87 protein-coding genes (2 of these 87 cut by a window edge) are annotated in these 115,343 nt (G+C 64.5%); 54 read left to right on the top strand and 33 right to left on the bottom strand.

The genetic code is table 11. The features are described from left to right. The 6 genes from ispH to H7A19_02515 form a co-directional block, all read right to left on the bottom strand. Positions 1-615 carry the 5' portion of a 4-hydroxy-3-methylbut-2-enyl diphosphate reductase gene (gene ispH / locus H7A19_02540; protein ID MCP5473701.1) on the bottom strand. It extends 336 nt beyond the left edge of the window, so 615 of the gene's 951 nt are visible here — the first part of the coding sequence; its start codon is at positions 613-615; its stop codon lies beyond the left edge, outside the window. Beyond that, positions 596-1,144, bottom strand: a complete 549-nt coding sequence (locus H7A19_02535) for a lipoprotein signal peptidase (protein MCP5473700.1) — start codon at positions 1,142-1,144, stop codon at positions 596-598. Before H7A19_02535 ends, ispH begins: the two co-directional genes overlap by 20 nt. Further along, positions 1,113-3,920, bottom strand: coding sequence for an isoleucine--tRNA ligase (gene ileS, locus H7A19_02530; GenBank protein MCP5473699.1), 2,808 nt, complete (start codon positions 3,918-3,920; stop codon positions 1,113-1,115). Before ileS ends, H7A19_02535 begins: the two co-directional genes overlap by 32 nt. Continuing rightward, positions 3,917-4,849, bottom strand: a complete 933-nt coding sequence (locus H7A19_02525) for a bifunctional riboflavin kinase/FAD synthetase (protein MCP5473698.1) — start codon at positions 4,847-4,849, stop codon at positions 3,917-3,919. Before H7A19_02525 ends, ileS begins: the two co-directional genes overlap by 4 nt. A gap of 55 nt (positions 4,850-4,904) precedes the next feature. Next, positions 4,905-6,464 carry a murein biosynthesis integral membrane protein MurJ gene (gene murJ, locus H7A19_02520; protein ID MCP5473697.1) on the bottom strand — a complete coding sequence of 520 codons (1,560 nt, stop codon included), beginning with the start codon at positions 6,462-6,464 and terminating at the stop codon, positions 4,905-4,907. A gap of 445 nt (positions 6,465-6,909) precedes the next feature. Further along, the gene (locus H7A19_02515) at positions 6,910-8,517 is read right to left on the bottom strand and encodes a sigma 54-interacting transcriptional regulator (GenBank protein ID MCP5473696.1); all 1,608 of its coding nucleotides are present in this window, start codon (positions 8,515-8,517) and stop codon (positions 6,910-6,912) included. 281 nt (positions 8,518-8,798) lie between these two features. Here H7A19_02515 and H7A19_02510 point away from each other — a divergent pair, with 281 nt between their 5' ends. The 4 genes from H7A19_02510 to rpsT all read left to right on the top strand — a co-directional run bounded on the left by H7A19_02510 (position 8,799) and on the right by rpsT (position 13,723). Beyond that, complete coding sequence (locus H7A19_02510) at positions 8,799-10,340, top strand: TROVE domain-containing protein (GenBank protein ID MCP5473695.1); 1,542 nt, start codon at positions 8,799-8,801, stop codon at positions 10,338-10,340. Positions 10,341-10,845: 505 nt separating this feature from the next. Next, the gene (locus tag H7A19_02505; protein ID MCP5473694.1) at positions 10,846-12,066 is read left to right on the top strand and encodes an RtcB family protein; all 1,221 of its coding nucleotides are present in this window, start codon (positions 10,846-10,848) and stop codon (positions 12,064-12,066) included. A 238-nt stretch (positions 12,067-12,304) separates the two neighbouring features. Beyond that, positions 12,305-13,351, top strand: coding sequence for an RNA 3'-terminal phosphate cyclase (locus H7A19_02500; GenBank protein MCP5473693.1), 1,047 nt, complete (start codon positions 12,305-12,307; stop codon positions 13,349-13,351). 90 nt (positions 13,352-13,441) lie between these two features. Further along, complete coding sequence (gene rpsT / locus H7A19_02495; GenBank protein ID MCP5473692.1) at positions 13,442-13,723, top strand: 30S ribosomal protein S20; 282 nt, start codon at positions 13,442-13,444, stop codon at positions 13,721-13,723. Between the two features lie 225 nt (positions 13,724-13,948). Here rpsT and obgE read toward each other — a convergent pair whose 3' ends face one another. The 3 genes from obgE to rplU form a co-directional block, all read right to left on the bottom strand. After that, entirely contained in the window at positions 13,949-14,986 is a 1,038-nt protein-coding gene (gene obgE, locus H7A19_02490; protein ID MCP5473691.1) for a GTPase ObgE, read from the bottom strand. An 83-nt stretch (positions 14,987-15,069) separates the two neighbouring features. Next, positions 15,070-15,327, bottom strand: coding sequence for a 50S ribosomal protein L27 (rpmA, locus tag H7A19_02485; protein MCP5473690.1), 258 nt, complete (start codon positions 15,325-15,327; stop codon positions 15,070-15,072). Between the two features lie 28 nt (positions 15,328-15,355). Further along, positions 15,356-15,667: a 50S ribosomal protein L21 gene (gene rplU / locus H7A19_02480; GenBank protein ID MCP5473689.1), complete on the bottom strand. Its 312-nt coding sequence runs from the start codon at positions 15,665-15,667 to the stop codon at positions 15,356-15,358. Positions 15,668-15,869: 202 nt separating this feature from the next. On the opposite strand from rplU, the gene H7A19_02475 reads away from it, so the two are divergent. Then, positions 15,870-16,226, top strand: a complete 357-nt coding sequence (locus tag H7A19_02475; GenBank protein ID MCP5473688.1) for a PilZ domain-containing protein — start codon at positions 15,870-15,872, stop codon at positions 16,224-16,226. A gap of 11 nt (positions 16,227-16,237) precedes the next feature. Beyond that, positions 16,238-17,014 carry an NRDE family protein gene (locus H7A19_02470; protein MCP5473687.1) on the top strand — a complete coding sequence of 259 codons (777 nt, stop codon included), beginning with the start codon at positions 16,238-16,240 and terminating at the stop codon, positions 17,012-17,014. 287 nt (positions 17,015-17,301) lie between these two features. On the opposite strand, the gene H7A19_02465 is transcribed toward H7A19_02470, so the two are convergent. After that, positions 17,302-19,200 (bottom strand): DEAD/DEAH box helicase, encoded by a 1,899-nt coding sequence (locus tag H7A19_02465; protein ID MCP5473686.1) that lies wholly within the window; start codon positions 19,198-19,200, stop codon positions 17,302-17,304. Between the two features lie 155 nt (positions 19,201-19,355). Here H7A19_02465 and H7A19_02460 point away from each other — a divergent pair, with 155 nt between their 5' ends. The 7 genes from H7A19_02460 to H7A19_02430 all read left to right on the top strand — a co-directional run bounded on the left by H7A19_02460 (position 19,356) and on the right by H7A19_02430 (position 25,004). Continuing rightward, the gene (locus H7A19_02460; GenBank protein ID MCP5473685.1) at positions 19,356-20,507 is read left to right on the top strand and encodes an epimerase; all 1,152 of its coding nucleotides are present in this window, start codon (positions 19,356-19,358) and stop codon (positions 20,505-20,507) included. 71 nt (positions 20,508-20,578) lie between these two features. Next, on the top strand, positions 20,579-21,022 hold the full coding sequence (locus H7A19_02455; GenBank protein ID MCP5473684.1) for a universal stress protein: 444 nt from the start codon (positions 20,579-20,581) through the stop codon (positions 21,020-21,022). A gap of 24 nt (positions 21,023-21,046) precedes the next feature. Next, the gene (locus H7A19_02450) at positions 21,047-22,168 is read left to right on the top strand and encodes an ABC transporter permease (protein ID MCP5473683.1); all 1,122 of its coding nucleotides are present in this window, start codon (positions 21,047-21,049) and stop codon (positions 22,166-22,168) included. 14 nt (positions 22,169-22,182) lie between these two features. Further along, positions 22,183-22,956 carry an ATP-binding cassette domain-containing protein gene (locus H7A19_02445; protein ID MCP5473682.1) on the top strand — a complete coding sequence of 258 codons (774 nt, stop codon included), beginning with the start codon at positions 22,183-22,185 and terminating at the stop codon, positions 22,954-22,956. A gap of 66 nt (positions 22,957-23,022) precedes the next feature. After that, the gene (locus H7A19_02440; GenBank protein MCP5473681.1) at positions 23,023-23,991 is read left to right on the top strand and encodes an MCE family protein; all 969 of its coding nucleotides are present in this window, start codon (positions 23,023-23,025) and stop codon (positions 23,989-23,991) included. Next, complete coding sequence (locus H7A19_02435) at positions 23,988-24,611, top strand: membrane integrity-associated transporter subunit PqiC (GenBank protein ID MCP5473680.1); 624 nt, start codon at positions 23,988-23,990, stop codon at positions 24,609-24,611. Before H7A19_02440 ends, H7A19_02435 begins: the two co-directional genes overlap by 4 nt. Before the next feature lie 15 nt (positions 24,612-24,626). After that, positions 24,627-25,004: an HNH endonuclease gene (locus tag H7A19_02430; protein ID MCP5473679.1), complete on the top strand. Its 378-nt coding sequence runs from the start codon at positions 24,627-24,629 to the stop codon at positions 25,002-25,004. A gap of 17 nt (positions 25,005-25,021) precedes the next feature. Here the strand turns inward: H7A19_02430 and H7A19_02425 are convergent, their stop codons facing one another. From H7A19_02425 to lipB, 5 genes are all read right to left on the bottom strand, one after another. Continuing rightward, positions 25,022-25,915, bottom strand: coding sequence for a GGDEF domain-containing protein (locus H7A19_02425; GenBank protein MCP5473678.1), 894 nt, complete (start codon positions 25,913-25,915; stop codon positions 25,022-25,024). A gap of 3 nt (positions 25,916-25,918) precedes the next feature. Then, positions 25,919-35,365: a VCBS repeat-containing protein gene (locus tag H7A19_02420; protein ID MCP5473677.1), complete on the bottom strand. Its 9,447-nt coding sequence runs from the start codon at positions 35,363-35,365 to the stop codon at positions 25,919-25,921. A 132-nt stretch (positions 35,366-35,497) separates the two neighbouring features. Next, positions 35,498-37,660: a carboxy terminal-processing peptidase gene (locus H7A19_02415; GenBank protein MCP5473676.1), complete on the bottom strand. Its 2,163-nt coding sequence runs from the start codon at positions 37,658-37,660 to the stop codon at positions 35,498-35,500. 112 nt (positions 37,661-37,772) lie between these two features. Next, the gene (gene lipA / locus H7A19_02410; protein ID MCP5473675.1) at positions 37,773-38,756 is read right to left on the bottom strand and encodes a lipoyl synthase; all 984 of its coding nucleotides are present in this window, start codon (positions 38,754-38,756) and stop codon (positions 37,773-37,775) included. Between the two features lie 67 nt (positions 38,757-38,823). Next, positions 38,824-39,489: a lipoyl(octanoyl) transferase LipB gene (lipB, locus tag H7A19_02405; GenBank protein MCP5473674.1), complete on the bottom strand. Its 666-nt coding sequence runs from the start codon at positions 39,487-39,489 to the stop codon at positions 38,824-38,826. Positions 39,490-39,802: 313 nt separating this feature from the next. Here lipB and H7A19_02400 point away from each other — a divergent pair, with 313 nt between their 5' ends. Continuing rightward, on the top strand, positions 39,803-40,795 hold the full coding sequence (locus H7A19_02400; protein ID MCP5473673.1) for an RDD family protein: 993 nt from the start codon (positions 39,803-39,805) through the stop codon (positions 40,793-40,795). A 447-nt stretch (positions 40,796-41,242) separates the two neighbouring features. Here H7A19_02400 and H7A19_02395 read toward each other — a convergent pair whose 3' ends face one another. From H7A19_02395 to H7A19_02380, 4 genes are all read right to left on the bottom strand, one after another. Beyond that, positions 41,243-43,066: a hydrogenase gene (locus H7A19_02395; protein ID MCP5473672.1), complete on the bottom strand. Its 1,824-nt coding sequence runs from the start codon at positions 43,064-43,066 to the stop codon at positions 41,243-41,245. A gap of 170 nt (positions 43,067-43,236) precedes the next feature. Next, entirely contained in the window at positions 43,237-46,581 is a 3,345-nt protein-coding gene (locus H7A19_02390) for a PAS-domain containing protein (protein ID MCP5473671.1), read from the bottom strand. Then, the gene (locus tag H7A19_02385) at positions 46,582-47,244 is read right to left on the bottom strand and encodes a response regulator transcription factor (protein ID MCP5473670.1); all 663 of its coding nucleotides are present in this window, start codon (positions 47,242-47,244) and stop codon (positions 46,582-46,584) included. 138 nt (positions 47,245-47,382) lie between these two features. Next, entirely contained in the window at positions 47,383-49,569 is a 2,187-nt protein-coding gene (locus H7A19_02380) for a TonB-dependent receptor (GenBank protein MCP5473669.1), read from the bottom strand. Positions 49,570-50,230: 661 nt separating this feature from the next. Here H7A19_02380 and H7A19_02375 point away from each other — a divergent pair. From H7A19_02375 to rodA, 13 genes are all read left to right on the top strand, one after another. After that, positions 50,231-50,785, top strand: a complete 555-nt coding sequence (locus tag H7A19_02375) for an RNA polymerase sigma factor (protein MCP5473668.1) — start codon at positions 50,231-50,233, stop codon at positions 50,783-50,785. Then, a complete protein-coding gene (locus tag H7A19_02370; protein MCP5473667.1) occupies positions 50,782-51,513 on the top strand; it encodes a hypothetical protein in 732 nt (243 codons plus the stop codon). Before H7A19_02375 ends, H7A19_02370 begins: the two co-directional genes overlap by 4 nt. Before the next feature lie 13 nt (positions 51,514-51,526). Continuing rightward, positions 51,527-52,624, top strand: coding sequence for a tetratricopeptide repeat protein (locus H7A19_02365; GenBank protein ID MCP5473666.1), 1,098 nt, complete (start codon positions 51,527-51,529; stop codon positions 52,622-52,624). A 228-nt stretch (positions 52,625-52,852) separates the two neighbouring features. Continuing rightward, positions 52,853-55,165 carry a protein kinase gene (locus H7A19_02360; protein MCP5473665.1) on the top strand — a complete coding sequence of 771 codons (2,313 nt, stop codon included), beginning with the start codon at positions 52,853-52,855 and terminating at the stop codon, positions 55,163-55,165. 795 nt (positions 55,166-55,960) lie between these two features. Beyond that, on the top strand, positions 55,961-56,518 hold the full coding sequence (locus tag H7A19_02355) for an RNA polymerase sigma factor (protein MCP5473664.1): 558 nt from the start codon (positions 55,961-55,963) through the stop codon (positions 56,516-56,518). After that, complete coding sequence (locus H7A19_02350) at positions 56,515-56,871, top strand: hypothetical protein (GenBank protein ID MCP5473663.1); 357 nt, start codon at positions 56,515-56,517, stop codon at positions 56,869-56,871. Before H7A19_02355 ends, H7A19_02350 begins: the two co-directional genes overlap by 4 nt. Next, entirely contained in the window at positions 56,871-57,068 is a 198-nt protein-coding gene (locus tag H7A19_02345; protein ID MCP5473662.1) for a hypothetical protein, read from the top strand. Before H7A19_02350 ends, H7A19_02345 begins: the two co-directional genes overlap by 1 nt. Next, positions 57,058-57,744 carry a DUF3106 domain-containing protein gene (locus tag H7A19_02340; GenBank protein ID MCP5473661.1) on the top strand — a complete coding sequence of 229 codons (687 nt, stop codon included), beginning with the start codon at positions 57,058-57,060 and terminating at the stop codon, positions 57,742-57,744. The genes H7A19_02345 and H7A19_02340 overlap by 11 nt, the downstream gene beginning before the upstream one ends. A gap of 262 nt (positions 57,745-58,006) precedes the next feature. Beyond that, positions 58,007-59,059: a rod shape-determining protein gene (locus tag H7A19_02335; GenBank protein ID MCP5473660.1), complete on the top strand. Its 1,053-nt coding sequence runs from the start codon at positions 58,007-58,009 to the stop codon at positions 59,057-59,059. Positions 59,060-59,070: 11 nt separating this feature from the next. After that, entirely contained in the window at positions 59,071-59,943 is an 873-nt protein-coding gene (gene mreC, locus H7A19_02330) for a rod shape-determining protein MreC (GenBank protein MCP5473659.1), read from the top strand. Between the two features lie 2 nt (positions 59,944-59,945). After that, positions 59,946-60,449 (top strand): rod shape-determining protein MreD, encoded by a 504-nt coding sequence (gene mreD, locus H7A19_02325; protein MCP5473658.1) that lies wholly within the window; start codon positions 59,946-59,948, stop codon positions 60,447-60,449. Positions 60,450-60,476: 27 nt separating this feature from the next. Then, positions 60,477-62,321, top strand: a complete 1,845-nt coding sequence (gene mrdA, locus H7A19_02320) for a penicillin-binding protein 2 (GenBank protein MCP5473657.1) — start codon at positions 60,477-60,479, stop codon at positions 62,319-62,321. Continuing rightward, the gene (gene rodA / locus H7A19_02315) at positions 62,318-63,427 is read left to right on the top strand and encodes a rod shape-determining protein RodA (protein MCP5473656.1); all 1,110 of its coding nucleotides are present in this window, start codon (positions 62,318-62,320) and stop codon (positions 63,425-63,427) included. Before mrdA ends, rodA begins: the two co-directional genes overlap by 4 nt. 140 nt (positions 63,428-63,567) lie before the next feature. Here the strand turns inward: rodA and H7A19_02310 are convergent, their stop codons facing one another. Further along, positions 63,568-64,359 carry a TatD family hydrolase gene (locus H7A19_02310; GenBank protein ID MCP5473655.1) on the bottom strand — a complete coding sequence of 264 codons (792 nt, stop codon included), beginning with the start codon at positions 64,357-64,359 and terminating at the stop codon, positions 63,568-63,570. Positions 64,360-64,917: 558 nt separating this feature from the next. Here H7A19_02310 and H7A19_02305 point away from each other — a divergent pair. After that, positions 64,918-66,855 carry a conditioned medium factor gene (locus H7A19_02305; protein MCP5473654.1) on the top strand — a complete coding sequence of 646 codons (1,938 nt, stop codon included), beginning with the start codon at positions 64,918-64,920 and terminating at the stop codon, positions 66,853-66,855. 399 nt (positions 66,856-67,254) lie between these two features. Here H7A19_02305 and H7A19_02300 read toward each other — a convergent pair whose 3' ends face one another. After that, a complete protein-coding gene (locus H7A19_02300; GenBank protein ID MCP5473653.1) occupies positions 67,255-69,420 on the bottom strand; it encodes an acetyl-CoA hydrolase in 2,166 nt (721 codons plus the stop codon). A 445-nt stretch (positions 69,421-69,865) separates the two neighbouring features. Between H7A19_02300 and H7A19_02295 the strand changes: the two genes are divergently transcribed. Both H7A19_02295 and H7A19_02290 read left to right on the top strand, forming a co-directional pair. Continuing rightward, on the top strand, positions 69,866-70,744 hold the full coding sequence (locus H7A19_02295) for a hypothetical protein (protein MCP5473652.1): 879 nt from the start codon (positions 69,866-69,868) through the stop codon (positions 70,742-70,744). 76 nt (positions 70,745-70,820) lie between these two features. Then, positions 70,821-72,704, top strand: a complete 1,884-nt coding sequence (locus tag H7A19_02290) for an ATP-binding cassette domain-containing protein (protein MCP5473651.1) — start codon at positions 70,821-70,823, stop codon at positions 72,702-72,704. A gap of 397 nt (positions 72,705-73,101) precedes the next feature. Here the strand turns inward: H7A19_02290 and H7A19_02285 are convergent, their stop codons facing one another. Further along, positions 73,102-73,632, bottom strand: coding sequence for a DUF2799 domain-containing protein (locus H7A19_02285; GenBank protein MCP5473650.1), 531 nt, complete (start codon positions 73,630-73,632; stop codon positions 73,102-73,104). 117 nt (positions 73,633-73,749) lie between these two features. Between H7A19_02285 and H7A19_02280 the strand changes: the two genes are divergently transcribed. Beyond that, positions 73,750-74,526 (top strand): SDR family oxidoreductase, encoded by a 777-nt coding sequence (locus H7A19_02280; GenBank protein ID MCP5473649.1) that lies wholly within the window; start codon positions 73,750-73,752, stop codon positions 74,524-74,526. A gap of 219 nt (positions 74,527-74,745) precedes the next feature. Here H7A19_02280 and H7A19_02275 read toward each other — a convergent pair whose 3' ends face one another. From H7A19_02275 to H7A19_02265, 3 genes are all read right to left on the bottom strand, one after another. Next, the gene (locus H7A19_02275; protein ID MCP5473648.1) at positions 74,746-77,967 is read right to left on the bottom strand and encodes an efflux RND transporter permease subunit; all 3,222 of its coding nucleotides are present in this window, start codon (positions 77,965-77,967) and stop codon (positions 74,746-74,748) included. Between the two features lie 375 nt (positions 77,968-78,342). Next, positions 78,343-79,416 (bottom strand): efflux RND transporter periplasmic adaptor subunit, encoded by a 1,074-nt coding sequence (locus tag H7A19_02270; GenBank protein ID MCP5473647.1) that lies wholly within the window; start codon positions 79,414-79,416, stop codon positions 78,343-78,345. Next, positions 79,413-80,054 carry a TetR/AcrR family transcriptional regulator gene (locus H7A19_02265; protein MCP5473646.1) on the bottom strand — a complete coding sequence of 214 codons (642 nt, stop codon included), beginning with the start codon at positions 80,052-80,054 and terminating at the stop codon, positions 79,413-79,415. Before H7A19_02265 ends, H7A19_02270 begins: the two co-directional genes overlap by 4 nt. 402 nt (positions 80,055-80,456) lie before the next feature. Here H7A19_02265 and H7A19_02260 point away from each other — a divergent pair, with 402 nt between their 5' ends. From H7A19_02260 to H7A19_02250, 3 genes are all read left to right on the top strand, one after another. Then, positions 80,457-80,984, top strand: a complete 528-nt coding sequence (locus H7A19_02260) for a sigma-70 family RNA polymerase sigma factor (GenBank protein ID MCP5473645.1) — start codon at positions 80,457-80,459, stop codon at positions 80,982-80,984. Next, on the top strand, positions 80,957-81,466 hold the full coding sequence (locus H7A19_02255; GenBank protein MCP5473644.1) for a hypothetical protein: 510 nt from the start codon (positions 80,957-80,959) through the stop codon (positions 81,464-81,466). Before H7A19_02260 ends, H7A19_02255 begins: the two co-directional genes overlap by 28 nt. An 88-nt stretch (positions 81,467-81,554) precedes the next feature. After that, entirely contained in the window at positions 81,555-82,592 is a 1,038-nt protein-coding gene (locus H7A19_02250; protein MCP5473643.1) for a PDZ domain-containing protein, read from the top strand. 149 nt (positions 82,593-82,741) lie between these two features. Here H7A19_02250 and H7A19_02245 read toward each other — a convergent pair whose 3' ends face one another. Both H7A19_02245 and H7A19_02240 read right to left on the bottom strand, forming a co-directional pair. Then, complete coding sequence (locus H7A19_02245) at positions 82,742-83,065, bottom strand: DUF4124 domain-containing protein (protein MCP5473642.1); 324 nt, start codon at positions 83,063-83,065, stop codon at positions 82,742-82,744. Next, a complete protein-coding gene (locus H7A19_02240; protein MCP5473641.1) occupies positions 83,062-83,472 on the bottom strand; it encodes a DUF4124 domain-containing protein in 411 nt (136 codons plus the stop codon). The genes H7A19_02245 and H7A19_02240 overlap by 4 nt, the downstream gene beginning before the upstream one ends. A gap of 145 nt (positions 83,473-83,617) precedes the next feature. Between H7A19_02240 and pssA the strand changes: the two genes are divergently transcribed. The 4 genes from pssA to H7A19_02220 all read left to right on the top strand — a co-directional run bounded on the left by pssA (position 83,618) and on the right by H7A19_02220 (position 87,350). After that, positions 83,618-84,400, top strand: coding sequence for a CDP-diacylglycerol--serine O-phosphatidyltransferase (gene pssA / locus H7A19_02235; GenBank protein ID MCP5473640.1), 783 nt, complete (start codon positions 83,618-83,620; stop codon positions 84,398-84,400). A 17-nt stretch (positions 84,401-84,417) separates the two neighbouring features. Beyond that, positions 84,418-86,067: a SpoIIE family protein phosphatase gene (locus tag H7A19_02230; protein MCP5473639.1), complete on the top strand. Its 1,650-nt coding sequence runs from the start codon at positions 84,418-84,420 to the stop codon at positions 86,065-86,067. Positions 86,068-86,089: 22 nt separating this feature from the next. Beyond that, positions 86,090-86,425, top strand: coding sequence for an STAS domain-containing protein (locus tag H7A19_02225; protein ID MCP5473638.1), 336 nt, complete (start codon positions 86,090-86,092; stop codon positions 86,423-86,425). Between the two features lie 127 nt (positions 86,426-86,552). Further along, positions 86,553-87,350 (top strand): ABC transporter permease, encoded by a 798-nt coding sequence (locus H7A19_02220; GenBank protein ID MCP5473637.1) that lies wholly within the window; start codon positions 86,553-86,555, stop codon positions 87,348-87,350. Between the two features lie 362 nt (positions 87,351-87,712). Here the strand turns inward: H7A19_02220 and H7A19_02215 are convergent, their stop codons facing one another. Continuing rightward, positions 87,713-89,017, bottom strand: coding sequence for an amidohydrolase (locus H7A19_02215; protein ID MCP5473636.1), 1,305 nt, complete (start codon positions 89,015-89,017; stop codon positions 87,713-87,715). A 98-nt stretch (positions 89,018-89,115) separates the two neighbouring features. On the opposite strand from H7A19_02215, the gene H7A19_02210 reads away from it, so the two are divergent. The 6 genes from H7A19_02210 to cdd all read left to right on the top strand — a co-directional run bounded on the left by H7A19_02210 (position 89,116) and on the right by cdd (position 94,713). Continuing rightward, the gene (locus H7A19_02210; GenBank protein ID MCP5473635.1) at positions 89,116-89,961 is read left to right on the top strand and encodes a hypothetical protein; all 846 of its coding nucleotides are present in this window, start codon (positions 89,116-89,118) and stop codon (positions 89,959-89,961) included. A gap of 97 nt (positions 89,962-90,058) precedes the next feature. Next, positions 90,059-90,481: a hemin receptor gene (locus H7A19_02205; protein MCP5473634.1), complete on the top strand. Its 423-nt coding sequence runs from the start codon at positions 90,059-90,061 to the stop codon at positions 90,479-90,481. A 109-nt stretch (positions 90,482-90,590) separates the two neighbouring features. Continuing rightward, positions 90,591-91,967: a thymidine phosphorylase gene (deoA, locus tag H7A19_02200; GenBank protein ID MCP5473633.1), complete on the top strand. Its 1,377-nt coding sequence runs from the start codon at positions 90,591-90,593 to the stop codon at positions 91,965-91,967. Further along, a complete protein-coding gene (locus tag H7A19_02195; GenBank protein MCP5473632.1) occupies positions 91,949-93,184 on the top strand; it encodes a phosphopentomutase in 1,236 nt (411 codons plus the stop codon). The genes deoA and H7A19_02195 overlap by 19 nt, the downstream gene beginning before the upstream one ends. Positions 93,185-93,487: 303 nt before the next feature. Beyond that, positions 93,488-94,192: a purine-nucleoside phosphorylase gene (gene deoD, locus H7A19_02190; GenBank protein MCP5473631.1), complete on the top strand. Its 705-nt coding sequence runs from the start codon at positions 93,488-93,490 to the stop codon at positions 94,190-94,192. 113 nt (positions 94,193-94,305) lie between these two features. Further along, positions 94,306-94,713, top strand: coding sequence for a cytidine deaminase (gene cdd, locus H7A19_02185; protein ID MCP5473630.1), 408 nt, complete (start codon positions 94,306-94,308; stop codon positions 94,711-94,713). Positions 94,714-95,151: 438 nt separating this feature from the next. Here the strand turns inward: cdd and H7A19_02180 are convergent, their stop codons facing one another. The 4 genes from H7A19_02180 to H7A19_02165 form a co-directional block, all read right to left on the bottom strand. Next, positions 95,152-96,054: an alpha/beta fold hydrolase gene (locus tag H7A19_02180; GenBank protein ID MCP5473629.1), complete on the bottom strand. Its 903-nt coding sequence runs from the start codon at positions 96,052-96,054 to the stop codon at positions 95,152-95,154. 358 nt (positions 96,055-96,412) lie between these two features. Beyond that, positions 96,413-98,062, bottom strand: coding sequence for a chaperonin GroEL (gene groL, locus H7A19_02175; protein MCP5473628.1), 1,650 nt, complete (start codon positions 98,060-98,062; stop codon positions 96,413-96,415). A 66-nt stretch (positions 98,063-98,128) separates the two neighbouring features. Further along, positions 98,129-98,419, bottom strand: a complete 291-nt coding sequence (gene groES, locus H7A19_02170; GenBank protein ID MCP5473627.1) for a co-chaperone GroES — start codon at positions 98,417-98,419, stop codon at positions 98,129-98,131. A 329-nt stretch (positions 98,420-98,748) separates the two neighbouring features. After that, positions 98,749-99,339, bottom strand: coding sequence for a hypothetical protein (locus H7A19_02165; GenBank protein ID MCP5473626.1), 591 nt, complete (start codon positions 99,337-99,339; stop codon positions 98,749-98,751). A 200-nt stretch (positions 99,340-99,539) separates the two neighbouring features. On the opposite strand from H7A19_02165, the gene H7A19_02160 reads away from it, so the two are divergent. From H7A19_02160 to H7A19_02140, 5 genes are all read left to right on the top strand, one after another. Beyond that, on the top strand, positions 99,540-101,492 hold the full coding sequence (locus H7A19_02160; GenBank protein ID MCP5473625.1) for an acetoacetate--CoA ligase: 1,953 nt from the start codon (positions 99,540-99,542) through the stop codon (positions 101,490-101,492). Between the two features lie 130 nt (positions 101,493-101,622). Next, the gene (locus tag H7A19_02155; protein ID MCP5473624.1) at positions 101,623-102,378 is read left to right on the top strand and encodes a pteridine reductase; all 756 of its coding nucleotides are present in this window, start codon (positions 101,623-101,625) and stop codon (positions 102,376-102,378) included. 374 nt (positions 102,379-102,752) lie between these two features. Next, complete coding sequence (locus H7A19_02150; GenBank protein ID MCP5473623.1) at positions 102,753-103,709, top strand: TerC family protein; 957 nt, start codon at positions 102,753-102,755, stop codon at positions 103,707-103,709. 216 nt (positions 103,710-103,925) lie between these two features. Further along, positions 103,926-104,576, top strand: a complete 651-nt coding sequence (locus H7A19_02145) for a response regulator transcription factor (protein MCP5473622.1) — start codon at positions 103,926-103,928, stop codon at positions 104,574-104,576. Then, positions 104,573-106,459 carry a hypothetical protein gene (locus H7A19_02140; protein MCP5473621.1) on the top strand — a complete coding sequence of 629 codons (1,887 nt, stop codon included), beginning with the start codon at positions 104,573-104,575 and terminating at the stop codon, positions 106,457-106,459. The genes H7A19_02145 and H7A19_02140 overlap by 4 nt, the downstream gene beginning before the upstream one ends. 82 nt (positions 106,460-106,541) lie before the next feature. Here the strand turns inward: H7A19_02140 and H7A19_02135 are convergent, their stop codons facing one another. Continuing rightward, positions 106,542-108,044, bottom strand: a complete 1,503-nt coding sequence (locus H7A19_02135) for a tetratricopeptide repeat protein (protein ID MCP5473620.1) — start codon at positions 108,042-108,044, stop codon at positions 106,542-106,544. Positions 108,045-108,235: 191 nt separating this feature from the next. On the opposite strand from H7A19_02135, the gene H7A19_02130 reads away from it, so the two are divergent. The 5 genes from H7A19_02130 to H7A19_02110 form a co-directional block, all read left to right on the top strand. Beyond that, positions 108,236-108,703, top strand: coding sequence for a DUF1203 domain-containing protein (locus H7A19_02130; protein MCP5473619.1), 468 nt, complete (start codon positions 108,236-108,238; stop codon positions 108,701-108,703). Positions 108,704-108,966: 263 nt separating this feature from the next. Continuing rightward, entirely contained in the window at positions 108,967-111,234 is a 2,268-nt protein-coding gene (locus H7A19_02125; protein ID MCP5473618.1) for a hypothetical protein, read from the top strand. A gap of 553 nt (positions 111,235-111,787) precedes the next feature. Further along, positions 111,788-113,770, top strand: coding sequence for a tail fiber domain-containing protein (locus H7A19_02120; GenBank protein MCP5473617.1), 1,983 nt, complete (start codon positions 111,788-111,790; stop codon positions 113,768-113,770). A gap of 2 nt (positions 113,771-113,772) precedes the next feature. Beyond that, a complete protein-coding gene (locus H7A19_02115) occupies positions 113,773-114,078 on the top strand; it encodes a hypothetical protein (GenBank protein MCP5473616.1) in 306 nt (101 codons plus the stop codon). 6 nt (positions 114,079-114,084) lie between these two features. Further along, positions 114,085-115,343, top strand: the start of a protein-coding gene (locus H7A19_02110; protein MCP5473615.1) for a PD40 domain-containing protein. The gene runs 1,366 nt beyond the window's last position; the window shows 1,259 of its 2,625 coding nt (coding positions 1-1,259); it begins with the start codon at positions 114,085-114,087; its stop codon lies beyond the right edge, outside the window.

Here is a 115,343-nt window from a genome sequence, read left to right as displayed (position 1 = left end):
ACGGTTCTGGGTGGCGTAGCAGATGTCATCGTGGCGCGGTCCCTGGATCTCGGGAAAACGCTCGCGCAAGGCCGATATGATCTCCTGGGTTTCATCCACCGAGAGCGTGGTCTGGGTGGTGTAGGCCAGATTGCGTGGCTGAGCGACCGTGATCTGCCAGACGTCGGCCACCGTTTCGACCAGCTGGATGGCGCCGCTGCCCTCCTCCCGGCTCCACTGTCCCAGCGTGCCTTCCACCTCCGGATGACCGGCGTGACCGATCAGGATCATGTCGCGCCCGGCGCGGCAATGGCGGGAAACCTCCATGTGCACTTTGGTCACCAGCGGGCAGGTGGCGTCGAACACCCGAAAGCCACGTTCCGTCGCCTCGGCTCGGACCGCCTGCGAGACACCATGGGCACTGAAGATCACGGTGGCATCGCGTGGTACTTCGTGGAGCTCCTCGATGAAGATGGCTCCACGGGCGCGCAGGCGCTCGACCACGAAGCGGTTGTGGACCACTTCGTGGCGCACGTAGATCGGGGCTCCGAACAGGTCGAGCGCACGCTCGACGATGTCGATGGCGCGATCGACGCCGGCACAAAAACCGCGCGGATTAGCCAGCAGTACGTCCATGCGCCTCCCCGCCCTTCTCGAATTTGCGCGCCCAGAACAACTCGTAGGCAATCAACAGGATGATACCGACGGTAATGCCGGAATCGGCCACGTTGAATGCTGGCCAGTGCCACTGACCGTAGTACACATCCACAAAATCAATCACATAGCCCAAGCGGGCGCGATCAATGAGATTGCCGATGGCGCCGCCGATCAGCAGCGCCAGAGGCAGGCACAGCAGCCAATGATGGCGTGCCGTTCGGCGCAGCCATTCGATCAGCACGACCGTAACGCTGCTCGAGACCACCAGGAAGAACCAGCGCTGCCAGCCACCGTGATCGCTCAGGAAGCTGAAGGCACCGCCCTGATTGTGGACCAGCGTCCAGTTCAGCCCCGGCACCACCGGAACCGACACCTGATACTGCAGACTGGCCACGGCAATGCCCTTGGTCCACTGGTCGAGAAGGATGATGACTACCGACAACAGCAGCCAGACCCACCCGCCCCGGCGGCTCACTTCAGAACCACTGTCGGCTTTCACCGCTTCCATCCACGTTCTCCACACATCGACCACACAGTTCCGGGTGGCTGGCGTGGCTGCCCACATCCTCCCGATGATGCCAGCAGCGCGCACACTTGGCCGCTTCGCTGACTCGCACGCGCAGGCGCGACAAACTGCCTAGCGCCGAGATGGCATCGCCAGGCGCGGACTCAAGCGGACTCACCTGCACGGCTGAGACCAGGAACAGGAAGCGGAGTTCAGGTGCCAACTCGGCGATAGCAGTCAGTTGCTCGGCAGGCAGATACAGATCCAGTTCGGCGTCCAGTCCAGAGCCTATGCGCTTGTCCTTGCGCATCGGTTCCAGCGCCTGGTTGACGGCCTCACGCAGACTCAGCAACTGGGTCCACTGCGAGGCAGACACTCGGGTGTCGTGCGGCAATGGCGCCAGTCCCTGGTACCAGGTGACGAACAAGGGCGAGCTGACCGTCCGCGCCGGCAGGAAATTCCAGATCTCGTCAGCGGTGAAGCTCAGGATCGGAGCCATCCAGCGCACCATGGCTTCAGCAACGTGGTACATCGCCGTCTGCCCCGAGCGTCGCGCCAGCGAATCGGGCTGCAGCGTGTACATGCGGTCCTTCAGCACGTCGAGGTAGAAGGCGCCGAGTTGCACGCTGCAGAAACCATGCAACTCCTGATAGATCTGGTGGAACTGGTAGTCGTCATAGCTCTTGATCGCGCGCTGCTGCAACTGCCAGGCCTGATCGACAATCCACTGGTCGAAGGGCAGCAGTTCCGCGTGCGCGACCAGATGCTGACTCGGGTCAAAACCATTGAGGTTGGCCAGCAGATAGCGGCAGGTATTGCGGATGCGCCGGTAGGACTCGGAGACCCGCTTGAGAATCTCGTCCGACACACTCATTTCGGCGCGGTAGTCGGTCGCAGCCACCCAAAGCCGCAGCACATCGGCGCCCAGGGTCTTCATGACCTGCTGCGGCGCAACCACGTTGCCGGCCGACTTGCTCATCTTCTTGCCTTCGGCATCGACCGTGAATCCATGGGTCAGGACCTGACGATACGGCGCGGTGCCCCGCATGGCCGTGCTGGTCAGCAAGGAGGACTGGAACCAGCCGCGATGCTGATCGGAACCCTCCAGATAGAGATCGGCCGGAACACCCGCCAACTCCGGACGCGCCTCGACCACACAGCGATGGGTCACGCCCGAATCGAACCAGACGTCCAGGATGTCGGTGACCTTGTCGTACTGATCGGCTTCGTCGCCGAGCAGATCACGCGCATCGAGGTCGTACCAGGCATCGACACCGCCTTGCTCGATGCGCTCGGCCACCTGATGCATCAGCTCGACCGAACGCGGATGCGGCGCCTGATGGACCTTGTCGACAAACAAGGCGATTGGCACCCCCCAGGTACGCTGGCGCGAGATGCACCAGTCCGGCCGGCCGGAAATCATGCCCTGGATGCGCTCCTTGCCCCATTCGGGCACCCAACGCACGGTGTCGATGGCCGCCATCGCCTGATCGCGCAGACCCGCCGCTTCCATGCTGATGAACCACTGCGGCGTGGCCCGGAAGATGGTCGGCGTCTTGTGGCGCCAGCAATGGGCCACGCTGTGATCCGATTCAAACGCGGCCAACAGACGGTCGACGCTGCGCAGATGTTCGATGATCTGCGGATTGGCTTCGCTGATGCGCATTCCACCGAACAGCGGCAGGTCTGCCGCGTAGCGGCCGTCGCCCTGCACCGGATTGATGACCTCATCGGTGTAACGCTTGAGCGCCAGGAAATCCTCGACGCCATAGGCCGGCGAGGTATGCACCAGGCCGGTGCCGTCGTCGGCACTGACGTGATCACCGGTGATCAGCATCGACACCCGATCGTAGAAGGGATGGCGTACATCCACCCGCTCCAATGCGGCGCCCAGGCAGCGCGCTACCACCTCGCCTTCGAGTTTGAAACGCTTGAGGCAGCACTCGACCAATGCGTCAGCGAGGACCAGATGACCACGCTCGGTGCGCACCAGCGCATATTCCAGCTCCGGGTTGACCGCCACCGCCTGATTCGACGGCAGAGTCCACGGCGTCGTGGTCCAGATTGCCGCAAAGCCGTCGTTGACTGGCGCCGCCAGGCCGAAAGCTTGCGCCAGCGCTGCGCCATCGATGAAGGGCAGCATCACATCGATGGCCGGGTCGACCTTGTTGCCGTACTCGATCTCGGCTTCGGCCAGCGCGCTGCGGCAATCGAAACACCAGTGCACCGGCTTGAAACCGCGGACCACATGACCACGCTCGAAGATCTGCGCCAGAGACCGCACCATGTCGGCCTCGAACTGGAAGTCCATCGTGCGATAGGGCTGTTCCCAGGCGCCGAGAACGCCGAGGCGCTTGAAGTCCTCGCGCTGACGATCGATCTGCAGCGCCGCGTACTTGCGACACTCGGCGCGGAACTGGCGGGCGTCGACCTTCTGGCCAACCTTGCCGACCTTCTTTTCCACGGCCACCTCGATCGGCAGCCCGTGGCAATCCCAACCCGGCACATAGGGCGAGCGATAACCGGACAACAGCTTGGATTTGACCACGATGTCCTTGAGGATCTTGTTGACCGCGTGGCCGATGTGGATATCACCGTTGGCATAGGGCGGGCCATCGTGCAGCACGAAGGCCTTGCGATCGGCGGTTGCCACCTGCAGCGCGGCGTACAAGCCCTGCTCTTCCCAGGCCGCCAGCATGGCCGGCTCACGATTGGCCAGATCCGCCTTCATGGCGAAAGCCGTGGTCGGCAGCTGGATGGTGTGCTTGTAATCAGTCACGCTGGGTTTACTCCGAGCAAGGAAAGCGCTTCGTCGGCGTCGCGACGAATCTGCTCAACGAGGGATGCGAGGTCGGGAAAATGCCATTCGTCCCGTTGCTTCGCAATGAAGTCTATGGTCAACCGCTTTCCGTAGAGGTCGCCATCAAATTCGAACAGATGGACTTCGAGCAGCAGTTCCTTGCCGCCGACCGCGGGTCTGTAACCCAGGCTGGCCACGCCCGGATGACGCTTGAGTCCGGCACCGTCAACTCGCACGGCAAAGATGCCGCCAAAGCCCAGCGAGGTCTGCGGCCAACGCAGATTGGCGGTCGGAAATCCCAGCTGTCGGCCGAGTTGCTGGCCGCGGACGACGCGGCCGGCATAGGTGTAGCGCCGTCCCAGCGCGCGCTCGGCGGCGTCAAATTCGCCGGCCATCAACTCGGCACGGATCTGCGAACTGCTGATGCGCTCACCATTGGCGGTGAGCGCGGCGATCTCCCGGGCGACATAGCCATGACGCTGACCCAATGACTGCAGCAGTTCGAGATCGCCGCCGCGCTGATGCCCGAAGCGAAACCCGGGACCGACCCAGACCTCGCGCGCCTGCAGGCGATCGACCAACACGTTCTCGATGAAATCCTCGGCGCTGGTGGCGGCCAGCGCCTGATTGAAGCGCAGCGCCAGCAAATGATCGATGCCACAGGCTCCAATGCGCTCGATCCGTTCCCGCGCCGGCGTCAACCGCAATACCGGGCCGCGGGCAAAGTACTGGCGCGGCAGGGGCTCGAAACAGACCGCCACCGAGGGCAATCGGAGCGCCGCGGCGCGCTCGCGCAATTGCGCCAGCAAGGCCTGATGCCCCAGATGCACGCCGTCGAAAGCACCGATGGCAACGATGCTGCCGACCGGCGTCAGGGCTGCGCCACGATGGCTGCGACTGAATTTCATGGTGCGCTGCAAAAAGCGACGAGTATAGCGAGGCCGCGCGCTGCACTCGACGCCATCATGTCGGGCTCCGATCACGCAGATGCCGCGGACGCAGTCCGGACGCGAAGGCGGCAGCCAGATAACTCAGGCCACCCGCGGCCACGGCCAGTGACAACCACAGCAGCCGCTGCCAGGCACTGAGTGTGCCCGGCTCGGGCGTCTGAGCCGAGACCAGCCACACCGCAGCCGACGCCGCCAGGGTTGCCAGTGTCAATGACAGACCATAGCGACCCCAGCCGGAGCCCAGGCGATAGGCGCCCGAGCGCCGCAGCCAGTGGAACAGCAACCCGGCGTTGATATAGCCGGCCAGAGCACTCGACAACGCCAGTCCCGCATGCGCGCCAGGGCGCCCGGTCCAGACCCAGATACCGACGAAGATCACGTTCAGCACGATATTGGAGAGCATGCTGGCGATGCCGGCCTTGACCGGCGTTTTGGTGTCCTGACGGGCATAAAAGGCCGGCGCCAGCACCTTGACCGCGATGAAGGCCGGCAGACCCAGCGCCAGAGCCGCCAGACTGAGGCCCGACATCTGCGCATCCAGAGCACTGAATCGACCATAGCCGAACAGCGTCAGGAACATCGGCTCGGCCAGCAGAATCAGGAACACCGCCGCCGGCAGCGCAATGAACAGGCCCAGACGCAAACCCCAATCCACCGAATGGGTGAAGCCTTCGGGATCCTGCGCGGCATGCTTGCCTGAGAGGTGCGGCAGGATCACCGTGCCCAGCGCGACGCCGAAGATGCCAAGGGGAAACTCGAGCAATCGGTCGGTGTAGTACAGCCAGGTCACGCTACCCGTGACCAGAAAGGAGGCGATCAGGGTATCGACCAGCAGATTGACCTGAGCCACCGATGAGCCGAAAAGTGTCGGGATCATCAGCCTGAGAATCTTGCGTACACCGGCATCGCCCCAGCCCCAGCGCGGACGCGGCAACAAGCCTAGCCTGGCGAGTCCAGGCAACTGCAACAGCAACTGCAGCACGCCCCCGATCAGCACACCCCAGGCCAGCGCCTTGACCGGCTCGTCAAAAAATGGCGCCAGCCAGAGGGCGGCAGCGATCAGGGCGATGTTCAGCAGCACCGGCGACAGCGCCGGCAGCGCAAAGCGGCTGTAACTATTGAGGATGCCGCCGGCAAAGCCCGCCAGAGAGATCAGCAGGATGTAGGGAAAGGTGACCCGCAGCATCTGCGCGGTCAGCTCGAACTTCTCGGGCTTGTCGAGAAAGCCGGGAGCGAAGGCGGAGACGAAGGCCGGTGCGGCGAAGATGCCCAGGGACACGACGATCAGCAAGATCGCCGCCAGCGTGCCGCAGACATGATCGACAAAATGCCGCAGCGCCTCGCGATCACCTCGTTGGCGGTACTCGGCCAGCACCGGTACGAAGGCCAGCGAGAACGAACCCTCTGCAAACAGCCGGCGCATGAAATTGGGAATACGAAAGGCCACATAGAAGGCGTCGGTGGCCAGACTGGCGCCGAACTTCTGGGCGAACACCAGATCGCGGACAAAGCCCAGCACCCGCGAGAGCAAGGTCATGGCGCTGACGATGGCGGTGGAGCGAAGCAGTTTCATGCACGCGAGAGCAATCTCCGGAGGCGAGCAAGTCTAGTCGGCGCACAGGCCCGCACCGCGTCGAAGGTCGATCTGCCCGCGTTTGGGCTGCGATCGGTCGGAATTCGCGGGGTTCCAGCCGTGGTGTTGACGGGTTGTGACCCCAACTGTGGGAGCCCCGGTCGCCCCTGGCGGCGCACTTTTTCGCGCATCAAAGTGTCGGCGATCTCGGGGTCCATTTCTTGTCCGCCAAGGACGCAAAGGACGCGAAGATTTCAAAGCTTGGTCGGCTGAGCGGCGAAGTCTGACGACACAACCGGCTGACAACTTGGAATCGCTCTACTTTGCGTCCTTTGCGTCCTTTGCGGAAAATGTTTCTATTGAAGTACTTGCGGCATGTTTGGCGGGAGCGCGGGAAGCTGTCGCGGCTGAAGCCGCTCCCACAGTGGCGCCACGGCCAGAGCGGCTACCGTGGTCGCACCTGCTCGAAACTGAGGCCGAATCGGGCCAGATACTTGCGCAAACGATCGGCGTCATTGCTAGAGACCTTGCGCTCTCGGCTGACGTTGAACAAGACCCGCCCGGCTTCGCTCAGGTTGCGGGCAGCGCGACACACCGACACCACATCGCTCAGCTGCACCCGGTCAAAGCGATCCAGCCCGTCGGCCGCGTCGCCCAGTAGCGTGCGCAGATCGAGGCCGTCGACCGCATCGTTCGCGTGGCCGCTGGCACCCGTCCAGAGTCGCTTCAGACGCCCGATTTCCTCCTCCACGCCATCCACGGTGATGCGCCCATGGTCCGACAAGGTCGCCAGCCGCGTGATCGACGCCCCCAGATCCCGAAAATTGCCTGGCCACACGGCCTCCTTGCTGGTGGCAAACTGCAGGTAGCGCTCACGGGCTTCGCGATTGAAGGCCACGCGCTCGCCGTTGATACGTGCATGCCGCTCCAGTTCGAACTCCAGATTAGGTTCGATGTCCTCGGCGCGCTCCTTCAGTCCAGGCAGATAGAAAGTCCACAGGTTCAGCCGGGCAAACAGATCGTCACGGAAACGGCCTTCAGCGACCGCCTGCGACAGATCCCGATTGGTCCCAGCCAGCAGCTGAAAGTCGCTGCTGACTTCCTTGTCACCACCCAGAGGCGGAAAACGCTTGTCCTCGATGGCGCGCAGCAGCATGGCCTGCTCGTCCAGGCCCAGCTCGCCGATCTCATCGAGAAACAGCAGCCCCTGGTCAGCGCTCTTGAGAAAGCCGGCACGCTCACCCTGGGCGCCGGTGAAAGCGCCGCGCACATGGCCGAACAAGGCACTCCCGGCGCCATCGCCACGTAGCGTGGCGCAATTGACCTCGACAAAGCGGCCCTTCAGTTCGTGCCGATTCTTCTTCAGGTCGAACAGATTGCGCGCCAACATGCTCTTGCCGGCGCCAGTCGGGCCCATCAGCAGTATCGGCGCGCGCGAGCGTACCGCGACCCGCTCGATCTGTTCGATCATGCGATTGAAGGCCGGGCTGCGCGTGGCGATGCCGCTTTTCAGGAAGCTGGTGGTCTCCGCGCTTTCCAAGGCGAAGCGCTGGGCGATGCGGTCGTAACGGGCCAGATCCAGGTCGATGATCGAGTGCATGCCCGCCTCGCCAGCGCGCTGCTTGCGCGGCGGCGAGGTCTGCAACAATCGCCCCGGCACAAAGCGTGCCTCCGTCAGCAGGAACCAGCAGATCTGGGCGACATGCGTTCCCGTGGTGATGTGCACCAGATAATCTTCATGCTCCATGTCGAATTCGTAGTTGCGGACGAATTCGTACAGTCCGCCGTACATCTGCTCGAAATCCCAGGGGTCGGCCACGCGGAAGTCGTGCACGCGCAGTTCGGTATCCGGGCTGAGTTCACGCAGATCCTCCAGCACCTGGCCGACCACGGTCTTGAAGCGACGCTGGTCAACCAGGAGCTCGATGCGATCGGCGCCGAAGTCTTCGAACATGCCCAGACTGACCGTCGGCCGCCATTTTTCCCAGCGGTTCTTGCCCTGCCCGGCATCCAACTGGGTACCGAGGAAGCCGATCACCACTTTCTTTTTCATGGTGCTTCATCACCCTTTGCGGCGTCATGGCGCGCCACCTGTTTCGCCCCGACACTGGACCCACGACAGCACCGGGGAATCTAGCCAAGAATCATATTCGCTTGGATATAACTTATCCAGCGAGATAAATATCTTGACAGGTTCGCTTCTGTAGTAAATTTCGAATCCCAACAAAAAGCAATACATATCAATGTCTTGCGTAACCTGCGGATAAGCTGGCACGGATCATGTAATAGCTCCATCCGCGACGAGACTGTTTCTCGTCCTGAGGGAAACTCACCATGGCCAATCGATCCTTGTTTTCCAGCCAGCGCGCCGCCCAGAGCAATGTGCTCAATGCCGAGGGTGCGATTGCCTATGCGATGAGCGCGAAGCAGTCGCTGGCGCAACTGGCAATGACCGGCTGCCTCAACCAGACCTACTACGCCAGCGCCGAGCTGCAACTGGATCAGGTGCTGAAGTTGTGTTTCGAGGTCCCTGGTGAGTACCTGGCCAAGACGGCGGTGTATGCCCGAGAGCGCGGCCGCATGAAGGACATGCCAGCCTTGCTCTGCGCCTGGCTGGCCAGTTTCGACAGCGACCGCCTGGAGCAGGTGTTTGCCCGGGTGATCGATGACGGCGTGATGCTGCGCAACTTCGTGCAGATGCTGCGTTCCGGCACGGTGGCCCGAAAGAGCCTGGGTTCGCGTCCCAAGCGTCTGGTGCAGCAGTGGCTGGAGCGGTCCAGCGACGAGCGCCTGATTCGAGCCATGGTGGGACAGCAGCCCAGCCTGGCTGACGTGATCCGCATGGTGCATCCGCGCGCCGCTTCGATCGAGCGCTCGGCGCTGTACGGTTACCTGATCGGCAAGCCCGTAGACCATAGCCTGCTGCCGTCGGAACTGATTGCCTTCGAGCGTTTCAAACTCGATTCGCGTGCGCCGCTGCCCAAGCTGCCTTTTCAGTTGCTGACGGCGCAGCCGCTCGGTCGCGAGCACTGGGTGCAGATCGCACGCAATGCAAGCTGGACGCAGACGCGCATGAATCTGAACACCTTCATGCGTCATGGCGTTTTCGAGGAGCGGACCATGATCAAGCTGGTCGCCAAGCGCTTGGCAGACGAACGCGCCATTCGCAAGGCCCGGGCGTTTCCGTACCAGTTGCTCACGGCGTACCAGGCGGCACAGGCCGTGCCGCAGCCGATTCGCGAGGCACTGCGGGAGGCGACCGAGATTGCGGTGAGCAATGTGCCCTCGCTGACGGGCTCGGTGGCTGTGGCCATCGACGTTTCCGGATCGATGGGCTCGCCGGTCACCGGATATCGTCAGGGCGCGACGTCGGCAACGCGCTGCGTGGATGTCGCCGGCTTGATGGCGGCCGCAATCCTGGCGCGTAACAAGGGTGCCATGGTGTTGCCGTTCAACGATCGGGTACGGCCGTGGAATCGCGCCCGGGGCGGCGTGCTGGAAATAGCGCAATCGCTGGCGAGCCTGCTCGGCGGCGGAACCTGCATCAGCGCGCCACTGGAGCAGATCAACCGGATGGGAATGGCGCCGGACAATCTGATCATCCTGTCGGACAACCAGAGCTGGATCGACAACAGGCAGTCGGGCGCGACGGCAACGCAGTTGCAATGGCAACGGATCAAGCAACGCAATCCGTCAGCCAAACTGATCTGCGTGGATCTGCAGCCCTACACCAACAGCCAGGTGGCGAGACAGCAGGATGTGCTCAATGTCGGCGGGTTTGCCGATGCAGTGTTCGAGGTGATCGCGGAGTTCAGCGCAGATCGCTACAACACCGACCACTGGGTGCGTCAGATCGAGGCCGTGGATTTGACCTAAAGCTTGTTGGTTGTTGAAAGGCCGAGGCTGCGTCGAAAGGCGCAGCCTCGGATGAAGAGAGTGGAACTCGCAGCACGAATGCCGCCGGGACTACATGGATACGGCGCAAGCCCAGCCGGTTCAAGTCCGGCCATCCAAGCGCAAGCGCGGATGCTGTCCCGGCAATTTGGTCGTGTTGCCTGAGAAGACCCGTCAAGTAGTCCGCTTTGCGGACAACATGACCTACAACAGAACACGGCTCGCGATAGAACGTGAGTCAAAGCAGAATGGTGCTTCGCGTAGCGGCGAATGCAGGCAGGACTACATCTTTGGAATGTCCCGTCTTGCCGAAAACTTGTCGCCGCTACGCGCAGCGCCACGAATGCACGAAGGACTACATTAATCCAGGAGTCGTCGGTTCAAATCCGGCCGGACCTTCCGGTCCGTAGCTCAGCCAGGTAGAGCACTGCAGAACGTCTTTCACCCACTGGTCGTGCGCTGCACCTTGAAACAAGCGAGAAAGATCATGAACGCATCGAATTTTGAGTTGATCGAACAGCACGGTGGCGTGCCGATCAAGATGTTTACCCAGGGCGTGCCGGTCGAGGACGAGGCGCGTCGCCAGTTGATGGGATTGGCGCGCCTGCCGGTGGTCGGCCCCTTTGTGGCAGCGATGCCCGATGTGCATCTCGGCATCGGTGCGACCGTGGGTTCGGTCGTGCCTACCCGCGGCGCCATCATTCCGGCGGCCGTCGGCGTGGACATCGGCTGCGGCATGATCGCGGCGCGCACCAGCCTGGTGGCGGCCGATCTGCCGGACAATCTGGGCCCCTTGCGCAGCGCCATCGAGCGTGCGGTGCCGCATGGCCGCAGCAAGGGCGCGCGCGACAAGGGCGCCTGGGACAAGGCGCCGAAACTGACCGAAGCGGCCTGGCGCGGTCTGGAGACCGACTTCAAGCGCTTGTGCGAACTGCACCCGCGCTTGAACAAGACCAACAATTTCCGGCACCTGGGTACGCTCGGTACCGGCAATCACTTTGTCGAGATCTGTCTCGACGAAAGCGGTTCGGTGTGGGTGATGCTGCATTCGGGTTCGCGTGGCGTCGGTAACGCCATCGGCACCCATTTCATCGAGTTGGCACAGGCCGATATGCGCAACCACATCGCCAACCTGCCACACCGTGATCTGGCCTATTTCAGCGAGGGCTCGCCGCATTTCGATGACTACGTGTTTGCCGTGGGTTGGGCCCAGGCCTTCGCCCGCGAGAACCGCGCGATCATGCTGCGGCATACGCTGGAGGCGCTGCAGAAGATCGTTCCGAAGAAGTTCTCGGTCACCGAGGAGGCAGTCAACTGTCATCACAACTATGTGCAGAAGGAAACCCACTTCGGCGAGGAACTGTTCGTCACCCGCAAGGGTGCGGTCAGCGCTCGCGCCGGGCAGCTCGGGATCATCCCGGGCAGCATGGGTGCCAAGAGCTTCATCGTGCGCGGCCTCGGCAACGCGGATTCCCTGTGTTCGTGCTCGCACGGCGCCGGCCGGGTGATGAGCCGCACCCGGGCGAAGAAGGAGATCACGCTGGAGCAGCACCGCATCGCCACCGCTCACGTCGAATGCCGCAAGGACAACGATGTGATCGATGAGTCACCGGCCGCCTACAAGCCGATCGAAGCGGTCATGGCAGCACAACGCGATCTGGTCGAGATCGTGCATACGCTGCGCCAAGTGGTGTGCGTGAAGGGCTAAGTGCCAAGAGCCTTTAGTCCGCGAAGGACGCAAAGGACGGGAAGAAGAGCAATTTGAATAAGCGGCGACGATCCAAAGGTAGCAACGAAGGCCCCTGGCCGACGAGGCACCGGGTGATCGCTAGTTTGCGCCGCGCGAAGAGCCGTCGACAAACCTTTGGCAAACCACTGCACTGCTCTTCTTGGCGTCCTTTGCGTCCTTTGCGGACAAGAAAGCTCTACCCCACAGGAACAGAGTCATGACTACAAGCATCGAAATAGACGGCTCACAAGGCGAAGGCGGGGGTCAGATCCTGCGCACGGCGCTGACTTTGTCGGTGCTGACCGGCAGGTCCTTGCATGTGCGCCGGATTCGCGCGGGCCGGGCCAAGCCGGGACTGATGCGCCAGCACCTCACCTGCGTGAAGGCTGCCGCACAGATCAGCGCCGCAGATGTCAGTGGCGCCGAGATCGGATCAACGGAAATCCGCTTCGTGCCGAACACCATCGCCGCTGGCAGCCACCACTTCGCCATCGGCACCGCTGGCAGCACGATGCTGGTGTTGCAAACGGTGCTGCCTATCCTGTTGTGTGCCGGTGCCCCCAGTCGATTGACGCTGGAGGGCGGTACCCACAATGCCATGGCGCCGACAGCGGACTTCATCGAACACGGCTTTCTGCCGGTGCTCGCACGCATGGGTGCCCGTGTGCGCATGCAGGTCGAACGCCCCGGGTTCTTTCCTGCGGGCGGCGGGCGGGTCGTGGTCCAGATCGAACCGGGAACGCTGAGCCCCATCCGGCTGGTCGACCGCGGCAGCGCTGTCGGCATTCGCGCCCAGGCTGCCGTGGCAGGCATTCCGATGCACGTCGCACTGCGCGAACTGACGACCGTGGCCGATCGCTTCCAGTTGCGCCGCGAGCACCTGCAGGAGATCGACCTTGGCAGGCATGCCGGGCCAGGCAATGCGCTGACCCTGATGGCCCATTTCGATTCCATCACTGAGGTGGTGACCGCCCTCGGTGAGCGCCGACTCAGCGCCGAGCAGGTAGCTGCGGGCGCCTGCGATGCACTGGAGCAGTACCTGTCCTCTGCCGCGGTGGTCGGGGAGCACTTGTCTGACCAGCTGCTGTTGCCAATGATCTTGGCTGGCGGCGGCGAGTTTCTCATCGACCAGCCCAGCTCCCATCTGCGCAGCAATGCCGAGGTCATCGCTGCCTTTGGTCTCGGCCAGGTCAGCATCTCGGCCTGTCCGGGCACTCAAGGGGGGCATCACGTTGTCGTGCAAGCGCAGGCGACTGGCGCCTGAACGCGCGCCGCATGAAAATTGACTTCCAATGGATTCAGTCGCTATAGTCCGCGGTCTTTTGTTCAGCCCCAACCGTATTCGGAGTCGTTCGTGGCAAATATCAAGTCCGCCAAGAAGCGTGCGCGTCAAGCCGACAAGCGCAACGCTCACAATTCCAGCGTTCGTTCCATGCTGCGCACGGCCATCAAGAAAGTCGTGAAAGCCATCGAAGCTGGTGACAAATCCACCGCCGAAGGCGCCCTGAAGTCCGCCGTGCCGATCATTGATCGCATTTCGGCGCATGGCTTCATTCACAAGAACAAGGCTGCCCGTCACAAGAGCCGCCTGACCGCCGCCATCCGCAAGCTGGATGCCGCGCAGCCGGCCGCCTGATCGGCCGCTGAAGCAACATCGGAAAGGCCGGCTTGATGCCGGCCTTTTGTTTTGTTGATTTGCCTACGGCGTTGCCACGCTCGAGCTTCAAGTCCACGCCACGTTTACCGGCGCGATACTGCGCACGGGCCGTGGAAGCGGCGTCATTGCGAGCCACCTGTGTCGGTTCGACACTGCCCATGGGCCATGAACCCCGAATTTGCCCGTGGGAGCGACCTCGCGCCGCTAGGGCGCTTCTACCTCCGGCGCGCGCCTAAGGGTATCCAGCGCATCCATCGTGGCGTACACCAGCGGCTCCAGGCCGCGGCGCTCCAGCGCCGAGACCACGTAAACCGGACCCTTCCAGCGCAGACTGCGCTTCAGGGCCTTGGCTCGCGCCTCTGCCTCGCCCTCGGGCAGCATGTCGGCCTTGTTCAGCACCAGCCAGCGCGGTCGCTGCATCAGTTCCGGATCGAAGTTCTTAAGCTCCCGCTCGATCGCGCGCACCTGCTTGCTGCAGGAGGCCTGCTCCTCGAAGGGCACCAGATCGACGACGTGCCACAACAGACGGGTGCGCTGCAGATGCTTCAGAAACTGCACGCCCAGACCCGCACCCTCGGATGCACCCTCGATCAGTCCCGGAATATCAGCGACGACGAAGCTGCGATCCGCGGCCGCGCGGACCACGCCCAGATTGGGGTGCAGTGTAGTGAAGGGATAATCAGCAACCTTGGGCGTGGCTGCGGAAATCGAGCGGATCAAGGTTGACTTGCCGGCATTGGGAAAACCGAGCAAGCCGACATCGGCAAGCACCTTGAGCTCCAGCTGCAGCTCGCGCTCCTCGCCCGGCGTACCGGGCGTGGCCTTGCGCGGCGCACGATTGACCGAACTCTTGAAATGGATGTTGCCCTTGCCGCCCATGCCACCCTGCGCCACCAGCAAGGTCTGGCCATGCTCGGTCAGATCACCGATGGTTTCTTCGGTGCCCGCATCCATCACCACGGTGCCCACCGGCACGCGGATGACCAGGTCCTCGCCGGCACGCCCATAGCATTGCCGACCCATGCCGTTCTGCCCACGCTCGGCCCGGAAACTGCGCTGATGGCGAAAGTCGATCAGCGTGTTCAGACCCTCATCGGCAATCAGACGAACACTGCCGCCGTCGCCGCCATCGCCGCCGTCGGGTCCGCCCAGCGGGATGAACTTCTCGCGACGAAAACTGACGCAGCCATTGCCGCCCTTGCCAGCGTGCACCTGGATTCGCGCTTCATCGACGAATTTCATGATCCTGGAAACCTCATGCCTTGGTGCGGAAACAAAAAACCCCGCACGCGGCGGGGCTCTTGCTTGCACGCAGGGCGCAATGATTACTCGGAAACGACGCTCACAAAGCGACGATTCAGGGGCCCACCGACGTGGAACTTGACCGTGCCACCCGTCAGCGCAAACAGCGTGTGATCGCGACCCAGACCGACATTGGCGCCGGGATGGAAACGCGTACCGCGCTGACGCACGATGATGTTGCCCGGAGCAACCGCCTGGCCGCCGAAGAGCTTCACACCGAGATACTTGGGATTGGAGTCGCGACCGTTGCGGGTCGAACCACCAGCCTTTTTATGTGCCATGACTTAATCCTTCTGAACGAGCCCGAGATCAGGCGTTGATACCCGTGATCTCGATTTCGGTGTAGTGCTGACGATGACCCTGCTGCTTGCGATGGTGCTTGCGACGACGGAAGTGCACGATGTACACCTTGTCGGCACGGCCATGGCTCTTCACCGTGGCAGCTACCTTCGCGCCCGAAACCAGGGGTGCGCCAACGGTAATGCTGTCGCCATCGGCAACCAGCATCACCTGATCGAGTTCGATCGAATCGCCTTCGGCGACATTCAGCTTCTCTACCTTGAGAACGTCACCGGGGGCTGCACGATACTGCTTGCCACCAGTCGCAAATACGGCGTACATGACGAGACCTCGTCCATTGAGTCGCAAAACAAAGGAGCGGAACTATAACCGGATGCAGCCGTCCGGTCAATGAACGGAAGCCGTTACTTCGATGCACTCGAACAGAGCATCACAATCGGGTAAGTTGACCGCGCGCACAACGTAGAATGCAGCTCAGGGCGCACAGTACGCATCAGCACAGTATACGGAGAAGCCAACCGCAATGGGACCGGTAAAGCACGATCGCCGCCAGGAACCCCGATTTCCCCTGCCGGGGCGATTCCGCTCCATCGCGCCCAGCGGCCTCATCGGCAAAGTGCTGGACCTGTCGCTCAATGGCGCCCTGCTGGAATGCGAGGATGATCCGACCGTCACCATGGGCGAGCACGTGGAGATGCTGCTGGAACTGGAAGACTCCCGTCCATTTGCGGCCAAGGCGCGCATTGCCCATGTCGAACTTCGCCGCATCGGTATCGAATTCCACGAGATCGAGACGCCGGCTTTTGAACAGCTGTCCGAGCTGGTGCTGTCATTGAAGCGAGCACCGACGCTGGCCAAATTGGCCAGTCCTCCCGACTGACCGCCGAACGCGTGTGCCTGCTCGCGCTGGCCCTCGGCCAACATCCGCTCTATCCCCTCGTGATCGCGGCCAACCGCGACGAATACCATGCGCGGCCGAGCATGGGCGCGAGGCATTGGCAGGAGCATCCGCAGATCATTGGCGGTCGCGACCTGGCTGCGGGCGGCAGTTGGATGGCGGCCAGTCTCAGCGGCCGCGTGGCGATGGTGACCAATATCCGAAGACCTGGGGCCATAAAGGGTCGCAGCCGCGGGCATCTGGTTCTGGAGGCATTGCTGGATGACGGTGATCCTGAGCAAAGCTTGGCGCAACTGCGGGCCTCGGCGGCCGAGTACAGCCCCTTCAACCTGATCTACGGGCACGGTACTACATTGGCTTACGTCAACAGCGATGGCGACGGCAGCGCCTCCCTGCCGACGGGGATTTACGGGCTGAGCAATGCAACGCTGGACACGCCGTGGCCCAAGGTGGGGAAACTCCGGGAGGCGCTGACTCGATGGTGCGCCAGGGGCCAAGACGAGGAATCGATATTGTTCGCGGCACTGGCCGATACCGAACCCGCCGCGGATGCCGATCTGCCCGATACCGGCGTCGGCCTGACGCTGGAGCGCATGCTGTCAGCGCCCTTCATCACCGGCAGCAGCTATGGCACCCGCAGCAGCACGCTGTACACGGTGGATCAGCAGGGCCGGGCCCGATTGCACGAGCGGCGCTTTGGTCCCGATGGCGTCTTCATCGACAGCGCAGCCTTCGAATGGCAGGTGGCGGCGTCTGTAAAGGACGCCTAAGCGAGCTCAGGCGAGCGCCTCGTTGCAGGCCAGATCCGCGCCGCCCGACCGCTTGGACTGCGCGCCGCAATGGCAAGCGCGCGGCGCCTGGCAGGGCGAGCCGCGGCCGCCGGCGCGACCAACCCTGGCGCACATGCCTACCCGGCGCGCGCCGGAGCCGCGCTACCTCCCACCCAGGTTCATGGCCCGATCGAAACGCTCTTCTTCGTGTTCTCTCTGCTTTTCCCTTGCGTACTCTGCGTGCTGCATCTGGCCACGATGTGCCTCAGGACGGGAGCACCAGCCGATCAGGGCTGCCTGCGCCGTGGCGGCTTGTCGCCGGGCTTGCGCGGTGCGCGGTGCGGCTGCGGCTTGAGGTCGTCGCTGGCGCTGGTATCGGGTGCGTCGGACAAGCGACTGATGCGCAGCGGCCGGCCCACGACCCAGACCTTCTTCAGATGCAGGAATACATCCTTGGGCATGCCCTCGGGCAACTCGACGATGCTGTAGTCGTCCTCGATCTCGATACGGCCCATGAACTGACTTTCCAGACCGGCCTCGTTGGCAATCGCGCCCACCAGATTACCCGGCTTGACGCCATGCTTGTGGCCTACCTCAACCCTGAACTTCTCCAGCTTGCCAGCCGCTTCGGCGACCCGAGGCGGCCGCGCAGCGCGCGGCGGGCGGGCCTCGGCACCACGATCGACCGGCGTACGGTCAGAACTGCGCTCCATCGGTGCGCGATCTTCGCTGCGGGCGAATCGCGGCTTGTCCGGACCACCGAACTTGGACACCGGCTCGCGTTTGCCACGATCGCTGCGGGGACGCTCGGCGTGTTCAGTGCGCTCGAAGCGTGGTTCATCCGCGGGCGTGGTGTCACCGCCCGGCGCCAGCAGCAGCGGCGTCTTGCCCTGCAGCATGCGCGCCAGCGCCGCGGCAATATCCAGCTCAGCCACTTCATTCTGGTGGGCGTAGTCGCTGATCAGACTGCGGAACAGATCCAGATCGCCAGCTTCCAGACCTTCGGAGATGCGCTTGTGGAAACGGGCAATGCGGCGATCGTTGACTGCCTGCACCGTGGGCAGGTGCATCTGTTCGATCGGCTGCCGGGTGGCGCGCTCGATGGCGCGCAGCAGATGGCGCTCGCGCGGGGTCACGAACAGGATGGCATCGCCACTGCGACCCGCCCGACCGGTGCGACCGATGCGATGCACATAGGCCTCGCTGTCGTAGGGAATATCGTAGTTCAGCACATGGCTGATGCGCTCGACATCGAGTCCGCGCGCGGCCACGTCGGTGGCCACCAGGATATCCAGCTGCCCTTCCTTGAGCCGGGCGATGGTCTTCTCACGCTGTGCCTGAATCAGATCGCCGTTGATGGCGGCGGCGGCAAACCCCCTTGCCTGCAGGCGCTCGGCCAGTTCCTCGGTGCCGAGCTTGGTGCGGGCAAAGACAATCATCGCCTCGAAGGCTTCGGCTTCGAGTATGCGGGTCAGCGCATCCAGCTTGTGCACGCCGCTGACCAGCCAGTAGCGCTGGCGGATGGCCTTGACCGTGGAGGTACTGGAGCGGATCGTGACTTCTTCGGGTGACTTCAGGTGGGTTTGGGCGATGCGCCGGATCGGGGCCGGCATGGTCGCCGAGAACAGCGCCACCTGACGGGTATCAGGGGTCTTCTGCAGGATGCTCTCGACATCGTCGATGAAGCCCATGCGCAGCATCTCGTCGGCCTCGTCGAGCACCACGACCTTGAGTTGCGACAGATCGAGGGTGCCACGGGCCAGATGATCCTTGATCCGGCCCGGCGTGCCGACGACCACATGGGTGCCGCGCGCCAATCCATGCAACTGGGCACCATAGCCCTGACCGCCGTAGACCGGCAGCACATGGAAATCGGGGATCTGCTGGGCGTAACGCTGGAAGGCTTCGGCCACCTGGATGGCGAGCTCGCGGGTGGGCGCGAGCACCAGCGCCTGCGGCTTGAACTGCTTCATGTCCAGTTTGGCCAGGATCGGCAAGGCGAAGGCCGCGGTCTTTCCAGTGCCCGTCTGCGCCTGCCCGAGCACGTCGCGCCCGGCCATCAAGGGCGGAATGGTGGCCGCCTGAATGGGCGAAGGGGATTCATAACCGACGCTGGCGAGGGTGCGCAGCAGATAGTCGGGCAAGCCCAGCTCGGAGAAGCTCGGCAGATTGGTTTCTTCAGACATGACGCATCCTTGCGGGTCCAGACGATCCAGCTCGCGAGGCGCGAACTGATGTGCATTGTAGCGCGACCAAGCTGAGCCAATGACCTCTGGCCGGGGTGGATCGCGCTTGACGCGCCTAAACTCATGCCCATCTTCCACGGCAGACGGATTTCATCATGCTGAGCACCCGCCGCGAACTTCTGAAACTGGGCGCGCTCGCCGCTGCCGCGGGCGTCACCGGCGCCCGCCCCAGCCTGGCCGCCGGCCCCGTCGAAAAAGCACCCAAGCCACTCAACATCCTGATCCTGGGCGGCACCGGCTTCACCGGCCCGCATCAAGTGCGTTATGCGCTGGCACGCGGCCACAAGATCACCCTGTTCAATCGCGGACGACGGCCGCAGGATTGGCCAGCCGAGGTCGAGGAGCTGACCGGCGACCGCAATACCGGGGATGTCGCGGCGCTCAAGGACCGGCGCTGGGATGTATGCATCGACAATCCCACCAGCGTGCCCTTCTGGGTGCGTGATGTCGGCGAAGTGCTGGCCGGCCAGATCGAGCAGTACATCTTCATCTCCACGATTTCGGTGTATGCCGATACCAGCAAGCCGGGCATGGACGAGACCGCGAGGCTCGCCGAATACGAGGGCGAGGATGTCCTCAAGGAGACCCGCGACAGCTTGATGGCGAATATGGCCCTGTACGGGCCGATGAAGGCGGCCAGCGAAGCCCAGGCGATGAAGTACTTCAAGGAGCAGACCACCATCATCCGTCCAGGGCTGATCGTCGGCCCGGGCGACGAGACCGACCGCTTCAGCTATTGGCCGCTGCGCCTGGAGGCTGGTGGTGATGTGCTGGCGCCGTCGGCTGCCGGCGCCGATCCGGTGCAATTCATCGACGCCCGTGATCTGGCGGAATGGACCATCCGCATGGCGGAAGGTCGTCGCTATGGCATTTACAACGCCACTGGGCCCGACTACGAGATGTCGGTGGCGGCCATGCTCTATGGCATCCGCGCCGTGACCACGGCTGGTGCCCGCCTGCACTTCGTGCCGGCTGAATTTCTGGAGAAGCAGCAGGTCGCGCCCTGGGGCGACATGCCGGTGTGGGTACCCGGCCAGGGCGAATCGGCGGGATTTGCCAGGGTCAGCATTCAGCGTGCGCTCGATGCCGGACTCAGCTTCCGGCCACTGGCCACTACCGCTGCGGACACCCTGAGCTGGTTTCATGCCCAGACACCGGAACGTCAGGGCACGCTGCGGGCCGGGATCAAGCGCGAGCGCGAGGCCGAGGTGCTGGCCGCCTGGAAGGCACAGAACAGCGCCTCTTGACCCGGCTCAATCTCCGCCGTTGGTGAAAGTCGGTAACATGAGTTCCTGTTCGACGGCTGAGGAGCATTGCCATGTATCGCCATATCCTGGTTCCGACCGACGGCTCGGATCTGGCCCGGAAAGCGGTCGACGCGGCGATTGGTCTGGCGCTGAAAGTCGGCGCCCGGTTGACCGGCGTTTACGCCGTGCCGGAGTACATTCCGCCGGTGGATGCGATGGTGCCCGTATATCAGTTCCCGTCCAAGGAAGAGTACGAGCGCCAGGCTGCGGTGGAGGCCGAAGTGGTGTTCAAGGGGTTTGCCGAGGCCTGCACCCAGGCCGGCGTGCCTTTTGAGGTCACCCACGGAATCGACAGCCATCCCTATCGCCTGATTCTGGCCACGGCAGCCGAACGCGGCTGCGATCTGATCTGCATGTCCTCACACGGAAGACGCGGCTTCAGCGCCATGATCCTTGGCAGCGAAACCCAAAAGGTACTGACCCACGGAGAACTGCCGGTGCTGGTGGTACGCTGACAGCACATCCCCGCGGATTGCTCCATGGCGCAAGCGGATTACAGTCTCGACCAGACGGAGGGCAAGCCGGTGCTGCGATTGCGCGGCGACTGGACCGTTGCCGGTTTGCCGGCGGCTGAGCGTCGTTCGCAAGGACTCTCCGCCGCCACCGGCTCGCGGCCGGTACAGGTGGACGCCAGCGAACTGACCGCGCTGGACACGGCCGGGGCGCTGCTGCTGGTGCAGCGCTGGCTGGGCAATATGCCCTGGCCGGAGTTCCAGGGTCTGCGACCCGCCGATGGCGAGTTGCTGAGTCTGGTCGGCGAGCGCATTGCCCAGCCCAGAACCCGCCCGCGCAAGCCCTTTGGCATTCAACCGATGCTGGAGCGCACCGGTGCCGCGGTCGAGTTTGCCTGGCGTCAGTTCACGCTGCTGCTGGGCTTTGGCGGACAAACGCTGACCACGATCCTGGCGATCCTCGCCGGCCGCCAGCGCCTGCGCTGGACCAGTGCAGTGCATCACATGGAGCGCGCCGGGCTGGATGCGGTACCCATTGTCTGCCTGCTGAGTTTTCTGGTGGGCGCGGTGGTGGCTTTCCTTGGCGCCACCGTGCTCGCCGATTTTGGCGCTCAGGTGTTCACGGTGGAACTGGTCAGCTTCTCCTTCATGCGCGAATTCGGCGTGCTGCTGACCGCGATCATGATCGCCGGACGTTCGGGCAGCGCCTACACCGCAGAGATCGGCATGATGCGGGCGCGCGAGGAGATCGACGCGATCCGGGCTCTCGGCCTTGATCCGGTCGAACTGCTGGTGGTCCCGCGGTTGCTGGCCTTGTTGGTGATGTTGCCGGTGCTGAGCTTTCTGGCGGTGCTGTCCGGCATTCTCGGCGGCGCTCTGGTGGGCGGCACCGAGCTTGGAATTTCGCCCGGGCTGTTTCTGGCGCGTATGCAGGAGACTGCCGAATTGCGACATCTGCTGGTGGGCTTGTCGAAGGCGCCTCTGTTTGCGGTGATCATCGCCCTGGTGGGCTGCCTGGAAGGCCTCAAGGTGCAGGGCAGCGCCGAGTCGGTGGGCAGACACACCACCTCATCCGTGGTGCAATCGATCTTTCTGGTCATTCTGGTCGACGCCATCGCAGCGATCTTCTTCATGGAGCTCGGCTGGTGACGGCAGACGTGGTCATGAGCGTGCGCGGCTTGCGCAACCAGTTCGGCGAACAGGTGGTGCATGAAGACCTGGATCTCGACATCCTCAAGGGCGAGGTGCTGGGCATCATCGGCGGCTCGGGTGCGGGAAAGAGCGTGCTGATGCGTTCGATCCTCGGTCTGCAACCCTATCGTGCCGGTCGCATCTGGTGGTTCGGTCAGGAGATGGCCACATTGGACGACAGTGCCCGTCACGCATTGGAACGGCGGGTCGGCGTGATGTTCCAGGACGGTGCCCTGTTTTCCTCGTTGACCGTGCTCGAGAACGTGATGGTGCCGCTGAAGGAACACACGGCGCTGGACGAGCACTTCATCAGCGAACTGGCGCGCCTGAAGATTGCCCTGGTAGGACTACCACCGGACGCCGCCAACAAGTATCCGGAAACGCTCTCGGGCGGCATGCGCAAGCGCGCCGGGCTGGCAAGGGCGCTGGCCCTGGATCCGGAGATCCTGTTCTTCGACGAGCCCACCTCGGGCCTTGACCCCATCGGCGCCGCCGCCTTCGACGAACTGGTCGCCACCTTGCATCAGGCGCTGCACCTGACCGTGATCCTGATCACGCATGATCTCGACAGCGTCTATCGCATCTGCGAGCGCGTGGCAGTGCTGGCGGACCGCCACGTCATTGCGGTGGACAAGCCGGAGGTGATCCAGGAACTGGACCAACCGTGGATCCGCGAGTGCTTCCAGGGCCCGCGGGGACGCATGGCCTACACCCAGTCCGAGCAACTCAAGGCCGAGCGAGCATGACGCCCACCCATACACCGGCCTGGCTTGCCCGATGCCAGCTGCCGACACCGGAGTAGCCCAGCTGCCATGGAAACCAAAGCTCATCATGTCCTGATCGGCGCCTTCGTGCTGCTGACGCTGATCGGGGCCATGTTCTTCGCCCTGTGGGTGGCCAAGGTCAGCCTTGATGACGAATTCGACGAGTACGACGTGGTCTTCCACGAAACGGTCACTGGCCTGACCAAGGGCGCGGCGGTCAATTTCAACGGCATCCAGGTGGGCGAAGTACGACGCTTGTCGCTGGACCGCGAGGACGCCGCGCGGGTGCTGGCGCGCGTGCGGGTCGGTGCCGATACGCCGATCCGCACCGACACCAGCGCCCGCCTGACTTACACCGGCCTGACCGGCGTGGCCATCATCGAACTGGTGGCGGGCGATCCGGCTTCGCCGCCCCTGGAGCCGCCGGCGCCCGGTGAGGTCGGCGTGATCGAAGCCAAGCCCAGCGCCTTCCAGAAATTCATGACCGACGGCGGCGACGTGCTGGTGCGCTTCAACGAGGCCCTCGGCCGGATCACCCAGATGCTCAGTGACGAAAATGCCCGGAGCGTCACCCAGACGCTGGCGCACGTCGAGTCGATCGCCTCGCAGATCGACCAGGACAAGGCCGACCTCAGCAGCGCACTGCGTCGCGCCGACCAGGCTTTTGCGGGCATCAGTGATGCCTCGGCTGCCTTCCAGGATCTGGCCCGGCAAAGCAGTGAGACCCTGGCTCGGACCGATCAGATGCTGCGCCAGGATCTGGCGCCGGCCGCCGATGATCTGCGCCTCACACTGACGTCGCTGCGAGAACTGTCGGCTCGGGTCGATACACTGCTGTCACGCAACAGTGCGCAGCTTGATCAGTTTGCGCAACAGGGCATGCCCGAGCTGACCGCCACGTTGGAGGAACTCAGGCAACTGGCGGCGAGCATGAACCGCATCAGCACGCGCCTGGAAACCGCACCCACCGATTATCTGCTGCAGCGCGACCGCCCACGGGAGTACCGTCCTCAATGAACATGCTACGCGCCGCCTTCCTGTCCAGCGCTCTGCTCAGCCTGGGTGGCTGTCTCTCGGGCGTGCTGCCCAAGGCCAGCGAGCAAGCGCAATACACCTTGCCCGACGCGGTGGCCCAGCGCGCCGAGCGGCCGTTGCCACTGGCGCTGCTGGTCGATGTGCCTCGGGCCGTTGCGCCGCTGGATGACGTCGATGTGGTGGTGATTCGTGCTGATGGCGAGGTGCAGATCATGACCGGCGCCCGCTGGACTGCGCCGCTGCCAATCCTGTTGCAGGATCTGCTGGTGCGGACCATCGAAGCGGCGGGGCTGGTCCCGGCAGTGGCGCAGTCAGCGCAGACCCACCGTTTGCCACTGCGTCTGAGCGGCGAGTTGCGGGCCTTCGAACTGCACGACGATGGCGCTGGCCTGAGCGCCCGTGCGGCCCTCAATCTCCGCCTGATCTGCAGCCGCAACGCCGAGGTGCTGGCCAGTTCCGGCCTGATCACGGTCGAGGCTGCCGACCTCGCGGCGGGTGTGGCCGGGGCGGTGGCCAGCTTGCGTGATCTGGCCCTGAAACTGAGCCAGCAAACGCTGCAGTGGCTGCAGCAGGCAGATGTCAGCTCTTGCGCTGAAAGCTGAGGGCAAGACGCGGCCGTGGCAACTCGCTTGCACGTCTTGTTGCTGCTGGCGGCACGCACTGACAGCCGGGCCTCGCTGCAGGAAGGGCACTGGCAGACCGGCTGCCTGCATTGCCGCAGCCGGATCGGCATCACCGCCGCAGGCAAGCCCTGGCCCGGCACCACGCTGGAGCACATCGTCCCGCGCTCCTGGTTTGGTCGCAGCCAGGCCAAAGATCTGGTGGTGCAGGTAGAGAGCGCCGACGATCCGCGCAATCTGGCCCTGGCCTGTGCCCGTTGCAACCACCAGAAAGGGCGCGGACCGGATGCGCGCGGACCGGCCGACACCAGGGCCCATGCCATCGTCGAACGCCTGCTGGCCACCCGGATGTCCCGCTGGCGCGCGCTCGAATAGTCCGGCCTGAACGCCCGTTATTCGCCGACGACAATCCGGTTTCGACCACCGAGCTTGGCCTTGTAGAGCGCGCCATCGGCGGCGCGCAACAGATCCGCCGCGGCGCGCATGTCGGGGCTTTGCTGCGCGATGCCAATGCTCACCGTGATGCGTACGCTGCCGTCGTCGATCGGCATCTCGGTGGCCTGCAGCGTTGCTCGCAGGCACTCGGCGAGTGCGCAGAATTCGGACATTGACAGGTGCGAGCTGAAAACCACGAATTCTTCGCCGCCCAGACGCCCGGACACGGTTTCCGGGTCGAGTTCACGTTTGACCAGCGCCGCGAAGCCGGCCAGCACCCGGTCACCCGCGAGGTGCCCATGCTGGTCGTTGACGGGCTTGAAGTGATCCAGATCCAGGATCATCAGCCGCAGATTGCCAGCATCATTGCGGCCACGATCAAAGGCGTGTTCCAGCATTTCACGTGACTGCCGCCGATTGTAGAAGCCGGTCAGGGCATCGAATACGGCCTGGTTGAGCAACTCACGGTGATAGCTGGCCTCCGCACTACCCTCGCCGAAGAACTTGAGCTCGCAGTGCCCCACCCGCAAACGGTCACCATCGCGCAAGCCCAGGCGCTGCACCTTCTGGCCGTTGACGAAGACGCCATTGGTGGATCCCAGGTCTTCAACCACATATCCATCACCATCGCGGACGATCCAGCAATGGCGCCGGGACACGCTGGTGTTGCGGATCGTAAGTCCGGCATCGTCAGCACGGCCGATCAGCAGCGGCTGGTCAGCAATCCTGGCTTCGAGACCCAATTGCGCACCATTGACCACGACCAGGCAGGCCGGGTCTCTGGGCGCCGGCCCGCCGGTGGGCACCACGACGCGCGTCGTGGTGTGATGTGATTTGCGGCGGACGCCCATGTCCTAGTCATTCTCGTCTTCGAGGCCGTCTCCAAACAAACCGATGGGATCGGTGTCGCTGCTCTCGTTGTTGCCGAGCACCGGATCCGTCGAGTTGCTGGGCGGTGTCACGGTCGCCCGATTGGTCACGATCTGCTCCGGGCTGGCCTGGGCCGTGACCGTCAGCAGGAAGGTCAGGCTGGAGCCCGACGGCAGGTTGACCAGCGCATCGACGGTGCCTGTGCCACTGGCCGGACAGACCGCTCCGCCGGTGCCGGTGCAGGTCCAGGAGGCGTTGCTGAGCTGCGGCGGCAGGATGTCGGTCACGCGCGCACCCTGCACGTTATCCGGTCCGGCATTACTGACCAACAGTACATAGGTGGAGGGTTGACCAGCCGGCAGGATGCGCAAGCCGTTGCGCTTGATGATGGAGAGGTCGGCACCGTTGACGGTCACGGTGTGGGCTTCGGTGTCGGTGCTGGGAGCGAAGTTGGCATCACCCAGGTAACGCGCCTCAAGGGTGGCAGCACCCAACGCCTTGGGTACGAAGCTGCAACTCAGCGTGGGCAGGGTAAAGCCACAACTGGCCGAACCATCGGTGACCAGGATCTGCCCGGTGGGCGTGCCTGCGCCCGGTGCCAGAGCCGCGACTTCCACCGTCACCGCTATCTCCTGTCCCACGGTCGACGGATCCGGCGTGTCGCTGCTGATCAGGATCTCGGTCGGCGCACGGTTGACCACGTGAGTCACTATCGGCGAAACGCTGGGGCTGAGGCCCCCGGCACCCGAATAGAAGGCACGCACCGCCGTGGTGATGGCGCTGTTCGACACCAGCTGGCATCCGCCGCCGGTCTTCAGCGAGTAGCTGCAGGTGCTGCCGTCGCTGAGTTGCTGGATCAACACGGACCCGGAGACCACCGGAATTCCCCCTTGAGTGACATCGGCAATGACCGTGTACGGCTGACCGACCACGCTGGGCTCGGGATCGATGCTGAGGATGGTGGTGCTGGTCGCGGCGGCGTAACTGAAGTCGTCGGACGAGGTGTTGGTGCTGGCCCCGGCCACGGTTGTCGCGATGACATCGACCACACCACTGCCAGCAGGGCTGGTGGCCGTGCATTGCAGCGTGGACGAACAGCTCACGGCCGTCGCCGGATTGGGTCCGAAACTGAAACTGGTCGCGCCGATCACGAAATCGCTGCCATCGATGGTAACCACCGTTCCGCCGGTCTCGGGTCCGCCCGTTGGTGTCAACGCTGTGATCGTCGGCGGGCAGCCCGCATTGCGAAGTGACACGATGTTGGCAAAGTCGACGGCCACCAGCAGATAGGGTTGGCCACTGGCATCGAAGTCACCGACCAGCACGCTGCTGGGGAATGTGCCCACCGGCACGTTGATCGCCGTCCCGAAACTCCCCGACCCGGTCCCTGGCAGCAAGGAGACATCGTTGGATCCGAAATTGGCGACCGCCAGATCAGCGAGACCATCGCCATCGAAATCACCGATGTCGATGGACACCGGCTGGCTGCCAACCGGGTAACTGGTTGCCACCGTGAAGGCTCCACCGCTGCCCGCGATCAGCACGGACACATCATTGCTGCCGCGGTTGGCCACGGCCAGATCGGAAAAACCATCGCCATCGAAGTCGCCGACGGCCAGCGCCGTGGGATTGCTGCCGACGGGCACCTCGGCTGGAACACCGAAGGATCCGGTGCCCGTTCCCAGGACCACGGCGGCATCGCCCATGAGCTGGTTGCCGAGTGCGATGTCGCTGTTGCCATCCTGATCGAAATCACTGATACCCAGCGAAGTCGAGCGTAGCGACGGGACCGTCGCGGGCGGGCCAAAACCACCGACCCCGTCACCGAGCAATATGGCCAGACTGTCGGCATCGAGCAGGGCGACCGCCAGATCAGCCTTGCCGTCGCCATTGAAATCACCCACCGCCACTGCGTGCGGCCCCGAACCCGCAACGATATTGTTCGCAGGCGCGAAGCCGCCAGTGCCGGTACCCATCAGTATCGAGACCGTCGTCGCGCCGTAATTGGCGACCGCCAGATCTGCGACGTCGTCACCATTGAAATCTCCCACAGCGACGCTGCGCGGGAAGGGGTCGACGGCAAAGCTGTTGGCGGGCGCAAATCCGCCGGCGCCGGAGCCCAGCAGTACGGAGACGGTCCCCGACGCATCGTTGTTCGCAACCGCCACATCCTTCAAACCGTCGCCATTGAAGTCGCCCGAGGCCATGGCATAGGGACTGATGCCTGCGGGGAAGGTGCCAACCGAGACCAGATTGGTGCACAACAGCGGCGCCCCGGCCCGATAGCTGAAGTCGTCCACTCGCGTATTGACGCTGCGCCCGGCACTGGTGGTCGCACGAATGTCGACAATGCCAGTGCCAGCTGGCGCGTTGACCGTGCACAAGCTGGTAGATACGCAGTTGACCCCTAGCCCCGGATCGGTGCCGAAATCGAAACTGGTGGCGCCGACGACGAAATTCGAGCCCGTGATGGTCACGGTGGTCCCGCCTGTCGCCGGACCTGCTGCCGGGCTGATCAGCGAGATCACCGGCGGCTGCGGCAATGCATTGACCGTGTGCGCGTCGCTCGTCGAGCTGTCGGTAAAGGGGGCCGGTGCGGCGACATAGTCCGCCGTCAAGGTCAGCACCGCCCCGGCAGGTCCAGTCGTTGGCAACTGGCAGGTGCCTATGGCCACGCCACTGGTGGACTTGCTCAGGGTCGCCGTGCACATATTGCCCACGCCATCGGCAACAGCAACATCACCCACGGGCGCGAAGGGGTCGGTGCTGGTGATCTCGACATCCACATCGTAGGGCGTACCGATGTCGGAGGGATCGGGATTGTCGCCGACGATGGCGGCGGAGGTGGCGTAGAAACTGGCCTCCGAGGTCTTGCCGAAGCCATCGACGACCACGCCGAGCACCACATCATCCGGCGTCAGGACAACGCCCGCCGGGAAACCGATAGTGGCGCTGCAGGGTGAGTTCGGTACCAAGCAGTTCATGCTGCCGAGGTACACGCCGGGCTCGTCTTCGATGGCGAGATAAAGGTCCACTTCGGCCGGATAGTTGCCACTGACGTCCGGGGTATCGAGCAGCAGATCGAAATCAGCGGAATCGCCCGTTCCAGCCAGCACATAGCCGGTGAAATAGGGGAAATTGAGGAAGCCGTTGGGGCCGAGGTCAGGGTCATTGGCGTCGTTCGCGGTACGCCCGTCCGCGCCAAGATCTATGGCAATCCCGGTGTTGCCGAGAATCTCGTTGCGCTGGAAGGTGCCTCTGCCCGTGCCGCCAAAGGTTGCAGTGATGCCATTGCCGCCGTTGAACGCAATCAGATTGCCCGCGCCTGGCAGGGGACCACCGATGTAGACCCTGCCATCGATCATCGAGGCCAGATTGACGCCGTGTCCGCCGTTGCCCATGGGCGTGGCATCGGCAGCCGGACCGATGAAGTTGCCGACCACGCGCGCACCATCGAAGCAGATATCGCCGGTGGCAGAACAATCGAAACGGATGCCGTCCTGGGCGTTGCCGCTGATGACATTGCGATCGTCCGGCAGATTGCCGCCGATGACGATGCCCTGCAGGCGGCTGGGCGTGGTGGCAATGATGCCTTGCAGGCCGTTCGGGCGCGGCAGGAGGCCGGTGGGATCGGTGCCGATCAGATTTCCACGGACTACCGCGGGGGCCAGCAGCGGAATATTGCTGATGGCGATGCCCTGCTGCTGATTGCCGCTGATGACGTTCATGCCGGCTGCTGTCGAGTCACCGACAAAGGTGCTGCCGCCCTGGATCGACACGCCGGTGCCCGGCGTGAGTGCCGGCGCGGTGCCGTCGGCGCGCAAACCGATGAAGTTGCCGATCAGGCTGTAGCTCGCGTCGCCAGGGCCCAGCGTCACCACACTGCCGAGGAAACTGTGAATGGCCAGACCGGCAAGGGTCACGGTCGAACTGGGCGCATTGATCACCAGTCCGCTCGCTGCGCTGGTCAGATTGCCGTCTATTTCTATCTGCAGCACGGCATTGCTGCCCAAGCCGGAGCTCGGCAGGTTCGTGTTTGGCGCGGCGCCTGGCTGGCTGTAGCCATCGATGATCAGGCTGTCGGTGATCTGCGGCAGCGGCGTGCTGGGCACAATGACGCAGGCGCCGCCCGCGCCCACGCAGGAACCACCGGGTATGGCGAACTGGATGATGTCCGGTCCAGGCGTGCTGTTGGCCTGATCGATGGCCTCGCGCAGGGTGCACTCGGTGACGTCGCAGGTGCCGGTGCCGGGATCGGCGATGGAATTGACCGTTAGCGGCCCAGCGACCGGCGACAGGATGGCGTTGTTGGGGTCGTAGCTGACCTCATAGCCCGGATAGGCGACATTGGCGTTGGCGAAAGCGCCAACGATGACGGTGTCGGAGTTCAGGAACTCATAGATTTGAGGTGGCGTCGGGGAGAATCCGGCGTCGCTGATGTTGACGGTACCGTCGAGCGTGGCCGTGCCTGATACGAACAGGAAGTCAGCATTCACACCGGGGGTCAATCCGGCGATCTGGATCTCGAGCGTACCGCCGGCGCCCTGCACAAAATCGCCGATGATCGACAGATAGCCCGGTGACAGACCGGGATCGATACTGCCGCCGAGGTTGGTGACGTCGCCGCCAACAATCCCTGAGCCCTGCAGCGATCCGCCATTGATTGTCAGCGTTCCTAGATTCAGGTTGGCGCCCGCACCGACGCGAATGACACCGGCGTTCTGCACCAGATCGGGCAAGCCCAGAGCACCGGAATCGACGAACAGGTCCCCGCCCAGCAGCATCGGCGACGTGAGTTGCAGATCCGCCGTACTGCCAAACATCTGCAAAGTGCCGTCGACGATGAATTCAGCCACACAAGGGATGCCCGCGCATCCGAAAAAGGGCATGTCGGGCGAACTCAAGCCGAAGCTCGCGCCAGCCTCCACCACCACGCGGCCAGTGGAATTGAGGGGAACGAAGAAGTCACCACCGCTCCAGTTGGCCGTGCCCTGTACACGCAGCTCCCGATGATCCAGAAATTGATTGAACAAGGAGCCCAAGGGAGCGGAAACGCCGTTCCCGACGCGCATGGGTTGCAGGCCAATGATTTGCAGATCCGCACCCGGCAAGATGGTGAACGCCGCCGTGCCGGGCAAGGTGCTGGCCAAGGTGCCCGCCGCCCAGACCATCGTGTTGCTGGCAGCCAGATCGGCGTTGCCGTTGAGTATGCCGCCGGCCAGGAACCAATCACCGATGGCGACCTGCGCCGGCGCATCGATCTGCAGCGTGCCGAGATTGCGTATCTCGACGGCACCAGGCGCAAAAGGCACGTTGTCGATCAACACGGACGCCGAATTGCTGACGATCAGCTTGCCGGGACCGCTCACGGAACTGGACGTACTCAGATTGCGTATCGAACTGGCGCTCTGGAAGTCGAGCCGTGCGTCGGTACCGATGACGTAGTCACCGCTATCCGCACCCCCCTGGCGAATGGTCATGGCGCCGCCATTGATGGTGACCGTGCCTGCCTGGTCGAATGGAGCTTCGATGCTGAAGGGCTCCGCTGCATCAATCTCCATGCTGCCGAGGTTCAACAGGCGCGCGCCGACTGACGAATCCCAGAACAGATGGGTGCCGAGTCCCTGTTGCAACAGCACTCGAAGCAGACCGTCGGATTCGTTGCGAAGCTCCGCACCCGCTTCCAGCGTCAGCGGATTCTCGCCCACCCAGAACAGCAAGCCGTGATTGATGAACTGACGGTTGTTGAGAAAGCGCCCGATGGCGGGATTCACCAGATAGGCCAGGGAGGCCGATGCTCCTACTGCGACTTCGATGGTCTGGCCCGGCGCCGTGCCGCGGATGATGCCGTGATTCCATTCGAGTTGGCCGATGATGGTGATGGCACTGCTGCCCTCGACCACCGAGCCGGGATGCGCCAGATTCAAGTAATCGAGTGCGGTCGGAGAGGCGCAGTTGAACGCCACTTCGGCATTCTCCACCCGGACATTGGCAGGACTGCTCAGACACGCGTCGACCTGGTTGATGGCCGGCATCGGCCCGGCATCGCCGAAGGCAATCAGGCCGGCGCCGCCAAGGCTGGCGCTGGGGCTGAAACTGCGACTGGCGCCGTTGAAGCGCAGGGTGCCGAGGTTGCTGACGAAGGAGCCGTCAAAGGGGCTGGGAGACGCTGCCGAAATGAAAAACTCGCCCTGATCAACGATTACCGCACCGGTTCCCACGTATTCCACGTTCTCGGCGATGCCCGAGATATTGAAGCCTTCCTTGACGATGGCGCCGTCGTTGACCACTTGCGCCGTACCGCTGCCACTACCGAAAATCTGTTCGGGCGCGGCGCTGGGGCGGCTGATCAGACCGCCGCTGGCATCGATGGTGATAACTGCGGCGTTGGCCAATTCGATCAATCCGGTGGTCCAGGTCGTCGCCCCGCCGATGCGCAGGGTGCGGCCGTCGAGCACCTTCTGGCCACCCGACAGCTGCCCGATGGAGGCCGAATCCAGGATCAGTTCCGAACCACCCGGGCCAACCGCGAATCCGCCAGTCCAGATGAACTCACCGTTGACCGTCAGGTTGTTGGACCCACTCACGGTGCCGCCGGTCAATTCCAGCGCATCGACCAGCACTGGCACGTCCAGATTCACCGAACCACCGGCAATCAAGGCGCGATCGACCGCTCCCGGGGTACCCGCAGGTCCCGGGCCTGGCCCCACGCCCAGCGAACAGTTGTTCCACTTGGCCGGATTGGTCCAGTCGTCGGCACCGGCGCCACCCGGATTCCATTCGCACACCGAGAACAGGTTCTGGGTGAGCCGAGTTCGGGTCGCACCTGCGTCCAGCAGGAAGCCGGAGTAGGGATTGCTGCCGAGCCCAAGGCCGCCGCTGAAGCTGGGGTAGGACAGCAGTACGAAGCTGTCGCTGGCACTGGGCGTGTAGCCGATATCGATGATGTTGACGATGCCAGCAAGCGCGGCCGGCCCGGAGATCGTCAGCCGGTCGTACTGCGCTGGCGGCATCTTCTCGTTCGACTCATCCCGCCGTGCCGGCGGCACGATCCCGCCGATCTCCATGCTGTAGGTGGTGTTGGAGGTGGCGCTGAAGCTGCCGTTGATGGTGAGTCCGCCGGGGCCCGATCCGGGGGCGACATCGACGGCATCGACCTGCACATCAGCGCGTACGATGCCGTCGCCGGTCAACGTGCCTGCAGCCAGTGCCAACGGTCCCGAACTGCGGTCGATGATGGCAGTGGTGAGGACCCGCAGGGTGGAACCCGGGAAGGCGGTATAGACTGCATCGAGCAGAAGTGCGCCGGACGTGGCTTCGACCTGCCCCTGCTGGCTCAGGGTGAGTTCGGGAGCCAGAAATACGGGAGGGCCCACACCTGGTCCGGCAGAGAAGGTGGTGATCAATCCCAGATTGACCAGCGAACCACAGACTGGCGGCGCACTGCAGCCGATGCCCGCGCCAAGCTGGGGGCTCGCGGCCAGGGTCAGGGTCGAATTGTTGTTGATCTGGGGGTCCGCATCCAGCAGCAACACGCTGGCTTGAATATTCAGGGCACCGTCATTGCTGAGCAGGCGATTGCGCAGTGTCGGTGTGTCCGTCGGCTCGCTGCCGACTTGGACAGTGCCAATGCTGCCGATACTCACGGTTTCCGACAATCCGGCCCCTTCGATGGTGCCGCGCCAGAGCGTGTTGCCGTCAAGATTGATGGCAGCCGGGCCATACAGCGTCGCATCCGGTTGAATCAGCAGATTCTGGAAGCTGCGCGCGACGCCGTTGATCCGCAAGCGACCTTCGACCTGCAGCGCCGTGCCACCCTGGGGGTTGAGGACGACAGTCGGTTCGAAGATGCGTTCGCTACCCATACGGGTGAAGAACGCCAACGTGCAGCTGCCGCCATAACGATAGGTACCGGTATCCGTGCCTGGCGGGTCGATCCCGGCACAGCCCTCAATCAGATCCACCAAGCCGGCATTGTGGAAGGCGGCGAGGTCAGACTGGATCGAGATCACTCCGCTGATGTCATTCAGCGTCAGGGTGGCGCCGGGTTGGTTCTGGAAGCTGCCGCAATCCTGGCTGACGCAAGCCAGTTGCAGGTTCTGCGCGCTGTTGTTGCGCAGCTCAAGATTGCTCTGATTGTCGATGTCGGCTGAGTCCAGCCAGAAATGGGTGAGGTCAGTGCCACTGGCCGAGATCAGCCAACTACCCTGATTGATCAGATTTCGCGAGGTCAGATAGGCACTGGGGTGTGCGTTGTCCAGTGTCACGGTGGCCGTCGCAGCGCCGAGCAGGGTCAGCGAGCCACCCGCGCCGCGAATCTCGCCGCCCGTCCACTGCAGGCTGCCCGAAACGGAAAAATCGTTACTGCCGCTCAAGACGCCAGGGGCCTGAACCTGCAGCTGCGCGAAGCTGACGCTGGGCGCCTGGGTATTGAAGCTCAGCATGCCATCGAGAACTTCGGTCCGGCCGCCGAAAGGGAAAGCCCCGTCGATGTCGATACTGCCCTCGTCGACCTTGCGCAGCACACCGGTGCCCGACACTGCCGGCAGTCCAGCGAGCGATCGGCTGTCACTGAGACCAGGCGCCAGATCCAGACGTGCCCCGGCTGCAATCTGGTAAGTGCCGACATCCAGGCCGGGCGCCGCCACGCGCAAGGCGCCGGTGCTCACCAGGACATTGTTCTGATTGTCGAAATCAAGGCCAGCACCGATCTCGGCCTCACCGGCGCCCAGCTTCTCGATCTGCGCTCCGGGAGTAGCGGCATTGATGAACTGCCCGCCCGTCAGATTACCTGTCATGCGCAAGGGCGGGCCGCCGCCGTTGACGGTCCGAATCACGATGATGCCGGCGTCGATATTGAAGATGCTCTGGTTGTCGATCACCGCGTTCGACGACACCAGAATGTCGCCGCCGCTCCAGGTCAGGGTTCCCAGATTGCGCAGCCGGCGCTCAAGAATCTGGTGCAGCGTGCCGTCGATCAACCCATTTGCACCCGCGTCCAGTGTCAGCGCTGCGCCAGATGCCGGCGTTGCGCTCAAGTCTCCTCCGCTCCAGTCGAATTGGCTGGTCACATTCAGGTCGACCGATCCATCCAAGGTGCCGGACGCCAGTGTCAGCTGCGACACGATGCGATTGCTGGCCCCTAGATCGACAACGGCACCGGGCGTCGCCAGGGAGATGATGGCGTGGTCCGCCGGCCCGGGCGTACCGGCAGGCGTGCCATTACCGCCTGTACATCCGTTCCAGTTGGCCGGGTTGTCCCAAAGGCCTGATGAATTCAGATTCCAGGTGCAGGTGGCCTGCGCCAGCGCGACAGACGACCCCAGCAGGGCCAGCAGGGAAATCAAGGCCAGCAGCCCCAGCCGCACCTTGCCCCGCAGCAGGTTGAGGGGTTGCCCCGCGGCTACTGCCGATCGATCACGTAGCAGCATGAAGAGTCCCCTCTGGCGTGGTCGTTCCTGGTGGCATTGTCTCGCCTGAAGCGAGACTCTACCAGCGCTTAAACGAACAAAGGCCGGCACATAGGCCGGCCCTTGCGTCACGAGTTGTACCGCGGACAGCGGTCAGGTGCCAGGAGGTGGCGGCAATCCGGCTTTGGCAGCCCCACTGCTGACATCCGCGATCCGAGGATTCTCGTCCAGCAATTCGATCACATCACCCAGCACGCGTGCACCCTCGGTCAGCAGCACATCCTTCTTCTCGTCCTTGTCAGCGTCCGGATCGAGCAGATCCTGGGTGCCGCGTTCGCCGGGATTCAGACCATCATCCAGCTTGGCCGCCAGCTTGGCATCGGCCTCGCCACGGGCCGCCGCACGCTCGGCAATACGCTTCTCGTCCGCCTTGCGCTCGGCCTCGCGCTTGGCAAGGTTCAGCGAAATCGACTTGCGTGCTCGTGATTCGCGGTACTGGGCGATGTCCTCGCGCAGGAAACCGAATTCGGGATCGTGTTCGATGCGCGCCTCATGGCGGGTTTCCAGCATCGGCAGCAGACGCTCGAAACTGCCCACCGGGGCATAGCGGGCGGCTGCGATCTTGGTCCATGGCAGCGCGTTGTCGAAGGTGGACTCGCCGTAATCGGAGGCATCCAGGGTCACCGGGAACGCCAGATCCGGCACCACACCCTTGTGCTGGGTGGATCCACCGTCGATGCGGAAGAACTGAGCCATGGTCAACTTCAGCTGACCCAGCTGGGCCGAATCCTTGTTGGCGATGTAATCCAGATCCACCAGCTGTTGCACGGTGCCCTTGCCGAAAGTGGGCTCGCCAATGATCAGACCTCGGCCGTAGTCCTGGATGGCAGCGGCAAAGATCTCCGAGGCCGAGGCCGAAGCACGATTGACCAGCACCGCCATCGGACCCTGGTAGACCACGCCGGAATCGGTGTCGGACTCGACCTGGACCCGACCGCGACCATCCCGCACCTGCACCACCGGTCCCTTGTCGATGAACAGACCGGTCAACTCGGTGGCTTCGGTCAGGGACCCGCCGCCGTTGTTGCGAAGGTCGATCAGTACGCCGTCGACCTTGTCGGCCTTGAGTTCACTCAAGAGCTTGCGTACATCCCGGGTGGAACTTCGATAGTCTGAATCACCGCGCGCCCGGGCAGCGAAGTCCAGATAGAAGGCGGGCAATTCGATGACGCCAATCCGCCTGGAATGCTCGCCGCCGGTCTCGATCACGCTCTTGTGGGCAGCCTGTTCCTCCAGCTTGACCTTGTCGCGGGTAATTTCCACGATATTGGTCTGACCGCCGACACCCGATTCCGCGGCCAGCACTTCCAGTTTGACCACCGTGTCCTTGGGGCCGCGGATCAGATCGACCACATCTTCCAGACGCCAGCCGACCACATCGGTCAACTGCTTGTCCTTGGCCTGACCGACCGCGACGATGCGGTCGCCGACCTTGACCTTGCCGCCCATCGCGGCCGGGCCGCCTTCGACCACTGAACGGATCACCACAAATTCGCCGTCGCGCTGCAGGACCGCGCCGATGCCTTCCAGCGACAGCCGCATGGAGATGGCGAAGTTCTCACTGGCCCGGGGGCCGAGATAATTGGTGTGAGGCTCGATGGCCATGGCATAGGCATTGAGGAAGCTCTGGAACACATCCTGCCGATCCAGTTGCTCCACCCGGGTCAGGTAGTCGCGGTAGCGCTTGTCCAGGGTTTCGGCGATCTTGTCATCCTTGCGCTCCGCCAGCTTCAGGCGCAGCCAGTCATTCTTGATGCGCTGGCGCCAGTGCTCGTCAAGCTCGGCACGATCCTTCGCCCATTCGGCGTCCTTGCGGTCGTAGGCGTAATCCTCATCGAGGGTAAAGTCAAAACCCTTCTTGAGCAGCCCGCGGGCATAGTCGGTGCGCTCGTTCAGACGCTTCAGATAGGTCTTGTAGATCTCGTAGACCGGCTCCAGCTGCCGTTGCTCGATGGCGTCATCGAGCGAGTCGGCATAGCGCTGAGTGAAGCCGTCGACGTCGGACTTGAGAAAGAACACCTTCTCGCTGTCCAGCGACTCGATGTAGCGCTTCAGGATCTCATGCGACATCACGTCATCCAGCGGCTTGCTGGCGTAGTGCAGGCGCGTGAGATACTTGGACACCCAATCAGCCGCTTCTCCTTGCTCAGGCGTCGGCGTCAGATCCGCAAGGCTGACCATCTTCGGCTTCGCCGTCAGCGGCAGCGCCAGGGACAAACCCAGGGCGATGACCAGCACACTCCTCGCAAACTTCATCGCAAATCTCCAGTTGAGGGTGTCAACAGTGCTCCCGGCGCCCGTCGGGAGCAAGTGACGGAAGTCGCGGAATCGACTCCGTCTGTGAACTTTGTTGCTGTCTGGCGCGATCTCAAGCGACGACACCCGCAGCGTGCGCCTGCAGGTCGGCGTGATAGGACGAGCGCACCAGCGGACCGCTGGCCACGTGGCTGAATCCCAATTCCTCGCCGAAGACGCGCAGAGCCTCGAATTCCTCCGGCGTCCAGTAGCGCATCACCGGGTGGTGGTGAGCGCTGGGCTGGAGATACTGGCCGATGGTCACCATCTCGACGTCGTGGGCGCGCAGGTCGCGCAGCGCCTGATGCACTTCATCCAGCGTTTCACCCAAGCCCAGCATGATTCCGGACTTGGTCGGTACCGTCGGGTGCTGGGCCTTGAAGCGCTGCAGCAGTTTCAGTGACCAGTCGTAGTCGGCACCGGGTCGAACTTCTCGATAGCGTTCGCGTACCGTTTCCAGATTGTGGTTGAACACATCGGGTGGTCCGGCCAGGAAAACCTCCAACGCGCGCTCCATTCTGCCCTTGCCGCGGAAATCCGGCGTCAGTATCTCGACCACGATTTGCGGGCTGAGTTCCCGCACGGCTCGAATACAGTCGACAAAGTGCTGGGCGCCGCCATCGCGCAGGTCATCGCGATCGACCGAGGTGATCACGACATAGCGCAAGTTCATGTCGCGGATAGTGCGAGCCAGATTCGCCGGTTCATGGACATCCGGTGGTTTCGGGCGGCCATGGCCGATATCGCAGAAGGCGCAGCGTCGGGTGCAGATATCACCCAGGATCATGAAGGTGGCAGTGCCCTTGCTGAAACACTCGTGGATGTTCGGGCACGAGGCCTCTTCGCAGACGGTCACCAGCTGATTGGCGCGCAGACTGGCCTTGAGGCGCTCGACGGCATTGCCCTGGGGCAGACGCACCCGAATCCAGCTGGGCTTGCGCAGCGCCGGCCGGTCCGGATCAAAGGTGACCGGATTGCGCGCAATCTTGCTTTCGCCGAGTTGCTTCTCACCCACCACCAGGGCCGGAATGGTCTTGTCAGCTTGCAGTTGGGACATGGACTTCTCTGGGACGGGGACAATGACTCAGCATGAATCGTACACGCTGGGCGCCAGCCGAAAGTGATCAGGCCGGCGTGGGCTGCGGCAGATCGGTGGCAATTTGCGGCAGAGCGGCATGCCCGAAATTCGCACAGAATCGATGCAGATAACGTAATGCCAGCTCCGGCAGGGCCGGTGCCGGCTGAAAATCGGCGATCTGGGTGACTTGCAGACCCTGGTAGCCACAGGGATTGATGCGGCCAAAGGGCTCCAGATCAAGGTCGGCATTGAGCGCAATGCCATGAAAGGTACAGCCACGACGCACCCGGATGCCGATGGCCAGGATCTTGCGCCCGGCAACATAAAGGCCTGGCGCGCCTTCGCGGCGCTCGGCATCAATGTCGAATTCCGCCAGCAGATCGATGCCTACCTGTTCCAGCCGCTGCACCAGCTCGCGCACGCCCAGACCCAGTCGGCGCAGATCCAGCAACGGATAGGCCACCAACTGACCCGGGCCGTGATAGGTCACCTGGCCCCCGCGATCCACCGGAATCACCGGGATATCGCCGGGCGCCAGCACATGTTCGAGCTTGCCGGCCTGCCCCAAAGTGAAGACCGGTTCATGGTCCATCAACCAGATCTCATCCGGCGTGGCGCTGTCGCGGGCATCGGTATAGGACTGCATTGCCCGCCAGATGGGCTCATAGGGCTGGCGCCCGAGCCAGCGGGCCTGAATTGAAGGAGTGCTCATCGGCGAAGGATAGCGCGGGCGACGCGGCATTAGCGCCGGCATGGCACTGCCATTTCGAGCGCCGTGCCTCACCGAACACACTGCAAGGCGTTGATCTGAGGGCGCGAGGGCGCGAGGACACGATAGAGCTGCGATCTCGCCGCTCGCCCGCCTTTTCGTGCCCTCGCGCCCTCGTGCCCTCTCGCCCTCCCATGTTTGATGCACAAAAAATGCACACCGCCCGGGGCGATCGGGACTCTCTCAGGACTGGCGATCAGGTGCCGGTGTGTCCAGTATTGGCAGCGGTGACCGAAACCAGGCGCGGGTGGACTCCATGATTGAAAGCGGCGATGGCTGGTTTGTGGCAGATCGCGAAGGTCAGGCCACGGGACCGCTGACGCGACCGCAGCTGCTGGAGCTGCGCGAGCAGGGCAAGATCGGCGATCAACACCTGGTGTGGACCCTGCGCCAGGCCGAGTGGGTGCCGCTGCGGCGAGCGCTGGGCATGGGCGTCAGCACCGCGGATGCCCCTCCCAAACCGCCCATGTCGCGCGCGAGCACTGCCAAGAACGGCCAGAAGCCTGCCGCCAGGGCATCGCGTTCCGGTGACAGCCAGAAACGCGGTGGCAGCCAGGCGACCGAGGTCCCGGCCCATCGCAAGGGCCCGGCCTGGTCCGACCTGTCCACGCACAAGGCCGAGGCGGTGCCGGCTACCGAGACCCTGCTCAAAGCCGACAAACGCAAGGCACTGACGGCGCAAAGCCAGGAACGGGCTGGAGAAGCCTTGCGCCGATTCTTTGCCCGCCAGATCGACCTGGCCCTGCTCGGCGGTATCACCTGGGCGGCAGTAAGCATGATCGGCATCCGCACCGGCGCCTGGCTGCTGTCCACTCCCGACCAGGAGATGCAGCAATCGGCCATTGCCGCGCTGGTGCTGTTGCTGGTGCTGGCCTTGCCTCTCGAAGCCCTGCTGCTGGGCTTGAGCGGTTACACCCCCGGCAAGTGGCTGCTCGGCTTGCGGGTGGTAAACGGCCGGGGCGCCGCGCCAGGCATGTCCACAGCCTTGCAGCGCGCAACCCGCGTGGCACTGACGGGGCAAGCGCTGCTGATTCCGCCCTTCGTGCTGTTCACCTACGCGATCGCCTTCGGCAAGCTCTCCAACAGCGGCTTGACCGCCTGGGATCACACGCTGGGACTGAAGGTGCAGCGCACGCCACTCAGCAGCAATCAGTGGTGGCTGGCGCTTGGCGCCCTGGTGTTTGCCTGGGTGATGGTCATGGACGGCGTCTGGATGCGGATCGCGTACGAGATCTTGGCGCGGTATTGAGTCCAACTCGGGACACGGGACACGGGACACGGGACACGGGACACGGGGCACGGGGCACGGGGCACGGGGCACGGGGCACGGGAAAGGCTGCGGCTGTGTCGCTTGTAGGTCCAGACTTGTCAGGACCCACAGGAGCGCAGAAGCGGCGTCATTGCGAGCCACCTGTATCTCCCGACACTGCGCACGGACCATGAACCACAAGCTGCCTGCAGGAGCGACCTCGCGTCGCGACCGGCAAGCCGCACGTCCGCATCAGCGGTCGCGCCGCAAGGGCGCTCCTACAGGTGAACGAAGCAAATCAACGACTTGCGATATGGGTTCATGGAGAGCGCAGCGAAGCAATCCGGAGACAGGGCCGCAAACTCCCGGATCGCTTCCTCACTTCTTTCTTCGCAAAGACCGCAGATCAGGGACATGCTGGTCCCGAGTCCCGTACCCCGCCGCGACTCAATCCGGCACCACCAGCCGCTCGCCCTGCAGCCCGATGGCGTCTCTGCCGGGATCGGCCCGAACCTGACCCAGATGGGCCTGCGTCAGCTTCGGTACGCCACCGTCAGTGGCGGCGCCTCGGCGCTGGCTGCGCACCACCTGGCTGGGCGCCGGCGGTGGCCCGCCCCGCAGCTGTGCATGGACCTGATCCAGAGCCTGATAGAAGTACGGCAGCAAGGGCACATGGCGCTCGGCGTAGGCGGGCTGCATCAGGAAGGCATCGAAATGCTGAGCGTGCTCGATCTCCCAATAGGAGAGCTGACGGGCGCCGTGACGCAGAGCGGACTCGACGTAGGGTCTGGCCGTTGCGCCGACTGGTATCAATCCATCCTCGCGACCATGAATGATGACCACAGGTCGATCCGGCAGGATACCCAGCGCCCGAATCTCGCGCTCGCCCTTGCGCAGACGATCGCCGATCGGAGTTGCCGAGTCGTAGGCCTGGCGCAGACAGCCTAAGCCGGCCAGCGCCGGATCTGCCGCATCCCCCTGCGGACCGATGATCTGCACGCCGGCGCTGGGCGCGATGCCGGAGGACGTGGCGAACCAGAGCGCGCGGTCGGCGGCCGTTGCCGCCCGCGGTTTGCCCTCGGCATCGACCATGGCGAAGCGATAGCCGCACAGTTGCTCGTCGGCACCGGCCCTGGCGTAGCTCTGGGCGTAGGTCACGGCCACCGCGCGCCAGATGTCGGCGGCGATGTTGGTGGCATTGTTGGCCAGCGCGGTGGGCGGAAATCCAAGCGCCCGCAAGCGCGCGTAGGCTGAGCGTGCCTGGGCTACGGTGTCGGCACCATGGACCCAGCCGCTGGCTGCCAGACTGGCGCATCGGGCTTCAAACTCGGCCTTGCGCAGCACCAGATAGGGTGCCAGCGGCGTGCCGGCCATCTCCGGAATGAGCTGCGCGCAGGGCGCAAGCAATGCCGCCTGAGTGGCGTAATCGAGCAGGCTCGGCACGCCTTCAATGCTGATCTGGGGTGCGGCAGCCACTACGGCATCAATCAGACCCTCGTCATCCTGCTCGATCGCGTGCAAGACCGCGCCGGCGCCATTGGAAATGCTGGCAGCGATGACCCGGGTGTTGCTGGCACGAAAGCGATGACCTGGATACTTGTCCTCCAGCAGCAACAACGCAAAACGCGTCGCCGACAAGGTCATGCGCCCCCAATGGGCCTCGGGGTTGTCCTTGGAATGGGCATGCTTGACAGCCACACCGCGAACCGCCGAGCTGAAAGGCGGTGCGGCATCGGCATTGAAGCCGGCATTCGGACCCGGTGCCACGGGTTCGCCGTCGATGGACAGGCCGATGGCAGCGTCCAGATCGTAGAAACCCGTACCGGCACCCTTGTCGGTGTAGACCACGGCACAGCCGTGCGACAGCGCCCAGGCGCCGGCTGTGGCCAGAGCGCCGTAGACCCCGCGCGAGCCCGACACAGGCGCTACCACCAGGCACGGGTTCTGGGGATCAAAAGTGTCGGGGATCTGCAGCAGCACGCCGTGCGGCTGCCACAGGCCAACCTCGCCGATCCAGGCACTGATCTCGACGCCAGGAACGGCCTGGATATGGCCATAAAGCTGACCATAGCCACCGCCGGCCGACAGATCGGCAATACCCCGCCAGTTGCCATAGTAGGCCAGGCGTCTGCGCCCAGTAGCATCGCTCCCGACCACCGGTGGCTTGGCATCGGCAAGCCCCGATAGGCCCAGACCGGCCGTGAGCAGATCGTCAGAGCGCAGTTCCTGGGCGGTGGGTACTGATCGGGTCAAACTGGAATCCGAATTCATGGTCGCGCAACCTCCGAGCGCGAGCAGCAGCAACATCAGGGTCTGGCGCATGGGTCTGGCAACAAACGAAGTTGGCGCGATCCTACGCTGCGGCACGGCCGGGGACCATTGCCCGATCGGGCATGGGAGTGGGAGGCCGAGCGCACGCGATCGGCAGCCAGCGGCAAGACTCAGGTCCAGATCCGCGATAGCAGCGAGCGCAATGCCAGCGGCTTGATCGGCTTGTGCAAGAGGTGAATCTCGTGCTCGACGGCAAGCGCGCGCAACTCCGGGCCATGGTCGGCACTGACCAGAATGGCCGGGCAGGCGCCAAACTGGTCCAGCAACCGTTGCCGCAAGGCCAGACCGGTATCGCCGCGGTCGAGGTGGTAATCGAGAATCCACGCGTCCACCGGGCCTTGTGCCAGCAAGGCACTGGCCTGCTGCCCATCGTTGGCGCTGAGCACCTCGATGCCCCAGGTTTGAAGCAGCGCCGACAGCGCGCGCACGCCCTCGGGCTCGTTGTCGACCAGCAGCACCCGGCGCCCGCTGGCGATGGGCCGCGGCATCGCCGAAGCCGGTGCTGCGGCCTGAGGCACCGGCGCACAGACTGGCACTCGCACGCCAATCAGGGTGCCACGGCCAGGATGGCTTCGCAGCACCATCGGCAACTCCAGCAATCGGGTGATGCGCGCCGCGATCGCCAGCCCCAGACCCAGCCCTTCAGGTGCTGCCTCACGCGCGGTGGGCAGGCGCTGGAACTCGTCGAATACCCGCTCGCGATCGGCCTCGGCGATGCCCGGACCGGTGTCTCCAACCAGAAACTCAGCCAGATTGCCGCGTCGCCGCACACCGATCAGGACATGGCCACGCTGGGTGTAGCGCAGCGCATTGGCCACGAAGTTCTGCAGCACCCGTCGCAACAGTTGTGGATCGCTGTGCAGCCACAGACTGGACGACACCATGACCAGCCGCAGTCCACGTTCGGCGGCCATCAGCCCGAACTCGGTGGTCAAGGTGTCGAGCAACTCGCGCGCCGGAAACGGCCGTGGCCGCGGTGTCAATCCGCCGGCGTCCAGGCGAGACAGATCCAGCAGTCCGGCCAACAGGGTTTCAGTACTGCCCAGCGCGCTGGCAATGTTGTGCACGCTGCCTTGGTACTCGGGGTGCTTGAGTTGCTGGGCCAGAGCGTGCGTGAACAGATTCGCCGCATTCAGCGGTTGCAGCAAATCGTGGCTGATGGCGGCCAGAAAGCGGGTCTTGGCCTGATTGGCACGCTCCGCCGCCTGGGTGGCCGCCAACAGTTCGCGGGTGCGCGAATCGACCCTGGCCTCCAGGGTTTCATTGGCGGTCTTCAGGTCCGACTCGGCCCTTCGAAAGGCGCTGATGTCGGTGTAGGTGCTGACGAAACCGCCGCCGGCAATGGGGTTGCCGCGGATCTCGATGACGGTGCCATCCGGCCAGTCACGCTCAAAGACGTAGGCCGAACGCTGTCGCAGATAATCCAGCCGCCGCTGCACCAATTCGTGGAGACTGCCTTCACCCAACAGGCCGCGCTCGGCGTTGTAGCGGAACAGATCAGCCACAGGACGGCCGACCTGCAGAAATCCCGGCGGATAGCCCAGCAGGGCCTCGTAGCGCTGATTCCAGGCGACCAGCCGCAGTTCGCCATCGACCACGGCGATCCCCTGGCTGAGATTGGCCAGCGCGGTGTCGAGAATGGCATGGCTGAAGGACACCGCTTCACGCGCCTCACCGACCACCTGGGTCATGGCCTGCAGCTCGCCGCGAGCACCACGGCGGGCGGCGTCCAGCAGGAGCCTGGCCGAAGCCGCTCCCACCAGCGCCGAGAGCTCCAGTTCGACCGCGCTCAGGGCTTGATCATCGGCGGCGGTGGCGGCCTCATCGAGCGCTTCTGGTCCCATCAACTGGGCCACGCGCCCGCGTTCGAGCAGGCGCGCCGCCACTTCGCGCAGCTCGGCACGGGTCAGCGGTCGACCACCGTCACCGGCGCTGGCGCTCTCGGCTTCGCTGCGCGACACCCAGATCAAGACCAGCACATTGATCGACAGACTCCAGAACACCCCATGGGTCAGCGAATCCAGCCCCCCCAGGCCAAACAGGCCGTGCGGTGACAGGAAGCCGATGCCGCCGGGGCCACTGGCCAGCCAGCCGGCCGCGCCAACACCGTGCGCCAATGCTGGCAACAGCAAGGTATAGGCCCAGAGAGCCGAGCCTGCCGCCAGACCGGCGAGCACGCCGCGGCGACTGGCGCCTGGCCAGTACAAGGCCGCCAGGACCGCCGGCGCCAGCTGCGCGAGTGCCGCAAAAGCCACAGCACCGACATCGGCCAGCACCTCGCCAGCACCGATGAAGCGCGAATACAGGTAGGCACTCGCCATCACCGCGACGATCACCGCACGTCGCTGCCAGAGCACGCGCAGACGCAGATCGCCACCGGAACCCGGCAACAGCAGCGGTGTCAGCCAATGGTTGCCGACCATGATGCCCAGGGTCAGCGTGGCCATCACCACCATGCCCGAAGCCGCGCTCATGCCGCCAAGGAAAGCCAGGATGGCCAGCGGCTCGGCGCCTGATTGGAGTGGCAAGCCGAGCACGTACAGATCGCTCGGTATGGCGCTGCCGGCCAACGACAGCTGTCCAGCCCAGGCCAGCGGCAGCAGGAACAGGCTGATCAGCAGCAGGTACGCCGGAAACAGCCAGCGCGCAGAGCGTACATGCGCCGGATCACGGCACTCGACCACCGCCAGATGGAACTGGTGCGGAAGGGAGATCATGGCCAGAGCGCCGAGCAGCACCAGGGTGAGGAAATTGCCACCCGGCGGGGTCGGCGCCGGCAACTGCCGTGCAGTTTCAGCCAGATCGCCGAAACCGCCGTGGAGCGCGAACACCGCGTAGCCTCCCACGGCCAGCAGCGCCACCAGCTTGATGATCGATTCGAAGGCCATGGCCAGCACCACGCCATGGGCACTGGCGCTGGTGCGGCGGGTACCGAACACCATTGCAAACAGAGCCATGAGTGCAGCGGCCGGTGCTGCGCTGTCGCCCCAGCCGCGCGGCGTCTCGGTGAACAGGGCGCTCGCCAGCAGATCAAAGCTCTGCGCCACCGCCTTCAGCTGCAGTGCGATGTAGGGCACCAGCCCGATCAGTGCGATGCCCGTGGCCAGCGCGGCAACCCCGGTGCTCTTGCCGAAACGCGAGGCCAGCAGATCGGCGATCGAGGTGCTGTTGCGACGCCGCGCCTCGTCAACCAGTCGCTCCAGCATTGGCCAGGCCAGCAGGTACAACAAGATCGTGCCGACAAAGGTCGGCGGCACCCACCAGCCATGGCGCATGGCCTGGGTGACGGTGCCATAGAAGGTCCACGAGGTGCAGTAGACCGCCAGCGACAAGGCGTAGATCCAGGCCCAGCGCCGCGCCAGACCCTGCGGTCGGCGCTCGCCGTAGACCGCGGCGGCAAACAGCAAACCCACCCACAACGCGGCGCCGCAGACCAGCAGCGTGCCGGCCTGCACTCAGACCACCTCGATCTGCCGTGCCGGATCGGTCAGTTCCAGCTGCCGCAGGAAAACACCGGCCTGGGTGCGGTTGCGGGCGCCGAGCTTTTCGAAGATGGCTTGCAGATGAGCCTTGACGGTGCGTTCCTGGATGCCCATGCGATCAGCGATCTGCTTGTTCAGCTGGCCCTGCGCCACCAGCTCCAGCACGCGATATTGCTGCGGCGTCAAGCTGGCCAGTCGTCGCGACAGATCCTGATCGCGCACGCTGGCAATCTGCGCCCGACCCTGCAAGGCCGGTGGCACCCAGGTTTCGCAGGCAAACACGGCATTCAGTGCGGCGCTGATCTCGCCCGGGGCGGCACTCTTGGGAATGAAGGCCTGGGCGCCAAAGTCGATGGCCCGGCTGATCACGGCCGGGTCGTCGTTGGCCGAGATCATGGCCACGGCAACCGCTGGGTGACGGCAGCGGATCGAGGCCAATCCGGCCAGCCCATGACTGCCGGGCATATGCAGATCCAGCAGCACCAGATCGGTATCGGGATTGCTGTCCAGCCAATCGTGCACCGCATCCAGCGTCGCGACTTCCACCAGCTTCGCACCCGGCACCAGTTCGCGCAGCGCCTGTGTCAATGCCGCCCGGAACAGCGGGTGGTCATCGGCAATCAGGATGTGCGTCATGGCGGCGGTCTTGTCCACGGGTGCAGCTTACACGAGGGCACGAGGGCACGAGGGCACGAGAATACGAGAGCTTGGGCCGACCTGCTTTTACGTGCCCTCGTGCCCTCGTGCCCTCTCGCCCTCGTGCCCTCGTCCCCGTCAGAACTGATAGCTCGCTGTCAGCGACACCGTTCGCGGAGCGCCGTAGAAGCCGGTCAGGATGCCGAGTGCACCGATGTTGTAGCCGGTGGTGCGGTATTCCTTGTCGGTGAGGTTGTTGCCTTCCAGCGCCAGTTTCCACTGGTCATCCACCTGCCAGATCACGCCGGCACTGAGCAGGCCATAGCCGTCCTGAGCGATGGCTTCGGACAGATCGGTGGTGGGATAGACCTTGCTCTGATAACTGTAGCCCACTCGGCTGCGGATCTCGCCGCCGGACTCCAGCGGGCGGATGTACTGCAGCGAGATGGCACCGGAGAATTCGGGAGCATTGGTGAACTTCTGGGTATCGGAGACATCGACGCCGGCGCTGATGAACTCATCGTACTCGGCGTCCAGCCAGGCCAGATTGCCCTGCACCACCCAGTTGTCGCTGAGCTGGCCGAACAGTTCGAGTTCGATACCCTGCACTGTGCCGGCGCCGGCGTTGGTGAAGTCACCAAAGAAGGCGGGCGGGTTGCTGTTGGGAATGGTCGTGAAGATGGACAGCTGGATGTCCTTGTAATCACTGTAGAAATAAGCCGCGTTCAAGAACCAGTTGCCGTCGGCCAGTGCCATCTTGGCGCCGAGTTCCCAGGTGGTGACCTGCTCATCATCGAAGGGTCGACCAGAAGCCGGCACCGCCGAGATGTTGGCGCGGATATTGAACCCACCGCTCTTGAAGCCGCGCGAGGCCAAGCCGTAGAGCAGGGTGTCGTCGGTGATCTGATAGTCGATCGAGACCTTGGGCGAGAAGTTGGTGAACTTCACCGAGTCGTTCAGATCCGACACCGTGGCAGTGGCTACGGTGTATGTGGCATCGCTGAAGGATTGATTGAAGATGTCGACCTTCTTCTCTTCGCTGGTCCAGCGTCCGCCAACGGTCAACGCCCACTGGTCGTTGAAGCGCCAGGTACCTTCGCCGTAGAACGCGATTGAATCGGTGTCGACCTGGCCATTGGTGTTGCCGAAGACGGCGTTGAAGAAGTTGTTGAGTACCGTGCCCCCGGCTTCGCCCTGGAACCAGTACAGACCGGCGACGCCCGACAGCTGACCACCGGCATCGTAGTTGAACTGGAATTCCTGACTTTGCTGGTTGTCGCGGTAGAAGGCCTTGACGTCGGCAATGATGTTCGGAAGCGTGTCGAAATCGATGTTGGTCTCGGTGTCGGACTTGCGATAGGCGCTCACCGACTTCATCGACCAGTCGTCATTGAGCTTGAAGTCGAGCGTGAGGCTGTAGCCCTCCATCGTGGTGTCATTGATGTTGGGCATGCCGTTGCGCACGTCATAGCGATCATCCAGCGGCAGTGCCGTGGGCGCGAAGCGGTTGGCCGCCAGCATGCGGGCGCCGCGCACGGCGGAGGCATCGTCGATGCCGTCGGCAGTGAAGCGCATCGAGAACTGCTCGCTGCCGACATAGCCGAGCGTGAAGCGACCGGCCATGATCTCCTTGTCGCTGACATCCTGGCCGGTGAACTTGTTCTCGCCGAAGCCATCGCGGCTGAGCGAGGCACCGGCAAAGCGGGCCACCCAGCCAGAGTCGGACAGCGGGACGTTGACGCTGAACTTGCCGTCCTGCTGGTTGTAGCTGCCGGCCGTCAGACTGATGTTGCCGCCGAAATCCGGACTGAGCGCGCGCGAGACGTACTTGATCGCGCCGCCGATGGTGTTCTTGCCATACAGCGAACCCTGCGGACCACGCAGCACCTCGATGCGCTCGACATCGAACACATCCAGCAGTGCACCCTGCGGGCGGGCAATGTAGACATCATCGAGATAGATACCCACGCCCGGATCAACACCCCAGAGCGGATCGGACTGACCGACACCGCGAATGTAGGCGGTCACCGTGCTGGAGGAACCGCGCGCGGCGTAGATGGTCATGTTCGGCACCTGGGCACCCAGGTCGGACAGATCCTCGACGTTGAAGTCCTCGAGCTTCTGGTCGCTGAAGGCGGTTACGGCAATGGGCACTTCCTGCAGCGTTTCTTCGCGCTTGCGGGCAGTCACCGTGATGGTCCCGAGCTTGGCGGCCTCGGAGCGATCGGCGTCCGTGCCGGCGGGCTGATCCTGGGCATGCAATGCAGTCGCCGGCAGGGTGGCCAGCGCCAGCGTAAGTGCAACGGCAAGACGATTGGGCTGCAGCGACATGAGCGTATTCTCCCCTTCAAGACGGCTATGCGACATGGCAGCGAAGGCTAGGCCGCGCACCGGGTTCGGCCTAGTTGTCCATTGGTACAGGCTGGCTCGATGGTTGTCGGTTGTCGGTTGTCGGTTGTCGGTTGTTGGTTGCCGGTTGGTGCTTGGTGGTGGCGCACACTTGGATTAGCGTCACTGCGAGCGCAGCGACGCCTTTGTCCACTGGTAGGAGCGCCCTTGTGGCGCGACCACTACTGTGGACCTGCGGCTTGCCGGTCGCGACGCGAGGTCGCTCCTACAGGCGGGTTTGTGGTCCATGGCACGTGCGCAGTGTCGGGGCGAGACAGGTGGCTCTCCATGAACCCATATCGTAAGTTATTGATGCGTCATTGCGAGGAGCGCAGCGACGAAGCAATCCAGGGTAGCGCCGCACATCCCTGGATTGCTTCGCTACGCTCGCAATGACGCCGCGGGGTTCATAGCCCGTGGGCAGTGTCGGGCCGAAACAGGTGGCTCGCAATGACGCCAGGATGTGAGCGCGACCGAGTCCCGAGTCCCGAGTCCCGAGTCCCGAGTCCCGACAACCGACAACCGACAACCGACAACCGACAACCGACAACCAGGATCGCGGCGTAACCTTTCCCCCGTCATCCTCGTCCAAGCCCGCATGCACCCTGAATCCGACTCAGCGCTGGTGGAACGCTGTCGCCGTGGCGACATGCGGGCGTTCCAGCGTCTGTTCGAAACCCATGCGCGCTCCTGCCACGCGGTGTGCGCGCGCCTGCTCGGCGATCCTGCATTGGCTGAGGACGCGCTGCAGGAGGCCTTTCTGAAGGCCCACCGGCGGCTGGATCAATTCGACGGACGGGCTTCGTTCGGCACCTGGATGCACCGGATCGCGGTCAATACGGCGATCGAGTTCCTGCGCCGACGGCATCCCGAGGACATGAATGCGGACATGCCAGCCGACCTGGAAGATGAGCTGGCCGATCCTCAGGGCCAGGCCAGCCAGGCCGAACTGGCCGTGGGCATCGGCGCGGCGCTCTCGCAATTGACGGCGCTGGAGCGCAGCGTCTTCGTCCTTCGGCACCTGGAACAACGCAGTCTGGCCGAGATTGCGCTGACGCTGTCGAGCAATGTCAACGCCTGCAAGCAAGCCATTTTTCGCGCAGTGCGCAAGATGCGCGACCACCTCGCCCATTTTGAAACGAGTACATCATGATCAAGCCCAGCGATGAGGAACTGCTGATGTTCCAGTTCGGGGAGGATCTGGGCCCCGAACACATGGCAGCGATCGCAGCCGCGATTGCCGAGGATCCACTCACGGCGCGGCGCTATGCCGAACTGAGACGCTTGCTGGATGCATCCGGCCAGGCGTTGTCTGCTCCCGAACCTGACCCGGAGTTCGAGTCCCGGATCTGGCGCCAACTGCGCCCGCGGGTACAGGCGCAGATGCCCAAGCCAGAGCGCCCAGGCTGGTTGAGCTGGCTGGCACCGGCCCTTGCCCTGGCTGCCAGCGTCGGCCTGGGGCTGGTCATCGGGCTCAACTGGCGCGAGTCGGTGCCCGAGGTTCCGGCAGCGCTGACCGCGAGCCTCAGCGATGATGGTGGCCAGCGGGTATTGGCAGCCCACCTGTCACAACACTTGAGCCAGACCGAGCGACTGCTGCGAGTGGCCAAGAACGGCGATGATGTTGACCTGGGCGCGCTGGCCGGCAGCCTGATCGAGGGCAACCGACTTTATGCCGCAGCTGCCGAGCGCGCCGGCAAGCCGGTACTGGCGCAATTCCTGATCGAGCTGGAGCCGGTGTTGCTGGAACTGGCCAACGGCGACGCCGATGGCGGCCTGGGTGGTGCCCGCCTCGCCCAGGAACAGATTCGCAGCCGCGATCTGCTGTACCGGCTGCAGGCGCTGGAGGCGCTGCAAGGCGCGGCAACGCAACGACTTTGAACGGACATCCATCATGATTCGCCATTTCACTCGATCACTGCTGTTGTGCCTGGCCCTCACCGGACAGGCCTTGGCGCTGCCCGGCGAAGATCTGCCCAGCGCGACGCGGCAAGCCAGCAGCCTCTATCGAGCCGGTCACGCAGCTCTGGACCGCCAGGACTGGCTGGCTGCGGTGCAGCAGTTCAGGAACCTGGAAGAATCCCTGGCCCGCAGCGGAGGCGCCGGCCGCGATGCCGCCTTGTACTGGCAGGCCTATGCGCTGGATCGCTCAGGCGACCGGGCCGGCGCCATCGGACTCAGCCAGAAACTGCTCTCCGAGTACCCCGACAGTGCCTGGGCAGACGATGCGGCCGAGCTGATGGGCGCCGACAGTCCGGCCGACGAGAGCCGGATCATGGCCCTGGACGCACTGATGATCAGCAGTCCGGACAAGGCCGTCCCGATCCTGTCGCGAGTGCTGGAGGGGGACCACAGCGAGCGCATCAAGAAGCGCGCACTGTTCATCATGGTGCAGCTCGATGCAGCTGCCGCCGCGACGGCCATCGAGAGCATCCTCGAAGGCAAGGGCTCGGCCGCACTCAAGCGCGAAGCAATCCAGACACTGGCTCTGGCCGGCGACGCCAGCGCAGCAGATCGCCTGGTCGCTTACTATCAGCGCGAGAGCGACGACAGTCTGAAGCGCGCGGTGATCGATGCCGGACTGGTCAGCGGCCGCCCGGAACTGGTGTTGCGGCTGGCCCGCAGCGAAACCGATCCCGAGCTGCAGAGTCACGCCATTCGGGTGCTGGGCGCCATGGGTCAGTCCGCCAAGGTGGCCGAACTGCTGCCCTCCCTGACCGATCGCGATGCCCAGCGCAGCGCCATCGATGCGCTCGCCATCGCCGGCGACGTGGCCAGCCTGAAAGCCTTGGTCAGCGGCGATCAAGCCCTGCCGCTGCGGCTGCATGCGGTCCGCGCCTTGAGCATGGTGCCTCCCGCGCGCGGAGTGCCCGCGATGATCGAGCTGTACCGGGCGCCGCAGCCCGCGGAAATCCGCAGGGCGCTGCTCCACGCCCTGAGCTCCAGCGGTGAGAGCGCCGCCCTGGAGGCCATTGGTCAGACGCTGGAGTAGCTGGCGGGCACGAGGGCACGAGGGCGAGAGGGCACGCAGAATCAAAAGCTCGCGCCAAGCCAGCACTTACGTGCCCTCGTGCCCTCGTGCCCTCTCGCCCTCTTGCCCTCGTGCCCTCTCGCCCTCGTGCCCTCTCGCCCTCTCGCCCTCGTGCCCTCTCGCCCTCGTAGCAGCGCTTTTCCCCTGCCCCGTGCCCCGCGCCCCCTCCTTCATGCCATCATCGGCGCAATGAGCGCCGATCACGTCCCCAACATTCCGGGTTACCGCGTCCTCAGTCCTCTGGGGCGGGGCGGTATGGCGTCGGTGTACCTCGCCATGCAGGAATCGGTTGAACGCGAAGTCGCGCTCAAGATCATGGCGCCACAGCTGTCGGCCGACCCGACCTTCGGCGAGCGCTTCCTGCGCGAGGCTCGGATTGCGGCCAAATTGCACCACCGCCACGTGGTCAGCATCTTCGACGTGGGCGTCTACAACGGCTTTCATTACTGCACGATGGAGTATCTGCCGGGCGGCCCGGTCATGCGCCGCGGCGACAAGCCGCTGGCTCTGAAACCGGCCCTGCGCTGTATCCGCGAAATTTCCATGGCGCTGCATTACGCCCAGGAAAAGGGCTTCATCCACCGCGACGTCAAGCCCGACAACATTCTGCTGCGCGAGGATGGCACCTGCGTGCTCGGCGACTTCGGCATTGCCCGGGCCGCCGATTCGGGCACGATCATGACCAAGACCGGCTCGGTGGTCGGCACCCCGCACTACATGAGCCCGGAACAGCTGCGCGGGCGCGCCATCGACGGCCGCGCCGATCTCTACAGCCTGGGCGTGGTGTTCTTTCAACTGATCACCGGCAAGGTGCCGTTCGAGGCCAGCGATTCGCTCGCCGTCGGCATCATGCACATGACTGCGCCGATCCCGCAGCTACCGTCTGAGTTCAAGATCCTGCAGCCTGTACTTGACCGGATGCTGGCCAAGGAACCGGGCGATCGCTATCAGACGGGCGGCGAGATCGAAGCGGCGCTGGCCGCCATCGAGAAGCGCCTGGATGCCGGTGACACCGATCCTTCAGGCAATGGCGAGTCCCGCACGCAGCCGGTGCGCGTCGCACGAAGTTCCGGCTACGACACCCAGGGTGCAGTACGCACCGAACCCCAGATCGGTCGCATCGATGCGATGGACGAGGGCGGCCTGCGCGCGACCCCACGCCCCCAAGCGCGCCCGCGAGCGGCATCGGCACCGGCCCCGCGGCGCGGAATCTGGTGGTTTCTGGCAGCACTGGTGCTGCTGGCCGGCCTGGCCTATTGGCAGAGACCACTGGTCACCGCCTGGGTGACGGAAGCCCTGAAGCCAGCGGCAGCGCCCACGCCCACAGCGAATCCAGCGCCGGCCGTCAGCACGAACCCACAGCCCGAGCCCGGATCGAGCGGAAATCCGGTCGCCAGCGACCCGACCCCACCGACGCCCGATCCGACATTGCCTGTTTCTGCTGTTCGTGAGCTGGCAGAGGCTCGCAGCGCGGAAGCAGCCGGGCGACTTGCCGGCGCCGATGGCGCACTGGCCGCCTTTGTAGCGGCCCAGCAGATCGACCCGGACAATCCGGAAGCCCGCAGCGCCATCGACCGCATCGGCAAGGCCCTGGCCGCCCAGGCGCGGACCTTGATTGTGGCCAATGACCTGACCGCTGCCGCCGACTTGCAGCAGCAGTTGGCGGCCGTGCCGGCGCTGGCCAGCACCGCCAGCGAGCTGGACCAGGCCATTGCCGAAGCTCGCAAGCAGCAGCAGAGAGGCGCGCAGATCCCGGCACTGCTGGCCGAAGCCGAAGACCTCGCCGGCAAGAACCGCTGGGTGGAGCCGCGAGGCAACAGCGCTGCCGACCGCTATCGCGCCGTGCTCGCCCTGGAGCCCGGCAACCGCGAGGCAACAGCGGGACTGGATCGTACAGTCCGGTCTGCCATCGCTCAGGCTGAGTTGGCCATCGAGACCGGCCAGTTCGATCGCGCCACCGATCTTCTGAAACGCATTCAGGCACTGGCGCCCCGCAGCCGCGGCCTGACCGATCTGCGCGAGCGTCTGGAGGACGCGCAGGCCCGAGCCCGTGGCCCGAGTCCTGAGCAGTTGGCCAGGCATGACCAGTTCATTCGTGAGGGTCGGCAGGCCTTGGCGAACGATCAGTTGCTCGAGCCTCCAGGCGACTCTGCCTACGACAAGTTCCGCAACGCGATGAACGTCGATCCGCGCAGCGCCGATGCCAAGGCCGGCATGGAGGCTATAGGCCAGAAGCTGCGCGAACGCATCGATCGCAATCTGGCTCAGGGGCGCGCTACCTACGCCGATGCCGATATCTCAGCACTGAATGCCGTCGATCCCCGCTATTCCGGCATGAGTGAGCTCAAGCGCAGGGTGGCCGAGACCTATGCCAGCAACGGCCTGCGTTCACTGGAGCGCGGGTCTGCCGAGCAAGCCCGCGAAGACCTGAAGAACGCCGAGAAGCTGGATGCCTCGGCGCCTGCAGTCAACCAGCTGCGCGCTGCCCTCGGCGGCGGCTGAACTCTGGCGGGGGCGGCCTGCCGCGCTTGCCGCCGGGCTCGCTACGGAATTTGAGAATCCCCTGAGCTTTTTCACCTAAATGGCCGTGTGCACAGCGTTCTTTGCGTTTGTCCACAAGGGCTGTGGATAACTCTGTGGAAGAAACCAGGCGCACCTTGCTGCGACGCCGCAAGCTGTCCGCCGAAGACCCCGGCAGCAAACCAGGATTTTCCGATATTTCCTATTTTTATCAGTCACTTGCACTAAGATCATCGAGGTCTCCCAAGATCCGGATCCGGCATTGATCTCGAGGCCGCGTGTTGTGCAAAACTTTTCGAGCTCGCGCTCGAAACGCGGCGAACCGGATGAAAATGTCAAGCCCAAAATGGGCTTTTCCGCACAAATTTTTTTCACTTCAACTTAGCTCCGATTGCTCAACGCAAACTCACGAAGTTGCGCTAAGCCCCAGTCAGCAAAGACGAAAATCTGGATATCCACACAAGCTGTGGATAACTTTGTGGATGACCGCGTGGATAGAGCCCGGAAAGCCCGTCAGAACGGGCTCGCGCGCAGCTTGGCGACTTCCTGTCCAGTTCGAACAAATACATACAAAACAATGACTTGAGTTTTTTTGGCGTCACCATGTTGACAATTTTGAAACAAATCCGTCCAACCCTCCTGCCCTGTGCAAAACCCCTGGCGATGCCTGCGCTTGAGAGGCACTGTCAACCGTGCTTGCGCATGAACGTTGAACGGGGTGACTCTGACAGACCCGAATCGACGATGATCGCGCTGCAAACCGTCCACGCCGAGACCATGCCCGAACGCGACGAAGCTGCCACTGCGCTCCGCCTCAAGCTTGATCGATTCTTGAAGGCGATCGAACGTCGAGCCCTGCGCATGGCCGAATTCGCCTGCGGCAATGTCGACGACGCCCTGGAACTGGTGCAGGACAGCATGTTCGGGTTCGTCAAACGCTACGCCGACAAGCCCGAACTGGAGTGGCCACCCTTGTTCTGGCGAATACTGGACAGTCGCATCCAGGATCACCATCGGCGGCAGAGCGTGCGCGGCCGCTGGCGGGTATTTCTGCGCAGTGACCGCGATACCGAGGAAGATCCGCTGGCGGCAGTGGCCGACACTGTCGCCAGCAGCCCACTGGACCGCATGCAGGGCGATCAGGCAGCCTTGGCCATCAATGCCGCACTGCGAAGCTTGCCGGACCGGCAGCGCCAGGCCTTCCTGCTGCGCATCTGGGAGGGCTTTGACGTCGCTGCCACCGCTGGCGTGATGGGCTGCTCGGAAGGCAGCGTCAAGACCCACTTGTTTCGGGCCATGGAAGCGCTCAGACGGCGCCTGGAGGAGCACCGATGAAGCCGAACGATGAAGCCTTGATGGATCAGATCAACGCGCACCTGAATCAGGATCTCCAGCAGCTGGACGGGCACACCGCGTCACGCCTGAACCGAATCCGTCAGGCGGCACTGGATCAGGCGCTGATGCAGCGCCAACGCCGGCCCTGGCAGATGCCGCTGTACGCATTGGCCAGTTGCGCCGCCGTGGCGCTGGCCCTCAGCCTGATGTGGCGGGTGCCCGAAGCACCGGCGCCGGTCGCAGCAGTGCAGAGCGTCGACGACTTCGAGTTGCTGGCGGGCGCCGAAGACCTGGAAATGATCGAGAACCTGGAGTTCTACGCGTGGCTGGAACAGCAGTCCTTGGATGGTTGATGATGACGCTCGCCGGTACCGCTGCCGATCAGTCTGCCACGGTGGAGCCCAGTGCCGACCTGTTGCTTTACCTTGCCGAGTTCGAGGATGCCGCTGGTGATTTCGTTGATCCGATGACGCTTGAGGAGGCAACTGCCCCCGCGCCGCAGCTCGAATCAGACGCCGACAACAGCGATGACGATGACCATGAACGCTAGCCGCCTGTCGAAGCTGATTCGCCCGCTGCTGATCGCGATCGGTCTGTGCCTGCTGAGCGGGCTGGCGCAGGCCGAAAGCGCACTCGGCTGGAAGGAGCTGAGCCAGGACGAGCAGCGCATCCTGGCACCGCACCAGAACGATTGGGGGCAGCTGGATCCGGTCACCCAGCAGCGACTGCTGCGCGGAGCGCGGCGCTGGTTGACGCTGAGCCCGGAGCAGCGGGTGGCGGCCGCGCGGCGTTTCGGCGAATGGCAGGACCTGCCCGACGAGCGCCGCGAACAGATCCGCCAGCGCTACCAGGCCTTCAGGGACTTGCCCCCGGAACAGCAACGCGAGTTGAAGCAGTCCTTCGAACGCTTCCGCTACCTGCCACCGGAGCAGCGCGAACTACTGCGGCAGCGCTTCCTGAACATGAGCCCGGAAGAGCGGCGCGGTTTCCTGACCGGCTTGAAGGCCACCCGGGAGGCCGATCGCGCCCGCAACCAGTGGCTGCAGATTGCGCCGGAAGACCGGGCAGCCACGCGAGAGATGTTGCAGGCCCTGACGCCGCCCGAGCGGCAGAAGCTCCGCAGCCTGATGCAGGGGCGCGATGGCGAGGGTCGGCGTCAGCTGCATCGGCAGCTGCTGGACATGAGCATTGCCGAGCGCCGTGAATTCCTGAGTCGTCAGAACTGAGCCGCCCCGGCGCCTGCCGGCCGCCCAGATGCTTGCTCAAGCTGAACACGGGGCAGGCATTTGCCATGCAAGTGCCCAATTGCCCGCAAGTTGCGAGCATTTAGCTTGTTCGCTCTGCCTTGCACTTGTTAGATTTCGGCGTCTTGTCGCACCCAGTAAGCGCGCGCCCGACTGCCAGGGCCGGCGCGACTCCGAAATTCAGCACACGGCTGCCCGCCCGGGTTGGCGATCCCGAGCGTCCCGTATCGATCAGGTTCCCCACATGTTTGGCTTCAAGCAGCTGCGCGGTTTGTTTTCCACCGACCTTTCCATTGACCTTGGCACCGCCAACACCCTGGTGTACGTGCGCGGCCAGGGCATCGTGCTCAATGAGCCCTCGGTGGTGTCCATCCGTCAGGATCGCGGTCCGGGCGGTCCACGCTCGGTGGCGGCGGTAGGCGCCGAAGCCAAGCGCATGCTGGGGCGTACACCCGGCAACATCATGACCGTGCGCCCGCTGAAAGACGGTGTGATTGCCGACTTCACCATGACCGAGGCGATGCTGCAGCACTTCATCCGCAAGGTGCATCCGAACCGTCTGTTCCGACCCAGCCCGCGCGTGCTGGTGTGCGTGCCCTGTGGTTCCACCCAGGTCGAGCGCCGCGCCATCCGCGATTCGGCCGAAGCGGCCGGCGCCCGCGACGTGTTCCTGATCGAGGAGCCGATGGCCGCAGCCATCGGCGCCGGCATCCCGATCCATGAAGCGCGCGGCGCCATGGTCATCGACATCGGTGGCGGCACCTCGGAAGTGGCGGTGATCTCCCTCAACGGCATCGTCTATTCCAATTCGGCGCGCATCGGCGGTGACCGTTTCGATGAGGCCATCATCAACTACGTGCGCCGCAATCACGGCACGCTGATCGGCGAGTCCACGGCCGAGCGCATCAAGATCGAAGTCGGCTGCGCCTATCCGTCCAGCGAGGTCCGCGAACTGGAAGTATCCGGTCGCAACCTGGCCGAGGGTGTGCCGCGCAACATCACCATCAACTCCAATGAGATGCTGGAGGCGCTGCATGAGCCGCTGTCCGGCATCTGCAGCGCGGTCAAGATCGCACTTGAGCAGACTCCGCCGGAACTGTGCTCCGACGTGGCCGAGCGTGGCATTGTGCTGACCGGTGGCGGCGCGCTGCTGCGCGACATCGACAAGCTGATCGCCGAAGTCACCGGCCTGCACGTGCACATTGCCGATGACCCGCTCACCTGCGTCGCCCGCGGCGGCGGCCGGGCGCTGGAACTGATCGACGAACACGGTCCGGATCTGTTCGCGAACGACTGAGCTTGGGAACCTTGAATACCGGCACTCAGACCCAGGCGCCGTTGTTTGCCGGCGGTCGGCCGGGAACCTTGAAGCTGGTCGTGCTGCTGGCGCTGGCCATCATGTTGATGCTGGCCGATCGCCAGCGCGGCTTCCTGGTGGCAGTGCGCGAACGCGCGCTGACCCTGACCACACCGGTGTATCTGCTGGCCGCCCTGCCGGCGCGCACGCTGGACTGGTTGCGCCTGGCCATCGGCGATCGCAACAGCCTGGCCGCCGAGAACCGGGCGCTGCGCGAGGCCCTGCTGATCACCCAGACCGAGCTCTACCAGCGTCGCGCCCAGAACGCAGAACAGGCACGGGCCATGGAGCTGCTGGGGGCAGCCCGACACCAGGCGGTCGCCGGTACGCTGGTGCGCCTGATCGATCTGGATCTCGATCCTTTCCGGCACCGCTTTCTGCTTGATCAAGGCGCCAGCGCCGGCCTGGCGCGCGGCGATGGCCTGATCGATGCCCTCGGCATCGTCGGACAGATCAGCGCCGTGGGCGAACACAGCGCCTACGCCATCCTGATCACCGATCCGAATCATGCGCTGCCAGTGGAAGTCTCGCGCAATGGCGTCAAGTCAATCGCCTATGGCACCGGCGACGCCAACCGACTGGCCCTGCCCAATCTGCCGTTGAGCGTGGATCTGGTGCCAGGAGATCGTTTGTTGACGACGGCCGTCGGCGGGCGCTTCCCGGCCGGAATTCCGGTTGCCGAAGTGACCGAGGTCGAGCGGCCCACCGACGCCGCCTTCGCCATCGCCTATGCCCAGCCGCTGTCGGCGCTGGGCCGCAATCGGGAACTGCTGGCGGTCAAGCCAACCCCTGTTGATGGCCCGCCTGAACCGGACGGTCCCTGAGCATGCGCGCTGCACGCGGCAGTTACCGGTTGTTCCTGATCTCGGTGGCGGTGGCGCTGCTGCTGACGCTGCTGCCCATGCCTACCTGGCTGGCCGTGATGAAACCCATGAGCCTGGCACTGGTGCTGGCCTACTTCGCGCTGGAGGCGCCGGAAGTGGCCGGTCTGGGACACGCCTTCGTGCTGGGTCTGGTGGCCGATGTCTTCTACGGCGGCCTGCTCGGCGAGCATGCCTTGCGGATGGTGATCCTGGTCTATCTGACGCTGCGCTTCCGCCACCGACTGCGCTTCTTTCCGATCTGGCAACAGGCTGGCGCCATTTTCGCCCTGCTGCTGAATGATCGGGTGCTCGATCTGTGGATCCGTTTGATGAGCGGTTCACCCTGGCCACCGGTGCTGTTCTGGCTGACACCGATTGTCGGCATGACCGCCTGGCCCTGGGTGTTTCTGCTGCTGGACGGATTGCGCCTGCGCCGGCGCCAGGCTCAACGCGAACGGAGTGCTTGAGTGGCCGGGCCCCGCGGACGCACGCCGATCAAGGACCAGCAGTTCGAGGCCGCACTGTTTCAGCGTCGTGCCGTGCTCTCCTTCCTGGTGATCCTGGTCGTCATCGGCATCGTGCTCACGCGCTTTGCCGACCTGATGATCGTCCATCACAGCGAGTACGCAGCGCGCTCGGAACGCAATCGGGTGAAGCTGCAGCCGCTGCCACCGGCGCGCGGTCTGATTCTCGATCGCAAGGGCAGGATCCTGGCAGACAACCGTCTGGCCTACCGCCTGGAGCTGGTGCCGGAGCGCGTCACCGACATGAAGCAGACGCTGGACGAGCTGGCCCAGGTCATCAACTTTGACGAGGAGGAACGCGAACGCTTCCTGGCGCTGGTCGCGGCGCGACGGCGTTTCCAGAGCCTGCCCTTGCGGCTGCGCCTGAGCGAGGATGAAGTGGCGCGCTTCGCGCTGGAGCGCTACCGATTTCCCGGCGTCGACGTGGTGCCCTACCTGACCCGTTTCTATCCGCAGGGCGAGTTGTTCGCGCATGTGGTCGGTTACGTCGGCCGCATTGATCCGGCGGATCTGGGCGAACTCGATGCCGAGCGCTATGCCGGCACCACCCATGTGGGCAAGACCGGCATCGAGCGCTTCTACGAATCGCAGCTGCACGGCGAAGTGGGCTTCGAGCGGGTGGAGACCAACGCCGAGGGGCGCGTACTCAGAGTGCTCGAGCGCTCACCGCCGCGAGCCGGTGACAACGTCTATCTGTCAGTGGATGCCGATCTGCAGCAGGCGACGGCCGATGCCATGGCCGGTGTCAGCGGCGCTGCGGTGGCCATCGATCCGCGCAATGGCGAGGTACTGGCCTTTGTCAGCGTGCCTTCCTACGATGCCAATCTGTTCGTCAATGGCATTTCCAGAGCTGACTACAAGCGGCTGCTGGAAGCCCCGGGACGCCCCCTGTTCAATCGCGCGCTGCAGGGCGGCTACGAACCAGGCTCAACCCTGAAGCCGTTCATGGCCCTGGCTGGACTGGAACTGGGCGTGCGCGATGCCAGCTACACGATCTTCTCCACCGGCGTCTTCCAGATTCCCGGACAGGAGATCAAGTTCCGCGACTGGCGCCGAGGCGGTCACGGCCGGGTGGATCTGGTCGAGTCACTGGCACAATCGGTGAACAGCTACTACTACCAGTTGGCGCTGGATCTGGGCATCGATCGCATGCATGCCTATCTGTCACGCTGGGGCTTCGGCGAAACCACCGGCATCGACCTCTACGGCGAGGCCGCCGGCATTCTGCCCTCGCGCGAGTGGAAGCGGGCCCGCTTCAATCAGGCCTGGTATCCCGGCGAAACCGTCATTGCCGGCATTGGTCAGGGCTTCAATGTCGCCACGCTGCTGCAACTGGCCAGCGCCATTGCCACCCTGGCCGACGGTGGCCAGCGCTACAAGCCTCATCTGGTGCATGCCCTGCGCCGCAGCTTCGACCAGCCGCCGGTGCCGTTGGTACCGGAGAAGATCGGCGACAATCTGGTCCGCGACCCGGCCCATCTGGCGCTGGTCAAACGCGGCCTGGAGGCCGTGCTCAACAGCCCCTCAGGGACAGCACGGGCCGTGGCCGAGGGGGCCCCCTACCGAATGGCAGGCAAGACCGGCACAGCCCAACGCGTCAGTCGCAACCGTGACACCGAGGTGCAGGCGGTGCTGCGGGAGGGTCAGAAGAACCAGGCCCTGTTCGTCGCCTACGCACCTGCCGAGGCGCCCCGCATTGCCGTCGCTGTGGTCGTGGAACAGGGTGGCTCCGGCTCGGCCTCTGCAGCGCCGGTCGCGCGCAGGATCTTCGACGCCTGGCTGACCGGGCCGACCGCCACCGAGTCAGCGCCATGAAACTGGAAGCCCTGATCACCCACTGGACGCGCCGCTTGCTGCAGTCACTGCTGCCGACCCAGGTCGACGTGCCGCTGATACTCGCGCTGCTGTTACTGGCCGGCACCAGTCTGGCCGTGGTCTGGAGTGCCGGCGCTCAGGATCCGGACATGGTGCTCAAACAGGGCATGCGCTTTGTCCTCGGCTTTGCACTGATGGCGGTGTGCATGCGCATCCCGCCCTCCACCTGGCGACGCTGGACGCCGTGGTTCTATCTGGGCTGCATCGCTCTGCTGCTGGCGGTCATTGCTCTGGGCGAAGGCAAGGGCGCACAGCGCTGGCTGGATCTGGGTGTACTCCGCTTCCAACCGTCGGAGTTGCTGAAACTCAGCCTGCCGATGATGCTGGCCTGGTACTTCCATGACCGGGTGCTGCCCCCCGGACTGGGCGCGCTGATCAAGGCCTTGATGCTGATTGCACTCCCAGCCGGTCTGATCGTGATTCAACCCGACCTCGGCACCGCGGTGCTGGTCGTGGGCAGCGGCGCATTCGTGATCTTCCTGGCTGGCATCTCGTGGTGGTGGATCAGTGGGCTGATGCTCATGGGCGCTGCCAGCCTGCCCGTGGTCTGGCACTTCATGCACGACTACCAGAAGAATCGGGTCTACCAGTTCCTGGCGCCCGATTCCGATCCGCTCGGCAGCGGCTGGCAGACCATCCAGTCCAAGATCGCCGTCGGTTCCGGCGGCTGGAGTGGCAAGGGCTGGACTCACGGCACCCAGTCGCAACTGGAGTTTCTGCCCGAACGCCATACCGATTTCGTGCTGGCCGTGTTCAGCGAGGAATTCGGCTGGATCGGTGTCACCTTGCTGATGCTGGTGTACGCCTTCGTGATCGGACGCTCGCTATGGATCGCCGCCAACGCCCGCGACACCTACGGACGCTTGTTTGGCGGCGCCATCGCCATGACCTTCTTCATCTACATTCTGGTGAACAGCGCGATGATCACCGGCATGATGCCGGTCAAGGGTGTGCCGCTGCCGCTGATCAGCTATGGCGGTACTTCGGCCGTGTCCTTGCTGGTGGCCTTCGGCATCCTGCTGTCGATCAATGCGCATCGCCGGTGAAGCTGGTTGTGGGTTGTTGGTTGTCGGTTGTCGGTGGGTGGAGTGGGTTCACGCGGAGGCGCGGAGGTCGCGGAGAAAAGCGGGCGCCGGCCCGTGTAGGTCCAGACAAGTCTGGGCCTACCGAAGCGGGCGCTGGCCGATCACCTTGGCAATCTGAAGAATTCCCGCGCCGTGGCGGTGGTACTGGCCGCCAGCTGCTCGATCGACTCCCCTCGGGCCTCGGCCACGGCCTGCAAGACCTGTGGCAGATAACGCGGCTCATTGCGATGGGTCTTGGGTTTGGGCCGGATCGTGCGCGGCAGCAGATAGGGCGCATCGGTCTCGATCATCAGTCGATTGCCCGGAATGTCCTTCATCAACGGAATCAGATGTGTGCCGCGGCGCTCGTCGCAGATCCAGCCGGTGATGCCGATATGGCAGTCCAGATCGAGGCACTCGTAGAGCTCGCGCTTGTCGGCGGTAAAGCAATGCACCACGCAGGCGCCCAGGCGATCACGCAGTTGGCGCAGGATGGCGATGAAATCGTCATGGGCATCGCGCTGGTGCAGGAACAGCGGTTTGCCGCATTCCAGCGCCAGTTCCAGTTGCTGTTCGAAGGCGAACTGCTGGGTGGCGCGCGGTGACAGATCGCGGAAATAGTCGAGGCCGGTCTCGCCAACCGCCACCACATCGGCGTGCCGATGCAGGCCGCGCAAGGTCTCGTGGGTGTCCGCGGTGTAGTCGCCGGCATGATGCGGGTGCACGCCGGCCGTGGCATAGAGGAAGCGCGGCCATTGCTGCGCCAGCGCATGGGCGTCGAGACTGGCCTGCTCACTGGCACCGGTCACGACGATCTGGGCAATGCCCACGGCGCGGGCGTGATCGAGCACGCTGGAGAGATCGTGCGCAAAGGACTCGTGACTCAGATTGGCACCAATATCAATCAGTTGCACCGCGCTGTCCTGCCGATGTGGGGGCGCCGAGTATAGGCTGCGCTGATGCCTGCTCGACTCGGGACGGCGTCATTGCGAGTCACCTGTGTCGGCCCGAAACTGCCCACGGGCCATGAACCCTGCCAGGTACGAAGCGGCTTCGAGGAGGGCCGCGCGCCTGCGCGGCCGCTCTTGCTCCACTGGCACACGCACGGCGGCGCCGCAGCGCAGCGCCCTCCACAGCCGCCGCCCGCATTTCCGGCTTCCCCTGAAAAATGGCTCACAAGCTTCTGAATTTCCTGCGCAATCTTCGCCAAGCCAATTGGACGATTGGCAAGATAGCGAGGCCGCGAGGGGGCGCTCGCGAACCCGAAGTCCTGACCTTCCCTGACTCTTCTTCGTCTCTTGTGACAATTTCCGTCAGTTTTTGCTTGCATTTATCCCCCATTCATTGGCACCATACTCACACGTATGGTGTTGGGGCGGACGCGCCAAGCGATCCGAAGGCACCAGACGCACACTTGAAGGTTCATCGCTGCGGCCGTCACCGCGACCGCAGCTCACGTATCTGGGAGGATAATCGTGAAGCTCAATCGTCTGTCTGTTGCATGCTGTCTCGTTCTGGTCGCGCCGCTGGCGCAGGCTGAAGGCATTGTCGCCAAGCAGCTGGCTGGTCCGCCATCCGAATTCGCTGCGATGCAGCCGGCCAATCCGGTCGATGCCGCCATTCATTCGAAGAGCGCGCTGCTGCCGATCGAAATGAGCTCCGACAAGTCCGGCGCCTACACTGCCAGCGTGTCCCTGCCGGTGGAGTCCGACAAGCTGCGTTTTCTGGTCTTCAGTGGCGACCAGCTGGGTTGGGACGTGGGCATGCGCTCACCCTCGGGACGCTCGGAAAAGGCTGCCCGCAGCCTGGCCACGGATCAGCGACTGGCCGAGTTCGGCATGGAAAACGCCGCCTACCCGGCTGATTACTATGCTTTTGACGGCATCGAGACCGGTGACTGGACGCTCAAGCTCAACGCCAGCAGCGGTGCTTCGCCGCGCGGCTTTGTACTGATCGAAGGTGGCTCGGACACGCAGCTGGTGTCCTACCAGACCCACACCAAGCAGATCGTTGGGGAACGCATCGGCTTTGTGGCCAGCCTGTACGGTCAGGACGACAGCGGCGAAGTGCTGTTCGCCAAGGCGGCAGGACGCGTCGGCTCGGCCACGCTGCGGGTGACCAGCCCCGATGGCGAGGTTCAGACCTATGCCATGCACGACGATGGCAAGCACAACGATGCCCAGGCCAACGACGGCATCTATGGCGGCGACTTCCTGGCCGACAAGGCCGGTCAGTATCAGGCCCAGGTGGTGGTTCGCGGATTCAATCGTGCCGGTCGTCCGGTGGTGCGTACCGCCGAGCATCCGCTGCCGATCATCGCCCCGACTTTGCAATTGGCCGGCACCAAGGCCGCTGCCAGCAACGCCGATGGCGCGCGCCTGAGTCTGAACGTGCCGGTGGCAGGCGAGAAGCTTGATCGCCACTATCGCGGCTACGCCGAAGTCTGGGGTACCGATGAAGCCGGCACTGCCACGCCGGTGGCCTGGGTCAGCGGCATGGTCACGCCCAGGGATGGCGCGGTCAGCTTCGGCCTGGATACGCGCTGGATCGCACTCGCCGGTGCTCGCGCACCCTTCGAGTTGCGTAATCTGCGTCTGGAAGATCCGGACTACTACATCACGGTGGCCTCGGCCGAGCGCCTGCCGATGAGTACGCCGGCGCTGAGCATCAAGGCCAAGCCCGACAGCATCGTGATTGATGAAGCCATGACCCAGGGTCCGCGTCCGGCCAACCTCAAGGCCGACAAGGGCACCGGTTCGCGCCTGCTGCTGGTCCATGGTTACTGCTCGGGTGGCGTCTGGCCGGCCTCGCAGTTCAGCAATGACTCGACCTTCCTCGATGCCAACCAGAACCGCACGCATGACCAGTTTGCGCGCCTGATCCAAAGCTTTGGTTCGACCTGGAATTCCTTCGGCGTGGTCGCTCACAGCCAGGGCGGTCCGGCTTCGCTGCACCTGTACACGTATTACTGGAGTGGTCTGGACAATGCCACCGGCAGCCGCCTGATCCAGTCGGTGGGCTCGCCGTATCAGGGCACCAATCTGGCCGGCATCCTGGCCACGCTGGGTAACTGGTTTGGGGTGGGCTGTGGCTACAACAACGATCTGACCTACAGCGGCGCCAGCAATTGGCTGGCCGGGATCCCGTCCTGGGCCCGCGCCAAGGTCAACTACTACACCACCTCCTTCCGCTACACCAACTGGTGGAGCAACGACTACTGCCAGTTCGCCACCGATCTGGTCCTGAGCGATCCGGAAGACGGCACCACCGAGCAGGCCAAGGGTCAGCTGCCAGGTGCGATCAACCGCGGTCACACCACCGGCCAGTGCCATACCGCCAACATGCGTGATCCGGCGCAGTACCTGGATTCATCACGCAATGCGACGATGAACGCCAACGCCGCACGCTGAAATCATCGCAGCACTTTCCGAGGGGCGCCCTGACCGGGCGCCCCTTTTTTTGTCTATCGCAAGGCAGCACAGCCTGCCGAGCAAGCTCGGCACTACCACAGCCTCGTACACCGATGCTCTGGTAGAGCGGAGCTTGCTCCGCTGCTTTGGCCGGGCTTTGGCGCTTCACCAGGAGCCAAGCGCCGCAGATCCTGCCGAGCAAGCTCGGCACTACCACAGCCTCGTACACCGATGCTCTGGTAGAGCGGAGCTTGCTCCGCTGCTTTGGCCGGGCTTTGGCGCTTCACCAGGAGCCAACCGCCGCAGATCCTGCCGAGCAAGCTCGGCACTACAACAGCCTCGTACGCCGTGCTCTGGTAGAGCGGAGCTCGCTCCGCCGCTTCTGCCGGGCCCTGTGCCTTATTCCGCGCTGCGGCGCAGCGCCAGGGTGATCAGCCGGGCATACAGGCGCTCGTGCAGATTGCGTGGCTGATCGAAGCCCATCCGTGCCAGGCAAGTCTGTTCGGCGCTGGATGGCGAGGCACCCAGGGCCGACAGAATCGTGCCCAGCCGGCTCAGGGTTTGCTGGGTATTGCTCTTGAGCCATCGTAGCGCCTTGACCAGCTTCTCCTCGGTGGCATCGAAGTCGGCGCCGAAGGGGAATAGCGGAAACAGCCCCTTGGCCTTGGCCGCCGAGAGCGCCTGAACGATGTGTTCCGGAGTGTTGCGCCGGTAACGTTCGGGAATGCTCCAGGCGGTATCGAGCTTGCCGGCACTGCGCGCACGGGCCGCGAGTTCGTCCTGGAAACGGGCGTCGGCAATGCCGATCATGCGTTTGATGCACTCCTCGTCACTCTGTCCACGCAGGTCGGCGACGCCGTATTCGGTGACCACCAGATCACGCAAATGCCTGGGAATGGTGGTGTAGCCATAGTTCCAGAGGATGTTCGACTGGACCTCGCCGCCACTCTCGCGGGTGGCGCGCAGCATCAGCACCGAGCGCCCGGTGGGTACGGCATGGGCCATGGCCACGAAGTTGTACTGCCCACCGACACCACTGACCACCTGACCGTTTTCCAACGCATCGGAGACCGCCGCGCCCAGCACCGTGTGCATCATGCAGGTGTTGAAGAATCGGGCCTCGTGGCGCTGCGCCAGCTGCAGCGCCTCCTGACCGCCGTAGAGCTCGTTGATATGCGAGACCCGGGTCATGCAGAAGCCCTCGAAGTCTTCGCCCTTGAGGCCGCGGATCCAGTCGTACAAGGCGTGCGAGCCGAGGAAGAAGGCGCCATGCAGATAGCGTCCGTTGGCCAGGCGCACGCCGTCAATGGCCGCTGCCACCGCATCGCGGGCAGCGCCCTCGGGCAGCAGCGCGTCGACCAGCGTGCCATCCGGCAGGCGCAGGTGATCGCGATCGGCCATGACGCTGCCGGCCGGCAGCAGCCCGAAGCCGATCAGGGTCTGCACGGCATCCTCCGTCAATGGCCGCGGATAGACGCCCGATTCAACCAGCATGTCGATATCGTCGGCACGCAACACATTGCCGATCTGGCGCCGATTGTGCAGATTCTGCAGCGGCAGATAGTCGTAGACGCGGCGCTTGAGAATGCCGGCCTGATGCAGCTCCATGAAGCCGTCCATGACCATTTCGCTGGCGCCGTAGAGCCCTGCCTGCAGCGGCTCCAGACCGCCGACCGACTGCACCAGCAGGCGAGTACCGGCATCCAGCATGGGTTCCAGCGTGTTGCGGTAGCTGGCGTTGTCACTGCAGCGCAGCTTCAGGCCGTAGACGATGGCGTCGGAGAGCGCACCAATTCCGATCTGCAGGGTGCCACCATCCTTGACCAGGGCGCTGGCGTGCAGACCGAGCATGTATTCGGCCGGCTCCACCGGCTGCCGCGGCAGCCCAAACAAGCGATGCGCCTCGTCCGGTGATTCGAGAATGGCATCGAAAAAGTCCTCGCCCACCTCGGCATCGTTGCCCACAAATGGCAGCTCACAATGGACCACGCCGATGATGGTGATATTCCGCCCCTGCGCCCGCAGGCGGTCGCGCAGATCCATGGTGGTATCGGTGTTGCAGGACAGACTGTAGCGGGGCCCCTGCGGGGTATCGCGGCGGGCCACCAGTTGCAGCGCCAGATTGACGCCGGTGGCGGCGACATCGCGCGCCACATGGGTGTAGTTGACGCTGACATAGTTGCGCTGCGCGGCGGGCCGACCCAGCATCGAGCCCGATTGCAGATAGAACTCGCGAATCTCGATATTGGCCGGCACACGGTTGGCGCGCACGTCTTTCAGATATTCCAGATCCGGATAGTCATCGCCCCACCAGCGCCGGGCGAACGGCCCGAGAAAGCGCTTCTCCAGATCGCCGGCGGGATTGGGGCGGGCCAGGGACAGGGCGGTCATCAGCGTCATTTGCACCGAGGAATCGGCCTTGGCCGCCAGATACAAGGCATTGATCAATCGATTGGGCTTGCCCAGACCCAGCGGCGCCGCGGCATTCCAGTGCTTGCCCAATCTTTCGCGGACGAATGCGACCGCATCTTCAACCCGGGTAAAGCGCTTCGGTGCCGTCATCATTCACTCCTGATCCATGGCGTCGATCATAAAGGCCGCCGTCGGACCTCGCTTGAGGCAGCTCAATGGATGGCAAGCACCCGCCGAGTTCAATGCAGTAAAGGCGGGCCGCGAAGGCGTCATTACGAGCCACCTGTGTCGGCCCGACACTGCCTACGGGCCATGAACCCCAAGCGTCATTGCGACCCCGGACTTGATCCGGGGGAGGCAATCCAGGGGCGTGCGGCGATACCATGGATTGCTTCGTCGCTGCGCTCCTCGCAATGACACATCGATAAGTTGCGATATGGGTTCATGGAGAGGCCCGTTTGACGTGGTGCTTTCTCCGCGATCTCCGCGCCTCCGCGTGAGTCCATTGCGGTGAGCATCTGGCCTTCGCCCGCGATGATCGGCAATGCGCGAGCCGGACCCCGTGCATGATCCGGTCACTTCCCCGCATACTTGGGGCATGCGACCGCAACCCCCTGCCCCACCCTCCAGCCGGGCTCCTGGCCTTGGCGATTACCTGAAAGCGGCCTTCACCTGGCGCTGGAACGTGCTCGCGCTGCTTGCCGGCACCGCTTTTGCGGTGCTCAGCCCGGTACCGGGCGCGATACTGCCGCTGCTGGCGGCGGGCGAGTTGCTGTATCTCACCGGTCTGGTGTCCATGCCCAAGTTCCGGCGCGCCATCGATGCCCGCATGCTCGGCCGTGATCCACAGTGGGAGCAGCGCGATGAAGACCCGCAATCACTGCTGACACGCATGCTCAGCGAACTGGCACCGGGGCCCGCGGCGCGCTTCCGCGATCTGCGCGACCGTTGCCTGCGCCTGCGTCGCATCGCTCGCGGCGTGGCCGCCGGCGCCCCGGAAGCGCCCGAGGCCGATGAACTTCGCGGCGGCGGTCTGGACAAGCTGCTGTGGGTATTTCTGCGCCTGCTGTATGCCCAGCAAGGATTGTGGCGATTCCTGGATCAAACTGATCGCAGCGCCCTGGAAGCGCAGCTCAAGGATCTAGAACAGCGTCGCGCGGCCTTGTCGGACAGCGCCGACGAACGCCTGGCGCGCTCGCTGACCGATGCCATCGCCACGACCACCATGCGCCTGGACAATCTGAAGTCGGCCGAGGCCAACAATCAGTTCGTCGATCTCGAACTCGAACGCATCGAAGCCAAGATCCTGGCCCTGAGCGAAATGACGGTCAACAATCAGAACCCCGATTTCATCAGCACCCAGGTCGATGTGGTCGCCGACACCATGACCCACGCCGAACACGCCATCCGCGATCTCAACGCATTGACCGGCTTGTCCAGCAATATCGAGCAGGCGCCGAAGATGCTGTTGGAGTAGTAAAACGTCAAACGTAAAACGTCAATCAGAGCGGCCCTGATTGACGTTTTACGTTTTACGTTTGACCCATAGAGCCATGCCCCTCCTCACCCTGAACAACATCGACTATTCGGTCGGTGGTCCGCTGCTGATCAAGGACGCCACGCTGGCCATCGACCCGGGCGAGCGGGTCTGCGTGGTCGGGCGCAATGGCGAGGGCAAGTCCACGCTGCTGAAGCTGATTGCCGGCGAGATCGCCCCCGACGACGGTCGCATTGCCCGCAGCGAGGGCTTGCGTATCGCCCGTATGCCGCAGGAGGTGCCGCGGGATCTGGCCGGCACCGTGTTCGACGTGATTGCGCTCGGCGGCGGCGACACCGGGCGGCTGCTGGCCGAATACCATCACGTCAGCCATGCGCCCGAGGTCGATACCGAACGGCTGTCGGAACTGCACGAGGCCATCGACGCCGCCCAGGGCTGGACCCTGGAAGCGCGGGCCACGCAGGCGGTGGAGCGTCTGGGCCTGCCGGAGGACACCGATTTCGCGGCGCTGTCGGGCGGCATGAAGCGCCGCGTACTGCTGGCGCAGGCACTGCTGCTGAGCCCGGACGTGCTGCTGCTGGATGAGCCCACCAACCATCTGGATATCGAAGCCATCGCCTGGCTGGAGAATTTCCTGCGCGAGTTTTCCGGGGCCATCATCTTCGTCACCCATGACCGCGCCTTTCTGCAGGCGCTGGCCACACGCATCGTCGAGATCGACCGCGGCCGCATCAGCAGCTGGCCCGGCGACTATCAGAACTATCTGCGTCGCAAGGAAGAGCGCGCCCATGCCGAGGCGATGGAGAACGCGTTGTTTGACAAGAAGCTGGCCCAGGAAGAAGTCTGGATCCGCCAGGGCATCAAGGCCCGCCGCACGCGCAATGAAGGCCGAGTCACGGCGCTGAAAGCCATGCGCCGCGAGCGCGCGGCACGGCGCGAGCAGCAGGGCCTGGCCAAGCTCGAAGTGGCCGAAGCCAGCTCCTCGGGCAAACGCGTGCTGCGCGCCGTGGATGTCAGCTATGCGATCGGCGGTCGCACGCTGGTGCGCGATTTCTCGACCACCATCCTGCGCGGCGACCGCGTCGGCATCGTCGGCCCCAACGGCATCGGCAAGACCACGCTGATCCGGCTGTTGCTGGGTGAACTGACGCCGGACCAGGGCGAGATCATCGTCGGCACCCAATTGCAGGTGGCGTATTTCGACCAGTACCGAGCCACGCTGCGGGAAGACTGGAACGCGCTCGACAATGTCGCCGAAGGCCAGGAATTCATCGACATCGGTGGCCGTCGCACCCATGTGCTGGGCTATCTGCAGGACTTCCTGTTCAGCCCCGAGCGCGCCCGGGCACCGATCACGCGATTGTCCGGTGGCGAGCGCAATCGATTGCTGCTGGCGCGGCTGTTCGCCCGGCCATCCAACCTGATGATCCTGGATGAACCCACCAACGATCTCGACATCGAAACCCTGGAACTGCTGGAAGAACAGCTGGCGGCCTACACCGGCACCGTGCTGCTGGTCAGTCATGACCGTGCCTTCCTCGATGCGGTGGTCACCAGCACTCTGGTGCTGGAGGGCGATGGCCGCATCGGCGACTTCGTCGGCGGCTACAGCGACTGGGAACAGCAGCGCAGCCAGGCCGTCGAGCGCGCCCGCGTGGCTGCCGTGGAAAAGGCCGCCGCGCCGGTGGTCACGACCGCACCGACGACACCGGCCAGCCCCCGACGCAAGCTCAGCTACAAGGAACAGCGTGAGCTGGAACAGCTGCCGGCACGGATCGAGGCGCTGGAAACCGAGATTGCCCAACGCACCGCAGCCATGACCGAACCCGGCTTCTTCCAACGTGACGGCGCGGTCATCGTTGCCGACCAGCAGGCCTTGGCCGAGCGCCAGCGCGAACTCGAAGTGGCCTATGGCCGCTGGCAGGAACTGGAGGCGTAGCTCCGTCGACCCTGGACCTGGCGGCTATCCACGATAAGAGCGATGGACGCGAAGGAAAAGCAGAAAGGACGCCAAGAAGAGCATGAGTAGCAAGGGCTCGCCTGGGCATGGTGTCTGAGACCTGTCCGAATGCGCCTCGCAGCCCCGCCGCGGCCGCCGACGCGATGCGCTCTTTCGCATGACCAGAGATGGCGCGCGTCGGAGCCGCGCCACCTCGGCACATGACCCGTCCTGATCGACCTGCTTTTCCTTCGCGACCTTTGCGGCCTGCTTCTGGAAGCAGCAGGCCAGAGGTGTAGGTTGGGCAAAGGCGGAGCCGTGCCCAACAGCGGCTTGCCTTATCGTTGGGCACGGCCTGCGGCCTTTGCCCAACCTACTCCAAGCAACGCATTTTCAGCTAGCGCCACTTCTCCACCGCCACGACACCGCGCAGGGCCTCGACTTCGTTGTCGTGCTGGCGGGCCTGGAAGCGGGCATCGGCGGCCTGTTGCAGCAGCGTCTGGCGCTGCGGTGAGTCTTCGGCCTGGCCGGCGGCGATGCGTTCGATGTCCTGGGCCTGCGACAGCAGCTGATCGCGTTGGCTCAAGTGCTGGCGCAGGCTGTCGCCGACGGCGTGGCCACGGGCCAGTTCCTTGACGAAGTCACCACTGCAGACCTCGGTGTTGATCGCCTTGCCTTCCAGCCCCAGCTGATATCCCCGTTGGGCCGTGCAATAGCGTCGCAGGCCCTCGTTGCGACCATCTTCGTAGCGATGCAGGTCAGAGATGTCGAGCATGCAATCCGGACGCGGCAGCGTGGCCGCGCGGCCGGCCAGACCGTCTTCCTGGCCGACCAGGCCCGGGTCCTTCTCGGGACATCCGCTCAGATCGGCAACACTGCAGGCGGGAAGCAACAGGCTGAGCAGGACAACGAGCGTTAACGGGCGCATGAGCGGGGCCAGACAGCGATCAAACCCTGATTCTTCCACAGCGCAGCGCGCTTGGCCCCCGATTCCCGTCCGGATTGCTAATCTTCGACCTCGACCGTATCAAGGGACCCCGGATCGATGACTACACTGCGCTGGCGACTCCTCGGACAGACGGCACTGATCACCGGCGCCAGCCGCGGCATTGGCCTCGCCTGCGCCCGTGAACTGCTGGGCCTGGGTGCCGATGCACTGCTGGTGGCGCGCGATCCCGATCATCTGGAGGCCATCCGCGCCGAACTCGAGGACGAATACCCCGATCGCGAGGTACGCGCCTTTGCCGCCGATCTGTCCGACCATGAGCAGCGCCTCGAGGTCTACGACTGGATCGCCGACATCGGCGCCGATCTGCACCTGTTGATCAACAATGTCGGCGGCAACCAACCGCGGCCGACACTGGCCTACGGGGAAGACGAGGTCATGGCGTTGTTCGAAAACAATGTGCTCTCGGCCTTCGGCATGGCCCGCCTCGCGCATCCGCTGCTGGTGCGCCACGCCGCCACCGCGATCGTCAACATCGGCTCGGTGTCTGGCCTCACCCATGTGCGCACCGGCTCGCCCTACGGCATGACCAAGGCCGCGATTGCCCAGCTGACCCGGAATCTGGCCTGCGAGTGGGCCCAGGACGGAATCCGCGTCAATTCGGTGGCGCCCTGGTACATCCGCACCCAACGCTCGGAAGTCGCACTCGCCGACCCGGACTACGCCGAGGAAGTGCTGGAACGCACCCCCATGGGCCGCATCGGCGAACCCGAGGAAGTGGCCGCCGCCGTGGCCTTTCTATGCCTGCCCGCCGCCAGCTACATCACGGGCGAGTGCATCGCCGTGGATGGCGGGTTCTTGCGCTACGGGTTTTAGAAACGGGGCACGGGGCACGGGGCACGGCAGAATCGTACTTCATCCGCGTCATTGCGAGGAGCGCAGCGACGAAGCAATCCAGGGTAGCGCCGCACATCCCTGGATTGCTTCGCTACGCTCGCAATGACGCCATCTTGCAAGCAAGCCAGCAGCTCCGGAAACAAACGCCCCCAAAAGACGCGTCATTGCACGCCACCTGTTTTGGCCCGCTCGGGCGGACTACGCCACAGCCACCCGCTGCGCTCGCCGCTCCAGCGCCTTTTCCACCAGTGAATAGACACTGGGCACCACCACCAGGGTCAGCAACGTGGAGCTGATCATGCCGCCGATGACGGCCACCGCCAGCGGCGCGTTGACGTCGGCGCCGGCGCCGACACCGAGGGCGGCGGGCAACAAGGCCAGGATCACCGTCAGCGAGGTCATCAGCACCGGGCGCAGGCGTTTGGGACAGGCTTCGCGCAGGGCGGCATCGATACTCTGGCCCTGTTCGCGCAGCTGGTTGGCCAGATCGACCAGCAGGATCGAGTTCTTGGCCACCAGACCCATCAGCAGCACCAGACCGATCATCGAATAGATGTTCAGCGTGTGCCCGGTGATCCACAGCGCAAACAGACCACCGATGATCGCCAGCGGCTGGGCCACCATGACGATCAGCGGCTGCAGCACCGAGTTGAACTGGCTGGCGAGCACAATGTAGACCAGCGCCACCGCCAGCACGAAGGAGAACTTGATGTAGCCCAGGGTCTTCTCGAACTCGCGCGCCTGCGCCATCAGCTTGATCTCGTAGCCCACCGGCAGCACTTCCGCGGCCACCTCACGCACCTTGTCCACCGCCTCGCTCAAGGTCACGCCGGTCGGCGTGGCGAAGAAATTGGCCGAATACTTGAGGTCGTAGCGATTGATCGCGGCCGGGCCCAGACTGGGTGTCAGCGTGGCCACGGTGTCCAGGCGCACCATGGCGCCGTTGCTGCTGCGCAGATAGATCCGGGTCAGATCCTGGGGCGATTCGATCTGGCCGGGGGCGGCCTTGATGCGGATGTCATAGCGCTCGCCATCGCCGGGTTCGTCGGAGAACTTGGCCACGTCGAAACCGCCGGCCAGCACGTTCAGGGCGCTGGCGATATCGACACTGGCCAGACCCGCCGCGGCGGCGCGGGTGCGGTCGACGCTGAGGCGCAGCGTCGGCAGGTCCAGATTCAGATCCAGATCGACCTTGCCCAGCTCCGGCATCTCGGCGAGGCGTGCAAACAGGGCCTGACTGGCGGCGGCCACTTCACTCAATTCCGGCCCGCTGACGTTGAACTGCAGCGGCTCGCCGCGGCCATTGCCACCACCCACGGTGGGCGGCGGCGAGGCAAAAGCCTTGATGCCGGGAATGGCATTCAGTCGCTCGCGCAAATCGGCCAGCACTTCCGATTGCGAACGTGACCTTTCGCTCCGCGGCACCATGGTCACCGAGGCAATGCCGCGATTGACCTGTCCCAGGTCGCCAAGGCCAATCGCGGTGAACATGCGCAGCACTTCCGGCGTGGCCTTGAGCGCTGCCTCGACCTCGCGCAGGGCCTCGTCGGTCTGGGTGATCGATGAGCCCAGCGGCGTGCGGAAGCTGACCACGAAACGACCGTCATCGGGCTGCGGCGAGAACTCACCGCCGATATGACCGAGGATCAGGCCTGAAGCCAGCACCACCGACAGACCGATGCCAACCACTTTCCAGCGATGCGTCAGTGCCCAGTCCACCAGCCGCTGGTACTGACGATCCATGCCGTCGAAGAAGGCCATCACGGGCCCGCTGATCTTTCCGTGATGCTCACCGACGGTCAGGAAACGCGAGCACAGCATCGGCGTCAGCGTCAGCGACACCAGCAGCGACACGATCACGCCGACCGTCACCACCACCGCAAAGGACTCGAAGAAGCGCCCGATGATGCCGCCGAGGAAGATCACCGCGGCAAAGATGCTGACCAGCGTCAGACTGGCCGCAGTCACGGCGAAGACCACTTCGTTGGAGCCGCGGATGGCGGCGGTGGTGCGTGCGTCAAGTGGCCGGGACTCGGGAGAAGCCAACGCCCCTCCGACCGCCGGTTCTTGATCTCCCCGAGTCCCGAGTCCCGAGTCCCGAGTCCCGGCTTCACTGCCTCCCCGAGTCCCGAGTCCCGAGTCCCGAGTCCCGGCCTCTCTCGCCAGATCCCGATCAAACTCCAGATGCCGATGGATGTTCTCCAGCACCACGATGGCGTCGTCGACGACCACGCCGATCAGCAGCAGCAGGGCCAGCAGGGTCATGGTGTTGAAGGTGTAGCCAGCGAAGTACATCACCGCGACGGCGCCGAGCAGGGACACCGGGATGGCCAGCGAGATGATCATGGTCGAGCGCATGCTCTGCAGGAACAGCCACACCACCAGCGCCGCCAGCAGGGTGCCTTCGATCAGATGGTCCTGCAGCGAGGCGACGATGGCGCGGATGGGCTGGGCGGAATCCACGACCACGTTCAGGGTCATGCCGGCGGGCAGCTGCGGGCGGATATCGCGCTCGATGCGTTCCAGCACGTTGTCGACGATGGCCACGGTGTTGCCATTGCTGACCTTGACGATGCCGATACCGATGGCAGGCTCGCCGTTCACTCGGGCGACGCCGCGGAAATCGGCCAGATCATCGTGAATCGTGGCGATGTCACGCAGACGCACCGGCAGCGGATCGGCGTAGCGCACCACCAGTTCACCCAGCACTTCGGGCTGGTGATATTCCAGATCCAGCTGCAGCAGCTGCTCGGTGCGCTCACCGACCACAAATCCACCGGGCAGGGACAGATGTTCACGGGCGAAGGCTTGGCGCAGATCACGCGCATCGACATTGAAGGCCGCCATCCTGGCCAGATCCACTTCGACCCGGATGGTGCGGTCGCGGCGGCCGCCGAGCAGCACCTGGCCAACGCCATCGATGGTTTCCAGCCGCTTCTTGATGGTGTTGCGGGCGTACTGATTCAGCTGCTGCAGCGTGCGGTCACCCTGCAGCGACAGCCACAGCACCGGATCGGCCCCGAACTCGACCTTGGCCACCACCGGCGGATCGGCTTCGTCCGGCAGGCGCCGCAGGATGGTGTTGACCTTGGCCTGGACCTCGTTGAAGGCCACATCGATGTTCTTCGACAGATCGAACTGCAGGATCACCTGCGACACCCCGGGCTGGGAGGTCGAGGCCACGAAGTCGATGCCGGGAATGGCATTGACCGCACTCTCGATCACGCCGGTCACGCTGGTGTCGACGATGTCCGGATTGGCGCCGGGCAGTACCGTGACCACCGAGACCAGCGGAAACTCGACCTGCGGATAGCGATCGACGCCGATGCGCTGATAGCCGATCAGGCCGAACAGTACCAGCACGATGCTGAGCATCGCGGCGAAGACATGACGGCGGATCGAGAGCGAAGGCAGGGACATGGGCGATCAGGGAAAAGGGGAAAGGAAAGAAGGAAAAGGGGAGATCAAGAGCAGGCGTGCAACCATCATTGGAGGATCGACGCTGCCTGGACCAATGCTTCCGCCGGCGCATCGGCCTGGCACCCGTCCCGCAACTTGTTGCCGCGTCATGGCGGAGAGTGCAGCGACGAAGCAATCCAGCGCCTTGGACATGGCGCACCTGGAGGGCTTCGCCCCGTTCGCAATGAGAGCCACAGTGCCCAGATCGGGATTCCGGTCGCCCGCTCCCAAAGCACGGGGGGAGGGGAGCACCCGGGAGCGGGCGACCAGAAACAGTGAAAATTGTCGGCTTGCGCACTGAACATCAGGCCTGCCTGTGTCGGCCCGCGTCACGGCCTATTCCTCGCGCACCTGCACCAGCGCGCCATCGGTCAGGAAGCCGGCGCCCTTGACCGCGACGCGCTGCCCCGCGTCCAGACCGCTCAGCACTTCCACGTAGCTGCCGGTGCGCACGCCGACCGCGATCGGCGTGGCCTTGACCTTGTCGTCCTCCAGCACATAGACCAGCTCGCCGGCCGGACGCAGCACCAGGGCCTCGATGGGAATGGTCAGTGCATCGGGCCGGGCTTCGAGGATGACCTCGCCGACCACGCTGCCACCGGGCTTCCAATTGCCCGGATTGGGAAAGGCGACGATGGCTTCAATGGCACGATTGTCGCGACCGACGATGGGCCGCAGTTCGTTGATCTGGCCGTCCACGGTGGTGTCAGGCTGATCCGGGAGCACCAGACGTACCTGCTGTCCGACCTGGATGCGCCCGAGGAAGGTCTCGGGGAAGGGCAAGACCGCGCGCAGCGCAGAGGCTGCAGCCAGCTCGATCACCGGATCGCCGCTGCGGACCAGATCGCCGACGGCCACCCGACGCTGCTGGACGATGCCGGCAATCGGCGCCTTGATCGTGGTCATTCTCAGCGCCCACTGCGCCTGTTCCACCGCGGCCCTGGCCTCGTTGACCTGGGCGACGGCGGCGTCAGCGGCGGCACGGGCATCATCCAGCGCACCCTGCGAGACCGCACCGCTGCTGCGCAGGTCGACCAGTCTGGCCAGCGAGGTCTGGGCATTGTCGCGCTGTACTTCTGCGCGGCGCAGTGAGGCGCGCGCCGATTTCAGCGCCAGTTGCTGTACTTCATCGTCGAGTCGCGCCAGCGGCTGGTCCACCGTGACCTTGCTGCCGGCATCGACCAGCAGTTCGATGACGCGGCCGGTGGCTTCAGCTTTCACCAACGGCAATTCCGGCGAGGTGATCACGCCGACACTGCGCTCGACATTGGCCACCTCGCGCACCGTTGGCGCCTGCGCCGTGATCGGCGTGCCCCGCGGTGCCGGCTTGGTCTCTTCGCTGTGACATCCCGCCAGCGTCAGCAAGGCGCCGGCCAGGATCAGGAGATGTTTGGTTCCGCGCGCACTCATGCCACCACTCCAGAAGTATCAGCAGGCAGGTCGCGCACCAGCGCGCCATGCAGAATCAGATCAGACACGCGTTCGGCCAGGACGCAACCGTCGGCGCCGAAAGCCATGTCGGGGATAGCCTTGAGCGTCGGTCCCGCGAGAAAGCCGAAGACGTCGACGGCCACCAGTGTCAAGGCCAGCACCGCCGGCTCCACATCGGCGCGCAACTCGCCTGAAGCCTGACCCGAAGCCACCAGTTCCAACAGACGCTGCCTGGCGTCGCCAAAGATCTCGCGGGCAATCTCCGGTCCATGCTGACCCTCACCAAACAACTCGCGCAGCAGCAGCCGGGTTTGCGGCTCACGTTCACGCAGGCGCCGGGAATGCCAGACCACGAACAGGCGGATGCGCTCGGCCAGCGTGGGCGCGCTGCGCGTGAGCTCTGCCAGCTCCTTCGGAAAATCCGCCGCGGCATGCTTGAGCGCTGCCAGGTACAGATCATCCTTGTTGGCAAAGTGATGAAAGATGTTGGCCTTGCTGACCTGTGCTGCCGTGGCCAGATCGTTCATCGACACGCCGGCAAAACCGCGGGCGGCAAACAGCCGCACGGCCTCGTCGAGGATGCGGTCGATGGCACTGCGGTCAGCGGCTTCAGACATGTCCGCATGTTACTGACCGATTGGTCGGTCAGTCAATGAGGGCGAGGTGATGGGCCTGTGATTGATTGTCCGTTGTGGGGCACGGGGCACGAGATAAGCTGGTGAATGCGCGGCTCTTGTAGGTCCAGACTTGTCTGGACGCTTCTGCATCAACGAGCGAAAAGCGTCCAGACAAGTCTGGACCCACAGAAGCATGCAAGCGCCGGGTTCATGGCCCGTGGGCAGTCTCAGGCCGAAACAGGTGGCTCACATTGACGCCGGGCCCTGCCCCAATTGCAAACGATGATGATCTTCTGCCGCTGACCTCTGCCCGCTGCGACCCTTTGCCGCGTGGGCGCATCCTATGGGCCTGTGAGCACCTCATCCTTTGCCATCGACGTACCCGACTTGCTGATTGCGCGCATGAAACGCCGCGATCTGGAGGCCTTCGAGCAGGTTTATCGCCTGTTCGACCGCCCGGTGTACACCCTGGCGCTGCGATTGTTGGGTAACGAGACCGAGGCCTATGACCTGTTGCAGGACAGTTTCCTGAAACTGTTCGAGCAGGTCAGCCAGTACCGCAGCGAAGCACCGTTCTGGTCATGGCTGCGGCGGATCGTGGTCAATACCGCCTTGATGCGACTGCGCGGGCGGCGACCGATGGACGAGCTCGATTCGCTGATGCTTGACCACCTCAGCGACAGCGGCCCGGATCCGGTGGACAGCGTGAGCGCTCAGGACCTGAAGCGGGCACTGGGCCAGCTGCCAGCGCTGTCGCGCGCGGTGCTGTGGCTTTACCACGTCGAGGGCTACACCCATGAGGAGATCGCCGACGCCTTCGAACGCACGGTGAGTTTTTCCAAATCGCAGGTGGCGCGCGCCAGTGCCCGCCTGCGCACATTGCTGAATCAGGAGGATGAACAATGGAATCCCGCGTCGATACCAGCTTGAAGCGCAGGCTGCTCGCGCTGCCGCTGGAGACGCCGCCCGCCGATGCATGGGCGAAGATCCGCGCCAGGGCCGAGGCGCCGGCAGCATCGCGCCGGACTCGACGTACACCTTCACCCTGGTGGCTGGCACTCGCCGCCGGCGCGGCGGCAATCGCGCTGCTGCCGAGCGCGTTGCAGCCGCCAGCGGTGCTGGCACCAGCGCCGGCGGTCGCGGGGGCCCCGGTCAATGCCCTGGTGCAGCGCTCGCAGGCACTGGAATCGGAGATCCGCAGCCTGCGCGCGGCCAACCCGGCGCTGGCAGAGGCCCAATACCAATGGGAGCGGGCGATCGAGAACGACCTCGCCGTCATTGATGTCGGCCTGGCCGAGCGCGGCCCGCAGCAGGCGCAGCTCTGGCGTGAACGCGTGCGCCTGCTCGAAGAACTGAAAACCGCCACACAAATGGATGCCGGCCCGATGCTGCTGCAGGCTCGCCTGGACTGAAGCCGCATCGGCGACGATGAAGGATCACCGTCGATAGCTCCACGCACACAGGCACTGAACCAAAAACCACGAGTTGGGAGAGACACCGATGAATCGCAAGTTTCAAGGATTGGGGCTGGCGCTGGCCATCGCCCTGGGCAGCGGCAACCTCTGGGCTGCCGAGGGGGACAAGGCCGACAACGAGCAGATCCGGCAACAGCTGCGTGAAGCGCAACAGCAGCTGGCCGAGGTTGGAAAGCGCGTGGCCGAACTCTCGGCGCAGGTGGGCGGAGACCCGGCCCGCGTGCAGATGTTCCGCTTCCTCGGCGATCCGGATCGAGCCGTGATCGGCGTCATTCTGGGCGAGGGCAACAGCGAGGGCGTCAAGGTGCAAGGTGTCACGCCCGGCGGTCCGGCGGAAAAGGCCGGTCTTCGGCCCGGAGATGTGATTACCGCGGTACGCGGTGCCCGCGTCAGCGGCGACCAGGCGCAGCTGGCGCTGCGGGAATCGCTCAAGGGCCTGAAAGATGGCGACAAGGTCAAGCTCAGTGTGCGCCGCGACGGCAAGACCTTCGACAGCGAGATCTCGGCGGAGCGTCAGGGCAGCATCGAATTCACGGCGGCCCCGAATGCGCGCGCCTTCTGGTTTGATTCCGGGGACCTGCCGGCCATGGCGCCGCTGCCCGAGGGATTCGACCAGGAGATCGAGACCATCGTCGAGCGCGCCCTGGGCGATGCACCCCACGAGCACATCAACATCATGACCCGCCTGGGCACCGGCGGACTGCGCCTGAGCTCGATGAACCCTGGCCTGGGGCATTACTTTGGCGTCAACGAGGGCGCGCTGGTGCTGGAAATCAACGGTGATGACTACGCCGGCCTGCAGCCCGGCGACGTGATTCTGGAAGTTGACGGCAAGGCTGTCAGCGACCCGCGAGAGGCCATGCGCGAGCTTGGCAACCACGACGCCTCACGACCGGTGGAAGTCAAGGTGCAACGCGATCGGGTACCGCAACTGGTGTCGGTCAAGACGCCCGAGAAACGAATGCTGCTCCGCGAAATGGTAGCGCCGCCGGCACCGCCATCGGCGCCACCACCGCCCTCCGCGCCGGCACCGACCTGGAAGGAACGATCCTCGTCGATCTGAACTCCGACGCCCCGCCGCGTCGGCGCTGCGGATAGCGCACCCGGCCATTCTCCCGTTCGGAAGGATGGCCGGGCAGCGATATCGCTCAAGCGCAGGCGGCGAACCCCGGGATCATCGAACCCAGTTGATGCGCCCCCTCCCGGAGATCCCTAATCCTGCTCCGGCGCCACACCCGATGGCAGCACATTGGTGTCGGGGTCTACGGTGATGGCCTCAAAGCTGCGGCCTTCAGGAGGCCGATCGGTGATGTTCCAGCGGCCCTGATCATCCTTCCACTTGTACAGCACCGGATTGCGGGCAGCGGGCTGGACGGGCTCTGGCAGATGCTCACGCACGGCTTCGGGAATGCTCTGAGGCGCCAGCCACCACCAGGCAAGCGCAGCTGCGCCGATCAACAGCAGACCGAGCAACCAGTGCCTGGCTCGGCCGGACTGGCTGGCGCCGCCCGGCCGCCCACTGCGGCGCGATGTCATTGTGCGGGCGGCGGTGCCGCAGATTTGTCGCATTCAGCCTGCGCCGCTCGATAGCGCTCCAGCAATGGCCCGCGTTCTTCAGCGGTCATCGGCCGGGTGCTGCCGTCGTCGGCCTGGATCTCGAGGGTGTCCGACCCGCCTTCAAGATTGCGGACGCTGTCGCGAATCATCTGACAGCGCGCCACTTCCTTGGAATCAACCACCACTTCAGGCTGCGTGGCCTCCCGCCTGGGACCGCGTCGCAGCTCCAGTTCCTCGGCTTGCACCTGCTCGTCCGGCTTGGCCGAATAGTGCACGGTGCCGTTTTCGTCGGTCCATTTGTACATCTTGGTCTTGCCCGTCTGCTGCGCCATGGCCGCCGCCGACAGACCCAGGGAAACCACCACCATTGCAGTTATCCATCGCATCGCACGCCACTCCGATTTCAATCAACGGGTGAAGCTGCCCTGCTTGTCCAGATAGACTGGCCGCAACAAAGCGCGGTGGTCAGGGCGACACAGTTATACAATGCGCGCTTCCGGCGGTCGCTATCCGCCATCGCAAAGTTGATCGATGAGCGCACCTGAGCCCGAGAACCGACGTCGCCCACCCGGCATCTACCTGTTGCCCAACCTGCTGACCACTGGGGCCCTGTTCTCCGGCTTCTATGCCATCGTGGCGGCCATCAACGGCCAGTTCGTGGCCGCCGTGACCGCGGTCTTTGTCGCTGCCCTGTTCGATGGCCTGGACGGCCGCGTGGCGCGCATGACCAACACCCAGAGCGAGTTCGGCGTGCAGTACGACAGCCTTTCCGATCTGATCAGCTTCGGCCTGGCGCCAGCGCTGGTGGTCTACATGTGGGCGCTGGCGGGCTTGCGCGAGTACGGCAATTTCACCGGCAAGCTGGGCTGGCTGATCGCTTTTCTCTACACTGCCTGTGCGGCGCTTCGTCTGGCGCGCTTCAATACCCAGGCCGGGCACAGCGACAAGCGCTTCTTCACCGGACTGGCCAGTCCTGCGGCGGCCGGGGCCTTGATGGCCTTCGTCTGGGCCATGGAGAGCTTTGACTTCGTGGGCGGCAGCGTGCGTTGGTTCGCGCTGGTGCTGACACTGGCCCTGGCCTTGCTGATGGTGTCGCGCGTGCCCTATTTCAGTTTCAAGGTCTGGCCCGAGCGGGTGCCGTTCTTCTGGATTCTGGTTGTCGTTGTCGCCATTGTGCCGGTGGCTGCACATCCACCCTCGGTGCTGCTGATGATCGGGCTGGTGTATGTGGCCAGCGGTCCGGTCATGTGGGCCTGGCGTCGACTGCGGCGGCGGGCCGTCAACTCGCCGCAGAAGCCGGAATCGAGCGTGTGAGCCAGGAAATGCCAAACGTGTCGCCGTCCACCCATCTGGCCGGTATCGGCGCGGAGGAGGCCGGCATCCTCGCCGACTTCAGCCACGCCTTTGCGGCCTCGATGGACGTGGGCGAGACCCTCAGGCGCGCCGTCTCGCAGATTGCCGATCACATGAATGCCGAAGCCGCGGCGGTCTTTCTGACCGATCCGCTGACCGGCGACATCGAGTGCCGCGCCTGCGCCGGACCGGTGGATGTGGTCGGACTACGGGTGCAGCGCGGCAAGGGCATCGTCGGCCGGGCGATCGCCGCGAACCGGGTGGAGATGGTGCGCGACACCAGTCTTGATCCGGACTATCTCGGCGACCAGCGCGGTTTTCACACCCGCTCCATTCTGTGCGCCCCCTTGGATTCCGCCGACGGCGCCATCGGTGCGCTGCAGGTGCTGAACAAGCGCGACGGCGCCCTGTTCGACCAGCACGACGCCAATGTGCTGCGGCTGCTGGCCGTGCCGACCGCGCTGGCGCTCAACAATGCCCGCCTGACCCGGGAACTGGTCGAACAGAACCGCATCAAGCGCGAATTCCAGTTGGCGCGGCAGATGCAGAAAACGCTGCTGCCGGCGCGTCGGCGCGACTTTCCGGTGACCGCGCTGAATCTGCCGGCGCGCGAGATTTCCGGAGACTTCTACGACTACTTCGAACTGGCTGACGGCCGCATCGCCTTCTGCGTCGGCGACGTTGCCGGCAAGGGCATGGACGCCGCGCTGCTGATGGTGCGGGCGTCGAGCTGCCTGCGCTGGGCCGGCCGCGATGGCACGCCGCCGGGTCAATGGCTGACCAAGGTCAATCGCGAGCTCAGCGAAACCGTCACCCGGGGCATGTTCGTCTGCGCCGTCGCCGGCTACTACGACCCGGCCACCAGTTGCATCGAGATGGCCAATGCCGGCTTTCCGCCGCTGCTGCTCAGACGCGCCGACGAAAGCGTGCAGGAGCTGCCAGCCGATGGCCCGCCGCTGGGCATACTCGGTGACTTTCAATACCGCGAGGAACGCGTGGCTCTTGCCGGCGGCAGCCTCTATGCCTTTTCCGATGGTGTGACCGATGTGCGCGGCCCCGAGCGCCGACCGATCGGCATCGAAGGCGTGCGCGATCTGATTTCGCGCGTGTCAGGCCTGAGTCCGCGCGCGCGCGTCCGCGCCATCGTGGGCCAGTTGCGCAAGATGACCCTCGCCGACGACACCACATTGATGCTGATCGCCGATGATAGGGCCCCGGCCCGCTATCTGGGCGGCCTGGCCGGCTCCAGCGACCCGGAAAACCTGCGACTGGTGAGGCGCAAGGTCACGGAGGTGCTGACCCAGCTCGGCTTTGGCGAGAAGCAGCGGCAGACCATGGTGCTGGCGGTGGATGAGGCTGTAGCCAATGTGATCCGCCACGCCTACGGCGGCTGCTGCGAAGGCCGGGTGGAACTCTCGGTGTGGCTGGATACCGATGCGGTCCGCTTCGAATTGCGCGACTATGCCGATCCGGTCGATCCGAATCTGATCAAGCCACGCGATTTGTCCGAGTGCCGCCCCGGTGGCCTTGGTATCAATCTGATCGACAGTGTCATGGACCACTGGGTTTTCCGACACCCCGAAGAGGGTGGCGGTAATCTGCTGACCATGATCAAACGACTACCCTGAATTCCGCTGCAAGGAGCCCCCCGTGAGTGACGTCAACGACTGTGCTACCGAAGACCATCAAGACATCCGGCTGGTCCGGGTTCGAGGCGAGGTTGATCTGTCCTGGTCGCAGCGCTTGCGCAAGAGCATCCTGGACTCGCTGGCCGCCAGCAAGCATGTCGCCGTCGACCTGTCGGCCGTGACCTATATCGATTCCTCCGGGATCGCCGCCCTGGTCGAAGGCTTCCAGAACGCCCGCGGCAAGAGCCAGAGGTTCAGTCTGGTCGCGGTCAGCAAACCGGTCATCGCGGTGCTGGAACTGGCTCGCCTGGACCGCGTGTTTCCGATCTTTGCCGATCTGGAAGAGGCGAGGAAATGAGGGTGGCGAGTGAAACGTCAAAGGACAAAGGTCAATCAGGGCATCGCCACGCAATCTGCATCGTGAGCCCTGTGGATTCTCGATATTCCATTTTGCGTTTTACGTTTTACGTTTTACCTGGATCCCCATGACTCCCCTCTACAACGGCATCGTCTCGATCGGCCGCGGCACGGTGCGGATGGTCGATGAACTGGGTTATTTCGGCGCGCTGCTGATCGAGACCTTCTATTTCACCTTTGCCGGCTGGCGGGTCGGGCAACCGCTGCGGATCAAGGCGGTGTTCGAGCAGATCCGCCAGATCGGCGTCGACGCGGTGCCGATCGTGGCGCTGCTGGCGGTGACCATCGGCCTGTCGCTGGCGATCAATGGCATTGCCCAGCTCGAACGCTTCGGCGCCGAGAGTGCGATCGTGGTTGGCCTGGGCATCGGCGTCACCCGCGAATTCGGCCCGCTGATCACCGGCATCGTCATCGCCGGCCGCACCGCCTCGGCGCTGGCAGCGCGAATCGGCTCAATGACCGTATCGCAAGAGGTGGATGCGCTGCGCGTGATCGGCGTTGAACCGGTGCGCTATCTGGCGGCACCGCCGATGATCGCGGCGCTGATCATGATGCCCTGCCTGACCCTGATCGCCGATTTCTTCGCCATCGTCGGCGGCGCCGTGTTCGCGCTGTCGGCCGTGGACATGAGCCTGTCCGGCTTTCTCTACCAGTGCCTGGTGGTGCTGGAACCCTGGGACATCAATCAGGGCCTGATCAAGAGCGTGGTCTTCGGCGCCCTGATCGTGCTGATCGGCGTGGCCACCGGCTTCTCCGTCACCGGCGGCGCCGAAGGCGTAGGCCGCGCCACCACCCGCGCCGTGGTCCTGAGCATCTGCGCCATCCTGGTCGCGGACATGGTGTTCAGTTTCTTCTTGAATCGGTGAGGAGCAGTGAAACGTCAACGGTAAAACGTCAACAGAAGCAGGCCTTGATCCGGTGTTCAGGCACGCCGACGCCGCGCCTGGTTGGGTAGGTCAACTTGGCCGCGCGGGGCGCTTCGTGACGCAAACCCTGTGGGAGCGGCTTCAGCCGCGATTGCAGTATGCGGGACTCTAAGTCCATTCCTCGCCATTCGCCGCAGGCGCTTCGATGGCAGGCGCTCTGCTTCATCGATGTCAGGTAGACCGCTGCATGGACTACGTGAGCCACGTTCCGAGACCAACATTGGCAGAGCATTCGCGGCTGAAGCCGCTCCCACTGCAGCGCCGGTTGCCGCCTGAGTCAGCTTCGAATTGACGTTTGACGTTTAACGTTTTACTGCTTCAGAAACCACCTCCAGCATCGCCGCCATGCCCACCGCCAGTGCGCCCTCATCCAGGTAGAACTTGGGGGAATGGTTGGATGGTGCCGTGGCCGGATCCTGATCCAAGGGGGTGGCGCCAACGAAGAAGTAGAAACCGGGCACTTCCTCGGCGAAATAGGCGAAGTCCTCGGCCACGGTGGACATCGGGATCTCGATGAGCCGGGTCACGCCCGGGGCGCGGGCGAGTGCTGGGCGCAGACGTTCGGTCAGCGCTACATCGTTGCGGGTTACCAGGGTGTGCTGGGCGAAACTGGTCTCGGCACTGGCGCCGTGGGCGGCGGCGGTGTGTTCGGCGATCTGCTGGATGTCGGCCCAGATGGCGTCGCGCACTGGGATTTCGAAGCTGCGCACGGTGCCGATCATCTCGACCTGATCGGGGATGATGTTGTAGCGGATGCCACCCTTGATCGCGCCCACCGAGACCACGGCTGGCGAACGGGTGATGTCGACGCGACGACTGACGATGCTCTGCAAACCATCGACGATGCGCGCAGCCACCAGCACCGGATCAACGCCCATCCATGGCCTCGAGCCATGGGTTTGCACGCCCTTGACGATGATCTTGAAACTGTCGGATTCGGCCATGAAGGGGCCGGCACGTACGCCCACTGTGCCCACGTGCATGTTCGAGAACACATGCATGCCGAGCACTGCGTCTGGCTTGCGTGGCGGCGCAAAGACGCCGTCCTTGAGCATCAGCGGGGCGCCACCCTCCTCGCCTTCGGGCGGGCCTTCCTCGGCGGGCTGGAAGATCAGCAGGATCGAACCCTGCAGCGTGTCTTTCTGCGCCGCCAGCGCGCTGGCGATACCCATCTGCATGGCCGTATGCGCATCGTGGCCACAGGCATGCATGACCCCGACCTTCTCGCCGCGGAACTCCGCCTGGGCCTTGGACGCAATGGGCAGATCGACTTCCTCGGTGACCGGCAGGGCGTCGATGTCGGCGCGGATGGCGATCAGCGGGCGTTCGCTGGCACCGCGCAGATAGGCGACAACGCCGGTGTGGGCAACGCCGGTGCGCACTTCATAGCCGAGTTGCCGCAGATGCTCGGCAACAATGCCGGCGGTGCGGGTTTCGCGATTGCCGAGCTCCGGGTGCTGATGGAAATCGCGGCGCCAGCCGACCACCTGATCCAGCAACTGTGGTGTCAGCGGGGATGCGCCCTGATCCTCAGCCACTGCGGGCTCGGTGGCCAGCCCGGCGCACAGCAGCAGGGCTGAAATCAGCGTTGACATTGCCAATCGCATGGAGCGTCTCCTCGATTCATTCAGCGCGAGTGTGCCAGCATTCGCTGCTGGATGCTGACCCTGGGCGGCCACCGCCGACATCGACTCGCGGGATTTTCATGTACGTAGATACACTACCCAGCCTGGCCCGTGAGTACTGGCATGCGCTGGCACACAGCAAACCCGGCCTGGCCCATGATGAGGCCATTCCGCGAGCCCGACTGGAAGTCGGCAAGCTGCGCGTGGACCCGCAGGCGTTGGCGCGTTACCGCAGCTTTGTCGGCAGCGGCGAGAACTTTCCGCTGGCTTATGCCTATGTGCTGGCGCAGCCGGCGCATTTCCATCTGATCAACCAACCGGACTTTCCGGTGCGCTGCGTGGGCCTGGTGCATGCCAGCAACCACACTCGGCGCCTGGGTGAGATCGATGCGAGTCAGCCGCTGGCACTGAGTGTCGCCGTCACGGAGGACCATCCGCGTCGGCGCGGTCGCGAATTCATGCTGCACACGGTGCTGAGCCAGAACGGCCGCGATCTGATCGAGATGGACAGCGCCTGCTTCACTCGCGTGCGCGGAGCTCCCCGTGGCGAATCCTCGCGCCCCGCCGAGGCGCCACCAGTTCAGGTCGAGGCGGGCGAACGCCTGGTCGACCTGCGTTTCGCCGCCCATTTCGGCCGCCGCTACGCGCGCGTCTCGGGGGACTACAACCCCATTCATCTGGCCGCCTGGCTGGCTCGCCCTTTCGGCTTCCGCCGCGCCATCGCCCACGGTGTCGGCAGCATGGCCCGCATCGAAGCGGAACTGGCGCGCAACAGCGGGACGGCCACCCGCGAGATGGCCATCCGCTTCCGCCGGCCGCTGGAGCTGCCTGGGCAAACGGTGCTGCACCGCTGTGCGCAGGATCCCGCCGGCTATGTGCTGCTGGATGCCAATGGTCGTGAGCTGCTGAGCGGTGTCCGCCGTTGACCCAATGATTTTTTTGGCGGGTTGCCTCCTGCTGCTGCGTATCCCTCTGACGAGCGCCGTTGATCAGGCAAGGGCGCAGTCAAAGGAGCAGCTTGACATGCAGATCATTCAACGCGAGATCGTCCGATCCAGTTTCGCCGAAATGACGCCGAGTACCTCGGCGCTGGCACAGGCCTTCTACCAGGAATTGTTTGCGCTGGATCCCGGCGTACACCGGCTATTCGTCACTGATCCGCATCTGCAAAGGGAAAAACTGCTGCAGATGATCGGCACAGCTGTGGACCTGCTGGAAGATCCGGAGCGGCTGAAGTCGCTGCTGCAGCAACTGGGTCGGCGCCACGTTGGCTATGGCGTGCGCCAGAGCCATTACCTGCTGGTCGGGCTGGCCCTGGCGCGCAGCCTGGAGCGGGTCCTTGGCGATCGCTGCACCGCCGACGTCAAGCAAGCCTGGATGCGCTTTTGCCGGTTGATCACGCGCAACATGATCGCCGGCGCGGCAGACCTGACGGCCGCTGCCTGAGCGGAATCGGGCCGACACGGTTCGCCGCAGGCACGCGGCTTGACCGTGGTCAGACCTTGACTGGAGGCTACGGTCCACACTATGGCGATCGCAGATTCACGGTTGCCCCATGTGCGCCCTTGCCGAACAACCCGCGCTGCCCCAGGAGTTGCTGCGGCAGTTGCGACTGGGACACCGGCTCAGCGTTGCCGACCTTCAATCGCTGGTCGCCGGGATCAGTGATGGCAGCTGGGGCGACGCCCAGGTCGCCGCCTTCGCGATGGCCGTCTGCACTCTCGGCCTCAGCGAGGACGACACCACCCGCCTGACACTGGCCATGCGCGACAGCGGTCGGGTGCTGGCCTGGCATGGCCTGGGCTATGACCGCCCGGTGCTCGACAAGCATTCCACCGGCGGCGTCGGCGATCTGGTCAGCCTGGTACTGGCGCCGATGCTCGCCGCCTGCGGCGCCTACGTACCGATGCTGTCGGGGCGCGGCCTCGGGCACACCGGGGGTACCCTGGACAAGCTCGAGGCCATTCCGGGCTATCAGGCGCAGCCGGATCTGGACCTGTTTCGTCGCGTTGTTCGTGACTCCGGGCTGGCCATCGTGGGTGCCGGTGCTGATCTGGCACCCGCCGACCGGCGCCTGTATGCCATACGCGACGTCACCGGCACGGTCGAATCGCTGCCGCTGATCACGGCATCGATCCTGTCCAAGAAGCTGGCGGCGGGCACCGACGCGCTGCTGCTGGACATCAAGACCGGCAATGGCGCCTCGATGAGCACGCTGGATCAGGCGCGGGCGCTGGCGCGCAGTCTGGTGCAGATTTCGACGCGAGCGGGATTGCCGGCGCGGGCCTTGATCACCGACATGAGCCAGCCGCTGGCACCCGCCGTCGGCAATGCCCTGGAACTGCGCTGCGCGCTGGACTATCTGCGTGGCGACCGGCGACCCGAGCGTCTGCATCGGGTCAATCTGGCGCTGGGCAGCGAGCTGCTCTGCCTCGGCGGACTGGCATCGGATCTGCTCGCCGCCGAAACCAAGCTGCGGCGCTGCCTGGAGGATGGCTCGGCGGCGGAGCGTTTCGCGCACATGGTCACGGCGCTGGGCGGGCCATCGGATCTGCTCGACCAGGCCGACCGGCATCTGCCGGCGGCGGCCGTCATCGCGCCGGTATTTGCGACCGGCGTCGGCAGGGTCAGCGCCATCGACTGCCGGCGGCTGGGCATGCTCATCGTGGCCCTGGGCGGCGGTCGCAGCCAGCCCGACCAGCGCATCGATCATGCGGTGGGCCTGAGCGAAGTGGCCGAACTCGGCAGCCTGGTCGATGGCGAACGCCCGCTGGCCATCGTCCATGCCCGCGATGCGGCTGCGCATGCGCGCGCAGCGTCCGAACTCCGCTCGGCCTATGCCCTGACCCGGACAGTGCCAACGCTGCCGCCCTTGATCCATGATCGCGTCGAATTCCAAACCGGGGAGCTGCCATGCGCCGTGCCTGGCTGATCGTGCTGGATTCCCTAGGGATCGGCGCCCTGCCCGATGCCGAGCGTTTTGGCGATGTCGGTGCCGATACCCTGGGACATATCGCCCAGTGGTGCGCGCGAACGATGGACCAGGGCGGGCGCGGGCGGCCTTTGACCATACCGAACCTGGTGCGGCTGGGCCTGGCTCAGGCAGCCGCACTGGCGAGCGGCAAGGCGCTGCCCGGATGCGAGGACCAGATGCCCCCGCAAGCCCGCTGGGCCTGCGCCCGCGAGCGCTCCACCGGCAAGGACACGATCTCCGGCCATTGGGAGATTGCCGGAGTCCCGGTGCTGTTCGAGTGGGGATACTTCCGTTCACCCGAGCAATCCTTCCCGGCCGAATTGCTGCGGGCCCTGATCGATACCGGCGGCATTGACGGGGTGCTAGGCAACTGCCATGCCTCCGGCACCGAGATCATCGCCCGCCTCGGTGCCGAGCACCTGCGCAGCGGTTGGCCTATCGTCTACACCTCGGCCGATTCGGTGTTGCAGATCGCCGCTCACGAGGAGCGATTCGGGCTGGAACGTTTGTACCAACTGTGCGCGCAGGCCCGGGTGCTGGTCGATCCCTACCGCATCGGACGGGTCATCGCCCGTCCCTTCAGCGGCAGCGACGCCGCCAGTTTCAAGCGCACACCCAATCGCCGCGACTATGCGGTACCGCCGATCGCGCCTACGCTGCTCGATCGATTGCAGCAACAGGAGGTCGAGGTCACAGGCGTCGGCAAGATCAGCGACATCTTCGCCGGCCAGGGCATCAGCCGCTCGATCAAGGCGCATGGCATCGAGGCGCTGATGCGGGCCTCGCTGCAGGCGTTTCGAGCCGCGACGAAACCGACACTGGTGTTCACCAATCTGGTCGATTTCGATCAGGAATACGGCCATCGCCGCGATGTCGCCGGCTATGCCGCCGCGCTCGAGCACTTTGACACGCTGCTGCCCGACGCGCTGGATCAACTGACCGACGACGATCTGGTCGTGCTCTGCGCCGATCACGGCAACGACCCGACCTGGCCCGGCAGTGATCACACCCGCGAACACATTCCCGTTCTGGCCGTCAGTCCGGCGCTCACGCCCGTCGGTTGCGGCATCCGTGACAGCTTTGCCGACATCGGCGCCAGTGTGGCCGAATGGTTCGGACTGCCGCCACTGCCGCATGGGCAATCGATGCTGGGCGATGTTGCCTGCAGTGGGTGAAGAGCATGGGTCCGCGAAGGACGCAAAGGACGCGAAGAAATGCTCCAGAAAAGAAGTACCTGTCGCGCTTGGTGGCGAACAAGTTGCACATCGGGCACTGAGTCCACCTGTGGGAGCGGGCTCTGCCCGCGATCGCTGGTCGAATTGCCGGGGAGTTCGCGGGCAGAGCCCGCTCCCACCGTCTTGTCTGGCGGAGCCATTGCGTGCGATCGCTCCGCACCCATCCATCAAACTTGATTTCTTTGCGCCCTTGGCGTCCTTTGCGGACAAATGCTCTTCTCCAGGACTCAGTGAGAACCGACCATGACCACACCCCATATCGAAGCCCCCGCCGGCGCCTTCGCCGAGACCGTGCTGATGCCGGGCGATCCGCTGCGGGCGCGTTACATCGCCGAGCGCTTTCTGAGTGATGCCGAAGAGGTCACCGCGGTGCGCAACATGGTCGGCTACACCGGCACCTGGCGTGGCCAGCGGCTGTCGGTCATGGGTAGTGGCATGGGCATCCCCTCGTGCTCGATCTATGCCAGCGAGCTGATTGATCACTACGGGGTCAAGCGCATCGTCCGCATCGGCACCTGCGGCGCCACCTGCGCCGATCTGGCGCTGGGCGATCTGGTACTGGCCCTGGGGGCCAGCACCGACTCGAACGTCAATCGCACCCGCTTTGGCGGCTACGATCTGGCGGCTATTGCGGCGTGGCCGCTGGCTCGGGCCCTGGTCGAGGCGGCAGAGCGACTGAATCGACCGATACGGGTCGGCAATGTGTTTTCCACCGATCTGTTCTACTCACCCCAGACCGATCTGATGGCCATGCTGACCCGCGCCGGCATCCTCGGCATCGAGATGGAAGCGGCCGGCCTGTACACCGCAGCCGCCGAACGTGGCGCGCAGGCAACCGCGTTGATGACGGTCTCGGACCATCTCATCACCGGCGCGCGGATGAGCAGCGACGAGCGCCAGCGGGGGCTGGATCAGATGATCGAAGTAGCGCTCGCGGCCATCGGCTGAACGCAGGATTTCTTGGCGGCGCGGAGCGCCAATTCGGGCCGCGTGACAGACACGGCGGCCTGTGTCTAACATCCATCGACTAGCGACTCGCTCCGGAGTCGCCCGGAACGGCGATGACCCTGCATCAGGATCTGCTCGACGAGGCGGTCGCGGCGCTGAAGAACGCCTACGCACCCTATTCGCAACTCTTCGTCGGCGCCGCGTTGCGCTCGGTCAGCGGTCGCGTCTACTCCGGCTGCAATGTCGAAAATGGCTCCTTCAGCATCGGCAACTGCGCCGAGCGCAATGCCATCGCCGCAGCCGTCCGCGCTGAAGGTGCTGCCTTTGCACTGGTCGCCATCGGCATCTGCGCCACGGACCGGGCCGGCACACCCTTGCCGATTCCCCCCTGCGGCGCCTGTCGGCAGATGATCCGCGAGTTCGGTCCGGATGCCGAAGTGCTGTTTCTCGGCGCTGACGGCGAACTGGTCCAGGCCCGGATTGACGATCTGCTGCCGCACGGATTCAGCTTGCCGGTCTGAGGCCGCGACACCGGCGTACCGCGCCTGCATTATGGAGGGACCCGCGTCTGCGTTGCCGCTCCCGATCGTCTGGCACGCCCACGTCGGCATCGGAGACTCTTCCTGATTGGCCGCCTCTGTGGGAGCGGCTTCAGCCGCGATGTCTGGCTCCGGCACACACCAGCCCCGATCGGGGGCAATCTTGCATCGCCGCCCGGACCGCGCTGCGCGCAGTTCGGGCTACAAGAACTCTTCTTCGTGTTCTCCCTGCTTTTTCTCTGCGTACTCTGCGTTCGGCTTCTTTCCATCCGCGGCCTCAGGACAGGATGGTCGCAGAGCAGGTCGCGCCGCAAGGGCGCTCCTACGAAAACCCCAGCCCCCGAGGTGGGAGCGACCTCGCGTCGCGACTCTTGTGGATGCCCCGGGCCCGATTCGCGTCGCGACCCGCACTCCCGGGATTCAGCCAGGCGTCGGCGCGGTTCGCGTCTGTTCCACCATCAGATCGACCAGCTGCGGGATGGCCCAGGCCGGCAGATCGTGGCCCATGCGATCGATGATCTGCATCCGCGCCCCTGGAATGACCTCCGCAAGATGATGGGCCGCGCGTACCGGCACCAGCGGATCGGCGCCGCCGTGGATGATCAGCGTCGGCGTACGCAGCTGCCGCAGCCGCGGGCTGCGATCGGCATCCGCGGTGATGGCCAGCAGTTGCCGCATCGTGCCATCCGGACGATAGGCGCGGGCCATGGCCGCTCCCAGGCCTCTGCGCAGACGCTCGATCTCGGCCGGCTCGTGATGCCGACCCAATTCGGTGAACAGCGCCACATAGTGATCGACGCGTTGTTCGTGACTGCTGTGCTGCGGCGGTGCCCGCAACATGCGCTGCAATACCCGCCACTCCGGAAAGGGCGCCGCGCGCGGGCCCGCACTGGACATGATCGAGGTCAGGGTCAGCACCCGCGCCGGGGCCATCAGTGCCAGTTGCTGTCCGATCATCCCACCCATGCTGGCACCGGCGACGTGGAAGTGCTTGATGCCCAGCGCGTCGGCCAGCGCCAGGGTATCCGCAGCCATGTCATCCAGCGTATAGGGCGGCCGGATCGGGCGACGCAGCAGATAGCGCAGGAAGGCCCGGCGCACGCCCATATGCGCTGCGATGTGGCCGCTACCGGACAAACCGATATCGCGATTGTCGAAGGTCAGCACCCGCAGACCCTGGGCCACCAGACCATCGATCAGCTCAGGCGGCCAGGCCACCCGCTGCATGCCCAGGCCCATGATCAGGATCAGCACCGGCCCCTGCTCAGGGCCGTGCCATTCGTAGTCGAGGTGCAGACCTCGGGTAGGCAGATCGATGCGCATGGCCCGAGCATGCCATCAGTTTGCCGAGCGTGGGCTCCGGTTCGCGGGCATTGGGTAGGTCCAGACTTGTCTGGTCGCTCTCACAGCAATCTGGCCAAGAGCGCGGGCTTTGGTAGGCCCAGACTTGTCTGGACTCTCTTCGAAGCACCTTGCCAAAAGCGTCCGGACAAGTCCGGACCCACCACAGCGCCAGAAGCGTCCTGGGAAATTCGGGCACAAAAAAAGCCCGGCATCGCCGGGCTTTTTCTTGTGCCTTGAACTCCATCCGGAACAGCGGAGGCCATGAATGGCCTCCGCCCTCAGGTAGCCCGGGTTGAGCCGAAGGCGAAACCCAGGTTGATCGATCAGGAAGGATCGATCAGAAGTCCATGCCACCCATGCCGCCACCGCCATGGTCATGACCGCCATGACCGCCGCCGGCCGCTTCCTTCTTCGGCGCTTCGGCCACCATGCACTCGGTGGTGATCATCAGGCCGGCGATCGAGGCTGCGTTCTGCAGCGCCGAACGGGTCACCTTGGTCGGATCCAGAATGCCCATCTCGACCATGTCGCCGTACTCGCTGGTGGCAGCGTTGTAGCCGTAGTTGCCGGTGCCGCTGGCCACCTGGTTCAACACCACGCTGGGCTCGTCACCGCTGTTGGCGGCGATTTCGCGCAGGGGCGCTTCCATCGCACGAGCTGCGATCGAAATACCGTGGTTCTGGTCTTCGTTGGCACCCTTGATCTGACGCACTGCAGCCAGACCACGCACCAGGGCCACGCCACCGCCCGGAACGATGCCTTCCTCGACCGCTGCACGGGTGGCGTGCAGAGCGTCTTCGACGCGAGCCTTCTTTTCCTTCATCTCGACTTCGGTGGCTGCACCCACCTTGATCACGGCCACGCCGCCAGCCAGCTTGGCCACGCGCTCCTGCAGCTTCTCGCGATCGTAGTCGGAGCTGGTCTCTTCAACCTGCGCCTTGATCTGGTCGATGCGGGCCTTGATGGTCTCGGCCTTGCCGGCGCCGTCGATGATCGTGGTGTTTTCCTTCTCGACCACAACGCGCTTGGCCGTGCCCAGATCCTTGAGCGTGGTCTTCTCCAGCGACAGACCCACTTCCTCGCTGATCACCTGACCACCGGTGAGGATGGCCATGTCTTCCAGCATCGCCTTGCGACGGTCGCCGAAGCCCGGCGCCTTGACGGCGCAGACCTTGACGATGCCGCGGATGGTGTTGACCACCAGAGTGGCCAGCGCCTCGCCTTCCACTTCCTCGGCGACGATCAGCAGCGGCTTGCCGGCCTTGGCAACAGCTTCCAGCACCGGCAGCAGTTCGCGGACGTTGGAGATCTTCTTGTCGTGCAGCAGGATGAACGGGCTTTCCATCTCCGTCTTCATCGTCTGCTGGTTGTTGATGAAGTACGGCGACAGGTAGCCGCGATCGAACTGCATGCCCTCGACCACGTCGAGTTCGTTGTTCAGGCCCGAGCCTTCCTCAACGGTGATCACGCCTTCCTTGCCGACCTTCTTCATCGCGTCAGCAATGATGGTGCCGATTTCCGGATCGCTGTTGGCCGAGATGGCGCCGACCTGAGCAATTTCCTTGTCGTCCTTGCAGGGCTTGGACAGCGACTTCAGCTGCTCGACGGCGGTCAGCACGGCCTTGTCGATGCCGCGCTTGAGATCCATCGGGTTCATGCCGGCGGCGACCGCCTTCATGCCCTCGCGGATCAGCGCCTGCGCCAGTACGGTGGCGGTGGTGGTGCCGTCGCCGGCGATGTCGGAGGTCTTGGAAGCCACTTCCTTGACCATCTGTGCGCCCATGTTCTCGAACTTGTCAGCCAGTTCGATTTCCTTGGCGACGGAGACGCCGTCCTTGGTGATCGTCGGGGCGCCGAAGCTCTTCTCGAGCACGACATTGCGGCCCTTCGGGCCGAGGGTGACCTTGACCGCATTGGCCAGGACATTCACGCCCTTGACCATGCGGGCACGGGCGTCTTCACTGAAACGGACTTCTTTGGCAGACATTGGAGTTACCTCAGTAAAAGGTGAAAAGTGAAACGTGAAAGGTGGAGCCGAAGCGCGTTGGCGCTATCAGGCTTCGATCACGCCCATGATGTCTTCTTCGCGCATGACCAGCAGTTCCTCACCGTCGACCTTGACCTCGGTGCCGCTGTACTTGCCGAACAGCACCTTGTCGCCAGCCTTGACCGCGATCGGACGCACGCTGCCGTTCTCGAGGATCTTGCCGTTGCCGGCAGCGATCACTTCACCGCGAACGGGCTTTTCGGTGGCGGAATCGGGAATCACGATACCGCCGGCGCTGACGCGCTCTTCTTCCATGCGCTTGACGATCACACGGTCGTGCAAAGGACGAATTTTCATGGCGTTTGGCCTCTGAATAAGTTGAATCAATGGGTTAACTACAGATCTGTGCCGCGCCCGACCAGAACAATCCGGGCCGAGTGCGTGACGGGCCAAGTGATGGGGGCGGCTTCAAGGACTTTCAAGAGGCGAGGTGTGAAACTGGTTGTCGGTTGTCGGTTGGTGGTTGGTGGTCGGGCCGAGACCTCCGCGCCCGCGTCCGCCTGTGGGAGCGGCTTCAGCCGCGATCGGGGGCTTGCAGGGCCGACATCGCCAGCGAACCACAAGCGGCCACCGTCGCGGACAAAGTCCGCTCCCACAACCCACAACCCACAACCAACAACCAGCCCCTACTCCGGGGCGTCGATCTTCAGATCGGCCAGATACTCCAGCGTCTGCACAGTACGCGAACTCCGACCCATGGCCCTGGACTCGATCTCCTGGCGCACCGGGCGACCGCTGGCCACATCGACGTAGAGCCTGGTGCTGGAACTGGACTCGACGCCGACAATGGTCATCGTCTGTTCCAGCTGGTAGATGCGAACGCGCTTCCCATCCAGATCCTCGGTACCCAGGTCTTCCACCGATTGCACGCCGGCTTTGGCCTGCTCGATGAAATCCCGACTCAGGAACTGTTTCCCAAGGGCAGAGGTGGCTGCCGGTGCCTGCGTCCAGCCCTCGCCCGGCGGCTTCATCCAGGCGCCTTCGGGCGTCACCACCATGTCTCCCGCGGGGCCACCACTCATGCGCATGCGCCCGGGCAACACCACGTCGACCACCTGCTGAAACACCTGATCATTGACGGTGGTTTCGATCCGGGCTCGGTAGGACTTGGCGGCAAACATGGCCTCCCAGGCGGCGAATACCTCGTCCTTGGGTGCAGCCAGTGCGGAACTGGACGCCAGCAAGGTAACAACAGCGAGAAATCGCATGACAGTCATGGTTAGGCCTTTCCAATGGATTCGTGATCGTGCGTTGGTTGCCGAGTTGTCGGCAAGGCGGGTCGGCAGCGTGCCGGGGTACAACCAAAGCGCCCAAGGGGCGATGATAGCGCCGAGGCGAGCTGCCCCTATGGCCGATGCCCTGGCTCCGGCGCAGCGGGCATGCTCGCACCCATGATGCACTTTGTGGAGACTGGTTCATGACCGCAGCCCTGTGGACGCCGAGCGAGAAGCGCATCGGCGACGCCAATCTGAGTCGATTCATGCGTTTCATCGCCGAGCGCTTCGGTGCCGAAGTGCCGGACTATCCGGCGCTGTACGACTATTCGATCAACCACCCTGACCGCTTCTGGACCGCGCTGTGGGAGTTCTGCGGCATCCGCGGCCATGGTGATCTGGCGCCGGCCTTCGAGAACTTCGAGGCCATGCCGGGCTGCCGCTTCTTCCCGGGAGTCCAGATCAACTTCGCCCAGAATCTGTTGCGCTTCCGCGACGAGCGACTGGCCATCATTGCCCGCGGCGAGGACGGCTCCACGGTCGAGCTGAGCTATGCCGAACTGGCCGAACAGGTGCGCCGCGTTCGCGCGGGCCTGCGCAGTGCCGGCGTAGGCCCGGGTGATCGCGTGGCCGGCTTCGTTCCCAATCGCCCCGAGGCGGTGATCGCGATGCTGGCCACGGCTAGTCTCGGCGCCATCTGGTCCTCGTGCTCGCCGGATTTCGGCATCAATGGCGTCCTCGACCGCTTCGGTCAGATTGAACCCAGGGTGCTGTTCACGGCAGATGGCTATTTCTACGGCGGCAAGCGCTTCGATTGCCTGGAGAAGGTCGCCGGGATCCTGTCGCAGCTGCCCAGCGTCGAGCGCGTGGTTGTGTTTCCCTACGCCGGCACCGATCGAGCGCTCTCCAGCGTCGCCCACGCCGTATCCTGGGACGAGTTCGCGCCGAGCACTCAGGAACTGCTGAGTTTCGAACCCGGCGCCTTCGATCGCCCGCTGTACATTCTCTACAGTTCCGGCACCACTGGCGTGCCCAAGTGCATCGTTCACGGCCAGGGCGGCACGCTGATCCAGCATCTGAAGGAACTGGTGCTGCACACCGATCTGCGCCGCGAAGACCGCATCTTCTACTACACCACCTGTGGCTGGATGATGTGGAACTGGCTGGTGTCCAGCCTGGCGGTCGGCGCGACCATGGTGCTGTACGACGGCTCGCCCTTCCATCCGGGCCCGGGGGCGCTTTTCGACATGGTCGACGAACTCGGCATCAGCGTGTTCGGCACCAGCGCCAAGTGGATCGCCGCAGTCGACAAGGCCGGGGTCAAACCCGCGCAGACGCATCAGCTGGGCAAGCTCAAGACCATCCTCTCGACCGGCTCACCTCTGGCGCCGGAGAGCTACGACTACGTCTATCGCGACATCAAGGCCGATGTCCTGCTGGCTTCGATCTCGGGTGGTACCGACATCGTTTCCTGCTTCGCGCTCGGCAACCCGGTGCTGCCGGTCTATCGCGGCGAGTTGCAATGCCGCGGCCTGGGGATGAAGGTCGAGATTCTGGACGATGACGGCAAGCCGCTGCGCGGTGAAGCCGGGGAGCTCGCCTGCACCAGGCCGTTTCCGTCGATGCCGGTGGGTTTCTGGAAGGACGAGGATGGCAGCAAGTACCATGCTGCCTATTTCGACAAGATCGACAATGTCTGGTGCCATGGCGATCTGGCACTGCTGACCGAACACGATGGCATCGTCATTCTTGGCCGTTCGGATGCCACCCTGAACCCGGGCGGCGTGCGCATCGGCACCGCAGAGATCTATCGCCAGGTCGAGAAACTGCCCGAAGTGCTGGAATCGATCTGCGTAGCCCAGGATTGGGACAGCGATGTGCGCGTGGTGCTGTTCGTGCGCCTGCGCGAGGGCCATGAACTGGACGAGGCCATGCAAGCCCGCATCCGCAAAGTCATCCGCGACAACACCACACCACGCCACGTGCCAGCGAAGATTCTGGCGGTGCCGGACATTCCCCGCACGATCAGCGGCAAGATCGTCGAACTGGCCGTGCGCAACGTGATCCACGGCAAACCGGTCAAGAACACCGACGCCCTGGCCAATCCGCAGGCGCTCGATTATTTCCGCGATCGCGAGGAGTTGAGCCAGGCGTGACTGGGCGTGTGCGCAGTGTGCGTTACGTTGGGCGCAAGGCCCGCGTGACGCCGTTTCGCTTCAGGATGTCACGCAGGCCCGATGGGCCACCGTGACCTACAGGTGACGTGAGCCGAGATATGCTTTGTGCATGAATGAAGCTGACCCTGGCACTTGTCATCCCGTCGCCCTGATCACCGGCGGCGCCAAGCGTGTAGGCGCGGCCATCGCCCGGCGCCTGCACACCGCCGGCTTCGATCTGGCCTTGCACTATCGCAGCTCTGCCGAGGCGGCGCTGGCGCTGCAGGCTGAACTGGCATCGCAACGGCCAGGCAGCGTGCAGATCTTTCAGGCCGATCTGGCAGATCTCAGCGCCACCCAGGCGCTGGTCCCGAGGGTCATCGCCCATTTTGGCCGACTCGATGCGCTGATCAATAACGCCTCCAGTTTCTACCCGACGCCATTGGGCGAAATCGACAGCGCCCAGTTTGATGACCTCTTCGCCACCAACGCGCGCACGCCACTGTTTCTGGCGCAGGCTGCGTCGCCGCATCTGCGCGCTTCGAAAGGTGCCATCGTCAATCTGGTCGACATCTACGCCGACCGCCCGATCCCGCGCTATCTGCCCTTTTGCATGGCCAAGGCCGCCCTGGTGGCTCTCACCTACGGTCTGGCGCGCGAACTCGGCCCGGAGGTGCGCGTCAACGCCATCGCGCCCGGCAACATCATCTGGTCGGAAAACCCGGAAAAGGCCGACACGCCGGAGATGGTGCTGCAGCGTACCGCCTTGCAGCGTCAGGGCTCACCCGAGGACTTGGCCGGCGCGGCCCTGTTCCTGATCCGCGATGCCGGCTATGTGACCGGACAAGTACTGCGCGTGGATGGCGGGCGCTGGCTGAATATCTAGAAGCGGGTGTCGGTTGTTGGTGTCGGTGTCGGTCAGAGCGTAGCTCCACGCCTCGGCGGGGCCAGCTTGTACCAACACCAACACCAACAACCGACACCCGCTTCTTGGCAACCGCTCTTGCATCCGCCACCGTCCGCCCCCAGACTTCGCCCTGTAGAGGGGAGTAGCTTTTCGCGTCACGCCCGTCATCACGTGCGCTACCTGCGCGCCGGGCGTGTCGGCGTATCCGACCACGGATTCGCAAGCGAGACCTCGACCGCACCGCGTGCGCGCTTGGGCTGAATCCTTGACGGATTCGGCCTGCGGGCCGTTGCCGGTCGAGGGGGGTCCTCGTCCTGGTGCGCAGCTGCAGTTGAGCGGACGGGGCTCGGCATATGGAATCGATAGGCACCTGGTGGATGTGGGCGGGCTTCACCGTTCTGGTGATCGTCGCGCTGATCGTGGACCTGCTGGTCATGCGCCAGCAGGGTGCGCACCGGGTGTCCTTCCGCGAAGCGCTGCAATGGTCGATGGTCTGGATCGCTCTGGCGCTGGCCTTCAACGCAGCGCTCTGGTGGTATCTGCGCGGCGCTGCCGGTCCGGAGGTGGCCAACACCAAGGGGCTGGAATTCCTGACCGGCTACCTGGTCGAGAAGTCATTGGCGGTGGACAACATCTTCGTCTTCCTGATGATCTTCAACTTCTTCGCGGTGCCCAACGAGTATCAGAAGCGGGCGCTGATCTGGGGGGTGATCGGAGCCATCGTGCTGCGTGCGCTGATGATCCTGCTGGGTGCTTTCCTGATCGCCAAGTTCCATTGGATCTTCTATCTGTTCGGCGCCTTCCTGGTGATCACCGGCATCAAGATGGCCACCTCCGGCGATGACAAACCCGATCTGGAACAGAACCCGATCATTCGCTGGGTGCGCAAGCACATGAAGATCGCGACCGAATTCGATGGCGAGAAGATGATCACCATCCGCGACGGCGTGCGCTACGCCACGCCGCTGCTGCTGGTGATCGTGATGATCGGCATCACCGATGTGATCTTTGCGGTGGACTCGATCCCGGCGATCTTTGCGATCACCACCGATCCCTTCATCGTGCTGACCAGCAATGTCTTCGCCATCCTCGGCTTGCGGGCGATGTATTTCATGCTCGCCGACATGGCCGACCGCTTTCATTTCCTCAACTACGGTCTTGCCGCAGTACTGTGTTTCATTGGCGTCAAGATGCTGATCATGGATCTGTACAAGATCCCGATCGCGGTGTCGCTGGGCACGGTGTTCGTGCTGGTCGCCGGATCCATGGTGGCTTCGCTGCTGATACCAGCCAAACCGGAGCGGGTGTAGGTCACGTTGGCGGCGCAGCCGTCTACGTGACACGGTGATGCACCTGGGCCCGTTGTGGTAGCGACGCATCGCCGTGTCACGTAGCCCCTGCGGGGCAACGTGACCTACGGTCTACCTTCCCGGCACCCCTACTCTTGGGTTTTCCCCAGACCCGCTCTGGCGCAGCATAGCCGGGTGATCGGATCGTACGATCTGGCAGGCGGGAGGGAGTCCCATATGGTCGATGTTCTGGTGGTGGAAGACGAACCGCGCACGCGCGACCGGCTGGCTTCGATCATCGCCGCCCATCCCGACTGGCGGTTGCTGGCTCAGGCGGGCAGCCTGCAGGAGGCGCAGATCGCTCTGGAATCGGGCGTACCCGATGTCTTGTTGCTGGATCTGGGCCTTCCTGACGGCAGCGGCCTGTCCTTGCTGGACAGCCTGCGCGCGCGCGGCGCTGCCACCGGCACCCTGGTGATCTCGGTGCTGGGCGACGAGTCCAGCGTGCTGCGGGCCATCGAACGTGGCGCTGGCGGCTATCTGCTGAAAGACGCGGACGATCGCGCCGTCGTGGCCGCCATCGAACAACTGCTCGCCGGCGGGGCGCCGCTGAGCCCCAGCATCGCCGTGCACCTGATGCGCCGTTTGCAGACGCCACCGCGGGCGAGCAAGGCCGAGATCGAGGGTATCGGCCTCAACGAGCGCGAACTGGAACTGCTGAAGCTGATCGCCAAGGGCCTCTCCTACGAAGAAGTGGGTCAGCTGATGGGGCTGAAGTACAACACCATCACCTCCTATGCCAAGGAACTCTATCGCAAGCTGCAGGTGCATTCGCGCGCGGAAGCGGTGTTCGAGGCGCAGCAGCTGGGACTGGTGGGCACTGCGTGAGCCGGGATTCCCTGCGGCAGCTGCTGACACCGGCCGTGGTCAACGCCTGGTGGCTGCTGACCCTGGCCTTGGGCGTACTGCTGCTCAGCACGCGGATAGGCCCGGACCTGCTGGCTTACCAGATCACCGAAGCTCGGGAATTCGGCTGCGATGGCACTGATCTGGGCCCCGTCCGTCTGCCCCGATACGGCTGGGGAACGAGTTGCAAGCGGCTGCTGGCCAGCCATCAGGTGGACAGCGAACAAAGCTTCGATCAATCGCTGCTGGTCAGTGGCATGGGTCGCGATGCGCGCATCTGGATCAATGGCAATCTGCTGCGCGAGTTCGATCCGCGCCCGAGTTTCGACAACACCAGTCAGCCCCTGCTGCTGGTGCTGCAACCGGGAATCCTGCATGCCGGCGACAATGAGCTGCTCTTTCAGGTGCGCAGCGGCGGCAGCCGCTTCGATCGCAACTATCTGGGCACCGTGCTGCTCGGCCCCAACGAGCTGCTGATGCCTGCCTACCAGCGCATCCAGTCGGTCAGCGTCAATGGCGCGCAGCTGGCGGTGGTGGTCGGACTGGCCATCTTGATGACCTTGTTGCCGATCGCCCTGATGCGACCCCGGGAAGCCGGCTATCGCTGGTTTGCGCTGTCGGTACTGTTCAGCCTGATCTACATCTGGAACATGGGCTGGCCGCTGCGACCGCTACCCACCGTGCTCTGGCATCTGACCGCGCATGCGGCGTTGGCCGGGGCCTTGTGGGCCATGCTGCGTTATTCAATGTCCATGGCAAACACGACGCCACGATTCCGGGCCTGGGTCGATCGGCTGACGATGACGGCACTGGTGAGTTTGTGCTTCGCCTCCCTGTTGTCGGGCGAGCTGCTTGCGAACATCGGAGACGTCATCTATCGCGTCGGCATGATCACGCTGCTACTGATGCTCACGGTGTTCTGGTGGCAGCGTCGCAACAGCGGCTTTCCGCTGGCACGCTGGTTGGCAGCCGCAGCGGTACTCAACATCGTGCTCGGTGTGGCTGACAGCCTGCGCGTGTGGCAGACCCTGAACGGATTCATCGCCCCCTATCTGGTGCATTGGGGCATCCTCTACCTGCTGGTGCTGCTGCTGATCGGACAGATCAGGAGCATCCTGCAGGCACTGCGCACCGCCGAGCATGCACAGCAGGAACTGGCAAAGGCGCTGGATCAGCGCAGCCTGGAGCTGCAGCAGGAATTCGCCCGTCGGCAGCAGGCCGAGCAGGCGCGCACCCTGGCCGAAGAGCGCCAGCGCATCATGCGCGACATGCACGACGGCGTCGGTGGTCAGCTGGTGGCCCTGATCGGCCAGGCCGAGCATGGCACGCTCGACACCGCGCACCTCAAGCTGCACCTGCGCCGCAGTCTCGACGATCTGCGGCTGATGATCGACTCGCTGGACGATGCCTGCGCCGATCTCGGCGTCGCCCTGGGCATGTTGCGTCAGCGCCTGCAATCCAGCCTCAAGGATCTACCCATCCAGGTGCGCTGGCAGACCGCGCAGCTGCCCGATCTGGCACCGCGAGCGCCGGACGAGGTGCTGCAGGTGCTGCGCATCGTGCAGGAGTCGATCACCAATACGCTCAAGCACGCGCGTTGCCGGGAACTGACTATCAGCGCGGGCTGGAGCGAGGGCTGGCTGGAAATCTGCGTGCAGGACGACGGTATCGGCCTGCCCGCTGGCGAAACCCACGGCCGTGGCCTGCCGAGCATGCGCCTGCGCGCCGCCGGCATTGGCGCAGGCATCGAGATCAGCTCGCAGGCGCCGGGCACCCGAGTGCGCCTGAGGCTGCCGCAGGCGCTGGCGGGGAACGCGGCCAGCCAGGTGGTTTCCGGTCGCGGCAAGAACCGGATCTCGCGGTGAACTGTGGGAGCGGCTTCAGCCGCGATGGGCGTTTTCGGTGAGCCGAAGCCCTGATCGCGGGCGCAGCCTGGTCCCACAATTGTCATTCCACCAACGGTGACTCCGCCGCGCAGCCCCAGGCCTGCAGCATGGCCGCCAGCGGTGTGCGCCGGGGTCGTGGCTGTGGTTGTTGCCACTGCGCCAAACAGTATTCGATGTCATCGATCAGCGGCAAGCTGAGGCCGCCCTGACGCAGGCGCCCAAGTTCGTTCTCCAGCTGGGCCCGGACTTCAGAGTCGCTGCGCGCAGCGCTGACCCAGGGCGCCAGCCCGAGATCCATGCGCCACAGATCCAGTCGTATCGCCGACTTTGGTCCATCGGTGCTCGACGGCAGGGTTGTTTGCGCCCAGCGCGGCTGTGTCGGTTTGGCCCCTGTCGGCGCATCGGCCCTGGCTCCCAGCTGGCGGCACGGCGGAATGTCCGCACCCGCCAAGCCGCACAGATCGACTCGCAGCTCGGTCACCCATTCGTGATTGACGTCGGCAGGCACGCGATCCAGCAGCTGGTGCGCCTGTTCGATCTCGCCGCGCTGGGCCCGGATCAGCGCGACCATGAATCCGGCCATGGGACCGGAGCCCGGCTGGTCCAGGAAGGCGGCGCACCGGGCTTCGTAGCCGGCGAGGCAGGCCGCTTCGCCCAGGCTGATCTGCGCCGAGACCAGCCCCGGGTCCAGCTGCAGAGCCCGCTCCAGCCAGGGCTGGGCCTCGCGCGGACTGCCGTGATACAGCAGGGCATTGCCCAACCACAGCAGGATCGCACCCTCGCCGGGGTCGAGCGCCGCAGCCCGCGCCAGTTGCGGAACCGCGAGGTCGTAACGATCCTGATTCATCCAGTAGAGGCCGCGCGCGGCGTGGGCCATGCCCAGATCCGGGGCTTCCTGCAGCGCAGCAGAGATCGCCTGATCGGCCTGCTCCAGCGCTTGGGGAAAGGTCAACAGACCGTATTCGAAGGCCAGCAGATGAGCGGTGGCCAGATGGGCCTGGGCGAGCGCGAACTCCGGACGGCGTGCAACCACCTCGATCAGACTCGCGCGGGCTTCCCGCACGTCCTCGGCCGTGCGTCGCTTGATTCGGGCCAAGGCCACCAGAAAGCCCTGCATGTCGGTCTCGTCCACGGCCGGCTCGGCGGCCGGGCGGGGCCTGGGCACCTGAAGTTGGCCACCCACCCACCAAGCCGCAAGCGCGCTCCACTCACGGCGCGCCTGGCGTGGCTGCACCCATTGCTCCATCACCACCTGATCGCTGTCGCAACGCTGCAGCGACACGCTGGTGAGCGCGCTCGCGGCGGTCAGCTGGCGGGAAACCGTCAATGCATGGGTCGGTCCTTCGGAACTGCCACACCCGGCCACATCGATCCGAACCTGCACCTCGGGCAGCGCCCGCAGGCGCGCCAGCAGCAGCGCGCTCAAACCCTCGATGGCCAGTTCGGCGTCAAGCTCACCCTCCAGGGCTGTCGGTGGCACCAGCGCCAGGGACACGCGCTCATCGGCGGGTGGGGCACAGGCCGAGAGACACAGCGCGAGCGCGAGGATCAGGCGTTGACTCACAGAAGGACGAATCCGCGCCGGGCCGGGGATGGACGAATTCTGACCCGCTCCCCGCCAGCTGTCGACCCGGTCGCTGGCGGCATCGGGACACCCGGATCCGGTCCCTAGGGCATTCCATGTCCGAAATCGGCGAGCCCCGGAGACGGCCCTGTTTCAGACTGGTGGCTCCCGATGATGAACCAGGAACCCTCATGGATTTTCGCATCCTTGGACTCGATCCCGCCCCCTTTGCACCGTTTTATGGCGCCCCGGACGATGAGCTGCGCTCACACAACATCCTGCGCCTGCGGGTGGACAGCCCGGTGGGCTACCCCGATCGCATCGAGCTGCGTGATGCAGCCGTCGGCGAGCACGTGCTGCTGCTCAATCATCTGTACCTGGATGTCGCCAGCCCCTATCGCGGACGCCATGCCATCTTCGTGCGCGAAGGTGCCATGCAGCGCCGTGATCTGATCAACCAGGTGCCGCCAGCACTGGCGACCCGGCTGCTGTCGCTGCGCGCTTTCGATCGCAGCGGGATGATGGTGGATGCCGATGTCATCGCCGGGCAGGCGCTGCCCAAGCTGATCGAGCAATTCCTGAGCAATCCGGACGTGGATTTCCTGCATGCCCACCATGCCAAACGGGGCTGCTATGCCGCACGGATAGAGCGCGCCTGAACTGGGCCTCAGCCTTCACGTTGCGTTGGGCCAGAACCAGGGGGTTTTCGGTGACCTGAGCACCAGTACCCCAGTTTTGGGGTACAAAGCCCGGCACCACGACACCCAAGATACCGCCATCGCGCCGGTCTGCGCGCGCCGATGGAACTGGATCGATGTCACTGCGCCACTCGTCTACGCACTGCTCGCCTGGATCAAGTCTTGGACCCGGAATTCGCCTCCTGCCGTGGATCGCGATCGCTGCCCTGTGCTCGACACCGGCCATGGCCGCTACGCTGGCGGTCGACACCACCTCCGACGATGTCTCGCTGACTGCCTGCACCGCCGCCCCGGCCGATTGTTCGTTGCGCGGCGCTATCGCTGCGGCCAATGTTCTGGCTGGCGCCGACGCGATCGAGTTCAACATCCCGACCAGTGATCCGGGCTGCAGCGCGGTGACCGGCATCTGCCGCATCGAGGTGGCCAGCTCGCTGTCCATCAGCGAGGGCTTGACCATCGACGGCTACACCCAACCCGGTGCCCAGCCAAACAGCATTCCCGCACCGGGCGCCAACAACGCCCAACTGAAAATCGAGATTACCAGCGCCGGTTTCGTCAATCTCGGCGTGGCACTCTTCAGCCTCCAGAATAGCAACGCCGGCCCTTTCAACTTGCGCGGTCTGGCCATTGCCTTGCCGACCTCGGCCATCGTTACCGGCGGCCTGCGTCACGATCACCGCGGCAACTGGTTCTGCGTCGATGCGCTGGGTCAGTCTCCGGAATTCAATCTGCCCTGCAATGCCTTCACCCTGACCGGCTTCAATCGGACCATCCGCGTCGGCGGGCCGGACCCGGCCGATCGCAACGTCATTGCCGGCGGTGGTCGCGATCTGAACGGGCAACCCGGCGGCGGCACCAATCGTCTGCGCGTCAACAGCATCGTCAGCGAGCGCGGATCGATCCTGTTGCAGGGCAATCTGATCGGTCTGGGGCCGGACGGCGTCAGCTCTCTGCCGCTGCGCGATCCCTTCATCATCCAGACCGGTGACGACGGCTTCGACACGCCGGACATCCAGATCCTCGACAACCGTTTCGCGCGCGCGCCTGGCAACTTCAGCGGCGGCTTTGGCGGTGCGCTGCAGTTCTCGGTCAGCCGCACGATGACCGAAACGGCACTGATCCAGGGGAATGTCTTCGGTCTGGGCGTGGACGGTTCGGTGCTGGGCGTGGAGAAGGACCACATCGAGGTCTTCCTCGGCAACAGTTCGCGGGTGCCACGACTGTTGATTGGCGGGCTGGGTGCAGGCGAGGGCAACACTTTTGCCGGTGCGCTGCGGCAGTCCTTCACCGGCCTGTCGCTGGGCTCGGCGGTGATCCTGCCCTTCGGCAACGTCAACACCTTTGTCGAGTTCGTCGGCAACCGCATGCTGGGCAATCAGGGCATTGGCCTGGATTTCCCCACCGCAACGGCGGGTGGCGGCGGGGTGGTGGGGCGTACGCCGAATGACCCCGGCGACCCGGACGCAGGCGCCAACCTGCAGCAGAACCACCCCAAGATCAGCGCCTACAGCGTCAACGGCAGTCAGTTCGAGCTGACCTACCGGGTCGACTCCGACCCCGCCAACAGCGCCTATCCGCTGCGCGTGGACTTCTACAAGGCGCTAGGCGACGAGGGCGAGCTGCTGCTGGACAGCGACGTCTATGCCAGCGCCAACGCGCAGCAGGACAAGGCGGTCACGCTGATGATCCCGCCCGGCGTGAGCCTGACCAACGACGATGTGATTGTCGCCATCGCCACCGATGCCGATGGCCGCAGCAGTGAGTTCAGCTTCGACACGCTCAGCCTCAGCGCCACCGACTTGCCCGACCCGCACCCGGCCGGCCTGCCCTTCACCGTGGAAGTCACCGCGCTGGCCACCAGCGGGCCCTTCAAGCCCAATGGCGTGGTCGATGTGTCGCTGAGCACTTCGCCGGCGATCACCTGCAGTCTGACCCTGGCGCCCACGCCCACCGCCAACACCAGCAGTGCCAGCTGTCAGCTGATCCCCACCCAGACCGGCATCCGCGTGCTGACGATCAGCTATCGCACCCTGCGCGGCGCCTTCGGCAGCGCCGAAGGACAGGACGTGGTGATCACCCAGTTGCATGAGGTCACCGTCGCCGGTCCCGAACAGGTCGGCTTCAGTCGCTGCCGCCAGAACGCGCTCGAAGGCGAAACCGCGCAGATCCGTATCGAGCGGCCCAGCGGCGGCGTGGCCAATGTCAGCGTCGATTTCACCCACATGTCGGGCACGGCCACACCAGGGGACGACTACACGGTGCCGGCAGATCAGATGCTGCAGTGGGCACCCGGCGACATCGCGGCAAAGATCATCGACGTGCCCATCGCCAGCGACGGCCTGCCCGAGCCGACCGAGCGTTTTCGCGTGAACCTCGGCAATGTCATGGGCGCCGCGGTACTGCCTTTCGGCCAGCTCGATGTCGAGATCGTCGACGGGCAAACCGATCAACGCTTTGCCAATGGCTTTGAAGGGCCGGAGTGCTTGCCCTGAGCGCCGCCGGGTTCGCCCGGTGCACCAACGCCGCCGACTCCTGGCATCGAAGCGCGTCAGCGCAAGGTGCTGACCCACCACAGCTAGCCTGCATTTCTCACACCTGTTGCGGAAGATCGCGCAGGGCTTTGCGACTAGCGCAAGGCGCGACGACGAGGAATGGTGATTCCATTGCGAGGAGGAGCAACGCAGCGATAGTCGCAGAGAACCAGCGAGGTCCGCAAAGCGGGCAGATGCAGCCAATGAGCTTGATCGGGGTGGTACGGTCGGTAGGACGTCTTCATGTGGCAATTGTCGCGCAATTCCTACGCGACTTGGCTTCTGCCGCGCACGCTCCTAGAGCCGGAGTGGGCCCCGTCCGGCCCCACTGCTTGTCCGTTCGACCTGCGGTCGAAAGCCTTTGGCGTGAACTGAGGCCCCAGCGCTCGGCGCCGACTCCAAGCTCCTGAACCCAAGTTTTGGGGTACCTGGGCCGTCGTTGAGCGAACCATGATCAGCGGCAGGGGACACATCTGCAGTTCGCCCGGCACCGCCCAACGGAGACCACATCGCCATGCCTCACTCGCCCCGACGCGCGCTCGTTGCCACACTGCTCCTGCTGGGTGCAGGACCAATCCTGGCCGCCCCTTTCGTTTACGAAGGCCGCCTGGACGACTACGGTCAGCCGGCCAACGGCGCTTACGATCTGCGTATCGCCGCCTTCGGTGAACGCCAGCTGGGCGCGGCGGTGCTGCCGCCCACGACCTTCTTCGATGTCGTCGTCGTCGACGGCCAGTTCCGACTGGAGGTCGAGCTGCCACTGGCCACGACCGACGATGTGTGGATCGAGGCGGCCGTGCGCGAGCAGGGCGCCACCGACTTCAGCGCCATTCCCGGTCGCAGCAAGGCGGTCAGCGGCACCATCGGGCAGTGCTGGAGCACAACCGGGGATGCCGGCAGCTCTCCGGCCACGAACTTCATTGGCACCACCGATGCGCAGCCACTGGTACTGCGCACGCGCAATGCGCAGAGCCTGCGTATCGAACCTAGCGTCGAGGTGTTCAGCGGCCTGCCGATCACGGCAAATGTGATCGCCGGCAGCAGGTCCAATAGCGTTGCCGCGGGCGTGCGCGGAGCGACTATCGCCGGTGGCGGGATGCCGATCGGAGAGAGCGATCCAACCTTCACTGGTGAAGGTCCAAATCTTGTGACCGATGCCTACGGCAGCATCGGCGGGGGCTACAACAATCGTGCGGGGGATGGTGCGGGGACGGCGACCGATCGTGGATTTGCCACAGTAGGCGGCGGCCATAACAATGAAGCCAGCGGCCGTGGCAGCACCGTCGGCGGTGGCATTTCCAACAGTGCCAACAATGCCGACGTCACCTTTACGTCAGGGGCTAACACGGTGAGTGGTGGCCAAGAAAATACCGCCAGCACCGCTCATAGTACCGTCGGCGGCGGTCTATCCAACAGGGCCAGTGGTGAACGTAGCACTGTTGGCGGTGGCCAAAATAACGTCGCGAGCAGTACTAACAGCACGGTTGCTGGCGGTGGCTTCAACACGGCCAGCGGCATTCTTAGCACGGTCACCGGTGGAATTGATAATTGCGCTGGCGGAACTCGTTCATGGGCCGGCGGAAGCCGAGCAAAAATTCGCCCAGGCAGCGGCTCGGGCGCACCGGGCGATGGTTGTAACGCGGTCCCCATCACTACCGGCGTCAGCGGCGATCAGGGCAGCTTCGTCTGGGCCGATTCGCAGAACGCCGACTTTGTATCCACCGGCGAAAACCAGTTTCTGATTCGTTCCACCAACGGCCTTGGCCTCAACACCAACATTCCGACGCCCTCCCACCTGACCATCGGCAAGAATGACGGCTCCAGCAACACGCTGGCGCTGGGTTATCTGGGCGATGTGACGCGCTGGCGCATCAGCGGTCCCGACGCCGGTTCCGGTGCGGCCTTCGAGGTGCAGAGCGGCGGCGATCAACTGCTGCTGCGTGCCGAAGACGCCGGCTCCAGCGGCCGCGTGGGCATCTCGCGCGATCCGGCGAGCAACGCCCTGGAGGTCGAGGGCAACGCCTCCAAGACCACCTCGGGCAGCTGGCTGGCCAACTCCGATGCGCGCATCAAGACCGAGATCAGCGAGATCGACGGTGCCCTGGCACGGCTGATGCGCGTGCGTCCAGTGACCTTCCGCTACACGGCGGACTATCGCGCCGCGCATCCGGGCATCGACGATCGGATCTACTACAACGTCATCGCCCAGGAGTTCGCGCAGGTCTTTCCCGACGCGGTGCAGGGTTCTGGCGAGTATCTACCGCACGCCGAGCATTCCGTCGACACCGAGATCCAGCAGGTCGATGTGCACCCGGCGCTGATCACGACGATCGCCGCCGTGCAGGAGCTGGCCCTGCGCCTGGAGGCCGAGCGCAAGCTGCTGGCAGCGCAGGTGCAGGAACTGGCGGGCGACAACGCCGCTTTGCGCGAGACTACGGCCCGCAGTGAGGCCAGGCTGGCGCGTCTGGAAGCCCTCCTGGCCCCGGCAGGGCGCTGACGGTGGCCGCTCACCGCCCTCTGGCGTCAGTCGCCAAACCGCGGGTTGGCGTGTTGTGGCTGGCCATCGTCGCGCTGGCACTGCCGCTGCATGCCGCGATGGCCGAGCAAGCCGGCAACGACTCGCCACGCTACCGCGTCGAGGCGCAGCTGCGACCGGAGCAGGCTCGCTACGCCCTGACCGCCGAGATGCGTAGCACATCGCCACCCAAGCACAGCGCCGCGCGATTCACGCTCAAGCAGCTCAAAACCCCGGACGCCGTCTGCGAGGACCTGGGCGATGCCATTTTCGCAGACAACTTCGAGTAGACCGCCATGATTGCCTTGCCGAAAGCCCCGCTCTGCCTGTTGATCAGTCTCCTGGCCGTCACTCCAGCCGCCTGGGCCCAGACCAGCCAGCTCGAAGCGCTGACCTATGCCAGCCCCAGCCAGTTCGGGCTGCAGGCTGCAGACACCAACCTCTCGGAGCCCTGCTGTCACCCACGCATCAGCGACGATGGCCGTCATGTGCTGTTTCTGAGCGTTGCCAAGAATCTGGTTGCAGGTGACTACAACAACAACATCGATGTGTTCCTGCGTGACCGCCTGCTCGGCACCACCCGCCGCGTCAATGTGCGCTCGAACGGCGCCCAGGGGCGCAGTGGCGATGCGGTCTCGGCAGTGGCTGCTGCCATCTCCGCCAACGGCGATCTGGTGGTGTTCTCCTCGCGGCAGTTCGATCTGGTGGATGGGGATACCAACCTGGCCAGCGATGTGTTCCTGCATCAGGTCTCTACCGGAATCACCACGCGCCTGGTTGTGGGCATCGGCGGCGCTGAGCCGAATGACGCGGTCAGCAATCCCAGCCTGTCGGGCGATGGACGCTTTGTGGTGTTCGAATCCTCTGCCACCAACCTGGCGGCCAATCATCTCGGCGGCCAGCACGTCTATCTGCTGGACCGCAACAGCGGCGTCGTCGAACGCATCAGCGTGACTCCCGGTGGCACCGCGTCGACCGGTGGCAGCGGCAATGCCACGGTGTCCGACGATGGCCGTTTCGTGGCCTTCGAGTCGGCTGCCAATGATCTGGTGGCGACACCGGGCAACGGCAACAGCCAGCTCTATGTGCGCGATCGCCAGCTGGGCCAGACGACCCGGCTGAGCCAGCTGGCAGGGACGGCCGCCAACTCCGCGGTGCGCAACAGCGTGATCGCCGGCAATGGTACGCGGGTGGTGTTTGAAACCACCGCCAGCAATCTCGATGCCGGCGACAGCAATGGCGTCGAGGACATCTATGCCGTCAGCGTGGCAACGGGGGTGCTGACTCGCATCAGCGTGGACGCCGGTGGCGCGCAGACCAGCGAGCGCAGCGAGCGCCCGTCGATCTCGCGCAACGGTCAGCGCATCGCCTTCCAGTCACGCGGCGATCTGGCGACAGGTGGCAGCACCGCCTTCACGCAGGTCTATCTGCGCGATCTGGATCTGCAGACCACCACCCTGGTGAGCGTGAGCAACAGCGGCAACAACGGCAATAACGCGGAGCTCAGTGCCAGCTTGTCTGGCAATGGACAGGTCGTCGCCTTCTTCTCCACCAG

This window comes from Rhodanobacteraceae bacterium, from assembly GCA_024234055.1.
Classification (GTDB): domain Bacteria; phylum Pseudomonadota; class Gammaproteobacteria; order Xanthomonadales; family SZUA-5; genus JADKFD01.
Note: the sequence above shows the minus strand (reverse complement) of the source record. Positions and strands in the feature narration are given on the sequence as shown.

Excerpts from the sequence above, each read along its gene's own strand:
- H7A19_02535 (MCP5473700.1), bottom strand. The coding sequence starts at position 1,144 with ATGGAAGCGGTGAAAGCCGACAGTGGTTCTGAAGTGAGCCGCCGGGGC.
- H7A19_02525 (MCP5473698.1), bottom strand. The coding sequence starts at position 4,849 with ATGAAATTCAGTCGCAGCCATCGTGGCGCAGCCCTGACGCCGGTCGGC.
- murJ (MCP5473697.1), bottom strand. The coding sequence starts at position 6,464 with ATGAAACTGCTTCGCTCCACCGCCATCGTCAGCGCCATGACCTTGCTC.
- H7A19_02515 (MCP5473696.1), bottom strand. The coding sequence starts at position 8,517 with ATGAAAAAGAAAGTGGTGATCGGCTTCCTCGGTACCCAGTTGGATGCC.
- H7A19_02510 (MCP5473695.1), top strand. The coding sequence starts at position 8,799 with ATGGCCAATCGATCCTTGTTTTCCAGCCAGCGCGCCGCCCAGAGCAAT.
- H7A19_02505 (MCP5473694.1), top strand. The coding sequence starts at position 10,846 with ATGAACGCATCGAATTTTGAGTTGATCGAACAGCACGGTGGCGTGCCG.
- H7A19_02500 (MCP5473693.1), top strand. The coding sequence starts at position 12,305 with ATGACTACAAGCATCGAAATAGACGGCTCACAAGGCGAAGGCGGGGGT.
- obgE (MCP5473691.1), bottom strand. The coding sequence starts at position 14,986 with ATGAAATTCGTCGATGAAGCGCGAATCCAGGTGCACGCTGGCAAGGGC.
- rpmA (MCP5473690.1), bottom strand. The coding sequence starts at position 15,327 with ATGGCACATAAAAAGGCTGGTGGTTCGACCCGCAACGGTCGCGACTCC.
- rplU (MCP5473689.1), bottom strand. The coding sequence starts at position 15,667 with ATGTACGCCGTATTTGCGACTGGTGGCAAGCAGTATCGTGCAGCCCCC.
- H7A19_02475 (MCP5473688.1), top strand. The coding sequence starts at position 15,870 with ATGGGACCGGTAAAGCACGATCGCCGCCAGGAACCCCGATTTCCCCTG.
- H7A19_02465 (MCP5473686.1), bottom strand. The coding sequence starts at position 19,200 with ATGTCTGAAGAAACCAATCTGCCGAGCTTCTCCGAGCTGGGCTTGCCC.
- H7A19_02460 (MCP5473685.1), top strand. The coding sequence starts at position 19,356 with ATGCTGAGCACCCGCCGCGAACTTCTGAAACTGGGCGCGCTCGCCGCT.
- H7A19_02455 (MCP5473684.1), top strand. The coding sequence starts at position 20,579 with ATGTATCGCCATATCCTGGTTCCGACCGACGGCTCGGATCTGGCCCGG.
- H7A19_02450 (MCP5473683.1), top strand. The coding sequence starts at position 21,047 with ATGGCGCAAGCGGATTACAGTCTCGACCAGACGGAGGGCAAGCCGGTG.
- H7A19_02445 (MCP5473682.1), top strand. The coding sequence starts at position 22,183 with ATGAGCGTGCGCGGCTTGCGCAACCAGTTCGGCGAACAGGTGGTGCAT.
- H7A19_02440 (MCP5473681.1), top strand. The coding sequence starts at position 23,023 with ATGGAAACCAAAGCTCATCATGTCCTGATCGGCGCCTTCGTGCTGCTG.
- H7A19_02435 (MCP5473680.1), top strand. The coding sequence starts at position 23,988 with ATGAACATGCTACGCGCCGCCTTCCTGTCCAGCGCTCTGCTCAGCCTG.
- H7A19_02425 (MCP5473678.1), bottom strand. The coding sequence starts at position 25,915 with ATGGGCGTCCGCCGCAAATCACATCACACCACGACGCGCGTCGTGGTG.
- H7A19_02420 (MCP5473677.1), bottom strand. The coding sequence starts at position 35,365 with ATGCTGCTACGTGATCGATCGGCAGTAGCCGCGGGGCAACCCCTCAAC.
- H7A19_02415 (MCP5473676.1), bottom strand. The coding sequence starts at position 37,660 with ATGAAGTTTGCGAGGAGTGTGCTGGTCATCGCCCTGGGTTTGTCCCTG.
- lipA (MCP5473675.1), bottom strand. The coding sequence starts at position 38,756 with ATGTCCCAACTGCAAGCTGACAAGACCATTCCGGCCCTGGTGGTGGGT.
- lipB (MCP5473674.1), bottom strand. The coding sequence starts at position 39,489 with ATGAGCACTCCTTCAATTCAGGCCCGCTGGCTCGGGCGCCAGCCCTAT.
- H7A19_02400 (MCP5473673.1), top strand. The coding sequence starts at position 39,803 with ATGATTGAAAGCGGCGATGGCTGGTTTGTGGCAGATCGCGAAGGTCAG.
- H7A19_02395 (MCP5473672.1), bottom strand. The coding sequence starts at position 43,066 with ATGAATTCGGATTCCAGTTTGACCCGATCAGTACCCACCGCCCAGGAA.
- H7A19_02385 (MCP5473670.1), bottom strand. The coding sequence starts at position 47,244 with ATGACGCACATCCTGATTGCCGATGACCACCCGCTGTTCCGGGCGGCA.
- H7A19_02375 (MCP5473668.1), top strand. The coding sequence starts at position 50,231 with ATGCACCCTGAATCCGACTCAGCGCTGGTGGAACGCTGTCGCCGTGGC.
- H7A19_02370 (MCP5473667.1), top strand. The coding sequence starts at position 50,782 with ATGATCAAGCCCAGCGATGAGGAACTGCTGATGTTCCAGTTCGGGGAG.
- H7A19_02365 (MCP5473666.1), top strand. The coding sequence starts at position 51,527 with ATGATTCGCCATTTCACTCGATCACTGCTGTTGTGCCTGGCCCTCACC.
- H7A19_02360 (MCP5473665.1), top strand. The coding sequence starts at position 52,853 with ATGAGCGCCGATCACGTCCCCAACATTCCGGGTTACCGCGTCCTCAGT.
- H7A19_02355 (MCP5473664.1), top strand. The coding sequence starts at position 55,961 with ATGCCCGAACGCGACGAAGCTGCCACTGCGCTCCGCCTCAAGCTTGAT.
- H7A19_02350 (MCP5473663.1), top strand. The coding sequence starts at position 56,515 with ATGAAGCCGAACGATGAAGCCTTGATGGATCAGATCAACGCGCACCTG.
- H7A19_02345 (MCP5473662.1), top strand. The coding sequence starts at position 56,871 with ATGATGACGCTCGCCGGTACCGCTGCCGATCAGTCTGCCACGGTGGAG.
- H7A19_02340 (MCP5473661.1), top strand. The coding sequence starts at position 57,058 with ATGAACGCTAGCCGCCTGTCGAAGCTGATTCGCCCGCTGCTGATCGCG.
- H7A19_02335 (MCP5473660.1), top strand. The coding sequence starts at position 58,007 with ATGTTTGGCTTCAAGCAGCTGCGCGGTTTGTTTTCCACCGACCTTTCC.
- mreD (MCP5473658.1), top strand. The coding sequence starts at position 59,946 with ATGCGCGCTGCACGCGGCAGTTACCGGTTGTTCCTGATCTCGGTGGCG.
- rodA (MCP5473656.1), top strand. The coding sequence starts at position 62,318 with ATGAAACTGGAAGCCCTGATCACCCACTGGACGCGCCGCTTGCTGCAG.
- H7A19_02300 (MCP5473653.1), bottom strand. The coding sequence starts at position 69,420 with ATGATGACGGCACCGAAGCGCTTTACCCGGGTTGAAGATGCGGTCGCA.
- H7A19_02295 (MCP5473652.1), top strand. The coding sequence starts at position 69,866 with ATGCGACCGCAACCCCCTGCCCCACCCTCCAGCCGGGCTCCTGGCCTT.
- H7A19_02290 (MCP5473651.1), top strand. The coding sequence starts at position 70,821 with ATGCCCCTCCTCACCCTGAACAACATCGACTATTCGGTCGGTGGTCCG.
- H7A19_02285 (MCP5473650.1), bottom strand. The coding sequence starts at position 73,632 with ATGCGCCCGTTAACGCTCGTTGTCCTGCTCAGCCTGTTGCTTCCCGCC.
- H7A19_02280 (MCP5473649.1), top strand. The coding sequence starts at position 73,750 with ATGACTACACTGCGCTGGCGACTCCTCGGACAGACGGCACTGATCACC.
- H7A19_02275 (MCP5473648.1), bottom strand. The coding sequence starts at position 77,967 with ATGTCCCTGCCTTCGCTCTCGATCCGCCGTCATGTCTTCGCCGCGATG.
- H7A19_02270 (MCP5473647.1), bottom strand. The coding sequence starts at position 79,416 with ATGAGTGCGCGCGGAACCAAACATCTCCTGATCCTGGCCGGCGCCTTG.
- H7A19_02265 (MCP5473646.1), bottom strand. The coding sequence starts at position 80,054 with ATGTCTGAAGCCGCTGACCGCAGTGCCATCGACCGCATCCTCGACGAG.
- H7A19_02260 (MCP5473645.1), top strand. The coding sequence starts at position 80,457 with ATGAAACGCCGCGATCTGGAGGCCTTCGAGCAGGTTTATCGCCTGTTC.
- H7A19_02255 (MCP5473644.1), top strand. The coding sequence starts at position 80,957 with ATGGAATCCCGCGTCGATACCAGCTTGAAGCGCAGGCTGCTCGCGCTG.
- H7A19_02250 (MCP5473643.1), top strand. The coding sequence starts at position 81,555 with ATGAATCGCAAGTTTCAAGGATTGGGGCTGGCGCTGGCCATCGCCCTG.
- H7A19_02245 (MCP5473642.1), bottom strand. The coding sequence starts at position 83,065 with ATGACATCGCGCCGCAGTGGGCGGCCGGGCGGCGCCAGCCAGTCCGGC.
- H7A19_02240 (MCP5473641.1), bottom strand. The coding sequence starts at position 83,472 with ATGCGATGGATAACTGCAATGGTGGTGGTTTCCCTGGGTCTGTCGGCG.
- pssA (MCP5473640.1), top strand. The coding sequence starts at position 83,618 with ATGAGCGCACCTGAGCCCGAGAACCGACGTCGCCCACCCGGCATCTAC.
- H7A19_02220 (MCP5473637.1), top strand. The coding sequence starts at position 86,553 with ATGACTCCCCTCTACAACGGCATCGTCTCGATCGGCCGCGGCACGGTG.
- H7A19_02215 (MCP5473636.1), bottom strand. The coding sequence starts at position 89,017 with ATGCGATTGGCAATGTCAACGCTGATTTCAGCCCTGCTGCTGTGCGCC.
- H7A19_02210 (MCP5473635.1), top strand. The coding sequence starts at position 89,116 with ATGTACGTAGATACACTACCCAGCCTGGCCCGTGAGTACTGGCATGCG.
- H7A19_02205 (MCP5473634.1), top strand. The coding sequence starts at position 90,059 with ATGCAGATCATTCAACGCGAGATCGTCCGATCCAGTTTCGCCGAAATG.
- deoA (MCP5473633.1), top strand. The coding sequence starts at position 90,591 with ATGTGCGCCCTTGCCGAACAACCCGCGCTGCCCCAGGAGTTGCTGCGG.
- H7A19_02195 (MCP5473632.1), top strand. The coding sequence starts at position 91,949 with ATGCGCCGTGCCTGGCTGATCGTGCTGGATTCCCTAGGGATCGGCGCC.
- deoD (MCP5473631.1), top strand. The coding sequence starts at position 93,488 with ATGACCACACCCCATATCGAAGCCCCCGCCGGCGCCTTCGCCGAGACC.
- cdd (MCP5473630.1), top strand. The coding sequence starts at position 94,306 with ATGACCCTGCATCAGGATCTGCTCGACGAGGCGGTCGCGGCGCTGAAG.
- H7A19_02180 (MCP5473629.1), bottom strand. The coding sequence starts at position 96,054 with ATGCGCATCGATCTGCCTACCCGAGGTCTGCACCTCGACTACGAATGG.
- groL (MCP5473628.1), bottom strand. The coding sequence starts at position 98,062 with ATGTCTGCCAAAGAAGTCCGTTTCAGTGAAGACGCCCGTGCCCGCATG.
- groES (MCP5473627.1), bottom strand. The coding sequence starts at position 98,419 with ATGAAAATTCGTCCTTTGCACGACCGTGTGATCGTCAAGCGCATGGAA.
- H7A19_02165 (MCP5473626.1), bottom strand. The coding sequence starts at position 99,339 with ATGACTGTCATGCGATTTCTCGCTGTTGTTACCTTGCTGGCGTCCAGT.
- H7A19_02160 (MCP5473625.1), top strand. The coding sequence starts at position 99,540 with ATGACCGCAGCCCTGTGGACGCCGAGCGAGAAGCGCATCGGCGACGCC.
- H7A19_02155 (MCP5473624.1), top strand. The coding sequence starts at position 101,623 with ATGAATGAAGCTGACCCTGGCACTTGTCATCCCGTCGCCCTGATCACC.
- H7A19_02150 (MCP5473623.1), top strand. The coding sequence starts at position 102,753 with ATGGAATCGATAGGCACCTGGTGGATGTGGGCGGGCTTCACCGTTCTG.
- H7A19_02145 (MCP5473622.1), top strand. The coding sequence starts at position 103,926 with ATGGTCGATGTTCTGGTGGTGGAAGACGAACCGCGCACGCGCGACCGG.
- H7A19_02130 (MCP5473619.1), top strand. The coding sequence starts at position 108,236 with ATGGATTTTCGCATCCTTGGACTCGATCCCGCCCCCTTTGCACCGTTT.
- H7A19_02125 (MCP5473618.1), top strand. The coding sequence starts at position 108,967 with ATGGCCGCTACGCTGGCGGTCGACACCACCTCCGACGATGTCTCGCTG.
- H7A19_02120 (MCP5473617.1), top strand. The coding sequence starts at position 111,788 with ATGCCTCACTCGCCCCGACGCGCGCTCGTTGCCACACTGCTCCTGCTG.